General features: G+C 71.9%; 95 protein-coding genes. 59 read left to right on the top strand and 36 right to left on the bottom strand.

The window, feature by feature from the left end; genetic code table 11:
• Nucleotides 1-94: 94 nt before the first annotated feature.
• Both NIE111_RS26665 and NIE111_RS26660 read right to left on the bottom strand, forming a co-directional pair.
• Nucleotides 95-838 (bottom strand): metallophosphoesterase family protein, encoded by a 744-nt coding sequence (locus NIE111_RS26665; RefSeq protein ID WP_238687058.1) that lies wholly within the window; start codon nt 836-838, stop codon nt 95-97.
• A 112-nt stretch (nt 839-950) separates the two neighbouring features.
• Complete coding sequence (locus NIE111_RS26660) at nt 951-1,628, bottom strand: Crp/Fnr family transcriptional regulator (RefSeq protein WP_007466162.1); 678 nt, start codon at nt 1,626-1,628, stop codon at nt 951-953.
• Between the two features lie 143 nt (nt 1,629-1,771).
• On the opposite strand from NIE111_RS26660, the gene NIE111_RS26655 reads away from it, so the two are divergent.
• The 6 genes from NIE111_RS26655 (at nt 1,772) to NIE111_RS26630 (ending at nt 7,119) form a co-directional block, all read left to right on the top strand.
• Nucleotides 1,772-2,479 carry an adenosylcobinamide amidohydrolase gene (locus NIE111_RS26655; RefSeq protein ID WP_238687057.1) on the top strand — a complete coding sequence of 236 codons (708 nt, stop codon included), beginning with the start codon at nt 1,772-1,774 and terminating at the stop codon, nt 2,477-2,479.
• Nucleotides 2,480-2,490: 11 nt separating this feature from the next.
• A complete protein-coding gene (locus NIE111_RS26650) occupies nt 2,491-3,669 on the top strand; it encodes a CapA family protein (protein ID WP_238687056.1) in 1,179 nt (392 codons plus the stop codon).
• 41 nt (nt 3,670-3,710) lie between these two features.
• Nucleotides 3,711-4,499 (top strand): endonuclease III, encoded by a 789-nt coding sequence (gene nth, locus NIE111_RS26645; protein ID WP_308193754.1) that lies wholly within the window; start codon nt 3,711-3,713, stop codon nt 4,497-4,499.
• Nucleotides 4,496-5,188, top strand: a complete 693-nt coding sequence (locus NIE111_RS26640; RefSeq protein ID WP_238687054.1) for a TlpA family protein disulfide reductase — start codon at nt 4,496-4,498, stop codon at nt 5,186-5,188. Before nth ends, NIE111_RS26640 begins: the two co-directional genes overlap by 4 nt.
• Nucleotides 5,185-5,877, top strand: coding sequence for an NUDIX hydrolase (locus NIE111_RS26635; RefSeq protein ID WP_238687053.1), 693 nt, complete (start codon nt 5,185-5,187; stop codon nt 5,875-5,877). The genes NIE111_RS26640 and NIE111_RS26635 overlap by 4 nt, the downstream gene beginning before the upstream one ends.
• 63 nt (nt 5,878-5,940) lie before the next feature.
• Nucleotides 5,941-7,119, top strand: a complete 1,179-nt coding sequence (locus NIE111_RS26630) for a MarP family serine protease (RefSeq protein ID WP_238687052.1) — start codon at nt 5,941-5,943, stop codon at nt 7,117-7,119.
• Between the two features lie 19 nt (nt 7,120-7,138).
• Here NIE111_RS26630 and NIE111_RS26625 read toward each other — a convergent pair whose 3' ends face one another.
• From NIE111_RS26625 to eccCa, 4 genes are all read right to left on the bottom strand, one after another.
• Nucleotides 7,139-7,846, bottom strand: coding sequence for a phosphatase PAP2 family protein (locus NIE111_RS26625; protein WP_238687051.1), 708 nt, complete (start codon nt 7,844-7,846; stop codon nt 7,139-7,141).
• A 37-nt stretch (nt 7,847-7,883) separates the two neighbouring features.
• Complete coding sequence (locus NIE111_RS26620; protein WP_238687050.1) at nt 7,884-8,675, bottom strand: phosphatase PAP2 family protein; 792 nt, start codon at nt 8,673-8,675, stop codon at nt 7,884-7,886.
• A gap of 53 nt (nt 8,676-8,728) precedes the next feature.
• Nucleotides 8,729-10,057, bottom strand: coding sequence for a type VII secretion-associated serine protease mycosin (mycP, locus tag NIE111_RS26615; RefSeq protein ID WP_238687063.1), 1,329 nt, complete (start codon nt 10,055-10,057; stop codon nt 8,729-8,731).
• A gap of 86 nt (nt 10,058-10,143) precedes the next feature.
• Nucleotides 10,144-14,127, bottom strand: coding sequence for a type VII secretion protein EccCa (gene eccCa / locus NIE111_RS26610; protein ID WP_238687049.1), 3,984 nt, complete (start codon nt 14,125-14,127; stop codon nt 10,144-10,146).
• A 101-nt stretch (nt 14,128-14,228) separates the two neighbouring features.
• On the opposite strand from eccCa, the gene eccD reads away from it, so the two are divergent.
• Nucleotides 14,229-15,632, top strand: a complete 1,404-nt coding sequence (gene eccD / locus NIE111_RS26605; protein ID WP_238687048.1) for a type VII secretion integral membrane protein EccD — start codon at nt 14,229-14,231, stop codon at nt 15,630-15,632.
• A 31-nt stretch (nt 15,633-15,663) separates the two neighbouring features.
• Here the strand turns inward: eccD and NIE111_RS26600 are convergent, their stop codons facing one another.
• Entirely contained in the window at nt 15,664-16,170 is a 507-nt protein-coding gene (locus tag NIE111_RS26600) for an inorganic diphosphatase (RefSeq protein ID WP_099849144.1), read from the bottom strand.
• A gap of 512 nt (nt 16,171-16,682) precedes the next feature.
• Between NIE111_RS26600 and dacB the strand changes: the two genes are divergently transcribed.
• The 3 genes from dacB (at nt 16,683) to tilS (ending at nt 20,340) form a co-directional block, all read left to right on the top strand.
• Complete coding sequence (gene dacB / locus NIE111_RS26595; RefSeq protein ID WP_372488412.1) at nt 16,683-18,173, top strand: D-alanyl-D-alanine carboxypeptidase/D-alanyl-D-alanine endopeptidase; 1,491 nt, start codon at nt 16,683-16,685, stop codon at nt 18,171-18,173.
• A 93-nt stretch (nt 18,174-18,266) separates the two neighbouring features.
• Nucleotides 18,267-19,337, top strand: a complete 1,071-nt coding sequence (locus tag NIE111_RS26590; RefSeq protein ID WP_238687046.1) for an Rv3626c family coenzyme F420 biosynthesis-associated protein — start codon at nt 18,267-18,269, stop codon at nt 19,335-19,337.
• Nucleotides 19,338-19,347: 10 nt separating this feature from the next.
• Nucleotides 19,348-20,340: a tRNA lysidine(34) synthetase TilS gene (gene tilS, locus NIE111_RS26585; protein WP_238687045.1), complete on the top strand. Its 993-nt coding sequence runs from the start codon at nt 19,348-19,350 to the stop codon at nt 20,338-20,340.
• Nucleotides 20,341-20,355: 15 nt separating this feature from the next.
• Here tilS and NIE111_RS26580 read toward each other — a convergent pair whose 3' ends face one another.
• Entirely contained in the window at nt 20,356-21,318 is a 963-nt protein-coding gene (locus tag NIE111_RS26580) for a GlxA family transcriptional regulator (RefSeq protein ID WP_238687044.1), read from the bottom strand.
• A gap of 42 nt (nt 21,319-21,360) precedes the next feature.
• Between NIE111_RS26580 and NIE111_RS26575 the strand changes: the two genes are divergently transcribed.
• From NIE111_RS26575 to folE, 4 genes are all read left to right on the top strand, one after another.
• Nucleotides 21,361-21,606: a hypothetical protein gene (locus tag NIE111_RS26575; RefSeq protein WP_238687043.1), complete on the top strand. Its 246-nt coding sequence runs from the start codon at nt 21,361-21,363 to the stop codon at nt 21,604-21,606.
• Nucleotides 21,607-21,705: 99 nt separating this feature from the next.
• Complete coding sequence (gene hpt / locus NIE111_RS26570) at nt 21,706-22,281, top strand: hypoxanthine phosphoribosyltransferase (protein WP_091403272.1); 576 nt, start codon at nt 21,706-21,708, stop codon at nt 22,279-22,281.
• Between the two features lie 549 nt (nt 22,282-22,830).
• Complete coding sequence (ftsH, locus tag NIE111_RS26565; RefSeq protein WP_238687042.1) at nt 22,831-24,849, top strand: ATP-dependent zinc metalloprotease FtsH; 2,019 nt, start codon at nt 22,831-22,833, stop codon at nt 24,847-24,849.
• A gap of 34 nt (nt 24,850-24,883) precedes the next feature.
• Nucleotides 24,884-25,501, top strand: a complete 618-nt coding sequence (gene folE, locus NIE111_RS26560) for a GTP cyclohydrolase I FolE (RefSeq protein WP_112674389.1) — start codon at nt 24,884-24,886, stop codon at nt 25,499-25,501.
• Nucleotides 25,502-25,608: 107 nt separating this feature from the next.
• Here the strand turns inward: folE and NIE111_RS26555 are convergent, their stop codons facing one another.
• Together NIE111_RS26555 and NIE111_RS26550 are read right to left on the bottom strand one after the other, a co-directional pair.
• The gene (locus NIE111_RS26555) at nt 25,609-26,352 is read right to left on the bottom strand and encodes a hypothetical protein (RefSeq protein ID WP_372488410.1); all 744 of its coding nucleotides are present in this window, start codon (nt 26,350-26,352) and stop codon (nt 25,609-25,611) included.
• A 4-nt stretch (nt 26,353-26,356) separates the two neighbouring features.
• Nucleotides 26,357-28,918 carry an FtsK/SpoIIIE domain-containing protein gene (locus tag NIE111_RS26550; protein WP_238687041.1) on the bottom strand — a complete coding sequence of 854 codons (2,562 nt, stop codon included), beginning with the start codon at nt 28,916-28,918 and terminating at the stop codon, nt 26,357-26,359.
• Nucleotides 28,919-29,113: 195 nt separating this feature from the next.
• On the opposite strand from NIE111_RS26550, the gene NIE111_RS26545 reads away from it, so the two are divergent.
• Nucleotides 29,114-29,671, top strand: coding sequence for a hypothetical protein (locus tag NIE111_RS26545; protein WP_238687061.1), 558 nt, complete (start codon nt 29,114-29,116; stop codon nt 29,669-29,671).
• Nucleotides 29,672-29,673: 2 nt separating this feature from the next.
• Here the strand turns inward: NIE111_RS26545 and NIE111_RS26540 are convergent, their stop codons facing one another.
• From NIE111_RS26540 to NIE111_RS26510, 7 genes are all read right to left on the bottom strand, one after another.
• Nucleotides 29,674-30,273: a hypothetical protein gene (locus NIE111_RS26540; RefSeq protein ID WP_238687040.1), complete on the bottom strand. Its 600-nt coding sequence runs from the start codon at nt 30,271-30,273 to the stop codon at nt 29,674-29,676.
• A 13-nt stretch (nt 30,274-30,286) separates the two neighbouring features.
• Nucleotides 30,287-31,465 (bottom strand): M23 family metallopeptidase, encoded by a 1,179-nt coding sequence (locus NIE111_RS26535; protein ID WP_238687039.1) that lies wholly within the window; start codon nt 31,463-31,465, stop codon nt 30,287-30,289.
• On the bottom strand, nt 31,462-32,019 hold the full coding sequence (locus NIE111_RS26530; RefSeq protein ID WP_238687038.1) for a hypothetical protein: 558 nt from the start codon (nt 32,017-32,019) through the stop codon (nt 31,462-31,464). The genes NIE111_RS26535 and NIE111_RS26530 overlap by 4 nt, the downstream gene beginning before the upstream one ends.
• Nucleotides 32,016-33,971 carry an MFS transporter gene (locus tag NIE111_RS26525; RefSeq protein ID WP_238687037.1) on the bottom strand — a complete coding sequence of 652 codons (1,956 nt, stop codon included), beginning with the start codon at nt 33,969-33,971 and terminating at the stop codon, nt 32,016-32,018. The genes NIE111_RS26530 and NIE111_RS26525 overlap by 4 nt, the downstream gene beginning before the upstream one ends.
• A gap of 1 nt (nt 33,972) precedes the next feature.
• The gene (locus NIE111_RS26520) at nt 33,973-37,416 is read right to left on the bottom strand and encodes an ATP-binding protein (RefSeq protein WP_238687036.1); all 3,444 of its coding nucleotides are present in this window, start codon (nt 37,414-37,416) and stop codon (nt 33,973-33,975) included.
• A gap of 70 nt (nt 37,417-37,486) precedes the next feature.
• Entirely contained in the window at nt 37,487-37,849 is a 363-nt protein-coding gene (locus tag NIE111_RS26515; RefSeq protein ID WP_053654782.1) for a hypothetical protein, read from the bottom strand.
• A 13-nt stretch (nt 37,850-37,862) separates the two neighbouring features.
• A complete protein-coding gene (locus NIE111_RS26510) occupies nt 37,863-38,177 on the bottom strand; it encodes a hypothetical protein (protein WP_030327982.1) in 315 nt (104 codons plus the stop codon).
• Nucleotides 38,178-38,533: 356 nt separating this feature from the next.
• Here NIE111_RS26510 and folP point away from each other — a divergent pair, with 356 nt between their 5' ends.
• The 7 genes from folP to NIE111_RS26475 all read left to right on the top strand — a co-directional run bounded on the left by folP (nt 38,534) and on the right by NIE111_RS26475 (nt 43,128).
• Nucleotides 38,534-39,430 (top strand): dihydropteroate synthase, encoded by an 897-nt coding sequence (folP, locus tag NIE111_RS26505; RefSeq protein WP_238687035.1) that lies wholly within the window; start codon nt 38,534-38,536, stop codon nt 39,428-39,430.
• A complete protein-coding gene (folB, locus tag NIE111_RS26500; protein ID WP_238687034.1) occupies nt 39,427-39,795 on the top strand; it encodes a dihydroneopterin aldolase in 369 nt (122 codons plus the stop codon). Before folP ends, folB begins: the two co-directional genes overlap by 4 nt.
• On the top strand, nt 39,792-40,319 hold the full coding sequence (gene folK / locus NIE111_RS26495; RefSeq protein ID WP_238687033.1) for a 2-amino-4-hydroxy-6-hydroxymethyldihydropteridine diphosphokinase: 528 nt from the start codon (nt 39,792-39,794) through the stop codon (nt 40,317-40,319). The genes folB and folK overlap by 4 nt, the downstream gene beginning before the upstream one ends.
• Before the next feature lie 19 nt (nt 40,320-40,338).
• Nucleotides 40,339-40,875, top strand: coding sequence for a DUF3180 domain-containing protein (locus NIE111_RS26490; RefSeq protein WP_238687032.1), 537 nt, complete (start codon nt 40,339-40,341; stop codon nt 40,873-40,875).
• Nucleotides 40,876-40,994: 119 nt separating this feature from the next.
• Nucleotides 40,995-42,209, top strand: coding sequence for an ABC transporter permease (locus NIE111_RS26485; RefSeq protein WP_238687031.1), 1,215 nt, complete (start codon nt 40,995-40,997; stop codon nt 42,207-42,209).
• Between the two features lie 53 nt (nt 42,210-42,262).
• Nucleotides 42,263-42,571, top strand: a complete 309-nt coding sequence (locus NIE111_RS26480; RefSeq protein WP_238687030.1) for a hypothetical protein — start codon at nt 42,263-42,265, stop codon at nt 42,569-42,571.
• A gap of 65 nt (nt 42,572-42,636) precedes the next feature.
• The gene (locus tag NIE111_RS26475; protein ID WP_238687029.1) at nt 42,637-43,128 is read left to right on the top strand and encodes a hypothetical protein; all 492 of its coding nucleotides are present in this window, start codon (nt 42,637-42,639) and stop codon (nt 43,126-43,128) included.
• A gap of 52 nt (nt 43,129-43,180) precedes the next feature.
• Here NIE111_RS26475 and NIE111_RS26470 read toward each other — a convergent pair whose 3' ends face one another.
• Nucleotides 43,181-44,185, bottom strand: coding sequence for an ABC transporter ATP-binding protein (locus tag NIE111_RS26470; RefSeq protein ID WP_372488409.1), 1,005 nt, complete (start codon nt 44,183-44,185; stop codon nt 43,181-43,183).
• Nucleotides 44,186-44,187: 2 nt separating this feature from the next.
• On the opposite strand from NIE111_RS26470, the gene NIE111_RS26465 reads away from it, so the two are divergent.
• The 4 genes from NIE111_RS26465 to NIE111_RS26450 all read left to right on the top strand — a co-directional run bounded on the left by NIE111_RS26465 (nt 44,188) and on the right by NIE111_RS26450 (nt 48,579).
• Entirely contained in the window at nt 44,188-44,874 is a 687-nt protein-coding gene (locus NIE111_RS26465) for an ABC transporter permease (protein WP_091403225.1), read from the top strand.
• Nucleotides 44,871-45,611, top strand: coding sequence for an ABC transporter permease (locus tag NIE111_RS26460; protein WP_210780819.1), 741 nt, complete (start codon nt 44,871-44,873; stop codon nt 45,609-45,611). Before NIE111_RS26465 ends, NIE111_RS26460 begins: the two co-directional genes overlap by 4 nt.
• 200 nt (nt 45,612-45,811) lie before the next feature.
• Complete coding sequence (locus tag NIE111_RS26455) at nt 45,812-46,816, top strand: glycine betaine ABC transporter substrate-binding protein (RefSeq protein ID WP_238687027.1); 1,005 nt, start codon at nt 45,812-45,814, stop codon at nt 46,814-46,816.
• Nucleotides 46,817-46,926: 110 nt separating this feature from the next.
• A complete protein-coding gene (locus tag NIE111_RS26450) occupies nt 46,927-48,579 on the top strand; it encodes a hypothetical protein (protein WP_238687026.1) in 1,653 nt (550 codons plus the stop codon).
• 18 nt (nt 48,580-48,597) lie between these two features.
• Here the strand turns inward: NIE111_RS26450 and NIE111_RS26445 are convergent, their stop codons facing one another.
• From NIE111_RS26445 to NIE111_RS26435, 3 genes are all read right to left on the bottom strand, one after another.
• Entirely contained in the window at nt 48,598-49,785 is a 1,188-nt protein-coding gene (locus NIE111_RS26445) for an NADH-quinone oxidoreductase subunit D (RefSeq protein WP_181539454.1), read from the bottom strand.
• Nucleotides 49,782-51,089, bottom strand: a complete 1,308-nt coding sequence (locus tag NIE111_RS26440) for an SAM-dependent methyltransferase (RefSeq protein ID WP_238687025.1) — start codon at nt 51,087-51,089, stop codon at nt 49,782-49,784. The genes NIE111_RS26445 and NIE111_RS26440 overlap by 4 nt, the downstream gene beginning before the upstream one ends.
• Before the next feature lie 65 nt (nt 51,090-51,154).
• Nucleotides 51,155-52,105 carry an SDR family oxidoreductase gene (locus NIE111_RS26435; protein ID WP_308193753.1) on the bottom strand — a complete coding sequence of 317 codons (951 nt, stop codon included), beginning with the start codon at nt 52,103-52,105 and terminating at the stop codon, nt 51,155-51,157.
• A 47-nt stretch (nt 52,106-52,152) separates the two neighbouring features.
• Between NIE111_RS26435 and NIE111_RS26430 the strand changes: the two genes are divergently transcribed.
• The 8 genes from NIE111_RS26430 to NIE111_RS26395 all read left to right on the top strand — a co-directional run bounded on the left by NIE111_RS26430 (nt 52,153) and on the right by NIE111_RS26395 (nt 59,746).
• Nucleotides 52,153-52,758 (top strand): TetR family transcriptional regulator, encoded by a 606-nt coding sequence (locus tag NIE111_RS26430; RefSeq protein ID WP_238687024.1) that lies wholly within the window; start codon nt 52,153-52,155, stop codon nt 52,756-52,758.
• 112 nt (nt 52,759-52,870) lie between these two features.
• The gene (locus tag NIE111_RS26425; protein ID WP_238687023.1) at nt 52,871-53,845 is read left to right on the top strand and encodes a Rossmann-like and DUF2520 domain-containing protein; all 975 of its coding nucleotides are present in this window, start codon (nt 52,871-52,873) and stop codon (nt 53,843-53,845) included.
• A 55-nt stretch (nt 53,846-53,900) separates the two neighbouring features.
• The gene (panC, locus tag NIE111_RS26420; protein WP_238687022.1) at nt 53,901-54,749 is read left to right on the top strand and encodes a pantoate--beta-alanine ligase; all 849 of its coding nucleotides are present in this window, start codon (nt 53,901-53,903) and stop codon (nt 54,747-54,749) included.
• Between the two features lie 43 nt (nt 54,750-54,792).
• A complete protein-coding gene (panD, locus tag NIE111_RS26415) occupies nt 54,793-55,221 on the top strand; it encodes an aspartate 1-decarboxylase (RefSeq protein WP_030327945.1) in 429 nt (142 codons plus the stop codon).
• A gap of 96 nt (nt 55,222-55,317) precedes the next feature.
• Nucleotides 55,318-56,214 carry a septum formation family protein gene (locus NIE111_RS26410; RefSeq protein ID WP_238687021.1) on the top strand — a complete coding sequence of 299 codons (897 nt, stop codon included), beginning with the start codon at nt 55,318-55,320 and terminating at the stop codon, nt 56,212-56,214.
• 108 nt (nt 56,215-56,322) lie between these two features.
• Nucleotides 56,323-58,020: an L-aspartate oxidase gene (locus tag NIE111_RS26405; protein ID WP_238687020.1), complete on the top strand. Its 1,698-nt coding sequence runs from the start codon at nt 56,323-56,325 to the stop codon at nt 58,018-58,020.
• A 53-nt stretch (nt 58,021-58,073) separates the two neighbouring features.
• Entirely contained in the window at nt 58,074-58,970 is an 897-nt protein-coding gene (gene nadC, locus NIE111_RS26400; RefSeq protein WP_238687019.1) for a carboxylating nicotinate-nucleotide diphosphorylase, read from the top strand.
• A gap of 17 nt (nt 58,971-58,987) precedes the next feature.
• A complete protein-coding gene (locus NIE111_RS26395; RefSeq protein ID WP_238687018.1) occupies nt 58,988-59,746 on the top strand; it encodes a type III pantothenate kinase in 759 nt (252 codons plus the stop codon).
• Between the two features lie 36 nt (nt 59,747-59,782).
• Here the strand turns inward: NIE111_RS26395 and NIE111_RS26390 are convergent, their stop codons facing one another.
• Complete coding sequence (locus NIE111_RS26390) at nt 59,783-60,523, bottom strand: class I SAM-dependent methyltransferase (RefSeq protein ID WP_238687017.1); 741 nt, start codon at nt 60,521-60,523, stop codon at nt 59,783-59,785.
• 88 nt (nt 60,524-60,611) lie between these two features.
• Between NIE111_RS26390 and lysS the strand changes: the two genes are divergently transcribed.
• The 3 genes from lysS to NIE111_RS26375 all read left to right on the top strand — a co-directional run bounded on the left by lysS (nt 60,612) and on the right by NIE111_RS26375 (nt 65,658).
• Entirely contained in the window at nt 60,612-62,120 is a 1,509-nt protein-coding gene (lysS, locus tag NIE111_RS26385; protein ID WP_238687016.1) for a lysine--tRNA ligase, read from the top strand.
• 112 nt (nt 62,121-62,232) lie between these two features.
• A complete protein-coding gene (locus NIE111_RS26380; RefSeq protein ID WP_036392792.1) occupies nt 62,233-62,577 on the top strand; it encodes a histone-like nucleoid-structuring protein Lsr2 in 345 nt (114 codons plus the stop codon).
• A gap of 537 nt (nt 62,578-63,114) precedes the next feature.
• The gene (locus NIE111_RS26375; RefSeq protein WP_238687015.1) at nt 63,115-65,658 is read left to right on the top strand and encodes an ATP-dependent Clp protease ATP-binding subunit; all 2,544 of its coding nucleotides are present in this window, start codon (nt 63,115-63,117) and stop codon (nt 65,656-65,658) included.
• Between the two features lie 612 nt (nt 65,659-66,270).
• Here the strand turns inward: NIE111_RS26375 and NIE111_RS26370 are convergent.
• Entirely contained in the window at nt 66,271-67,182 is a 912-nt protein-coding gene (locus NIE111_RS26370) for an iron-sulfur binding domain-containing protein (RefSeq protein ID WP_238687014.1), read from the bottom strand.
• 96 nt (nt 67,183-67,278) lie between these two features.
• Between NIE111_RS26370 and NIE111_RS26365 the strand changes: the two genes are divergently transcribed.
• The 3 genes from NIE111_RS26365 to NIE111_RS26355 all read left to right on the top strand — a co-directional run bounded on the left by NIE111_RS26365 (nt 67,279) and on the right by NIE111_RS26355 (nt 69,183).
• Nucleotides 67,279-67,791 carry a glycine cleavage system transcriptional repressor gene (locus NIE111_RS26365; protein ID WP_238687013.1) on the top strand — a complete coding sequence of 171 codons (513 nt, stop codon included), beginning with the start codon at nt 67,279-67,281 and terminating at the stop codon, nt 67,789-67,791.
• Complete coding sequence (locus NIE111_RS26360) at nt 67,788-68,360, top strand: peptide deformylase (protein WP_238687012.1); 573 nt, start codon at nt 67,788-67,790, stop codon at nt 68,358-68,360. The genes NIE111_RS26365 and NIE111_RS26360 overlap by 4 nt, the downstream gene beginning before the upstream one ends.
• Nucleotides 68,361-68,466: 106 nt before the next feature.
• On the top strand, nt 68,467-69,183 hold the full coding sequence (locus NIE111_RS26355) for a hypothetical protein (protein ID WP_238687011.1): 717 nt from the start codon (nt 68,467-68,469) through the stop codon (nt 69,181-69,183).
• A 6-nt stretch (nt 69,184-69,189) separates the two neighbouring features.
• Here NIE111_RS26355 and disA read toward each other — a convergent pair whose 3' ends face one another.
• The 4 genes from disA to NIE111_RS26335 all read right to left on the bottom strand — a co-directional run bounded on the left by disA (nt 69,190) and on the right by NIE111_RS26335 (nt 73,808).
• Nucleotides 69,190-70,374, bottom strand: a complete 1,185-nt coding sequence (disA, locus tag NIE111_RS26350) for a DNA integrity scanning diadenylate cyclase DisA (RefSeq protein ID WP_030327921.1) — start codon at nt 70,372-70,374, stop codon at nt 69,190-69,192.
• A 131-nt stretch (nt 70,375-70,505) separates the two neighbouring features.
• The gene (radA, locus tag NIE111_RS26345; protein ID WP_238687010.1) at nt 70,506-71,963 is read right to left on the bottom strand and encodes a DNA repair protein RadA; all 1,458 of its coding nucleotides are present in this window, start codon (nt 71,961-71,963) and stop codon (nt 70,506-70,508) included.
• An 85-nt stretch (nt 71,964-72,048) separates the two neighbouring features.
• Nucleotides 72,049-72,828 carry a hypothetical protein gene (locus tag NIE111_RS26340; RefSeq protein WP_238687009.1) on the bottom strand — a complete coding sequence of 260 codons (780 nt, stop codon included), beginning with the start codon at nt 72,826-72,828 and terminating at the stop codon, nt 72,049-72,051.
• A 140-nt stretch (nt 72,829-72,968) separates the two neighbouring features.
• Nucleotides 72,969-73,808 (bottom strand): UbiA family prenyltransferase, encoded by an 840-nt coding sequence (locus NIE111_RS26335; RefSeq protein WP_372488413.1) that lies wholly within the window; start codon nt 73,806-73,808, stop codon nt 72,969-72,971.
• Nucleotides 73,809-73,854: 46 nt separating this feature from the next.
• On the opposite strand from NIE111_RS26335, the gene NIE111_RS26330 reads away from it, so the two are divergent.
• The 4 genes from NIE111_RS26330 to NIE111_RS26315 all read left to right on the top strand — a co-directional run bounded on the left by NIE111_RS26330 (nt 73,855) and on the right by NIE111_RS26315 (nt 77,657).
• Complete coding sequence (locus tag NIE111_RS26330; protein WP_238687007.1) at nt 73,855-74,628, top strand: methyltransferase domain-containing protein; 774 nt, start codon at nt 73,855-73,857, stop codon at nt 74,626-74,628.
• A gap of 40 nt (nt 74,629-74,668) precedes the next feature.
• Nucleotides 74,669-75,835, top strand: a complete 1,167-nt coding sequence (locus tag NIE111_RS26325; RefSeq protein WP_238687006.1) for an acyl-CoA dehydrogenase family protein — start codon at nt 74,669-74,671, stop codon at nt 75,833-75,835.
• An 85-nt stretch (nt 75,836-75,920) separates the two neighbouring features.
• Entirely contained in the window at nt 75,921-76,979 is a 1,059-nt protein-coding gene (locus tag NIE111_RS26320; protein WP_372488407.1) for a type III polyketide synthase, read from the top strand.
• Between the two features lie 24 nt (nt 76,980-77,003).
• Nucleotides 77,004-77,657 carry a hypothetical protein gene (locus NIE111_RS26315; RefSeq protein ID WP_238687004.1) on the top strand — a complete coding sequence of 218 codons (654 nt, stop codon included), beginning with the start codon at nt 77,004-77,006 and terminating at the stop codon, nt 77,655-77,657.
• A 6-nt stretch (nt 77,658-77,663) separates the two neighbouring features.
• Here NIE111_RS26315 and NIE111_RS26310 read toward each other — a convergent pair whose 3' ends face one another.
• Nucleotides 77,664-78,356, bottom strand: a complete 693-nt coding sequence (locus tag NIE111_RS26310; protein WP_238687003.1) for a hypothetical protein — start codon at nt 78,354-78,356, stop codon at nt 77,664-77,666.
• Nucleotides 78,357-78,684: 328 nt separating this feature from the next.
• On the opposite strand from NIE111_RS26310, the gene NIE111_RS26305 reads away from it, so the two are divergent.
• The 4 genes from NIE111_RS26305 to NIE111_RS26290 are packed head-to-tail and all read left to right on the top strand — an operon-like array spanning nt 78,685 to nt 81,460.
• Complete coding sequence (locus NIE111_RS26305; RefSeq protein ID WP_007073334.1) at nt 78,685-79,170, top strand: CarD family transcriptional regulator; 486 nt, start codon at nt 78,685-78,687, stop codon at nt 79,168-79,170.
• Between the two features lie 56 nt (nt 79,171-79,226).
• The gene (ispD, locus tag NIE111_RS26300) at nt 79,227-79,922 is read left to right on the top strand and encodes a 2-C-methyl-D-erythritol 4-phosphate cytidylyltransferase (protein ID WP_238687002.1); all 696 of its coding nucleotides are present in this window, start codon (nt 79,227-79,229) and stop codon (nt 79,920-79,922) included.
• A gap of 13 nt (nt 79,923-79,935) precedes the next feature.
• The gene (ispF, locus tag NIE111_RS26295; protein ID WP_196924679.1) at nt 79,936-80,421 is read left to right on the top strand and encodes a 2-C-methyl-D-erythritol 2,4-cyclodiphosphate synthase; all 486 of its coding nucleotides are present in this window, start codon (nt 79,936-79,938) and stop codon (nt 80,419-80,421) included.
• Nucleotides 80,422-80,431: 10 nt separating this feature from the next.
• Nucleotides 80,432-81,460, top strand: coding sequence for a tetratricopeptide repeat protein (locus NIE111_RS26290; protein WP_238687001.1), 1,029 nt, complete (start codon nt 80,432-80,434; stop codon nt 81,458-81,460).
• A 158-nt stretch (nt 81,461-81,618) separates the two neighbouring features.
• On the opposite strand, the gene NIE111_RS26285 is transcribed toward NIE111_RS26290, so the two are convergent.
• The gene (locus NIE111_RS26285) at nt 81,619-82,785 is read right to left on the bottom strand and encodes a homogentisate 1,2-dioxygenase (RefSeq protein ID WP_238687000.1); all 1,167 of its coding nucleotides are present in this window, start codon (nt 82,783-82,785) and stop codon (nt 81,619-81,621) included.
• Between the two features lie 94 nt (nt 82,786-82,879).
• Between NIE111_RS26285 and NIE111_RS26280 the strand changes: the two genes are divergently transcribed.
• The 6 genes from NIE111_RS26280 to NIE111_RS26255 all read left to right on the top strand — a co-directional run bounded on the left by NIE111_RS26280 (nt 82,880) and on the right by NIE111_RS26255 (nt 87,755).
• A complete protein-coding gene (locus NIE111_RS26280) occupies nt 82,880-83,749 on the top strand; it encodes a hypothetical protein (RefSeq protein ID WP_238686999.1) in 870 nt (289 codons plus the stop codon).
• Nucleotides 83,746-84,942 carry a fumarylacetoacetase gene (gene fahA, locus NIE111_RS26275; RefSeq protein WP_238686998.1) on the top strand — a complete coding sequence of 399 codons (1,197 nt, stop codon included), beginning with the start codon at nt 83,746-83,748 and terminating at the stop codon, nt 84,940-84,942. Before NIE111_RS26280 ends, fahA begins: the two co-directional genes overlap by 4 nt.
• A 176-nt stretch (nt 84,943-85,118) precedes the next feature.
• A complete protein-coding gene (locus tag NIE111_RS26270; protein WP_030327888.1) occupies nt 85,119-85,328 on the top strand; it encodes a DUF397 domain-containing protein in 210 nt (69 codons plus the stop codon).
• Nucleotides 85,329-85,472: 144 nt separating this feature from the next.
• Entirely contained in the window at nt 85,473-85,955 is a 483-nt protein-coding gene (locus tag NIE111_RS26265; protein WP_238686997.1) for an SRPBCC family protein, read from the top strand.
• An 81-nt stretch (nt 85,956-86,036) separates the two neighbouring features.
• Complete coding sequence (locus NIE111_RS26260) at nt 86,037-87,293, top strand: outer membrane protein assembly factor BamB family protein (RefSeq protein WP_238686996.1); 1,257 nt, start codon at nt 86,037-86,039, stop codon at nt 87,291-87,293.
• 102 nt (nt 87,294-87,395) lie between these two features.
• Nucleotides 87,396-87,755: an LPXTG cell wall anchor domain-containing protein gene (locus tag NIE111_RS26255; protein WP_238686995.1), complete on the top strand. Its 360-nt coding sequence runs from the start codon at nt 87,396-87,398 to the stop codon at nt 87,753-87,755.
• A gap of 40 nt (nt 87,756-87,795) precedes the next feature.
• Here NIE111_RS26255 and NIE111_RS26250 read toward each other — a convergent pair whose 3' ends face one another.
• The 6 genes from NIE111_RS26250 to hppD all read right to left on the bottom strand — a co-directional run bounded on the left by NIE111_RS26250 (nt 87,796) and on the right by hppD (nt 93,646).
• Nucleotides 87,796-88,719 (bottom strand): DUF916 domain-containing protein, encoded by a 924-nt coding sequence (locus NIE111_RS26250; protein WP_238686994.1) that lies wholly within the window; start codon nt 88,717-88,719, stop codon nt 87,796-87,798.
• A gap of 127 nt (nt 88,720-88,846) precedes the next feature.
• Complete coding sequence (locus NIE111_RS26245; protein ID WP_238686993.1) at nt 88,847-89,401, bottom strand: hypothetical protein; 555 nt, start codon at nt 89,399-89,401, stop codon at nt 88,847-88,849.
• A 139-nt stretch (nt 89,402-89,540) separates the two neighbouring features.
• Entirely contained in the window at nt 89,541-90,644 is a 1,104-nt protein-coding gene (gene hisC, locus NIE111_RS26240; protein ID WP_238686992.1) for a histidinol-phosphate transaminase, read from the bottom strand.
• Complete coding sequence (locus tag NIE111_RS26235) at nt 90,641-91,651, bottom strand: RDD family protein (protein ID WP_238686991.1); 1,011 nt, start codon at nt 91,649-91,651, stop codon at nt 90,641-90,643. Before NIE111_RS26235 ends, hisC begins: the two co-directional genes overlap by 4 nt.
• A gap of 76 nt (nt 91,652-91,727) precedes the next feature.
• Nucleotides 91,728-92,429: an RDD family protein gene (locus NIE111_RS26230; RefSeq protein WP_238686990.1), complete on the bottom strand. Its 702-nt coding sequence runs from the start codon at nt 92,427-92,429 to the stop codon at nt 91,728-91,730.
• 11 nt (nt 92,430-92,440) lie between these two features.
• The gene (gene hppD, locus NIE111_RS26225) at nt 92,441-93,646 is read right to left on the bottom strand and encodes a 4-hydroxyphenylpyruvate dioxygenase (RefSeq protein WP_238686989.1); all 1,206 of its coding nucleotides are present in this window, start codon (nt 93,644-93,646) and stop codon (nt 92,441-92,443) included.
• Nucleotides 93,647-93,785: 139 nt separating this feature from the next.
• Here hppD and NIE111_RS26220 point away from each other — a divergent pair, with 139 nt between their 5' ends.
• The 5 genes from NIE111_RS26220 (at nt 93,786) to NIE111_RS26200 (ending at nt 102,279) form a co-directional block, all read left to right on the top strand.
• Nucleotides 93,786-94,289: an Lrp/AsnC family transcriptional regulator gene (locus NIE111_RS26220; RefSeq protein ID WP_238686988.1), complete on the top strand. Its 504-nt coding sequence runs from the start codon at nt 93,786-93,788 to the stop codon at nt 94,287-94,289.
• 72 nt (nt 94,290-94,361) lie between these two features.
• Entirely contained in the window at nt 94,362-95,804 is a 1,443-nt protein-coding gene (locus tag NIE111_RS26215; RefSeq protein ID WP_372488405.1) for an outer membrane protein assembly factor BamB family protein, read from the top strand.
• Nucleotides 95,805-95,929: 125 nt separating this feature from the next.
• Nucleotides 95,930-97,597 (top strand): fumarate hydratase, encoded by a 1,668-nt coding sequence (locus tag NIE111_RS26210; RefSeq protein ID WP_238686987.1) that lies wholly within the window; start codon nt 95,930-95,932, stop codon nt 97,595-97,597.
• A gap of 258 nt (nt 97,598-97,855) precedes the next feature.
• Nucleotides 97,856-100,834 (top strand): AfsR/SARP family transcriptional regulator, encoded by a 2,979-nt coding sequence (locus NIE111_RS26205; RefSeq protein WP_238686986.1) that lies wholly within the window; start codon nt 97,856-97,858, stop codon nt 100,832-100,834.
• A gap of 35 nt (nt 100,835-100,869) precedes the next feature.
• A complete protein-coding gene (locus NIE111_RS26200; protein ID WP_208603809.1) occupies nt 100,870-102,279 on the top strand; it encodes a class II fumarate hydratase in 1,410 nt (469 codons plus the stop codon).
• A 49-nt stretch (nt 102,280-102,328) separates the two neighbouring features.
• Here the strand turns inward: NIE111_RS26200 and NIE111_RS26195 are convergent, their stop codons facing one another.
• On the bottom strand, nt 102,329-102,619 hold the full coding sequence (locus tag NIE111_RS26195; protein WP_238686985.1) for a hypothetical protein: 291 nt from the start codon (nt 102,617-102,619) through the stop codon (nt 102,329-102,331).
• Nucleotides 102,620-103,152: the final 533 nt, after the last annotated feature.

Raw genomic sequence — 103,152 nt, 5'->3', positions numbered from 1 at the left:
TCCGCCGCCCGTCCGCCGCCCGTCCGTCGCCCGTCCGTCGCCCGTCCGTCGGCCGCCCGCCCGCCCGCCGCCCGGCGGCCGGCTCAGTGCCTGCTCAGCGGCCGTCGCGGGGGCCGAACGCGGTCAGCGCGTCGACGTCGCTGTGCTGGGAGCGCAGGTACTCGTCGGCCCAGGCGGCGGCGTCGGGGAAGGTCGACTCGGCCGCCACCCGGGCGCAGGCCGCGTCCACGTCGAAGGCGGTGCGGCGCAGTTGGACGCCTGGCCCGAGCAGCGCCCACCACGCGCCCGCGCCCCCGTACGGCATGCCGATGCTGCCCGGGTTGACCACCAGACGCCGGTCGACCAGCCGGGTGAACGGCATGTGCGTGTGGCCGCAGACCACCGTGGAGACCTCGGCGGGGAGACCGTCGAACACCTCCACCCAGCGCGCCATCCGGGAGTCGACGAGCACCACCTCCTCGTCGTCGCGGGGCGTGGCGTGACAGAACAGCGTCGGCCCGAGGCCGTCGATCTCCAGCGTCGCCGTCGCCGGCAGCCCGGCGAGCCGGGCCACCTGGTCGTCGCGCAACTGCCCGGCGGCCCAGTTCGACACCTCGATCGACGCAGGGCGGCCGGACCGGGCCTCGACCAGCTCGCGGTCGGCATTGCCGCCGACCCAGCACACCCGGTCGCCCAGGCCGGCGAGCACGTCCAGCACCTCGACCGGTTGCGGGCCCGCGGCGATGTCACCGGTGAGCACGATCAGATCGGCGGTGGCGACGTCCGGCTCGGCCAGTACGGCCTCCAGCGCCGGCAGGACACCATGGATGTCGGAGAGCACCGCTACTCGGTTCACCATGCGCCCCACAGTCACCGGGGGCCCCGCCTCCAGGCCAGCGATTCTGCGTCAGGCAGACGGCAAACGTCCCCGCCCACCGTCGGTGACGGCGGGCGGGGACGTCGGGTGCTGCTCAGACGCGGGCGCGACGGGCCAGGCGCTCCGGGTCCAGAATGATGATGCTCTTGCCGTCCAACCGCAGCCAGCCACGCGAGGCGAAGTCGGCCAGCGCCTTGTTGACGGTCTCCCGAGACGCGCCGACGAGCTGGGCGATCTCCTCCTGGGTGAGGTCGTGGGTCACCCGCAGTACGCCGCCGTCGCGGGTGCCGAAGCGGCCCGCCATCTGGAGCAGGTTCTTGGCGACCCGGCCCGGCACGTCCGTGAAGATCAGGTCGGCGAGCGAGTCGTTGGTCCGACGCAGCCGCCGAGCGAGCACCCGGAGCAACTGCTCGGCGATCTCCGGGCGGTTGTTGAGCCACGGCCGCAGCGCCTGCTTGCGCAGCCGCACCAGCCGGGTGTCGGTCACCGCGGTGGCGGTCGCCGTACGCGGACCCGGATCGAAGAGCGACAGCTCACCGACCATGTCCGACGGCCCCATCACCGCGATCAGGTTCTGTCGGCCGTCCGCTGCGCGGCGACCAACCTTGATCTTCCCGGACAGCAGGATGTAGAGGCTGTCACCGGGCTCGCCCTCATTGAAAACGATCTCGCCCTTGCGGACCTCGATCGTCTCCATCTCCTTGGCAAGCGCCTCGGCAGCTTCCGGGTCAACACCCTGGAAGATCCCGCTGCGGGCCAGTACCTCGTCCATTGCGCACCTCCGGTTGCGCGTGCCGTCCGTCGGCCGGGGCCGCCGTCCGCTGATCCCCTCGCGCGCCGCCAAGTCTAGGCGCACGTGAGCATGAATCAGAGGTCGCCCCTGGAATCTTGATCGGTGGGCGTAACCTGCCCGACGTGCTGAGCGAGCCGACTCTGACCAGCCGCGCCGAGGACGGGCTACACGTCCCGCTGCTCGTCTGGCGCGCGGACGTGCCTCTGCGGGCGATCAGCAGTGCTCCGCTGGGCGGTGGCATCGGGCTCCGGCGGTGGGTGTTGAACGCGACCGTACCGATGTCGTACGACCGGGAGGACCCCGCGGCCCACCTGGCCTCGCTCGCCGCCGAGATGGCCCTCGACGGGCCCGGGGTCGGTCTGCTGACCGGCGTCGATGTGACAGAGGTGGTGGCGCGAACCGACGCCGGGGTGCGGGCCTGGGCGACGGTCGGGCTCGGCACGCCGGTGCCCGCGGCCGCTCCGACGCCGGCCGTGCTCACCGAACGCGTCGGCACCGTCAACATCGTGGTGTACGTGCCGGCCCGGCTCGCCGACTCGGCACTGGTCAACGCGGTGGCCACCGCGACCGAGGCGAAGACCCAGGCGATCACCGAGCTGGGGGTTCCGGGGACCGGCACGCCCACCGACGCGGTCACAGTGCTCTGCCCGGTGGACGGGCCGGAGGCCGCGTACGGCGGGCCGCGCTCCACCTGGGGGGCCCCGCTCGCCCGAGCGGTGCACGCGGCGGTGCTCGCCGGTGGTTCGCGGCCGGTCGTGCCGTGGTCCGACCAGCTCAGGGGCGCAAAGTCCAACCGATCGGCTGTCGTCGGCGCGTTTAACGACCGGTAGGGTCGCGGGCGATGTACGCTCCCGCCCCCCTCGCGTCCCGCCCGCGTCGCCGCGTCGCCCTCGGCCTCGCCGCGCTGCTGGCCGCCCTCCTCGTGGCCGGCTGTGCCGACTCCGGTGGTGAGGCACCCGTGTGGCAGCCCGGCGCGGGAGGTGGTGGCACCGGCGCGCCGGTCTCCACGGCCGGCCCGAAGGCCACCGGGCCCGCATCGTCCGGTCAGGGTGGCGCGATCTCGCTCTCCGCCACCGGCGACATCATCATGGGGAACGCGCCCAGTCGGCTGCCCGCCGCCGGAGGTAAGGGCTTCTTCAACTCGGTCACCGAGGCGCTCAAGGCCGACCTGGTGATGGGCAACCTGGAAGAGCCGCTGACCGTCGACACCGGCACCGGCAAGTGCGGGGCGAACTCCACCCGCTGCTTCCAGTTCCGCGCCCCGCCGGAGTACGCAGCCCACCTGCGCGACGCCGGCTTCGACCTGCTCAACCAGGCCAACAACCATGGCTACGACTATGGGCCCAAGGGCTACGAGAACACCCAGAAGGCCCTGAAGAAGTACGACCTGGAGCACACCGGCGCACCGAACGAGATCACAGTGGTCGACGTCAAGGGCGTCAAGGTCGCCGTCGCCGGTTTCTCGTCGTACGTCTGGTCCAACAGCCTCGTCGACATCGACAAGGCCAAGGCGGTGGTCGCCAAGGCCGCCACCATGGCCGACCTGGTAGTGGTGCAGGTGCACATGGGTGGCGAGGGTGTCGACAAGACCCGGGTGAAGCCGGGCACCGAGATGTTCCTGGGCGAGAACCGGGGCGACCCGGTGAAGTTCTCGCACGCGATGATCGACGCTGGCGCCGACCTGATCGTCGGGCACGGCCCGCACGTGTTGCGTGGGATGGAGTTCTACAAGGGGCGCCTGATCGCGTACAGCCTGGGCAACTTCGCCGGCGGCGGCAACTCGCTGAGCAACGACGGCCGGCTCGGCTGGGGCGGGGTCCTGAAGGTGTCGCTCAAGCCGGACGGCAGCTGGGCCGCCGGCTCGTTCACCTCCACGTACATGAACTCCGCCGGCAAGCCGACCATGGACCCGGACGACCGGGGCCTGGGCCTGGTCACCGAGTTGAGCCGCGCCGACTTCCCGAAGGGCGGCGCTCGCCTCGACGGGCAGGGGAAGATCTCGGCGCCGACCGCCGGCTGACCCGACGAGGAGCGTCCGGGGTGCGACGTAGGCTGACCGTCGTGACCAGTAGCCCTCCCGGTGCCAGCGAGACCGATCTCGGGCGCAAACGCCGTGCCCGCAAGATCGGCCGGGTGCTGGCCGAGACGCATCCCGACGCGCATTGTGAGCTGGACCACTCCAACGCTCTGGAGTTGGCCGTCGCCACGATCCTGTCCGCGCAGTGCACGGACAAGAAGGTCAACGAGGTCACCCCGAAGCTCTTCGCCCGCTACCCGAGCGCTGCCGCGTACGCCGGCGCCGACCGGGGCGAGATGGAGGAGCTGATCCGGCCCACCGGCTTCTACCGCAACAAGACCGACTCACTGCTCAAGCTCGGTCAGGCCCTCCTCGACCGGTACGACGGCACGGTCCCGGGCCGGCTCGTCGACCTGGTGACGCTCCCCGGCATCGGCCGCAAGACCGCCAACGTGATCCTGGGTAACGCCTTCGACGTCCCGGGCATCACAGTCGACACGCACTTCCAGCGACTTGTCCACCGGTGGCGGCTGACCACCGAGACCGACCCGGTCAAGATCGAGCACGCGATCGGCGCGCTGTACGACAAGCGCGACTGGACCATGCTGTCGCACCGGATCATCTTCCACGGGCGACGGGTCTGCCACGCCCGCAAGCCGGCCTGCGGCGCCTGCACGCTCGCCAAGCTCTGCCCTTCGTACGGCACCGGCCCGACCGAGCCGGCGGCCGCAGCCAAGCTGCTCAAGGGCCCTCGGGCGCGCGACCTCGCGGTGGCTGCCGGAGTCGACCCGGAGTTGGTGCCGGCGCAGGCGATCGCGGCGGAGGTGCCATGAACCGCCGACTCGCCCTCGCCGTCCTGCCGCTGCTGCTGGCGGTCACCGGTTGCACCAGCGGCACCGCCGACGACGAGCCGGCCCCCCGCCCAGCCGCCGCCGAGCGGCCATCCCCGTTCCGGGACTGCGCCACGCTGAGCACGGCGCCCACGGCCGCGTCGCCCGGCGCCGGCACGGCGACCCCCGCAACGGCGACTCCGGCGTCGCCCGGCTCGGGCCCGACGGCCTCCGGAACGTCCGGCTCGACGGCTCGCGCCGCCGGTGGGTCGGCGCTGCCGGAGCTGACGCTCTCCTGCTTCACCGGCGGTGCCCCGGTCGTGCTGCGGGAGGTGGCCGGGCCGGCGGTGATCAACGTTTGGGCTTCCTGGTGCCCGCCTTGCCGCAAGGAGCTGCCCGCCTTCCAGCGCCTCAGCGAGCGGGCCGCCGGTCAGCTCCAGGTGGTGGGGGTCAACAGTCGGGACAGCCGGGGCGGCGCGCAGTCCATCGGTGAGGACTTCGGCGTCCGGTTCCCGATCCTGGTGGACCAGGGCGAGGCGCTACAGCGCGAGCTGAAGCGCAACGCCATTCCGCTGACCCTCTTCGTCGACGCCGACGGTCAGGTCCGGCACGTCGACGCCAGCGGCGCTCTCGACGACACCACGCTCGCCACGCTGGTCCGTCAGCACCTGGGCCTGGCGGTGCCGGCGTGACCCGTCGGCCCCCCGACTGGACCCAGCCGTTGCTGACCCGGCTGGGCACCGCCCGCGCCGAGGACTTCACCCGGCTGACCACGCCGGCCGAGGGCGGTCGGGAGAGCGCCGTTCTGGTGCTGCTCGGCGAGCAGCCCGGCGCGGGTCCCGACGTGCTGGTCCTGCAACGCGCCGCCACCCTGCGCAACCACGCCGGCCAGCCCGCCTTTCCCGGGGGTGCGGCCGACCCGGAGGACGCCGACGTCCGCGCCACCGCCCTCCGCGAGGCGAACGAGGAGGTGGGCCTCGACCCGGCCAGCGTGACAGTGCTGGCCGAGCTGCCGAAACTGTGGATCCCGGTCAGCGACTTCGTGGTCACGCCGGTGCTCGCCTGGTGGCACGACCCGCACCCGGTGCACCCACGGGAGCCGGCCGAGGTGGCGCACGTCGCCCGCCTGCCGGTCAGCGAGTTGGTCGATCCGGCCAACCGACTGCGCGTCCGGCACCCGAGCGGCTGGATCGGGCCGGCGTTCTCGGCGCGCGGGATGCTCGTCTGGGGCTTCACCGCCGGGGTGCTCGCCACACTGCTCGAGATGGGCGGCTGGGCCCGTCCATGGCCGCGCGGCCGGGTGGTGGAGCTTCCGCCGACCGGGGCGACACCGGCACCGTCCGCCGGCACCGACGAGGCAGACGAGAACGCCCTGCGCTGACCGCACGGTCACCATCCGCAAGCGATGGTCATCCAGTGGGCACACTGCCCGTACGCTTGACCCGTGTCCGTCGTGGATCTCGTCCTGCTGCTGCTCATGCTCGTGTTCGCGATCAGCGGATACCGCCAGGGTTTCGTCATCGGCGTCACGTCGTTGTCCGGCTTCTTCCTGGGCCTGCTGCTGGGTCTCCAGCTCGGGCCGCTGTTCGCCAGACAGTTCGTGGACGCCGGCACCCGTGTGCTGATCTCGCTGGTGGCCATCTTCGGGCTGGCGGTGGTCGGGCAGGCACTCGCCGGTTGGCTCGGCTCGCACCTGCGTAAGACCATCACCAGCGACGTGGGCAAACGGGCCGACGACGTCGGTGGGGCGCTCGTCTCGCTGTTCGCGGTGCTCCTGCTCGCCTGGCTGGTCGCCGTGCCGCTCGGCTCGTCCTCGGTGCCCTGGCTCGCCGCCTCGGTCCGCAACAGCGCGTTGATCACGGTGGTCAACCAGGTTCTGCCGGAGCAGGCCCACCAGCTGTCCACGGCACTGGAGGACACCGTCGACACCGACGGGTTCCCGGACGTCTTCGGTGACCTCGCGCCCACCCGGGCCCGGCAGGTCGACCCGCCGGACCCGGCGTTGGCCGGCTCGCAGATCGTGGTCAGCGGTCAGCAGTCGGTCGTGAAGGTGCTCGGCTCCGCGCCCAGCTGCTCACGCCGGATCGAGGGTTCCGGCTTCGTGTACGCGGACGACCGGGTGATGACCAACGCGCACGTGGTGGCCGGCACCCGCTCGGTCGCCGTGGAGCTGGGCGGTGAGCGGTACGACGGCAAGGTGGTGGTCTACGACCCGAACCGGGATCTCGCGGTGCTGCTCGTACCCGGGCTGCCCGGGCCGTCCCTGCGGTTCGCCGCCGGCAACGCGGGCAGCGGCTCCGACGCCATCGTGCTGGGCTTCCCGCTCGACGGCCCGTACAACGCGCAGTCGGCGCGGGTCCGCGACGTCGACCGGATCAAGGGACCGGACATCTACTCGTCCACCGAGGTGACCCGGGAGATCTACACGATCCGGGCGCTGGTGCGCAGCGGGAACTCGGGCGGTCCGCTGCTCTCCGCCAACGGTCTGGTGCTCGGCGTGATCTTCGCGGCGGCGTCCGACGACCCGAACACCGGCTTCGCCGTGACGGCGGCCGAGGCCCGCCCGGTGGCGTTGGCCGGTGCCGAACGCAACCGGCAGGTCGCCACCGGTGAGTGCACCTGAGCGCCGCTGCGGGGCCGGCTCAGCCCTGAGCCGGCAGGGCGCGACGCCCGACGGTCGGTAGCTTCGCCCGCCCCCACCGCAGCCCCCGGTCCAGCACCGCACGGGCCATGATCGCGACGCACGTGCCGCCGTTGAGGAAGGACGCCACCACGTCGCTCGGGTGGTGCATTCCCCGGTACATCCGGGTCAGCGCCACGCCCAGCGGCACCGTCAACAGCAGCGTCCACCAGGCGACCTTCGCGCCGGTGCTCCGGGCCCGCAGCGCCAGCAGCACGGCGATGCCGACGTACAGCGCCACCGAAGCCGAGGTGTGCCCGGACGGAAAGCTCGACGTGGGTGGTGAGACGTCCATGTGCTCCACCGCTGGCCGCTGTCGGTCGATCGCCAGCGTGGTCAGCAGGAACACCAGCGCCTGGGCGGTCACCGCCGCGCACAGGAACAGCGGCTCACGCCAGCGCTTCAGCCAGAGCCGCAGCGCCAACGCCACCAGCACGGTGACCACGACGATCATCTGGGTGCTGGCCAGCGTGCTGAACACCAGCGAGACGTTGTTCCAGTCGCCGGTGCGGTCAGCGGCCAGCTCGCGGTTCACCGCGTCCTCCACGGTGAACGGCCAGGTGCTGGCGAACACCCGGGTGACCAGCACCCCGAGCAGCACCATGAGCCCGAGCAGGAGGGACACCGGCAGCAGCACCCGCCGGACGATCTGGACCACGGTCTCGGACATGGGTCGGCCAGTACCCGGCCGACCTCTTCGTCACTCCTCAGGCCGCTCCCGGGTGCCGCTCGACCTCGGGAGCGACGCCGTCGCGGGTCGGCCGGACCGGCCGCAGACCGGTGTGTGCCCGCCAACTGGTGAACGCGGCGGTGGTAGCCGCGACCACTGCCACACCCAGCAACCATCCACCCACCACGTCGCTGGTGAAGTGCACGCCCAGCGTCACCCTGCTCAGCCCGGTCACCACTGTGAGCAGGACCGCCGCCACCCACAGCGCGGCCCGCGCCGCCCCCCGCCCGACGTACGGCAGGAGCACCAGCAGCAGCACCCCGGCGGCCAGGGTGGCGTTCAGCGCGTGCCCGGAGGGGAACGAGTAGCCGGCGGCCCGGGCCACCGGGTCCAACAACTCCGGCCGGTCCCGGCCGACCAGCAACTTGAGCAGCGGACCGACCAAGCCGCCGACGACCATGGTGGTGGCCGCCCAGAGGGCCAGCCGGCGGGCTCCCCGGCGCAGCAGCCAGATCACCAGGAGCAGGGCGACGGCGCGCAGTGGCATCGGTGCGAACACCTCGGTCCAGACCCGCATCAGCAAGACCCAGGCCGGATGATCCTGGGCGTAGCCGTGCAACGCGTCGGTGACCGCCGTGTCCAGCCGGTGCAGCGGTGCCCAGACGCCGAGCACCAGCAGTGTGAGCAGCGCGAACGGCACCAGCACCAGGAACGCCGCAGTGGCGGCGAGAGTGAGCCGCAGACCCAGCGCGTGGTCCCTGTCGAATCGGCGGTGGCGCCAGGACGGCCGGGCGGTAGGGGCGAGGGTGGGCGGCCGGTGCGTACTCATGGGTCCGTTTCTACCCGGCCGGGCAGCCGGTCAGGCCTGCCGGTCGGCCTCGATCAACGAGTCCGCTGACGCAGCCGGCGCACCACCAGTGCCGCACCGCCGACCAGAGCGACGAGGAACACGACAGTGGTCCACAGTTGCCGTGGGGCGGAGGTGTCCTGACCGCCCGCCGCCCGAGCCGTCCAGCGGCTCTGCTGACCGGACGCGGCGAGACCGAGTGGATCGGCACCGGCCCCGGCCACCGGATCGTCGTCGACCGAGCCGGGCGCCGGACCGAAACCGGTCACGCCCGGCGACGTCTGGTCGTCCAACGGGTTGGCGGTAACCGGCGGCACCTGAGCGGTCAACGCGGCTACCGGGTCGACCACCCCGTACCCGAAGCGGTCGTCCCGCCCGGTCGGGCCCAGGTCCCGGGCGGTGGCCAACAACCGGTTGACCACCTCACCCGCGGGCATCTGCGGATAGCGGGACCGGACCAGCGCGGCGGTCGCCGCCACCAGTGGCGCGGCGAAGCTGGTGCCCTGCACCCGCCAGTACCCGCCGGGAGGCTTGGCGCCGACCAGCCCGCTGGCGGGAGCGGTGATCACCGTCGCCCGGCCGGTGATCGAGCCGGACCACATGTTGTCGCTGCTGCGTTCGAGACCGGACACCGCGACCACACCCGGCTCCCGAGCCGGGTACCAGACCTTGGTGCTGGTCGAGGTGGCCAGGTTGCCGGTGCAGGCGATCACGACCACGTCCCGGACGAACGCGTAGTCCAGGGCGGCGGCCAGGGCCGGGCTGTCGCCGCTGCCGCCCAGCGACAGGTTGATCACGCGGGCCCCGTTGTCCACCGCCCAGCGGACCCCCTGGGCGACGATCAGCGCGTCGTCGTAACGGTTCTCCTCGTCCAGCACGCGGACCGGCAGGATCCTGGCGTCCGGTGCGAGGCCGACCACGCCCCGCTTGTCGTCGTTGCGCCCGGCGATCAGGCCGGCGACGGTGGTGCCGTGACCCACCGGATCCGGGCCCGGCGCACCACCGGGGCCGACCAGATCCTTGCCGGGCAGCACCTGGCCAACCAGGTCGGGGTGGTTGCCGTCCACTCCGGAGTCGACCACCGCCACTGTCACGCCCCGGCCGGTCGAACTGCGCCACGCCGTCTCGGCCTGCAACTCGTCGAGCTGCCACTGCTCGTCGCGGACCTGATCGGTGCGGGCGATGGCGTCACCGGGGGCGAACGCCATCGGCGCGCCGGCGAGCTGTCCACCGTTTGTGGGCGCGGCGACCGGCACGGCTGCCGCGGTCGGGGCCACGACGGCAAGCGCCGCGGCCACGCCGAGCAGCGCCCGGCCGGTCGCTCGTCGGGCCGTCGACGGACCGCTGTACCGCACCCCAGTCACATACCCAGCCATTCATCCCGACGGAACCATGACGATCGGAGATTACCGGTTTCCCCACCCGTCACGGGAAGAACCGGCGAGACAGGTCATTGTGGCGGCAGCTGTGCCAGCTGAACGAGGCGTACGCCCTCCCGCCGGGTGACCAACCGACCACGCCCCGGCGGCAGTGGTCCGGGGCGCACCGGCCCGACGAGTGCGCCCTCCTCGGGGCTGCCCGCCATCACCAGGCCGGCCGTGGACAGCTCCCGCAGGCGCTGCACGATTGGCTCGTACTGGGCCCGGCTCGCTCCACCGGACCGTCGGGCCAGCACCAGGTGCAGCCCGATGTCCCGGGCGTGCGGCAGGTGCTCCTCCAGTGCGCGCAACGGGTTCGCCGGCCCCGCCGCCACCAGGTCGTAGTCGTCCACCAGCACGAACAGCTCCGGACCGGACCACCAGGACCGGTCCCGCAGCTGCTGCGGGGTGACCTCCGGCCCGGGAGCCCGCCGCTCCAGGTAACCGGCGGCCGACTCGACCAGGTCGGCGGTGTGTGCCGCCGCGGTGCCGTACCCGATCAGGTGTGGCGTCTCGATGGCACCGAGCAGGCTGCGCCGGTAGTCGACGAGGATCACCCGGGCCTGCTCGGGAGTGAACCGGGTGATGATCGACGTGGCCAGCGCGCGCAGGAACGACGACTTGCCGCACTCCGAGTCCCCGAAGACCACGAAGTGCGGCTCGGTGGCGAAGTCGAGCGACACCGGGCGCAGGTCCGCCTCCGCGATCCCGATCGGCAGCCGCAGCCCGGTCGTCGAGGCGAGATCCAGATCGGCGTACGGCAGCACCGGCGGGAGCAGCCGCACCCGGGGCGCCGGGGAACCCGCCCACCCGTCGGCGGCCCTCTTGACCAGATCGGCGGTGTCTCCGCCGGCGGTACCGAGCTGGGGCAGCGCGGTGAGGAAGTGCAGGCCCTCGGCGGTCACCCCTCGGCCGGAGCGCTCCGGCACGTTGGCGGCCGCACGCCGGGCCACCAACGAGTCGGCCGGGTCACCGAGGCGCAACTCCAGCCGGGAGCCGAACAGGTCCCGGATCGCCGGGCGGAAATCCAGCCAGCGCAGCCCGGTGGCGACCACGTGCAGCCCGTACGACAGACCCCGGGTGGCCAGGTCGGTGACGAGCGGCTCCAGGTCGTCGTACTCGCCGCGGATGGTGGTCCACCCGTCGATCACCAGGAACACGTCGCCGTACGGGTCGGCGCCCGGCTGGCCGGCCGTCCCCGCTGCCGCTCGACGCTGCCGGTACGCGGCCATCGACTCCACGCCCAGCTCGGCGAAGCGGCGTTCCCGGTCGACCAGCAGGGTGGTCATCTCGCCGACGGTGCGTCGTACGGCGGTCGGGTCGGCGCGGCCGGTCACGCCGCCGACGTGCGGAAGGTCGCGCAGCGCGGCCAACCCGCCGCCACCGAAGTCGAGGCAGTAGACCTGCACCTCGGCCGGTGTGTGGGTGAGCGCCAGCGCGCAGATCAGCGTGCGCAGGGCTGTGGACTTGCCGCTCTGCGGCGCACCGACCACCGCGACGTGCCCGGCGGCGCCGTCCAGCGCCAGCCAGAGCAGGTCCCGGCGCTGCTCCAACGGTTTGTCCACCACCGCCATCGGCACGCCGAGTGCCCCGTGCAGCTCCGGGTTGCCCACTGTCAGCCCGCGTTTCGCGTGCACCTCGACCGGACCGAGCAGCTCGTCCAGGGCCGGTGGCTGGCCGAGCGGCGGGAGCCATACCTGGTGCGCCGGCGGGCCCTGCCCGACGAGCCGGTCCACCAGCAGGTCGAGCAGCGTCCTGGTGCCCTCCTCCTCCGCCACGACGGGCACGACCGGGACCGCCGGCTCGGGCACCGGTACGACGTGGGTGGTGAAGGTGAGCAGCCGCGCGCCCCCCTCGGCGGCGACGCCACCCGGAGCGGCCCGACGGCGGACGGCACCGGAGACGTACGCGGCCTTGAAGCGGGCCAGCGGGTCGGTGCCGGCACGCAGGTAGCCGTGGCCCGGTGAGCGGGGCAGCTCGTGCGCGTCCGCCACGCCGAGCACCGTCCGGGACTCCAGTGCCGAGAAGGTGCGCAACCCGATCCGGTACGAGAGGTGGGTGTCCAACCCGCGGAGCCGGCCCTCCTCCAGGCGCTGGCTGGCGAGCAGCAGGTGCACGCCGAGCGACCGGCCCAGCCGGCCGATCTGCACGAACAGGTCGATGAAGTCGGGCTTGGCGGAGAGCAGCTCCGAGAATTCGTCGCAGATCAGCAGCAACGACGGCAGCGGGGCGAGAGGGCTGCCGGCCGCCCTGGCCCGCTCGTAGTCGCGCACGCTGGCGAAGTTGCCGGCCCGCCGCAGCAACTCCTGGCGGCGGACCAACTCCCCGTTGATCGCATCCACCATGCGATCGACCAGGGGCAACGCGTCGGCCAGGTTGGTGATCACGGCCGCGGTGTGCGGCAGCCGGTCGAACGAGGTGAAGGTGGCGCCACCCTTGAAGTCGACGAGCACGAAGTTGAGCTGCTCGGAGCTGTGCGTGGCGGCGAGCCCCAGCACCAGCGTGCGGAGCAGCTCGGACTTGCCGGAGCCGGTCGCCCCGATGAGCAGGCCGTGCGGGCCCATGCCGTCCTGGGCGGACTCCTTGAGGTCCAGCTCGATGGCGCCGCCGTCCGTGCCCACCCCGATCGGCACCCGCAACCGGTCTCGTGCCGAACGCGGCAACCAGCCCTGTTCCGCAGTGAAGCTCTCCGGGTCACCGAGGCCGAGCAACTCGGGTAGGCCCAGGTCGGCCTGGAGCGGAGCGTCCGGCCCGCGGGCCGCGCCGGCCAGCCGCAGCGGTGCCAGCCGTCGGGCGACCGCCTCGGCGTCGGCCAGGTCCAACTGGTCGGCGGTGCCCACCTCGGCGTGCCCGTCGGACGACCGCGAGTGCAGCCGCCGGCCGTGCAACTCCAGCAGCAGCGCGTACCGGTCCAGCAGTCGGGGCGGCGGGGTGTCCAGGTCCAGCACTGTTACCGCGTCGATGCCGCCGTCGCCGGTCAGGTCACTGGCACCGGTCAGGTCGCCGCCGTCGAGGACCACCACCACGTGCGGGCCGTCGGTGGCCGGGCCGGCCGGGCTGAACCGGGACCGGGTGGCCAGCACGTCGGCCAGCAACGACTCCAACTCGGCGGCCGAGCTGGTGACCAGGCGTACCGGGCCGAGCGCGTCGGTGAGGCCGGGATGGTGGGCGTGCGGGAGCCACTTCACCCACTCCCAGCAGGCGCGGCGCTCCGGCCCGGCGCAGACCGCGACGAGCAGCTCGTCGGGGGCGTGGAAGACCGCCAGCTGGGTCAGCACGGCCCGGACCAGCGCCTGCGCCGCCGGGTCGCCGGTGGGTGGCCCGCCGGTGGTCGGGGTGGTCGCCCGGGCGCGGCCGGCGGATCGTACGTGCACCCGGGCGAAGCTGCGCAGCGACAGCGCCACCGGTAGGTCCGGCACCACCGAGTACGCGTCCAGGAAGCGGCGTAGCGCGCCGGCGGTCATCGGCTCGAGCTCCTCCAGCGGCCGGGTGACCGGTGGGACCAGTGGGGTGGCCAGTGTCTGCGGCCCGACGGCGACCCGCACCACAGCGAAATCGGGGTCGGCGGGGCGCCGCTCCCAGACCCGGTGGCTGTCCACCGTCGACCAGAGCCGGCCCGGATCCGGATGCCTGTAGAAGAGCCCGGCCCGTTGCTGGCCCGCGGTCCGCCGGACCCGCCGCCGCAGCGTGGCCAGGTGACGCAGGTACTCCCTGCGGGCGGCCATCATCTCGGACTTCTTCGGGGTGCCGGAGGCGCTGCCCCAGGACGTCACCAGCATCGCCAACGAGGAGAGCCCGAACATGCCGCCCACCACGTACGAGTAGGCCCCACCGCCCCTGCCGAACATCATCGCCATCGCGACAGTGCCGCCGAGCATGGGCAGCAGCATGAGCAGCTGCTGCCATCGCCCGCCGGTCACCACGGGAATCTCCGGCGGCGCGTCGACCGACAGCTCACCGGCGGGAATCTCCGGCGCTGGTCGGCGCGGTGGACGCTTGATGACGACGGTGGACACTCGGCCTCCTGACAGCGCTGGGTAACCCGAGCCTGGCTCATGGTAGGTAAAGTCCTGTCGTCCGCGCAGCCTCCGATCCCAGTCGATATGGAGACCAGTCGATGACTACCGGGCTGGCACGCGTCACCATCAGCGCGCCGCAACGACGGGTGGACGTCGCCCTGCCGGAGCAGGTGCCCCTGGCTGAGCTGCTGCCCGACGTGCTCCGGCACGCCGGTGTCGGGCTCGCCGACGACGGCGAGCAGCACGGCGGTTGGGTGCTCCGCCGCACCGACGGGGCGTTGCTGGTGACCGCACAGGCGCTGCTGCCGCAGGGGGTCCGCGACGGTGAGGTGCTGCACCTCGTGCCGGCCCGCGCGCACTGGCCCGAGTTGGAGTACGACGACGTCATCGAGGCGATCGTCGACGGTGCCCGCCGCCGTGGCGGCGCCTGGTCGCCCACCGCCACCCGGGCAGCGGGTATGGCAGGTGCCGCCGTACCCCTCGGGGTTGGACTGCTCGCGCTGCTCGCCGGTGGCCCGACGCACCGGGTCGGTTGGCTGGCGGCCGTCGCGGTGGCGCTGGTGCTCACCGTGGCCGGCGCTGTCGCCTCCCGTGCCAACGGCGACGGCGCCGCCGGGGCGACGCTCGGCGGCTACGCGCTGCCCTACGCGTTCACCGCCGGTGCCCTGGCCGTCGGCTCCGGCGACCCGGTCGGCCCGATCGGGCCGGCCCGCTGGGTGGGCGCCCCCGAACTGCTGGCCGGCTCGGTCGCGCTGCTGCTGGCGGCGTTGATCGGTCTCCTCGGGGTGGCCAGTCGGCTGCGGGTCTTCGTGGCCGGTGTCACTGTCGGCCTGATCGGTGCGGCGGCCGCGCTCGGTGGGCTGCTGATGACCACGGCCGGTACGGCGGCGGTGCTGCTCGGCGCACTGGTCTTCGCCGTCGGCGTGATTCCGCTGTTGGCCATCCGGCTGGGCAAGCTGCCCCTGCCGCCGATCACCCTGCCGGCCACCACCTCGGCGGAGGAGCCGGAGCGGGTACGGGACCTGCCGGACCGGGGCCGGGTGCACGCCGCGGTGATCCGCACCGAGGAGATGCTCACCGGGATGCTGATCGGCCACGCCCTGCTGGTGGTGGCCACCGCTGTGGTCCTCGTGGTCGCCGGTGGCACTGCCGGTCGGGTGCTGGTGGCGGTCACCTCGGCGGTGCTGCTGCTGCGGTCGCGGCTGTTCGTGGCGCTGCGACACCGGGTGCCGACGGTGCTCGCCGGGCTGGCCGGCTACGCGGCGCTGGGTGCCGTGCTGGTCGGCCGGGCCGACGAGACCGGGCGGTTGGTGCTGATCCTGGGCGGGGCGGCGCTGGCCCTGGTGGCGGTCGCCAGCGGCACCGGGTACGCCCGCCGGCCGGTCTCGCCGTACCTCGGGAGGATCGCGGACCTCACCGACACGGCCCTGGTGGTCGCCGTGGTGCCGATCGCCTGCGCGGTGCTCGACCTGTACGACCGGGCCCGAGGGCTGCTCGGTTGAGCGGCCCCCGGGCCCGGTGCGTCAGCGGTCGTCAGTGCATGGATTCGCCGCGCGCCTCGGCGTCCCTGGCTCGCTTGTAGGAGGCGTGGATCTCGGCCTCGGCCTCGGTGCGGCCGACCCAGGTCGCGCCCTCCACCGACTTGCCGGGCTCCAGGTCCTTGTACACCTCGAAGAAGTGCTGGATCTCCAGCCGGTCGAACTCGCCGAGGTGGTGGATGTCGCGCAGGTGCTCCTGGCGAGGATCCTCGTAGGGCACGCAGAGGACCTTGTCGTCCCCGCCCTTCTCGTCGGTCATCCGGAACATGCCGATGGTGCGGCAGCGGATCAGGCAGCCCGGGAAGGTCGGCTCGGGGACCAGCACCAGCGCGTCCAGTGGGTCGCCGTCCTCGCCGAGGGTGCCCTCGATGAACCCGTAGTCGGCCGGGTACTGGGTGGAGGTGAAGAGGGTGCGGTCCAACCGGATCCGGCCGGTCTTGTGGTCCACCTCGTACTTGTTCCGGTGACCTTTGGGGATCTCAACCGTCACGTCGAAATCCATCTGCACGCTCCCTCGTCTGCCCACGCTGGCTAACGGAACCACTGGCGGCCCTCCGGACAGGTGAATGCCCACCCGCCGACTCCGGCCGCCGCATAGTCTTCGGACCGAAGTAGTGTCACCCAAGCCGATTTTCGCTGGGGGAGGAGGGGGTCGTGGGGAGGGAAGATTCACACTACCGCCCGGACGGGGGCTCCGCGCACGGTACCGGACGATCCGGCTCCGGCAGTGCCAAGGGACGGGTCCCGGTGCCGGAGGCGCACCTCCCACGAGCTCCCGAAGCTCCGACCCCGGCACCGGAAACGGTGCCCGAGCGGCCCCCGCCGCTGCCCTGGCGCCCGCCGGCCGGGCCGGCGTCGCCCGCTCCGAACGCGGGTCACTTCCCGGTAGCCGGCGGTGAGCAACCGGTGAGCGGCCCGCCACGCGGCAGTGCCACGGTCCCGGTCAGTCCTGCGCCGGTCAGCCCGTCGTTCGGTCCCGCGCCGACCGCCCACGGCACTGGCGGAGTCCCCCCGGTGGGCCCACCGATCTCCGCGTTGCCGGCGCCCGCCGGCGCCACGCCCGCACCGGCAGCCGCCGCGACGCGCCGCCGGAGGCGGCTGCCGGTGCTGCTGGCCGCCGTGCTCCTGCTGGTGCTCGCCAGCGTCGCGGTCGTGATCACCCGTCCCGGCCCGGTCGCCGGGTGGCTGGGCGACGACGCCGGGCCCGGGACGAACGCGGTCGGCGCGACTCCGGAGCCCGCCCCGTCGGACGTGCTCGGTGGCCCGGATTCGAACGCCCCGGTGCCCACCCCGGACGGGGTTCGGGCCGTGCTCGATCCACTGGTCGGCGTCGCCGCCCTGGGTGACCGGGTGAACGTCTCGGTCGCCGACGTGATCACCGGTCAGACGCTGTTCGCCAAGGGGGCGGACGACGGCACGGTGCCCGCCTCGGTAACGAAGCTGGCGACCGCTGTGACAGTGCTGGCGGCCCGGGGCCCCGGCTACCGGATCCCCACCCGTGCCGTGGCCGGCGCGAAGGCCGGCGAGGTGGTGATCGTCGGGGGCGGCGACCCGACCCTCGCGATCAACAAGAAGGGCTACTACCCGGGTGCGGCGCGCCTCGACGACCTGGCCGCCCAGGTGCGTACCGCGCTCGGCGGCACCTCCCCGACCAGTGTCACGGTCGACGGTTCGGTCTACTCCGGCCCGGTCTACGGCCCCGGCTGGGACGACGACATCCCCACCGGCGGTTCGGGCGGCGCGATGACCGCGTTGATGACCGACGGCGCGCGTACCGACCCGGGCGTCGAGCACGGGTCCGCCCAGCGGTTCGCCGAGCCGGACCTGGCCGCCGGCAAGGCGTTCGCCCGGTTGCTCGGGGTGCCGACCTCCGCCGTGAAGCGGGGCGCTGCCCCGCCTCAGGCGGCGACCGGCGCCAGCCCGGCACCGGGTACCGAACTGGGCGTGGTGCAGTCCCCGCCGCTGATCCGGCTCGTCGACGTCATGATCAGCGAGAGCGACAACCTGGTGGCCGAGGCGCTCGCCCGGCAGGTCGCGTTGGCCCGCGGACAGCCCGCCTCGTTCGACGGTGGCGCCGCCGCCATGGACGCCGAGGTGGCGGAGCTGGGCCTGCCCGCCGACGAGATCAGCGTCTCCGACGGCAGCGGCCTGTCCCGGCTCAACCGGATCAGCCCGTCGCTGCTGACCGATCTGATCCGCCTGGCCGCCAGTCCGGACCATCCGGAGCTGGCCGGCGTCTTCGGTGGTCTGCCGGTGGGCGGTTGGTCCGGGACGCTGAACGAGCGCTACCGCAACGCCGCTGGCACTGCCGCGGGCGCGGGCAGCGTCCGGGCCAAGACCGGCACCCTGACCGGCGTGCACTCCGTCGCGGGCCTGGTCACCACCGCCGATGGTCGCCTGTTGACCTTCGCGGTGCTCACCGACAAGGTGCCGGGTGACCGGGAGACCGCCCAGCCGGCACTGGACCGGATCGCCGCAGCGCTGGCCGGTTGCGGCTGCGGCTGACAGTCGCCGGTCGGGGGGCGACGCGGTCGCCATCGGTGTCGATCGAGGGCGCGAGCCCGGGCCGGGGTGTCGCGGCGCGGGTACGGTGGGTTCATGGCGCAGTTCGTGGACTGGGATCTGGCCGCCGCCACGGCGGGGGCGTTGAGCAAGTCTGGCCCCCGCGTGTCGTACGCGGAAGCCACCGACGTGGTCGGCGACCTGCGTCGGCTGACCGACGAGGCGGCCGGGCACGTGGCCGACTACACGGGATTGCGGGCGCAGGTGTCGCACCCGCCGGTCCGGGTGGTCGATCGCCGCGACTGGGCCGCGACGAACATCGCCGGTCTCCGCGAGGTGATCACACCGCTGGTGAGTCGGCTCTCCGGCGACAAGCAACCGGGCGCGTTGACCGAGGCGATCGGGTCCCGGCTCACCGGGGTGCAGGCCGGGACGGTGCTGGCCTACCTCTCCGGCCGGGTGCTCGGCCAGTACGAGGTCTTCTCGGCTGACCCGGGCCAGCTGCTCCTGGTCGCACCGAACATCGTCGAGGTGGAGCGCAAGCTCGGCGCCGACCCTCGGGACTTCCGGCTCTGGGTGTGTCTGCACGAGGTCACCCACCGCACCCAGTTCACTGCCGTGCCATGGATGCGGGCCTATTTCCTCAGCGAGGTGCAGGCGTTCGTCGACGCCTCGTCCAGCGGAAGTGAGCACCTGGTCGAACGGTTGCGGCGCGGGGTGGCCACGTTGTCCGACGCGGTTCGTGATTCGGCGAGCCGCACCAGCGTGCTGGACATCGTGCAGACCCCGGCCCAGCGGGCCGTACTGGACCGGCTCACCGCGTTGATGACCCTGTTGGAGGGGCACGCCGAGTTCGTGATGGACGGCGTCGGCCCGCAGGTGATCCCGAGCGTGGAGCGGATCCGGGCGTCGTTCAACCGACGCCGGGAGGCGGGCAACCCGCTGGAGAAGGCGATCCGCCGGCTACTCGGGGTGGACGTCAAGATGCGCCAGTACGCCGAGGGGCGCAAGTTCGTGCACGGGGTGGTGGAACGCGTCGGCATGGACGGGTTCAACTCGATCTTCAACTCGCCGCTGACCCTGCCCCGACTGTCGGAGCTGGGTGACCCGGACGCCTGGGTCGCCCGGGTGCACGGCCCGGCCGGCCCCATCCCGGCCGCTGGCTGACCACCCGCCGGTGGCCGCGCTCGCTCCGCCGGTGGCCGCGATCCGGGTGGCGGTCCGCCGCGCCCTGACCGGTCTGCCATTCGGTGGTCCGGTGCTGGTCGCGTGCTCCGGTGGTGCCGACTCGCTCGCGCTCGCGGCGGCCACCGTCTTCGTGGCACCGCGGCTGGGCCGCGCCGCGGCGCTCGTCACCGTCGACCACGGCCTGCAGGACGGCTCCGCGGAGCGCGCCGAGGCGGTGGCCACCTGGGGGCGGGCTGTCGGGTTCGCGTCGGTGACGGTGGCCCGGGTGGAGGTGGCCGGGCGTCCCGGCGGGCCGGAGGCGGCCGCCCGCGAGGCCCGCTACGAGGCGCTGACCGAAGCGGCCCGGCAGCAGAACGCCGTCGCGGTGCTCACCGGGCACACTCGTGACGACCAGGCGGAGACGGTGCTGCTCGCGCTGGCCCGGGGCGCCGGCCCACGAGGGCTGGCCGGGATGCCCGCCCGGCGCGATCTGGGCGGGGTGCCACTGGTGCGCCCGCTGTTGGAGATCGGTCGGGAGCAGACGCGCGCCGCCTGCGCCGTCCTCGGGCTGAGCCCCTGGCAGGACCCGCACAACAGCGACCCGTCGTACGCCCGGTCGAGGGTGCGGGGCGACCTGCTGCCGGCGCTGGTGCGGGCGCTCGGGCCGGGCGTGGTGGACAACCTGGCGCGTACCGCCCGGCTGGTGGCCGCCGACAACGCCGCGCTCGACGAGTTGGCGGGGACGGCGCTTGCGGCGGCCCGGTGCCCCGACGGAGGGCTGTCAGTGCCGGCGCTGCTCGGCCTGGTGCCCGCCGTACGCGGCCGGGTGCTGCACTCCTGGGCCCGCGAGGTGGGCGCGCTGCCCGGTGCCCTGTCGCATCGGCACGTCGCCGCCCTGGACGCCCTGGTCACCGATTGGCACGGTCAGGGCCCGGCCGACCTGCCCGGCGGCGTTCGGGTGCTCCGCCGCGACGGCCGGCTGGCATCGGTGCGCCCCACCTGATCTGACCTGCCGGTCTCAGCCGCTGTGCGCCCGGTCGCGGAAGGTGGTCCGGTAGCTGTGCGGGGTGGCGCCGACCCGGCGACTGAAGTGGTGGCGCAACGCTGCCGCGTCGCCGAAGCCGGACTGGTCGGCGACCGCCTCCACGCTCAACGGGGTCTCCTCCAGCAACCGCCGGGCGAGCAGCACCCGCTGGTTGGTGAGCCAGTCGTGCGGGGTGGTGCCGGTCTCGGCGCGGAACCGGCGGGCGAACGTGCGGGGCGCCATGCCGGCGCGGGCGGCCAACTCCTCCACGGTGATCGTCCGGTCCAGGTGACCCATCAGCCACTCCAGCACCGGTTCGAGGGTGGGTGCCTCGGGCGCCTTCGGGATGGGCGCCTCGACGTACTGGGACTGGCCGCCGTCGCGGTGCGGCGGGACCACCATCCGCCGGGCCAGTCGGGTCGCGGTGGCCGAGCCGTGCTCCTGGCGGATCAGGTGCAGGCACGCGTCGATGCCGGCCGCCGTGCCTGCGCTGGTGAGCAACCGACCGTCCTGGACGTAGAGCGAGTTGCACCGCACCCGGGCGCGCGGGTGTCGCCGTTGCAGCTCGTCCACGTACCGCCAGTGGGTGGTGCACTCGCGGTCGTCGAGCAGCCCGGCCTCGCCGAGCAGGAAGGCGCCGGAGCAGACGCTGAACAGGTGCGCTCCGCGGGCGTCGGCCCGGCGGAGCGCGTCGAGCACCGGGCCGGGGACCGTGGTGCCCTGGCTGTGCGCGGGGATGGCCACCAGGTCGGCGTCGTCGACAGGGCCGAGGTCGGCGTGGGGGGTGAGGTGGAAGCCGGACGAGGTACGCACGGGAGCGCCGTCCGGGCTGCACACCTGGAAGCGGTAGGCGGGGAAACCGTCGGCTGTCCGGTCGGTGCCGAACACCTCGGCGAGCACGCCGAGCTCGAAAGGAGCGACCTGGTCGAGGGCGAGGACGGCAACGGACCGCAGCATGTGACGAGGGTAACCCGACAGGTGGCAGTAAATCGATGACCAATGGCATTCCTGCCACTGTCCGGTCGCTTCGTGACGTCGCAGACTGGTCTCAGTCCGGTGCGCACCGGCGGCGAAACCGACAGCAATCACGCGAAAGCGAGCGCCGCCATGGAGTTCCTGTTCATCCTCCTGTTCCTCGTCCTCCTCGCCGCCGCCTCGGCGGCCGGCCTCACCGTCGACAGCCACGATTCGGCCGACTGGAAGCCGAGCGACGATGGCCGCCGCTGGCGGTCACGCACCAACTGATGCTATTAGCGCTATTTGCCCGGAAAATCCTCGGCGGGACCGCGCCAAAGGTGCGGCCCCGCCGACGGAGGCCATCCGACGTACGGCAGGCTAGGAGTCATGGCTGACGGCTCCTGGTACGACGCCGACATCGACCACGTGATCATCTCCGAGGCGCAGATCCGCGAGAAGACGGCGGAGCTGGCCAAGCAGGTTTCCGCCGACTACTCCCACGTGGGTGACGGGCTGCTGCTGGTGTGCGTCCTCAAGGGCGCGGTGATGTTCATGGCGGACTTCGCCCGGGCGCTGGGCCGCAACGGCCCGCCTGCGGAACTCGACTTCATGGCCATCTCGTCCTACGGCCAGGGCACCACCTCCTCCGGGGTGGTCCGCATCCTCAAGGATCTGGACCGGGACATCGCCGGTCGGCACGTGATCGTCGTCGAGGACATCGTCGACTCCGGGCTCACGCTCTCTTGGCTGCTGCGCTACCTCGAGTCGCGCTCGGCGGCGAGCGTCGAGGTGGTCGCCCTGTTCCGCAAGCCGGACGCGGTGAAGGTGCCGGTCCCGGTGAAGTACGTCGGCTTCGACATCCCCACCGAGTTCGTGGTCGGGTACGGCCTCGACTTCGCTGAGCGCTACCGGGAGCTGCCGTACGTCGGGGTGCTCAAGCCCGAGGTCTACGCCCGCTCCTGACGCCGGGCCCGACCCGTCGCGACGGCCCGCCGACCTGTCGCGGCGGCCTACCGGTCGACATGAGCCCTACTTGCATCGGCATCCATCAAGCCGACGTTCAGCGCGCTCTCAGCTGATGCGGTTACCGTGTAGCACGGTGGCTCGGAGGTTTCTCCGCGCTCGACCCTCTCGATCGCGTGACCGGGCGCTCGGGTGGCCGAGCCGGACTCCCCGCCACGCCGGCTTCACCCGGACTCGCCGTACGTTGGCTGCGGGCTGGTGGGCCTGCCCACGGTGCGTGTCGTCGATGTCGAAGGCGCGCAGGGTGCGGAGGCTCGCAGGTTCGCTGCTGGCGTACACGGTCTTTTGATGGTGCACGACTGCGGGGCTCGCAAGCTCACTCCTCGCGTACACGGTGTACCGTCGAATGACCGCGGCGCGGTAGTTTTCGCGCCTCGGGGTCGAGGCCGGCCCGCACGGCGGCTCCGGCCGCCGCTCAACGCGGCGACACCATCAGACGGTCAGGACGTCGATCAGGAGGATGCGGGCGCCCCGGCGCTCGACAACAGTATGGAACGTACGCGTTTCTTCCGCCGACCGGTGGTCTGGATCATCCTGGTCATCCTCGGCGCCGTTGTGCTCAGTCAGCTGTTCACCAGTGGTCCCAGCTACCACCGCGTGGACACTTCCGTTGCGCTCGATCAACTGCACACCGCCAAAATCAACAAGGTGGTCTTCCAGGACAAGGAGCAGACGCTCCAGCTGGACCTGGCTCAGAAGACCAAGTTCGGCAAGACCGAGACCAACAAGATCGAGGCCCAGTTCCCGTACCAGGTCGGCGACGAGATCTGGAACGAGGTGCTGGACGCCAAGGCGAACAACCGGGTCACCGGCCCGGCCGACGCCAAGGTCTCGTCGGACAGCATCTGGGTGAGCCTGCTGGTCAACCTGCTGCCGATCGCGCTGCTCGTGCTCCTGCTGCTGTTCTTCATGTCGCAGATGCAGGGCGGCGGCTCCCGGGTGCTCAACTTCGGCAAGTCCAAGGCCAAGATGATCACCAAGGACACTCCGAAGACGACCTTCGCGGACGTCGCGGGTGCCGAGGAGGCCGTCGAAGAGCTGTACGAGATCAAGGACTTCCTGCAGAACCCGGCCAAGTACCAGGCCCTGGGCGCCAAGATCCCGAAGGGCGTGCTGCTGTTCGGCCCGCCCGGCACCGGCAAGACGCTGCTGGCCCGCGCGGTCGCCGGCGAGGCCGGGGTGCCCTTCTACTCCATCTCCGGCTCGGATTTCGTGGAGATGTTCGTCGGCGTCGGCGCCAGCCGGGTCCGTGACCTGTTCGAGCAGGCCAAGACGAACGCCCCGGCGATCGTCTTCGTCGACGAGATCGACGCCGTCGGCCGGCACCGTGGCGCCGGCATGGGCGGCGGCCACGACGAGCGGGAGCAGACGCTCAACCAGCTGCTCGTCGAGATGGACGGCTTCGACACCAAGGGCGGGGTCATCCTGATCGCGGCCACCAACCGGCCGGACATCCTCGACCCGGCGCTGCTGCGCCCGGGCCGGTTCGACCGGCAGATCCCGGTGGACGCCCCCGACATGGAGGGCCGCAAGGCCATCCTCCGGGTGCACGCCAAGGGCAAGCCGTTCACGCCCGACGTCGATCTCGACGCGGTGGCCCGTCGCACGCCTGGCTTCAGCGGCGCCGACCTGGCCAACGTGATCAACGAGTCGGCCCTGCTCACCGCTCGCAAGGAGCAGCGGGCGATCACCAACGACTCGCTGGAAGAGTCGATCGACCGGGTAGTCGCCGGTCCGCAGCGGCGGACCCGGGTGATGAGCGACAACGAAAAGAAGATCACCGCGTACCACGAGGGTGGTCACGCGCTGGTCGCCTGGGCGCTGCCGCACGCCGCGCCGGTGCACAAGGTGACGATCCTGTCCCGTGGTCGCTCGCTGGGCCACACCCTGGTGCTCCCCACCGAAGACAAGTACACCCAGACCCGCGCCGAAATGATCGACACCCTGGCGTACGCGCTGGGCGGTCGCGCCGCCGAGGAACTGGTCTTCCACGAGCCGACCACCGGCGCCGGCAACGACATCGAGAAGGCCACCCAACTGGCCCGCGCGATGATCACCCAGTACGGCATGAGCTCCAAGCTCGGCGCGATCAAGTACGGCACCAGCGGGGACGAGCCGTTCCTCGGCCGCAACATGGGCCACGAGCGGGACTACTCGGACTCGGTGGCCGCCGAGATCGACGGCGAGATGCGGGCACTGGTCGAGCTGGCGCACGACGAGGCCTGGGAGATCCTGGTGGAATACCGGGACGTCCTGGACAACATCGTGCTCGAGCTGATGGAGAAGGAAACCCTCTCCACTGCCGACATGGCGCGGATCTGCTCCCGGGTGGTCAAGCGCCCGCCGCTGGCGCCGTACAACGGCTTCGGCAAGCGTCAGCCGTCCACCGAGCCGCCCGTGCTCACCCCTTCGGAGAAGGACAAGCTCAAGGCGCAGGCCCAAGCCGACGGCGCGCAGGCGTCGGTCGGCGGCGTCGCGCCGTCCAACAACTCGGACGGCACGCACTGAGCAACGACCCGACGGCGACGACGAGCTGGACTACGTGGCCGCGCGGCTGATCAGCGGCAAACTGACCGGCCGCCCCGTCGAGGACGCTGTCGACCTCGGCCGGATCGAGAAGGCCGTCCGCGAGATCCTGATCGCGGTCGGCGAGGACCCGGACCGCGACGGCCTCCAGCAGACCCCGGCCCGGGTCGCCCGGGCGTACGCCGAACTCTTCGCCGGCCTGCGGGTCGACCCGGCCCAGGTGCTCAGCACCACCTTCGAGGCCAACCACGAAGAGCTGGTCATCGTCCGGGACATCGACGTGATGAGCCTCTGTGAGCACCACCTGCTGCCCTTCCGGGGCAGCGCGCACATCGGCTACATCCCCGGCCCCGATGGGCGGATCACCGGCCTGTCCAAGCTGGCCCGCCTCGTCGAGGTCTTCGCCCGTCGGCCGCAGGTGCAGGAACGGCTTACCTCGCAGGTCGCCGACCTGCTGATGAGCAAACTCGCACCACGCGGCGTCGTCGTCGTGCTCGAATGTGAACACATGTGCATGGCGATGCGCGGCATCCAGAAATCCGGTGCCAAGACCATCACGTCGGCCGTACGCGGCATCCTGCAGTCGGACTCCAAGTCGCGGGCCGAAGCGATGGCGCTGATCATCCCGCGCTGACAACCCGCCGCACCACGGCCGGCCGACACCCACCCGGGACGGCCGGCCGTTGCGTTTTCCCACCCGCCCGGCGTTGCTCCGGCCGGGCGGCTTACCGGCCCGGTGGGTCACCCAGCGAGCAGCGCCAACAGCAGGCCGGCCGTGGCCAGCACCGCCGGCACCAGGCACACCAACGCGCCGAAACGCACCGTACGGTCCAGCCGCTCGCTGGGGCTGACCCGGAACAACCGGCCAATGCCGATCCAACCGGCGACGAACGCGACCGCCGGCATCGGCAGTCCGCAGATCAACGCCGCCACGGTGGCCGGTCCCACCCCCGTCGTTGCGAGAACCACGACCTGGATCAGCGGCACCAGCAGCGCGAACGGCCCGTACACCAGGAGGTTGCGGGCCCGCGCGGGCCAGGACCCCGGCCGAAATCGGCGGCGCGCCGCCAGCGCCGCGTCCGCCGCCTCGGCCCGACCACGCGCGGTCCGCAGCGCCGCCAAAACGGCCGCCGGGCCACCCGCCATCGACCGTGCCGCCTCGGTCAGCTCCGGCGGCGACGGCACCAGGGAGATCGCCGGTACGCCCAACTCGCGAAGCCGTTCCTGCTGACTCGCCAGCCCGGTACGGACCACGGTCAACTCCTCCCGGGCGGCCTCCGCCGACCGGGCCTGCTCACCGGCAGCGGCAGCCGCGCCCCGGCGTACCCCGTCCAACTGCCGGGCGGCCGCAAGATAATCCGTCCAGGCCGTGCTGGGCTCGACCGCCCGCGGCGTGGCGTCCCCGGTCGTCGCAGCTGCCCGCTGCCGCCCCGGCCCGGTCACCGTCGCGATCGGATCCACCTCGACACCCTCCACGTGCGCCACCCGATCAGCCGGCCTCGTCGGCGAACGGCACCAAAACGGTGCCCCGCTCGTCCGGACCGTCCCAGAGCACCGCCCGGTCGGGGCGCACCTGCCACTCGACCGGCCGACCGAAGACCGCTGTGAGCTGCGCGACCGGCACGTCCAGCACGGCCACCGCCGCGAGCTTGTCGACCTCGCCCGCCGGCTCGAACAACGCGGCGAACGGCGGCACCGCACGCCACCAGCCCAGCAGATGCCGGCCCGCTGGCGGCCCGTCCCGTAGGAGCGACCGCAGCCGGTCCACCGGTAGCTCCCGAGGCCCCGGCCGGTCCAGCCCGAAGACCACCAGATACGTCGGCAGGTCGTCGGCGGCGTCCGCGAGCAGCGTCGGCAGATCCACCAACTCGGCCGCATGCCGGGTCGCCAAATCCGCCGTCAACGCCTCCGCCAAAGCCCGCGCGCCCGGATCCGGCACCGCCACCAGGAAGCGGGCACTGCCCGGTGCGTGGTGAGCCGACGTGCTGCGCGCCGCCGTCGCCAACAGCCCGCCCGCCGCGGCGCCCGACCCCAGCACCGCGAGGTTGCGCCCGGCCGCCGGACCCAGCGGCACAGCGACCGTCGAGCGGGCCACGTCCACCGCCCGGCCCAACAGGGCGGCCGGTCCGTGTGCCTGCCCCGCCAGGGCCGCCCGGTGCCGCGGATCGTTGCCCAGCAGCGGCCGGGCGTAACCCGCGAAGACCACCGGCGGCACCGACCCGACTGGACGCGCCGCCCACAACTCGTGGCGCAGCTCTTCCACGACCTCCGGATGATCCTGCGGATCCGGGTGACGGATCAACCGTTCGTGACCACGGATCGCACCCCGTGGGCCGCCGAGCCCGCCGGCAGTGTTCACCACCGCGCTGCCCACCGGTAGACCGGCCGCCGAGTCGTTCGTCGGCTCCAACACCGGACTCCCGCCCGGCAGCGCCACCCGTACCGGAAACTGCCCCAGCACCGAATCCCGATGACCAGCATCCGCGCGCGCACTCAACCCCAACTCGCCCGCACCCGCCAACACCAGGTGCACGCCGTACGCCCGACCCGCCCGGGCCAGCCCGTCCAACTGGGCGGCCACCTCGGCGGCCAGCCGATCCCGCTCGGCGAAGAGCAGCGGCACATTGTCCACCACACAGACGATCCGGGGCAGCGGCTGGTGCTGACGCAGCTCCGCGAAGCGTTGCCCCCCGGCCCGAGCGCCCGCCTCCGTGCGGCGCTGGACCTCGGCCGTCAACTCGTCCAGCAGATCCCGGACGTACTCCCGGTCGGCGGCCATCGCTGCCGCGCGCACCTGCGGAACCCACGACCGGTCCCGCTCGGTCTGCAAGAACTCCACGAAGGACTCGCCGTCGCCGAGATCCGCCAGGTAGAACGCCAGGTCGTCAGGGCCGTACCGGGCGGCCAGGCCGAGCAGCGCGGTGGTCAGGAACGCCGCCCGGCCTGCAGCGGACCGGCCACTCACCAGCCAGTGCGGGGTCAACTCGGTGAAGCCCAGCGGCACCGACCGGCCCCCGGCATCGCCGACGGTAGTGGTCAGCCCGTCGGCCGAATCCGATTCCCACAGTCGCTCACCCGTCGGCGGCAGCAGAGCACCCAACGCCAACCGGGAACCCGCCTCCACCTGCTCGGCGAGCCGCCGACAGACCGCGTCGACCAACTCGGCCGGCGGGTCCGACTCGACGAAGACCGGTGAGTTCAAACCGCCCGGTGGATCAGCGCCCGGCCCGGCGAACGACGCCCCCGGCGGATCGCCGAGCAGCGCGTACGCGTTCCGCAACGCCAGCGAAGTGGTGTGCGGCAGGGGCGCCCGGGCCGAGTACGGGCCGGCGGGCGGCCAACCCGCCACCACCAGGTGCAGCCCAGCGGCCGACCCCTGCTCGGCCAACGTCTCGATGCGCGCCAGATCGGACGGGCCGGTCGACTCCGGTAGCGCCGCCACCACCAGCAACAACGTCCGATCGTGACGGCGCCGCCCACTCGCCCCCGGCGTCACCCACTGCTCCGCCTCGGTCAGCACCGCGCGCAGACCCGCCACGTCCACCGCCGGCGGCGGCAACAGGCCGGCATCCGCGAGCGCCCCGAACGGCGTCAGCACAGCTCCGGTGGCATCCACCGCGCGAATCAGCAGGGCACCCGCCGGTGCCGCACCCAACAACCGCAAAAGTACGGCCCGGAGCAACCCCGCCACCCGCGGCTCCCGCGCGTCAGCGTCCACGCTGAGGTGACCGGTGCCGACAAGTGGCACCAAAGCGGGGAAACGAGCGTCGTCCAACGGTGCCGCGGTACCGACCCGAACGAACGGCGGCGGACCATCACCCGCCGGCGAGTCCACTGTGAGCGAGTCCAGTGCCGCGCCCGACCAACCCGGCGCAAGCACAGCCGCAGCCGTCCGTAACCGGTCGGCCACCTCGTACTGGCGGCGCTGATCGGCCGGAGCCGGCCGCGTCTCGTCCAGGATCCCGGCAGCCGCGGTCGCGACGGCCGCCGCCCGACGGTGCAGGGCTGCGGCGCGGTTCGTGCGAGCCTTCGGACCGGCCACCGCGTCCACCCCCTCTACCCGAGGTTGGCAACCCCTCCCCAAGCAGAGACGGTATCCCAGCCGACGGCCCTCCTCCGGGAGGTGGCTCGGCGCTGCGCCGGTGTTGTCGTGGATCTCACCGGTGGGGAGGGGTCCGTCACGATCCGCTGGATCTGAGGCATTGGCTCCGGAGCGTCCAGCCGATAACTTCAGGAGGTGGAATCAGTGCAGCCCCCCGCCGGTTCCCAGGTCTCCCGCGTACCGGCCCAGCGGACACCCTCCGAGCAGCTGCCGCCCGCCCCGGTAACGCCGGCACCGCAGCCGCCACGCCGTCGGATGCGAACGGTGCTCACTGTCGTCGCTGGCGTGCTCGCCCTGCTTTGCCTCGGCGGGGTCGCCACCGCCCTGGTTTGGTACAACCGCGCCTCAACACCCGACCGCAGCACGCCAGACGTGGTGGTGGACAACTATCTGCGCGCGTTCCTCGTGGATCGCAATGACGTAAGAGCAGACCTCTTCACCTGCGAGAGCGGGTCGCAGTTGGAGGCGTTACGAGCTCTGCGGACGGATCTACTCGAACGGGAGCAGCGTTTCGCGACCACGATAACTGTCAGCTGGGGGACCCTGAACGTGCAGACGCAGGGTGATGTTGCTGCTGTTGAGGTTACGTTGATCATCTCGGCTCGTGTCGACGGGATGAGCCAGAGCGACCGGCAGCCCTGGCAGTTCAATACTCGGCTAGCCGACGGCTGGCAGGTGTGTGGCGGGACGCGAGCCGGCTAGGCTCACTCGATCCATAGGAGGTGAACCGGGACCTCCAGCGTGGTGGGTGACTGGCCGCGCCAGGCCCAGCGGTACCACTCCACCTCGGGTGTGACTCGCACGCAGATGTCGCCTTCGGCGCCCGAGTAGGTTTCGGTGACCGCTCGAAGGTCGCGGTGCTCCAGGCCGCCCTCGACGTGCACCACCCGCCGACCGGTGACCGCGTCCGCTTCGAAGACCGGTGTGGGGGTCCGGTGTGCCGGGCCGTCCAGCGAAACCAACCGGATGCCGTTGTCCCGGGCGTCGTCAACTTCCGGACGGCTGCCGACGGTCTCCACCCAGACCCGCTCCACCGGCACCAGCGGCGCGAACACCTCGACCTGGTCGGCTTCGGCCCGGTACCACTCGTGCTCGGGGATCACCGGAACGTAGGTCCGGGCGCTCTGCACCACCCGGTCGTCCGCGCGCAGGTCCCCGCGCCAACCCATCCCGGGTAGCCCGACCAGCACCCGTCGACCGCGTAGCTCGACCCGCTCGGTCGCGGGGACGATCGCCAGCGGTCTCGGCGGTTGCGGTGCCCAGTCCGGCTGGTCGGCGAACGGGTCGGGTAACGGTCCGGTCATACCCGTGGTGGCCTCACTCAGCGGCGCGCAGCGGGGCACCCCGCTCGCGCATGAACGGGACCGGGTTCACCGCGCCGGAGGCGTTGCGGTTGTTCTGCAGGTGAACCTCGAAATGCAGGTGCGGGCCGGAGGAGTTACCACTGCTGCCGACCTTGCCGATCACCTGACCGGCCGTCACGATCTGATTCTTCTTGACGAAGGGCTGAACCACCATGTGGCAGTACCGGGTGATGTAGCCACCGGCGTGCAGCAGGTCGACGAACCAGCCGCAGCCTCCCTTGCCGGGGAATCCGTCCACGTTGCAGTCCTGCCGGAGGCGGCGGTCCTCGTCGCAGGTGGAGACCAACACTCGACCGGTCGCTGCCGCGCGAATCTCGGTGCCCTTTGCCGCGCCGATGTCGACTCCGTTGTGGCTGGGCCGGCTGGCGGTGCGGAAACCGGAGCCGACTCCGCCAGGGATGGGTGCGGTCCAACCGGAGGCAGCGATCTGGCCGCGCTCGGCCGCGTTGCACACCGCCTTGCCGTTGATCTCGACAGTGCGGGCCGCGCCGCCGGCCAGCGCGTCCACGATCCGGCTGGCTATTTCTTCGTGCTTGGCGTACGCGTCCGGGTATGCGCTGACCTGGACTCGCTGCGCGACCACGGTCAGCGGTCGTTGTTGCCAGCTCCCCACCTTCACGAGCTTCTCGTAGAACTTGCGGGCCGCGTACGCGGGGTTCAACCGCTCGGCGACACTGCCCCAACCCGGCCGCTGCTGGAACAGGCCCAGGGAGTCGTGGTCCGCGCCAACGCCCTCGTGCGGCAGAGCCAGGGACTCGGCTACGCCGCTGTTCGCCAGGTTGCGTAGGGCGGACTCCTGCATAGCTGTGGCGAGGGCGACCACCCAACCTCGCGAAGGCACGCCCATGTCCTGGCCGACCTTGATGATGATCGCGGCATTGCGGACCTGGCTGTCGCCGTACTGGGCGAATCGCGGCAGCTTGCCCGCGATGTTGACCGCTCGGCCCGGCCCGCACTCCATGCCCGCCATGGTGTCGCCGTTCTCGGCGTCGTCGCCTCCGAGGCCGGTGAGGAAGAACGCCGCGGTGCCGCCGGTGCAGCAGAGCAGAAGCAACATCCCGGTGAGCACCGCGGCGACCACACCGAGCCGGAGGGGACCGCGGCGGATTTTGGCGCTACCAACGTCGCTCATGGCCGCTCCCAGTCCAGAACGTCGACCAGCCAACCATCGTCGGAGGTGACCAGCTCCAACCGGAGCCCGCCGGCATCAAGGGGGAGCAGCAACTCGACGAACGTTTCGGTCCGCTCCCGCATGGTTGGAGGACCAGTGACCTTCTCGGCCGGCACGCTCTCGGGCTCGGCACCGGTCAACTTCTCCCTCAACCCCGGTGTGGAGAGTGGCCGCAGACCAGCCTGCCACTCTTCGGTGGTCATCCCGGGACGGCCCAGCCAGGCCTTGGCGAAGCGGTCGGCGGTCTGTTCGGGCGTGCGGGCGCCGGGCGACGTCACTGGTGACGGCGGAGCCGCGCTGTTGAGCAGACCGTCGTCGCCAGCCGTCGGGTCCACGGTGATGATCGGCCCATCCGGACGGCTACTCAACCCATCGGCTGAGTCGCCCGGGTTGGAGATCAGCCTGGCCGCCCCGAGCACACCGACGACCACCACCCCGATCACGAGCGCAACGCCCAGTCGGGATCGCAGCGCCCGGGTGAAGAGGAATTCCAACGCCCGTCGCATGACCGTCACCTCGCCTCTGAGCGCACCCGAGGTCCGGTGCGATCCGGTACACGCTCGGTGGAGCCCGGGCGGTAGACAACGAACGACGGATTCTCAGCCGGAACGTCCGGCTCGGTCCAGGTCGCTGGCTGTCGGCGTCGGGGCTGCGGGGCGGTCTTGCGGCTCCGACCCCTGCCCTCCTCCGCCGGGGCCTCTTCCGGCCGCTCTCGACCGTCGGGGCGTACCGCGTCCGCGCGCCGGCCGTCGGCCACTGCGTTCGGCACCGGGGCCGGGTCCTCCCGCCGCGCCTCGGGACGTAGCCGGGTCTGGGTTGCATCGGGCGAGAGTCGACGTCCGCCCACCGGCTCGGCGGTGCCGCCCGGCTCGGCTACGTCCAGGCGAGCGGCGGTCCGCATGTCGCGGAAGAACCGGCGGTGCCAGGACCCGGCCGAACCGACCGCTTCGCTGCTGTCCTTGCCACCGAGTTGCGTGATCCGCCGGTACGGCCGCAGCAGCAGCCATCCGACCACCCCGCAGAGCCAGACCAGCACCACCTGAAGCCAACCCGGCAGGGCAGGGGTACTCATGATCAGGTCGACGGCGAACAGGTAGATGGCGGCGCCAGTGCCGAAGATGGCGATGTTGAACACCGCAGCCACCACGGCGTTCGCCAACCGTCGCAGGCCGGCGCTGGCCGGCCGGAGCAGGCCGATGGTGCCCAGGATGGGTGCCGCGATCACCGCCCATCGGAAGATCAGGAAACCCAGCAGGACCAGCACTGACGCGGTCAGGTCGAACATCGCGAAGAGCACGGCCGCGAGCACGGCGATAAAACCGGAGCCGATTCGGTCCATATCGCGGGTGCCCGTCAGGAACTCGTACGCCTCCGGGTCCTCGCTCTTGATCTGCCCCGCGACAGTCATCCACTGCTGCTGCTTGGCCTCGATCGTCGCTGGCCGGGTGGCCGGGTTGGCCCGCAGCTTCTCGGCCTCCTCCCAGGAGAACGCCTTGGCGTCGTACAGGGCAGGGCCATACTTTCGGGCGGTCTCGCTATCCGCCGAGCCGAGAACTCCACGCAGCCAATTGCGATAGAGCATCGCCTCGGTCGCAGTGTCGCTGGCCCGAACAGCGGGCGGTCTTTTATCCACACAAGCGTCTGGGTTGGGGACGGCGCACTGATCTGGCGGGGTGTCCTTTGACGCCGGGCCTATGGCGTCGTGTACGACGCCGAGTGAGGTGATCAGAGTGCCGTCGGCGATGTTCGCCGACTTGACCGGCCAGGCTGCCAGCGCGGTGACCGCCACCATCACCAGTAGGGCCCAGCCTGCCGTCGTCATCGCATTGCTCATGTCCGACTGGCGGGAGCGCCAGAGCAGGTAGAGACCCACCACGCAGAGCGTGACGATTCCGAAGACGCTGAATACTTTCTCGTATACGCCTTTGGTGGCTTTCTCCACCAGTGGGTCGGCCCAACTCCACATCGAGCGGGGATCCCAGGCTCGCTCCCGCAGGGCGTTCGAGGCACCCACGACCGCCGTGGCGATCATGAGCTCACCGTTGGCGACGGTGGTAGTGAACTTGTAGTCCGGATGGAGGACGGTGGATGCGCATCCGCCCTCCACGTTGTAGGTGTTGAAGCTGTAACCGCCGTAGCCGTAGTCGCTGTAGATGCCCTTTGGCCCGGGCAGCTTGGACGAGTCCGGACGGGAGGCGAACCAGCCAGCCAGGCCCGAATCCGGAGCGGAAGGCACAGGTGGCTTGAGGCAATCGATTTCGGCCTTGCTGACCTGCTTCAGCTTCGCCACGCAGGCGCGGAAGTCGGCCTGCCATTCGGCGGTCGTGCAGAGGTCGGCGCGGGCCTGGGCGGCGGGCGGTGCGGCGGCTGCGGCCTCCGCGCCGATCAGCGGCCAGGTGAGGGTGGCCCCGGCCAGCACGCCAAGGGCGAGCAGGAACGACGCAGTCCTTGCCCAGGCCCTAGCCATGTCACGCCTCCAGATCCGGCAGGGGGATGCTCGGCAGGACTCCGGCCGCCGCGGCGATCGCGGCGGGCGTCGTGTCGAGGTGGTCCAGCAGCCCTTCGACGTACGAGACGTCGACTCGGACCTTCTGCACCCGGCCGTCGACGTCGCGCATCACGAACTCGCGGAAGCCGAGCCGGCTGGACGAGCTTGTGTCGGCGGCGGAGAGCGAGGCCAGGGTGGCTTCGTACCCGTCGTTGACCGGCACCCGCAGCAGCCGTAGCGCCTCGGAGGCGATTTCGGCGTCCTCGGCGATGCGGCCGACGAAGACTGTGGAGACGAGGTTCTGCACGTCGAGGCCGAGGATGTCTTTGGGGTTCTGGGAGGCGACCAGCGCGGCCAGGTTCCACTTGCGGGAGTCGCGGGCGAGTCGGACCAGGAAGGAGCGCCCGGACCGCCAACCTTCCATGAAGTGCGCCTCGTCGAGGCCGACGAGTTTGCGGGACGACATCGAGCCGCCGTAGCAGCGCCGGACGGCGAGCCGGTGCGCGGTGTGCAGCATTGGCAGGGCCAGCGCTTCCTCGGCTGACCAGTACTCGCGTTCGATCTTGAGGTCGGGCAGCCGTAGCCCGGCCATGGTGATCACGGTGAGTGCCGCGTCGGCACCGAGCAGCCCTTCCGGCGGTCGGCCGAAGAAGAGCATGGCCAGTGGCATCTCGGCGGTGTCCAGCAGGAGGTTGGCCAGTTCCTTGCCGGCGTCGTCGTCGAGCCGCCCGAGGCAGCTCACCACGTCGTCAAGGGTGGAGGTCTCCTCGGCGGGGACCTGGCGGACGGCGTGCCGGAAGAGGGTTGCCGTCGACGCCTCCCTGGCCACCTGCGGCGGGACGAGCATCATGCAGATGTCCTGGACCAGCATCCGCCGCTCGGCCCGAGCGTTGGAGACCGCGATCTCGAACTCCCGGTCACCGGCGGCCCCGATGCCGAACTCGGAGCGCAGCGGCGTCGGGATGAGCGAGTAGGGCGCCAGGGTGCCGTGCTCCGAGCCGGTCAGGTTCAACACCCGGGAGTACGGCCGCAGCTCGGGCATCGCGCAGAGGCGGGCCAGCGGGCCGGACGGGTCGAGCAGGGTCACCTGGACACCTCGGCGGGCGGCCAGGTAGCCCAGGGCGCCGAGCAGTGTGGACTTGCCACCGCCCGGTTCGGCGACGAAGACCGCGAGCCCGGAGCGTTCCCGGACCTCCATGGGGAAGTGCAGGTCGAGGAAGACGGGGCGGCGGCAGGTGCCGGCGGTTCGGCCGATCAGATCGCCCCGCCGGTCGCCCACGTTGGATGCGGCCTGGGGGAGCGCGGCGGCGAGCAACGGCACCGGCATGCGGCGCACGTAGCCGGTGTTGGCGATCGGCTCACCGGGGATGAACTCACGGGCCAGCCAGTCCTGGTTCTTTGGGTGCTGCAGCGAGATGCGCAGCTCCCGGGAGTAGAGCTGAATGAGCCGGCGGGCCCGTTCCAGGCATTCCTCCCTGGTCCGGCCGCCGACCGCGATCCGGTGCCAGCCGTGCGCACGGGCCGAGTCGACCGGCAGGCCGGTGGTCATCTCGTCGCCGATCACCAGAGCGCGCTTGGCCAGTCGCTCCAGCTCCGGGGGCGCGTCGATGCCGTGTTCGGCGTAGTCGAGCTGTTGCGAGCGGATCATCCGCAGCCGGTGTTCCAGATTACGGAAGGAGTCGCCGGAGCCGAGGATGTCGACGCGGGTGGAGATCTCCATCGGCCAGGGCAGCCGCTCGTGGAAGTGCAGCCAGGGCTCGTGTCGTTCCGGGATCTCCAGCGGCTCCATCCGGCCGACAGCGAGCACTGCCACGTGCCGCTCCTCGCCGGTCATCCGGTTGACCAGCTTGACCGTCGAGCCGTACGGGGTGCGGTAGCGCTCGACCTGCTCGGTCATGGCGAGCAGGTCGCCGCGCTCCCAGCGCCCGTCGGTGACGGGGGACAGGGTGCTCGGCGGCGACATGCACAGCGCCACCGAGCGGTAGAGCAGCCATTCCAGCTCCTGGGCGGTGACCCGCCGGCCGCGCATGCCGAATGCCCCGAGCACCTCGTCGAACTGTTCCACTGTGCGGCCCAGCTTGCGGCGTTCCCCATCGGCGGTGCCCCTGCCGAAGGTGCGCAGCAGCCGCTCGGTGAGCGAGTCGCCGAGGGAACGCCGGGCGAAGGTGACACCCAGGTAGGTCTGGCCCTCGGCGTGGTTGACAGCCATCAGGTGGCGTTGGGCGGCGACCAGGTGGTCGGCCCAGCCGGTGGTGCCGGGGACGTCGGGCAGCGGCGCGGAGGTGTGCGTGTCGATCGTGCGCGCCCACTCGTCGGCGGGGAACGGCCGGGTGGTGCGGCGCAGGTGCAGTCGGAAGCCGGCCAGGCCGGCGTACTGCTCGGAGATCGCCGACAGCAGCGCCTCGCGTTCGGCGTCCGGCCGGAACGCCCAGCGGACCTCGGGCAGCCAGTACCACGCGGTGACGGTGTTGGGCGTGAAGGTCAGGTGACCGGCGATCTCGGTGATGGCCAGCTCGACAGATGGATCCCGATCCCCAAATTTGATCTTCGGAGCGCGAACCCGGGTCGGCTTGATCGGTCGGTCCGGTCGGCTCGCCGTGCGCTGTCGCGGTGCGGCGACCTCCTTGCCGGTGGCCGCGGTGCCGGTGCTCCGGGGTCGATCCGAGTCGGTGACCCGGCGTGCCGTGCTTTCGAGAGCTGGGCGATCCGCAGCGGTGATCATGGCCGACTGATCCGGCGGCGCGGTGGACCGGCTGGCGGCGGCCGTCGGCCGGGACGCTTGAGCCGCCGGTCGGGCCGTCGCTGCGGGGCGGCCGCCCTGCGCGGTGCTGGCGGGTTGGCGGACGGGGCCGGTGGTCGCCGACGCTGACCCGCCGTCGGTGGGCGGGCCGGGCTCGTCCGGCGGACGCAGCATCGGCCGTCGATCGCCGGCCTGATGCGGCACCCGGGACTCGCTGGCCGGGTGGCCGCCGCCGTGTCGTGGCTCGACGGGTCGGCCACCATTGCCGGGCGGGTCGGCCGGCGTCCAGGGTGGTTCGAGCTCAGGAACCGCCCGGGCTGGTGCCGGGCTGGCGGTGGGTGGCGGCTGATGCGGGATCGCCTGCTGTTCGCGGGTGCTCGGGCCGGCGGTGACGGCTCGTGGCGAGGCGGGTCGACCCCCGCCGCCGAAGAGGTCCAGGAAAGGGGAGTCGATGTCGGCGTTCTCGCCGGCCGACACGGCGGTGGGCTCGGCCTGTGGCGTCCGGCGGGGAATCGGCCGGGGTGCCTGGAACACGCCGACGGCGCCGTGGCCGGGTGACGTCACCAGCGCGGGGTCGAGGGCAACCTCGTCCTCGTCCTCGGTGTAGTCGAATGAGTGCGCACGGTGACCAACCGGTGCGCCCGGGCGGCCGGCCGGGGAGCCCGGCGTGGAGGAGCGGCTCATGCGATCGCCTCGGCGACTGTCGGCAGACCCATGCCCGCGTCCTGCGACGGACCGTTCGACGTACGTCCGGTCATGCCAGCTCCTCCCGAATCCTGATCCGGCTGCCGACCAGGCGCGGATCGCGCTGCTCGACCGCCGGCTCCCGGGTGCGTCGCCAGTCGGTCAGCGCGGTGCGGATGACCACCCGCGCCGGCCGATCGGGGTCGACGTGCCGGAAGATGAACGACGTGGTCACGATGGCGAGCGCGATCTCCCAGGCGGGGAAGAGCTCGACCGTCAACGTGAACAGCCAGTGGATGAACATGTAGAGGGGGACCAGCAGCATGAAGAGCCCGTACTGGGCGTAGGGCAGGTGGACCGGAAGGGTGTAACCGGGCGGCCCGAGGTAGACCAGGCGGGCCCGGTAGATGTCGTCGTCGGTGCGCAGCCGCATCTGGTGAACGCGCCTATTCGAAGATCAGGTCGATCAGGTAATCGCCGACGAAGAAGAGTGTTGCCGCGCCCGCGATGAAGGCGAGCCCGACGATGGCGATCGCGGAGCTGGTCAGCACCTTGGAGATCTCACCTCGGCTGGCACGGCCGATGAAGATGACGCCCAGGACGGCGAGCAGGATCGGCGCGATCTTGCTGGCGAAGAAGGTGACGACACTGTTGGTGTCGATCCCCTTCGGTGCCGGCTCCGCGAGTGGAGCCGACGCCAGGGTGGAGAGCGCGTGGGCGACGCCGGACGACGCCGTCTCCATGAGCTCGAAGGCGATCACTGGAACCTCCCCATAGCGCGGCCGGCGGTGCCGCGGCGGTGCAATAGGCAAGCCTGGCGGGAAAAGTGCTCCACAGGGCATGGCGTTCTTGACCCTGTGTTCGTTACTCACCACGGAGGGTGGCGAGGTTTGGGCGGTTTTCCCCCGCTTCGGCCCTCCCTCCAAGCTTCGCCATCTCGATGCTGGCCAATTCCAAAGCGTACGGGCCGCCCCGGATTGCGACAAGCCGCGAAGGGGCTGCCCGATACTGCCCAGATGACCGATCGTACACCTGTTCTAATCGGCACGTCGGGGGCAGTGGTGCGGGGCCTACCCGGGTCGCTGGGCGCCGCTGCCGCGACCGGTACCGTCTAGTCGTGACCGATCTGGTGCGGGCTTCGGGCCCGGTGGTGATGGGCGTCCTCAACGTCACACCGGACTCCTTCTCCGACGGCGGACGGTACGCCGACCTGGACGCCGCCGTCGGACACGGCGTCCGTCTACGCGACGCCGGTGCGCACCTGGTCGACATCGGTGGCGAGTCGACCCGTCCGGGCGCCGAGCGGATCGACGCCGCGACCGAGACCGAGCGGGTGTTGCCGGTCATCCGCGAGCTGACCGCCGCCGGTGTGGCGGTCAGCGTCGACACCACCCGCGCGCGGGTGGCGGAGGCCGCTCTGGTCGCCGGAGCGGCGGTGGTCAACGACGTCTCCGGTGGCCTGGCCGATCCGGACATGGCCCGGGTGGTCCGCGACGCGCACTGCCCCTGGGTGCTGATGCACTGGCGTGGACACTCCCGAGGCATGCGCGAGCTGGCCACCTACACCGACGTGGTGGCCGACGTCCGGGCCGAGTTGGCCCAACGGATCGACACGGCGCTGGCCGCCGGCGTGGCCGCCGACCGCCTCATCGTCGACCCCGGGCTCGGCTTCGCCAAGACGGCCGCACACAACTGGGAGCTCAGCGCCCGCCTGCCGGAGTTGCTGGATCTCGGCTACCCGCTGCTCTTCGGGGCAAGCCGCAAGTCGTACCTCGGTGGGTTGCTCGCCGCCGCGGACGGCACGCCGCGACCGACCGCCCAGCGGGAGGCGGCCACAGTGGCCACCAGCGTGCTCGCGGTCGCCGCGGGCGCCTGGGGTGTACGCGTGCACGACGTCCGGGCCACCGCCGACGCGCTCGCCGTCTGGGCGGCGACCGGCAGCCCTCGCCTGGCCGTGCCCCCGCACGACAGGAAGCGAACGCACGACGATCACGAGCATGGGGTACGGCGATGACGACGGACCGGATCCACCTGACCGGCCTGCGGGCGCGCGGCCGGCACGGCGTGTACGACTTCGAGCGCGTCCAGGGGCAGGACTTCGTGGTCGACGCCGTCCTGGAGCTGGACCTCGGCCCGGCCGCCGCCAGCGACGACGTCACCGCCACAGTGCACTACGGTGAGCTGGCCGAACGCCTGGTCGCTGTGGTGACCGGCGAGCCGGTCAACCTGATCGAGACCCTGGCGGACCGGCTCCTCGCGGTCTGCCTGGCCGACGAGCGGGTCGACGCCGCGACGATCACGGTGCACAAGCCGGAGGCTCCGGTACCGCACACCTTCACCGACGTGGCCGTCACCATGACCCGGACGCGTACCCGATGACCCGGGCGGTTCTCTCGCTCGGCAGCAACCTGGGCGACCGCCTGGAGCACCTGCGGACGGCCGTCGCCACCCTCGGCGACGCGGTGCTCGTGCTCTCCGGGGTGTACGAGACTCCACCGTGGGGCGACACCGATCAGCCCGCGTACCTCAATGCGGTGGTGCTCGTGCAGGACGAGAGCGCGACCCCGCGCGACTGGCTGGAACGGGCCCGCGACGCGGAGCGCGCGGCCGGACGGGCCCGTGACCCGCAGCGGCGGTTCGGGCCGCGCACCCTCGACGTGGACGTGATCGCGGTCTGGGGCGACGACGACGAGCCGGTGCTCAGCGACGAGGAGGAGCTGACCCTGCCGCACCCCCGGGCGCACCTGCGCGCCTTCGTGCTGCGTCCGTGGATCGACATCCAGCCGTACGGTCGGCTGCCCGGTCACGGCTGGCTGACCGACCTGCTGACCACCGGCCCCGCTGCGGACGAGGCGTTGGAACTGCGTCCCCGGCCGGAGTTGGCGTTAGAGTCGACGGCATGACCGAGCGGAACCGGCCGGCATGACGCAGGCGAAGCCCCCACCCCGCGGGTCGGGCCCGGACGGGTCGCGGATGGGCCCCACCCGGATCTCGACACTGGTCGTGGCCGGCCTGGCTGCGGCGGCGGTGGCCTGGCTGCTGATCAGCACCCTCTACTACAGCGGCATTCCCCGGCTGCCCTGGCTGCCGGTGGTGACGCTGGCGGGGCTCGCCGTGCTGGAGGCGTACGCCGCGATCAACACCCGGGGCCGGATCGAGCGCAAGCCGGGTCGGGAGCCGGTCAATCCGCTGTTGGTCGCCCGCTTCGTGGTGCTGGCCAAGGCGTCGGCACTGGCCGCCGCGATCTTCGCGGGCTTCTACGCGGGGCTCACCGGCTGGCTCTTCGTGGAGACCACCCGCGCAGCCCTGGACGATCGACCGGCCGCCGGCGGAGGCCTGCTCGCCTCGCTGGCACTGGTCGGCGCCGCGCTCTGGTTGGAGCACTCCTGCCGGGTGCCGGAACGCCCGGACGACGAGAGCGAGCAGGACCCTCGGGAGAGCCGCCCCGGCCAGCGCTGAGCAGGGGGTTACGCCCGGCTGTGGGCGCGGGTACGGTGCCTGCGATCGGAGAGCAAGGGCCACCCAGGGTCCGTCCGTGCGCCGGACTGGGGACGGTCGGCCACTGGGGAGGCGGCGTCATGGGGTACGAAGAAGCGGGCCGGGACCGGTCGGCCGAACCCTCGTCGGGGGTGCCGGCCGCCGTCCTGGACAACGTCTTCGACGATCCCACCCACGGTGAGCCCGGCCGGGATCGGATCGGCGTACACCTGGGGTGGGAGCTGCTGCTGTTGGCCGGGCTGGCCGCGGTGAGCTGGCTGCTCTGGCGGGAGGATCCGGCCGCGGTGCGCGACGGCAACCTGCGCACGCTGCTGATCAACGCGGTCGGGCTGGGGTTGCTCGCCCTGGCCGCCGGGCTGAGCCTGCGCACTGCCGCGCCGAACCTGGCCGTCGGCCCGATCGCGGTAGCGGCCGCCCTGCACTACGCCGAGCAGGGTGACCGGGGCCTGCCGGCGTCGCTCGGCCCGGCCGTGGCGGTCGCCGCGGTGGGCGGGCTGGCGCTGGCGCTGGCGGTGGTGGTGCTGCACGTACCGGGCTGGGCCGCCAGCCTGGCCGGCGCCGCCGCCGTTGTGGTGTACATCGAACGCCGATCGGCGCCCGTGCTGGTGCAGGGCGACTACGACCCCACCCGCAGCGCCGGTTACCTCTTCGCCGGCTTCGCCGCGGTGGCCGTCCTGGGTGGGCTGTTCGGCGCGATCCGGGCGGTCCGCCGGCTCGCCGGCCGGTACCGACCGATCGCCGACCCGGCCCGTCGGCGGGGCACGGTGGCCGCCGTGGTGACCGCCGTCGCGTTGGTCGTCTCCACGGTGCTGGCGGCCCTGGCCGGCATCCTGCTCGCCGCCAACGACCCCGGGCCGGTGGCGCCCACCTCGGGGCTGGACTGGACGGTGCTGGCCATGGGCGTGGCCCTGCTCGCCGGCACCAGCGCGTACGGCCGCCGGGGCGGTGTGTTCGGCACGCTGCTGGCGGTCGGCCTCGTCACGGTCTTCCAGGTGTACGCGCCGGAGCGCGGCTGGACGCTGAGCAACTGGATGATCGGCGGGGCAGCGCTCGGCGTCGGGTTGCTGGTCACCCGGCTGGTCGAGACGCTCGGGCGGCCCCGACCGGGCGGCCCCGACCGGCCCGAGCCGGTCAGCGACGGCACGATCAGCTCGGGCTGGACCACGCCGCAGCCGCAGTCCGTCGACAACTGGCCTCCCACGCTGCCGACCCAGGCCGCGCCGCAACCGATCGACCCGTGGCGGGATCCGCGGTGGGAGGACGGCCCACGACGGTGGGACACCGACGAGCGGTGAGCCGCGTCGCGTCCGCCGAGCCGGAGCTGATCTCGACCGTTAGGCTCGGCGACATGACCGACTCACCTGCCGCCACCCCGGGCGGAACCTCGTTCGAGGAGCTTGACGCGCTGTCCACCGAGGAACTGCGGGAGCGGGCGTTCGCCCGGGCCCGGGAGCGTCGGGACGTGTCCTTCTTCTGGTCGGTGCTGCGCCACCTGCCGAACGCGGACGAGGCCACGGTGCTGGACGGCGCCCCGAACTCGATCGGCCCGACGATCGACGAGGCCAACGCGCTGTGGCGGGAGCTGACCGGTCACGGCTACGAGGAGTCGGCGCCGCTGCTGCGGGCCGCCTTCATCGACTACCTGATGAAGCACTGAGCCGCTCGGGGCAGCCCAGGTCCGCCCGAGCCACCGGTTCGGGGCCTGGGCGGATCGCGTCTCTCATGCACCGTTCCGGCCCGGTCAGCCGCTACGGCACGGCCGCCGGCACCGGCGCGCTCGCCGTGTTGCTGCTGGTTGGCATCTGCGGCAGTCCGGCGTACACCGGCTGGGCCGTCACCCTGACCGACCCGGAGTCGGCCGGGGCGTTCTACGCGCGCCTGCTCGCCTGGCCGGCCTGGCGGCTCGACGCGGACGGGCAGGCCGGCGGGTTGTTCGCCGCCGACCTGCGAGCCGTGCTGCTGGTGGTCCTCGCGGTGGCGCTGCTCTACCTGTTGCCTGCCGCCCAGGTCGCCCGGGTGCCCGGCCCGGTCAGCCAGTTCTTCTCCGGCTGGGCCGCGTACGTGCTGGCTGGCGGGCTGGCCGCCGTGTTGGCGGCGCTGCTCGGCCCGGCACCGTCACTGCTGGGGGCCCTGCAGGACGCCAGCACCGGTGCCGGTTACGGCTTCCTCACCGGGTGGATCATCGGCATCGCCAGCCTCGGCGGTCGCGCCTGACCCGACCGAGGCGAGGGTGGGCGCGGCGGTCGTGCCTGCCTCGGCCAGCGGGTCAGTTGGTCGGGCGGCCGAGGTCGAGGAGGCGCTGTCGGCTGAGCGCGCCCACCGGCCGGCCGGCGTCGGTCACGAGGAGCCGGTCCCGGCCCGAGGTGAGCAGGACCGCCAACGCGTCGTAGGCCGAGCCGTCCACGGCGACGGTGGGCAGGTCCGGTGCGGCGTCCTCGGGCACCGGCTCCAGCGCCTCCCGGTCGAGCGGGGTGACCGCCAATCGGCGGATGCCCCGGTCGGCGCCGACGAACTCGCGTACGAACGCGGTGGCGGGTGCGCCGAGCAGCGCGGCAGGGGTGTCGTACTGCTCCAGGTGCCCGCCCTCGGAGAGGACCGCGATCCGGTCACCGAGTCGGACGGCCTCGTCGAGGTCGTGGGTGACCAGCACGATCGTCTTGCGCACCTCGGCCTGGAGGCGCAGGAACTCCTCCTGGAGGTGGGCCCGGACGATCGGGTCGACGGCCGAGAACGGCTCGTCCATCAACAGCACCACCGGGTCGGCGGCGAGTGCGCGGGCCACCCCGACCCGCTGCCGCTGGCCACCCGACAGCTCGTGCGGGTAGCGACCGCCGAACTCCGCCGGGTCCAGCCCGACCAGGTCGAGCAGCTCGTCGACCCGCGCTCGGGTCTGGCCCTTGGGCCAGCGGAGCAGGCCCGGCACAGTGGCCACGTTGGCCCGCACGGTTTGGTGTGGAAAGAGGCCGACGTTCTGAATCACGTATCCGATTCGACGGCGCAGTCGCACCGGGTCGACGTTCGTGACGTCCTCGTCGCCGAGCGTGATGCGACCGGCGGTCGGTTCGATCAGGCGATTGATCATCCGCAGCACTGTCGACTTGCCGCAACCGGACGGGCCGATCAGCACCACCAGCTCGCCGGCCCGGACCTCCAGGCTGAGGTCCCGGACGGCTTCGGTGCCGTTCGGGTAGCGCTTCTGGATGCCCTCCAGGGAGATCGACGCCGCGCGAGGGGATTGGGCCACGCCGGCAGCCTCCGGGGTAACGTCCACGTATGTCCTTCCGCCTGAGCTACCGGGCCGACCCGGGTAACCCCTGGTTCTCCTGGCAGTACGTGCGGGACAACTCTGACACGATCCTCGCCGCGGTGCGCGAACACGCCTCCCTCACCGGGCGAGCGGTGTTGATCGCGGTGCTGATCGCCCTGCCGTTGTCGGTGCTGGCGTACTGGGTCCGTCCGCTCGCCGGTCCGATCCTCGCTGTCAGTGGGGTGGTCTACACCATCCCGTCGTTGGCGCTCTTCGCGTTCATCGCCCCCTACCTGGGCACCGGGGCGACCACGGTGCTGGTCGGGCTGGTCCTCTACGCGCTGCTGCTGATCGTGCGCAACGTGGTGGCCGGTCTCAACCAGGTGCCTCCGGAGGTTCGCGAGGCCGCCGAGGGCATGGGTTACGGACGGTGGAGGCGTCTGTTCCGGATCGACCTGCCGCTGGCGTTGCCGGGCATCGTCACCGGCGTGCGGCTGGCGACCGTCTCGACTGTGGCGTTGGTCACGGTCGGGGTGCTGGTGGGGCACGGCGGGCTCGGGCAGTTGATCTTCGCGGGCTTCCAGAACAACCTCTACAAGGCCGAGATCATGACGGCCGCCCTGCTCTGCGTGGCGCTCGCTGTCGTGCTCGACCTGTTGCTCATCCTGGTCGCCCGACTGGTGACTCCCTGGTCCACTCGGAGGGCACGGTGACCGTCGCGGAAAACCCGATCGGGCAGGCCATCACCTGGATCAACGACCCACTGAACTGGACCAACCCCGGCGGCATGCTGGACCGGCTCGGCGAGCACCTGACGATCTCCGCCCTGGCGGTGGCGCTCGGCTGCCTGGTGGCCTGGCCGCTCGGGCTCTGGTTGGGGCACCTCGGTCGAGGTGGCGGCCTCGTGGTGCTGATCTCCAACGCCACCCTGGCCATCCCCACCCTGGCGCTGCTGACCATCCTCCCGGTCGTCTTCGCCAGCGGCTTCGGGAAGACACCGGTAGTGGTGGCACTGGCTGTCTTCGCCGTGCCACCGCTGCTGGCCAACGCGTACACCGGGGTGCGGCAGGTGGACCCCGAGGCCCGCGACGCGGCCCGGGGGATGGGCCTGTCCGGCGGGCAGTTGCTGCGCCGGGTGGAGTTGCCGCTCGCGGTTCCCTACCTGGCGGCCGGCTTCCGCACCGCGGCGGTCCAGGTGATCGCGACAGCGGCGCTGGCCTCCTTCGTCAACGGCGGCGGCCTGGGCCAGATCATCCGGACCGGCTTCGGCATCGGTATCGCGGCCGGCGGCGGGCAGATCGTCGCCGGCGGCGTGCTGGTGGCCGGGCTCGCGCTGCTGGCCGAGGTGGTCCTCGGCGGCGTCGAACGGCTGGTCACCCCCAAGCCGCTGCGGCGCGGGCGGCAGCGCCTCGGGCGGCCCCGAGCCGCCGACGCCACCGGAAGCGCCTGACCCGTCCGGGTGAGCCCGCGTCGCGCTGGCAACCCACGCCCGTCAAATCGGTGACGATGGGGTGACGAAGTCCATCCCAAGTTGTCGGTCGGTTCCGGACCATGTTGGGTGGACATTCGCGGGCGGCCGACAGTCAGGATCGCCCGTCGGACACGCGGCCGGCCCGGAACGGGCCGCGCCGGGACACGGAAGGCGGGCACATGCGCGCACGTACACGTCTGGCGATCGGGGCGGTCAGCGCCATCGCCGGGGCAGCACTCCTCACCGGCTGCGGTGACGCCGGCTCGTCCGGCACCGACGCACCCCAGACGAGCGCCTCCGGCGCCGGGTGCGCCCCGGTCGCCGGCCAGCAGCTCATCGCTCTGCAGGACGACAAGAAGCTCCAGAACTCCGACAACGTCATTCCCGCTGTCAACAGCAAGGCGGCCAATCCGCAGCTGATCGCCGCACTCGACAAGGTCTCCGCCGCGCTCGACACCCCGAAGCTGATCCAGCTCAACAAGGCTGTCAACGAGGACCGCAAGACTCCCAAGGTGGCGGCCGAGGAGTTCGCCAGCGCGAACAACCTCACCGCGGGCATCACCAAGGGCCCAGGCGGCGACATCACTGTGGGCGCCGGCAACTTCGCCGAGAGCCAGATCCTGGGCGAGCTGTACCGGATCGCGCTCAGCGCCGCCGGCTACCAGGTCAAGGTGCAGCAGATCGGCAACCGGGAGCTCTACGCGCCGGCTCTGGAGAAGGGCGAGATCCAGGTCGTCCCGGAGTACGCGGCGACAATGGCCGAGTTCCTCAACACCAAGGCCAACGGCCAGAACGCCCAGCCGATCTCCTCGCCGGACGTCAACACGACGGTGACCGCGCTGAAGGCCGAGGGCGACAAGGCCGGCCTCACCTTCGGCACCCCGGCCGCCGCACAGGACCAGAACGCCTTCGCGGTGACCCAGGCCTTCGCCGACAAGTACGGCGTGCGGACCCTCTCCGAGCTGGCCGCGAAGTGCTCCGGCAGCGCGACGGTGCTGGGTGGCCCGCCGGAGTGCGAGCAGCGTCCGTTCTGCAAGCCCGGCCTGGAGAAGACCTACGGGCTGTCGGTCGGCAAGTTCTCCTCCCTGGACCAGGGCGGGCCGCTGACCAAGAGCGGGCTGCGTGACGGCTCGATCAGCGTGGGTCTGATCTTCTCCTCGGATGGCGCCTTCGCCACCAGCTGAGCCCGTTCCGCACGTGCTGAGGACGCCCCCGCCCCCGATCGGGCGGGGGCGTCCTCGCGTCCCGGGGACCCCGTTCCCTCCGGTGGATATCGTGGGTAGGCTGCACATCCATGCCAGCCCCGGCCACCTCTGACGCCCGGCGTCAACCACCGCTGCTGACCATGCTCTTCTGGGCGGGCGTCGCTCTCGCGCCGGTGGCGGCGCTGATCCTGCTGGTGGCCGACGGCAATGGCCCGCTGCGTTTCGCCGCGGTGCTCGCCATCCTCGCCGTGGTGCTGATCGGCCTCTCCATCGCGTTGCGGCCCGACGGTGAGGACGCCTCGGCGCGGACCGACGAGTTGTTTGACGAGATCGAGGAACTGCGTCGGGAGTTGCGCGGCGAGATCGTGGCCGCCGCCCAGCGCGGTAACCAGGCGCTCGATCAGGCGCAACGGGCCCACGAGGGGATCGCCGCGGTGCGCCGCCGTCTCGACGCCAGCGGTGCCGCCCTCGCCGGTGCCGCCCCCGCCGTCGAACCGGCGGGCGCCGGGCGGGCGCGGGTGGCCGCCGTCGAGCCGCCGGTGGACGACAAGCCCGTGGTCCGTTCCCGGGGCGACGCGTCGGCCGGCCGCGTCCGGGTGTCCAGCCCCGACGACGCGTCCCGTTGGGGGCGCCCCGAGCACCCGGACGACGACGAGCCGGCGTACGCCCGGGAGGCCCCCGAACCGCCGGCCCCCGCCGGGACGTACGGCGGGGAGCGGCCGGCCCCCACCGCGTACGGCTCAGCTCGCCCCCGGGAACACGACCGCCCCGAGGCTGCGCACCGGCCGGGCGGCGTGGTCCGACACACCGAGACCGTGCACGTCACCACCCGGCACACGGTGGTGGACGGCGGCCCGGCCGAGCCGGCCGGGCGCTACGGCGGCGGGTACGCCGGTCAGTGGACCCCACCCGCGCAGGAGTGGAACCGGGGCGGCGACGTCGATCAGCCCCCTCGCCCGTCCGGGAGGGCGAGGAGCGAGCCGGAGCAGCACCCCAGGGCCGGGTACGGCGACGAGCCGGGCTGGACGGGCCGCCGCGACGAACCGGAGTGGACGGATCGGCGCGACGCGTACGCCCAGCCCGACGAGGCGGCCCCAACCGCCCGGTCACACCGCACCCCGGAGAGGCCGGCGGCGGAATCCTGGGACAGTGCTGACGATCGGGGCTGGTCGGAGCAGCGTGACCGGGCGGGCGCCCCGGCAGCGCAGGCCGGGCCGCCGCTGCGGGCCGACGACACCGGCGAGTACTGGTCGCAGTTGCGGGGCGGTGACCGGTGGGCCGCCGTCCGCGACGACGAGAACGGTCGCGAGGTGCGGGTCGGCGAGCGTCGGGCCGAGGTGCACGCCGACGCCACCGGCACCGAGTACCGGGTGGCCGACCGCTGGGCCGCCGTCCGCCACGAGGAGCCGCGCCGCCACGAGGAGCCGCGCCGTCACGAGGAGCCGCGCCGTCACGAGGAGCCGCGCCGTCACGAGGAGCCGCGCCGCTACGAGGACGCCGGCCGGTATGACGAACCGCGCCGCCACGACGGTGGTCGGCGGGCCGAGCCGGGACGGCCCGCGCTGCCGGTGGGCGGTGTGCCGGTGCCGGACAAGTGGCGCCCGCCACGCCAACGCGGCCACCAGGCGGAACCCGAGCCGGAACGGACCGGCCGTCGACGGGTCGACGAGCGCTACGGCTACCCGCCGCAGGACGACGTACCGCGTGCCGGCGGTGCGCCACCCGCCGACCGCTGGCGGTGACCGGTCAGGCGACCCGGGTCACTTGTCGATGTCGCCGACCACGAAGAACATCGAGCCGAGGATCGCGATCAGATCCGGGACCAGGCAGCCGGGGAGCAGGGTGGCCAACGCCTGCACGTTCGCGTACGAGGCGGTACGCAGCTTCAACCGCCACGGCGTCTTCTCACCCCGCGACACAAGGTAGTAGCCGTTGATGCCGAGCGGGTTCTCCGTCCAGGCGTACGTGTGCCCCTCCGGCGCCTTGAGTACCTTCGGTAGCCGGGTGTTGATCGGCCCGGTCAGCCGGTCCACCCGGTCGAGGCACTGCTCGGCAAGGTCCAGTGACGCGTACACCTGGTCGAGCAGCACCTCGAAACGGGCGTGGCAGTCCCCGGCGGTCTTGGTGACCACCGGAACGTCCAGCTCGTCGTAGGCCAGGTAGGGGTCGTCGCGGCGCAGGTCCAGGTCGAGCCCCGAGGCCCGGGCCACCGGGCCGGACGCGCCGAACGCAGCGGCGTCCGCGGCGGACAGCACGCCCACGCCGACGGTACGGGCCAGGAAGATCTCGTTACGCCGGATCAGGTGGTCCAGGTCGGGTAACCGCCGGCGTACCTCGCCGATCGCCGCCCGGGCCCGCCCGGTCCACCCGTAGGGCACCTCTTCCTTGAGGCCACCCACCCGGTTGAACATGTAGTGGATCCGGCCGCCGGAGACCTCCTCCATCACCGCCTGGATGGTCTCGCGTTCCCGGAAGGCGTAGAAGATCGGCGTGATCGCCCCGATCTCCAACGGGTACGAGCCGAGGAACATCAGGTGGTTCAGCACCCGGTTCAGCTCCGCGAGGGCCATCCGCAGCCAGGTGGCCCGCTCCGGCACCTCCATGCCCATCAGGCGTTCCACAGCGAGCACCACACCCAGCTCGTTGGAGAACGCCGAGAGCCAGTCGTGCCGGTTGGCCAGCACGATGATCTGCCGGTAGTCACGCACCTCGAAGAGCTTCTCCGCGCCCCGGTGCATGTAACCGACGATCGGTTCGCAGGCGACCACTCGCTCGCCGTCGAGCACCAGCTTCAACCGCAGCACACCATGGGTGGAGGGGTGCTGCGGCCCGATGTTCAGCACCATGTCGGTGCCGAGCTGCTGATCGCCGGTGCCGGCGATCAGCCCGGCCCCGGTGCCGACGGTCAGTTCACGAAGGTCCCCGGCGTCGGTGGTCATGCCCGTCATCGTGCCACGGCCGGCCCGAGCGGGATGCCGACCGGCTGGCGCAACCACCAGTGCCCGCCGAGCCCGGCCGGGTCGGTCAGCTCGGCCACCGCCGACGCGGTGGCCAGCGCCCGCACGTACCCGACCGGGTCGGTGCCGGCCAGGCTGAGCGGCGGTCGCCCGCCGTCGGCCCCGAGCGCCCGCAGCGCCTCACGCTGCAAGACCAGGGAGTACGCGCACCGGGCGACCGCCGCACCAGCGGAGGCCACCGAGTCCATTGCCACGTGCGCTGTGACATCACTCGACCCGTCGGGCACGGGGGGCACCTGCCGCCCACCCCGGTACCCGGTCAACGTCCCGTCGACCGGTCTGCTCTCCCGCAGGTGCCCGTAGTCGACCGCGACCGCCAGCCCTCGCTCGATCTTTGTTAACGCCTGCGCCCAGGCTTCGTCTCTCGAGCGGCCGATCTCGGCTCGTCGGTAGTCACTGCTGGGGGTTTCGGGGCAGCCCGGCCGGCTCCGGGCGGTCAGGCTTGATCCCTGCGCCGACCGGGCTGCCCCGAAACCCGACTCGCTTCCGCTTGTCGCGCCCGATGAGGTCACTCCCAGATCCGGGTCACTGTCCGTACTGGGCACGGTTGCGGGGCTGGGCCACCAGGCGTTGAGCCAGTCGAGATCATCGGGGCTGACCGGCTCACCAACTGATTCGGCACCGTTGTCGGGGTCGACCAGCAGGTATCGCCAGCCGTCCTCGGTGTGCAGCGCGACGTCCAGCGGGACGTTGTCCAGCCACTCGGTGGCCAGCAGCACTCCGGTGATCCCGGCGGGGATCTCGGCTGTCCAGGTGATCTCTTCGGGCAGGTTCTCGGGGCGGTCCGCGTACTCGACGGCTGTGAAGCGCACGCGGTCCGCGAGTGGCGGGCGGGCGGCGACCGACGACGGCTCGTCGGGCGACCGACGGACGGGGGCCGTGGGAGTCAGGGTTTCCGGGGAGCCCGCCCGCGGAGGGATCAAGCCTGACCGCCCGGAGCGGGTGGGCTCCCCGGAAACCCCCACCGCACGCCCGACGGCGTCCCCAGGCGCGACGAGCCCGAGCAAGCTTTGCAGCAGTTCCCCACGCCCAGCCCCGACGTCGACCACGTCGAGCCGGTCAGGGTGACCGAGGGCAGCGTCCACCTCTGTGATCAGGCGCAGCAGGGCGGTGGCGAAGGCGGGGGACGCGTGCACGCTGGTGCGGAAGTGGTCGGCCGGCCCGGTACCGCTAACGAAGAAGCCGCCCGGGCCGTAGAGCGCCCGACTCATCGCGTCTCGCCACAGGATCGACATCAGTCCACTCCGAGTTGAGCGTGGGTCACAGTGCCGACCCTACGGTCAGGGCCGCCGTTCGTGGTTCACGCCTGGAAGTAGTGCCCCTCGTCCAGGTCGGCGATCAGGCCGGGGCGGGCAGGGGCCCAGCCCAGCAGTTCGCGTGTGATCGCGGACGACGTCGGATTGTCCATCTGGGCGAACGCTCCGAGGAAGCCGAAGTAGTCGTCTGCCTCGTCGGGGCCGATGCTCCGGACCGGGATGTCGAGGCTGCGGCCGATGACGGTGGCGATCTGCTGGAAGGGGACTCCTTCGTCGGCGGCTGCGTGCAGGCGCGTGCCGGCCGGGGCCTTTTCGAGGGCCAGACGGTAGAGCTCTGCCGCGTCGAGCGTGTGCACGGCCGGCCACCGGTTGGCGCCGTCGCCGACGTATGCGGCGTACCCATTCTGGCGGGCGGTGGCGATGATGGCGGTGATGAAGCCGTAGCGGTCGAGCGAGCTGTGCACTGTGGGCGCGAGCCGGACGATGGAGGAGCGCACACCGCGAGAGGCAAGGTCGACTACGAAATTCTCCGCGTCGATCCGGTAGCCGCTTGGGAAGGCGTCGCGTTCGGTCCCGGGGCGGCCGACGATGCCGCCCATCGCGAGCATGGCCGTCCCGCTCGTGCCGACCAGGGGTTTGCCGGAGCCGCCCAACCCGTCGGCTAGTGCCGTGAGGGCGTCCAGGTCGGCCTCGGCTGCGCCGGCCATGTCGCCGTTGAGCATGAGGTCGTGGCGGAACGCCAGGTGGATGACCCCGTCGGAGGCGGCCGCCTCGTCGCGAAGCAGGTCGAGGTCGGACAGGTCGCCGCGGCGCGCCTCAGCGCCGAGCTTCTCGATCGCGGCGGCGGACGTTTCGGAGCGGGCCAGACCGACGACCTCATGTCCGGCGGAGAGCAGTGCCGGCACGACTGCGGAGCCGAGATGGCCGGAGGCGCCTGTGACGAATACGCGCATGGTGGTTCCTTCGCGGGTAGGGGCAATGTCACCTTGCGACATGACCGTACCTCGCGATGTCGCCATGTGACATGGCTCAGGGGAAAATAATGTCGCAGCGTGACATCGGCTACCATCGCCACATGGCTCGCTGGCAACCAGACGCGCGCGGCCGCTTGGAAGCGGCTGCTTTCGAGTTGTTCCGCGAGCGCGGCTTCGAGCAGACCACTGTCGCCGACATCGCCGCCCATGCCGGCCTCGACAAACGCACCTTCTACCGGCTCCTCGGCGACAAGCGTGAGGCTCTCTTCAGCGGCAGCGAGCGCGTGGAGGAGGCCCTCGTCAAGGTGGTGGCCGACACGGACGCCGCCCCCTTCGAGGCGGTCATCGCCGCCTTCCGTCAGATGGCGGTGGACATCTTCGCCGACCGCCGTGAGCTGGTCCGGATGCGCCATTCGATCATTGAGAGCAGCCCGGAGCTGCAGGAGCGCGAACTGCGCAAGACGGGCGCACTGCTGGCCGCCGTCAGCGCAGCCCTCCGCGCCAAGGGCCTCGACGAGACCACGGCCACGCTGGCCACCGAGTCGGGTGGCACGGTCTTCCGCGTGGCGTACGCCCGCTGGGTCGCGTCCGACGATGACGCCTCGCTCGCCGACCTGATCGACGAGGTGGCCACGGAGCTCCGCGCGATCACGTCCGCTCCGGGAAGGCGTTGACGAGGGCCTTCCGGCGGTGGTGAAGGTTTTCACACATGCTTGTCCGGGTTCGGTAGGCCGGGCGCATACTTGCGATCGACCGGTACCCCTTCTCGAGGACTGGATCGTCGTCATGAGCGCACCGTTGCGCCCGCGTCCGGCCGGCCCGCACGGGCCCGCCGCCTCGTGGGATAGCGCCGTTCCCGGCGCCCGCGCCACCTCCCGTCTGCTCACCGTCGGTGTCGTTGGCGCCGGTCGGGTCGGCGCCGTGCTGGGCGCCGCGCTCGCCGCCGCCGGGCACCCTGTGGTCGCCGTCTCCGGCAACTCAGGAGCCAGCCGCGCCCGCCTCGCCCTGCTGTTGCCCGACGTCCCTCGCCGCCCGGTCACCGCCGTGGCCCACGCCGCCGCCGACCTGCTGCTGATCGCGGTGCCGGACGACAAACTGGCCGGTGTGGTGACCGACCTCGCCGAGCGGGGCGCGCTGCATCCGGGCCAGATCATCGCGCACACCTCGGGAGCGCACGGCCTGGCCGTGCTGGCGCCGGCCGTCGCGGCCGGCGCCCGGCCGCTCGCCCTGCACCCCGCGATGACCTTCACCGGTACGCCGGACGACCTGGCCCGGCTGGACGGCATCTCGTACGGGGTGACCGCCCCGGCCGAGTTGCGCCCGCTGGCTGCCCGGCTGGTCGCCGACCTCGGTGGCGTGCCCGAGTGGGTGGCCGAGTCGGACCGCCCGCTCTACCACGCCGCGCTGGCCCACGGCGCTAACCACCTGGTGACCCTGGTCAACGAGGCGACCGACCGGTTGCGCGACGCCGGGGTGTCCCGGCCGGAGAAGGTGCTCGCCCCGCTGCTGCGGGCCGCCCTGGAGAACGCGCTGCGGCTCGGCGACGACGCGTTGACCGGCCCGGTCTCCCGCGGCGACGCGGGCACCGTGCAGCGGCACCTGGCCCGGTTGGCGGCCACCGCACCGGAGTCCGTCCCCGCGTACCTGGCGTTGGCCCGTCGTACCGCCGACCGGGCGATCGCCGCCGGTCGGCTGCGGCCGGTGGACGCACAGTCGCTGCTCGGCGTGCTGGCCGACAGCGGTCGGGAGGTGGCTGCGTGAGCGTGAGGAGTGAGTCGATCTTGCGAGCCCCGCAGTCGCGAACCGAGGTGTCGCTGTGACACGGGTGGTGCACACGCGCGCCGAGTTGGCCGAGTCCCGGGCCGGGCTGAAAGGCACTGTCGGGGTGGTGATGACAATGGGCGCACTGCACTCCGGGCACGAGACGTTGCTGCGCGCGGCCCGGGAACAGGCCGACCACGTGCTGGTTACGGTCTTCGTGAACCCGTTGCAGTTCGGGCCGAACGAGGACTTCGACCGCTACCCGCGCACCCTCGACGCCGATCTTGAGGTGTGCCGGCGGGCGGGCGCCGATCTGGTCTTCGCCCCGTCGGTGGCGGACATGTACCCGGACGGTCAGCCCCGCGTACGCCTCGATCCGGGCCCGCTCGGCGCCGAGTTGGAGGGGGCGAGCCGCCCCGGCTTCTTCCACGGGGTGCTCACAGTGGTGCTGAAGCTGCTCCAGCTCACCCGACCGGACCTGACCTTCTTCGGCGAGAAGGACTACCAGCAGCTCACCCTGGTCCGGCGGATGACCCGCGACCTGGACGTGCCGGTCGAGGTGGTCGGCGTGCCGACGGTCCGGGAGCCGGATGGGCTGGCTCTCTCCAGCCGCAACCGTTACCTGAGCGAGCCGGAGCGGGCCGCCGCGCTGAGTCTGTCCGCCGCGCTGCGGGCCGGGGCGCAAGCCGCCGACGACGGCCTGGACGCGGGCGCGGTGCTGACCGCCGCGCACGCCGCGTTCGGCGCCGGTACGCCCGGTGCCCGCCTCGACTACCTGGTGCTCACCGATCCCGAGTTGGAACCGGGGCCGGTGGCCGGGCCGGCCCGGCTGGTGATCGCCGCCTGGGTGGGCGCCACCCGGTTGATCGACAACGCGGCGATCCACCTCGCCCCGCGTCCCTGACCCGGCCGTACCACCCCCACCGATACCGCGAAAGGCCACTTCGATGTTGCGGACCATGCTCAAGTCGAAGATCCACCGAGCCACTGTGACCCAGGCCGACCTGCACTACGTCGGATCGGTGACTGTGGACGAGGATCTGCTCGACGCCGCCGACCTGCTCCCCGGCGAGCAGGTGGCGATCGTGGACATCACCAATGGCGCCCGGCTGGAGACGTACGTGATCCCGGGCGAGCGGGGCAGTGGCGTGATCGGCATCAACGGCGCCGCCGCGCACCTGGTGCACCCCGGCGACCTGGTCATCCTGATCTCGTACGGGCAGATGGACGACGCCGAGGCCCGGTCCTACCGGCCACGGGTCGTGCACGTCGACGCCGACAACCGGGTCATCGAGTTGGGTGCCGACCCGGCTGCGGCGGCGCCCGGCACGGCCGGGAACCCGGTGCCCAGCCCGCTGGCCGTGTCCGGAGTCTGATCCCGCGTACCGCGATTCCGGTCTGTCACCAGAAGGTCATTTCCGGTTACCCTGGGCACGCTGGCGGAAGCCGGTCGGTGGCTGGGGGAGGCCGCGATGCGCCGTGCCATGACGACCCTGTTCGCCGCTGTTGTCGCGGCGGCGCTGCTGGTGGGCTGTGCCGGGTCCGGCGGCCTGGACGGTGATCTGACCGATGACTGGGCGGCGTTGCCGGCACCGTCGGCGTTCACCCCGGCCGCCGGTGTGTGTCACGCCGCCGATTTCACCGATCTGGTCAGCCTGGCCAGCTATGAGCCGGTGGACTGCGCCGGGCCGCACCGTCTGGAGACCGTGCACGTGGGGGCTTTCCCGGCCGAGCGGACGGTCGCTCCGGCGGGTGGTTCGGCCGAGCTGCGGGGTGCGTTCGCCGAGTGCGACACCCGGGCGACCGGCTATGTGGGTGACGACTGGCGGTCCGGCCGGCTGCGGCTGTCAGTGGCGCTGCCCAACGGGCCGGGGTGGGCGGCGGGTTCCCGGTGGTTTCGCTGCGACCTCACTGAGCTGACCACTGTCGAGGCGGCGGCCACAGTGGTGGTCCGGTCGGGCAGTCTGCGGGACGCGTTGAAGGGCCCCAGCGGGTTGCGCCTCGGTTGCCAGCAGACCCGCGGTGGCGCCGGCCGGGGTGTGCAGACGCTGACCCCGGTGGAGTGCGGCAAACAGCACGACGCCGAGTTCGTCGGGGTGTGGCGCGCACCGGACCTGGCGTACCCGACCCGGGACGCCGACTGGCTGCCGCTCTACACGGGTTGTCGCACCGTCCTGGCCCGGTACGCGGGCGTACCGGACGACGCCAAGCTGCGCTTCCGCAGCGGTGTGGTGGTCCGTCCGCCGGGAGCGGGGCGCTGGAAGGTCGGTGATCGGGGCGTCCGCTGCTATTTGTGGCTCAGCGACCGTACGGTGACCGCCTCGCTGAAGGGCGCAGGCCCGGCTGGTCTGCCGGTCCGGACGAAGTGACCACTGCCTGACGGTCGGCGCGGCGCGGCGCGCGCCGGACGGGGTCGCCCAAAACACTCGTCCCGCCCCCGCCGCCCCGGGCGAGGATGGTTCGGGTTGACTGGGGGGATGGACCTCCCGACCGTCGACCTGCCTGCCCTGCCCGCGCTGCTGGCCGCGCCCGCGCCCGGCTGGGTGGAGACCACCGACGTGATCGTGGTGGGCTCCGGCGTGGCCGGGTTGACCGCGGCGCTGCACCTGCGTGAGGCCGGTCTGCACGTCACTGTGGTCACCAAGGTCAACATTGACGACGGCTCGACGCGGTGGGCGCAGGGCGGCATCGCCGCCGTGCTCGACCCGGCCGACACCCCGGCGGCGCATGCCCGGGACACCGAGGTAGCCGGGGTCGGGCTGTGCGACCCGGCGGCGGTCCGGGTGCTGGTCGAGGAGGGCCCGACCCGGCTCCGTGAGCTGATGCGGATCGGCGCCGAGTTCGATCGTCACCCGGACGGCTCGCTGATGCTGACCCGTGAGGGCGGGCACCGGGCGGACCGGATCGTGCACGCTGGCGGCGACGCCACCGGCGCGGAGGTGCAGCGGGCCCTGCACGCCGCTGTGCAGCGCGACCCGTGGATCCGGCTGGTCGAGCACGCCCTCGTGCTGGATCTCCTGCGGGCGCCCGGCGACGGCCCGGACGGGCTGGGCCCGGCCTGCGGGATCACCCTGCACGTGTTGGGTGAGGGCAGCGAGGACGGCGTCGGCGCGCTGCTGGCCCGTGCCGTGGTGCTCGCCACCGGCGGCATGGGGCAGATCTTCTCGGCCACCACCAACCCGGCGGTCTCGACCGGGGACGGGGTGGCGCTGGCGCTGCGGGCCGGTGCGGCGGTGACCGACGTGGAGTTCGTCCAGTTCCATCCGACCGCCCTGATCACCCCGTCCGGCGCGGGCGTGCCCGGGGCGGGGCACGCGCAGCAGCCACTGGTCTCGGAGGCGTTGCGCGGCGAGGGCGCGTACCTGGTGGACGCGGACGGCAAGAGGTTCATGGTGGGCCAGCACGAGTTGGCTGAGCTGGCACCCCGGGACGTGGTGGCCAAGGGCATCCACCGGGTGCTGCTGGCCACCGGCGCGGACCACGTCTTCCTCGACGCACGGCATCTGGGCGGTGACTTCCTGGCCGGTCGGTTCCCCACCATCGTGGCGTCCTGCCTGGCGATCGGCGTGGACCCGGCGACCGACCTCATCCCGGTGGCGCCGGCTGCCCACTACGCCTCCGGCGGGGTCCGCACCGATCTGCGCGGCCGTACCTCCATCCCGGGCCTGTACGCCTGTGGCGAGGTCGCCTGCACCGGCGTGCACGGCGCGAACCGGCTGGCCAGCAACTCGCTGCTGGAGGGTCTGGTCTTCTCGCGGCGGATCGCCGAGGACATCGCTGCCGGCCTGCCCGAGCAGGCCCAGCCAGCGGAGACCGGCGCGTGGCGTGGCGGGACGGGCTGGGTGCTGCCCGCGGAGGTGACGCCGACCCTGCAACGGGCGATGACCCGGGGGGCCGGGGTGCTCCGATCCGCGGCGACGCTGGCCGAGACGGCCGGGACCTTGACCGAGCTGGGCGTTGCCCGGGGCCGGCCGCGGACCGCCGACTGGGAGGCGACGAACCTGCTCACCGTGGCGTCGACGCTGGTTGCCGCCGCGTACGCCCGTGGTGAGACCCGGGGCTGCCACTGGCGGGAGGACTTCCCGACGGCCGACGAACGGTGGCTGGGCCATCTGGTCGGGGCGGTCGGGGCGCAGGGCCGGGTGACGCAACAGTGGGAGGGAAACTCACAGTGAGCGCGAGGAGTGAGCCGGTCTTGCGAGCCCCGCAGTCGCGAACGGAGATGGCAATGATCGAGTCGACGGAGACGGCGTTGCGGGCGGCCGGGTTGGATCCGGCGCACGTCCGGCAGGTGATCGAGGGCGCGCTGGTCGAGGATCTGGGCCCGGATTTCCTGGATGTCACAAGCGTGGCCACCATCCCGGCGGAACAGACCGACACCGCCGACCTGGTGGCCCGCGCGGACGGGGTGTTGGCCGGGATGGCGGTGGCCGCCGCCGTGTTCGAGCTGGTGGGCGAGGTGACTGGCTTCGGTCGTACCGTCGAGGTGTCGGTGCTGGCCCGCGACGGCGAGCGGGTGGCCCGCGGCGACGTGCTGGCGACGGTGACCGGCCCGACCCGGCTGCTGCTGACGGCCGAGCGGACGGCGCTCAACCTGCTCTGCCGGATGTCCGGGGTGGCCACCCACACCCGCGCCTGGGCGGACGCGCTGGCCGGCTCGAAGGCGATGGTGCTGGACACCCGCAAGACGACACCGGGCCTGCGGGCGCTGGAGAAGTACGCGGTGCGGGCCGGCGGCGGCACCAACAAGCGGATGGGCCTCTACGACGTGGCCATGATCAAGGACAACCACAAGCTGGCGGCCGGCGGCATCACTGCGGCCTACCGGCGGGTCCGGGAGGCGTTCCCGGAGGTGCCGGTGCAGGTCGAGGTGACCACTGTCGACGAGGCGGTGGAGGCGGTGGAGGCCGGTGCGGACTTTCTGCTCTGCGACAACATGACGCCGGAGGTGCTGGCCGGGGCGGTGGCCGCTGTGGGTGACCGGGCGGAGTTGGAGGCGACCGGCGGGCTGACCCTGGAGGTGGCCGGCCGGTACGCGGCCACCGGCGTGGACTTCCTCTCGGTGGGGGCGCTGACGCACTCGTCGCCGATCCTGGACATCGCGCTGGACCTGCGCACGGAGTAGTTGTCTAGGCTGCGTGCGTGCTGCTCTGCATCGACATCGGAAACACCAACACCGTGCTGGCGACCTTCGACGGCGACAAGCTGGTGCACTCCTGGCGGATCAAGACCGATGCCCGCTCGACGGCGGACGAGCTGGGCCTGATGTTCCGGGGTCTGCTCGCCGGGGACAACGTCGAGATCACCGGTGTGGCCGCCTGTTCCACGGTGCCGGCCGCGCTGCGGTCCCTGCGCACCATGCTCAGTCGTTACTACGCCGACCTGCCCAGCGTCGTGGTCGAGCCGGGGGTGCGGACCGGGGTGCATTTGGCGATCGACAACCCGAAGGAGGTCGGCGCCGACCGGGTGGTGAACACCCTGGCCGCGTACACCCTCTACGGCGGTCCGTCGATCGTGGTGGACTTCGGCACCACCACCAACTTCGACGTGATCAGCGAGCGCGGTGAGTTCCTCGGCGGCGCGTTCGCCCCGGGCATCGAGATCTCCTTCGACGCGCTGGCGGCCCGGGCCGCTCAGCTGCGCAAGGTCGAGGCCACCAAGCCCCGCTCGGTGATCGGCAAGAACACCGTGGAGTGCCTCCAGGCCGGCCTGTACTTCGGCTTCGCCGGACAGGTGGACCGGATCGTCGAGCGGATGACCGAGGAGTTGGGCGAGGTGCGGGCGGTGATCGCCACCGGCGGCCTCGCCTCCCTGGTGATCAACGAGTGTCGCAGCATCACCCACCACGAGCCGATGATCACCTTGATCGGTCTGCGGATGGTCTACGACCGCAACCTGTGACCCCGGCCGCCGTCGGGCGCCGGCCTCGTGCGGGCGTCAGCGTCGCCGGGCGCGCAGCACCAGCGTCCGGTACGGCAGCTCGATGGCGTCCCGGCCAGACAGGGCGGGGTGGGTGTCCAGGAGTTCGGTCAGTTCCCGCTCGACCCGCCGCTGATCGTCGGTGGAGGCGGTGAGCCAGTACGAGCGGGTGCGGACCATGCCGAGCACCTCGTCCCGCGTGAGCGTGGTGCGGTGCGTGAACTCGCGCTTGTCGACGGCGTCGAACGCGGGGCCGAAGTCGGGGTGCTCGCCGAAGAGCTGGCTGGTCGACTTGTCCCCGAAGTGGGCGATGCGACCCAGCTCCGCCACCCAGTCGACGCTGCCGTCCCGGATGTTCCAGATGGGGGCGAAGGTGCCGCCGGGGCGGAGCACCCGGGCGATCTCGGCGTGCGCGGGCTCCCGGTCGAACCAGTGGTACGCCGTCCCGACCAGCACCGCGTCCGCCGTCGAGTCGGGCAGCGGCATGGCCTCGGCGCTGCCCGACAGAGCCGTCGTGCCCGTGGTGCTGGCAGCGAGCTGCGCCCGCATCCCCGGATCGGGCTCGACCGGTACGACCTCGTGACCCACTGCCAGCACAGCGCGGGTCAGGATGCCGGTGCCCGCGGCGAGGTCGACCACCCGGGCTTCGCTCAGCCCGTCGAGTGCCCACCGGACCGCAGCCTCGGGATAACGTGGCCGAAACCGGTCGTAATCACTCGCGGCGGCACCGAACGACAGGGCGTGAGTGTGATCGACCATGACGGGCAGGTTATCCCGTAACGGCCTCCGGGCCGCTTGAGTACGCTCGGGCCTGACCCCCTGTATCTCCGTGACGAGGAAGCGTGCCGTGACCGAGCAGAACCCCGTGCCAGTGGACCCCGCCGACGACCTTCCCGAGCAGATGAAGGTCCGCCGGGAGAAGCGGGACCGGATGCTCGCCGAGGGCGTCGAGCCCTACCCGGTCGGCTTTCCCCGCACCACCACACTGGCGCAGGTCCGGTCGGCCTACGCCGACCTGCCCACCGACACCGCCACCGGCGACCAGGTCGCCGTCACCGGCCGGGTGATCTTCGTCCGCAACACGGGCAAGCTCTGCTTCGCCACCCTCCGGGACGGCGACGGCACCGAGTTGCAGGCGATGCTCTCCCTGGACCGGGTCGGGCCGGAGCGGCTGGAGGCGTGGAAGCGCCTCGTCGACCTCGGCGACCACGTCGGCGTCACCGGCGAGGTGATCACCAGCCGTCGGGGTGAGCTGTCGGTGCTGGCCCAGCAGTGGGAAATGACCGCCAAGGCGCTGCGACCGTTGCCGGTGGCCCACAAGCCCCTCTCCGAGGAGGCGCGCGTCCGGCAGCGTTACGTCGACCTGATCGTCCGGCCGCAGGCACGGGAGATGGTGCGCACCCGGGCCGCCGCGGTACGCAGTCTGCGCGATTCACTGCACGGGCAGGGCTTCATCGAGGTGGAAACGCCGATGTTGCAACTGCTGCATGGCGGAGCGACGGCCCGACCGTTCGTGACCCACAGCAATGCGTTGAACACCGATCTGTATCTGCGAATCGCTCCGGAACTGTTTCTCAAGCGCGCTGTGGTCGGCGGCGTCGACCGCGTCTTCGAGATCAACCGCAACTTCCGTAATGAGGGTGTCGACTCTTCGCACTCGCCGGAGTTCGCGATGCTGGAGACGTACCAGGCGTACGGCGACTACGACACGATCGGCGAGCTGACCCGTAATCTCGTGCAACAGGCCGCGATCGCGGTCAGCGGCTCGACGGTGGTGACCCATGCCGACGGGCGGGAGTTCGACCTGGGTGGCGAGTGGCGGTCCGTGACGTTGTTCGGTGTGCTTTCCGAAGCGCTGGGCGAGGAGGTCACCGTCCGTACCGAACGGTCCCGTCTGGTGGAGTACGCGGACAAGGTGGGATTGGCCGTGGACCCGAAGTGGGGCTCGGGCAAGCTGGCCGAGGAACTGTTCGAGGAACTGGTCGTCCCCGGCCTGCAGGCGCCCACCTTCGTGCGGGACTACCCGGAGGAGACCAGCCCGCTGACCCGGGCGCACCGCAGCGAGCCGGGGCTGGCCGAGAAGTGGGACCTGTACGTGCTCGGCTTCGAGTTGGGCACCGGGTACTCCGAGCTGGTCGACCCGATCGTGCAGCGCGAGCGACTGGTCGCCCAGGCCCAGTTGGCCGCCCGTGGCGACGACGAGGCGATGCGGCTCGACGAGGACTTTCTTCGGGCGATGGAGTATGGAATGCCGCCGGCCGGCGGTATGGGAATGGGAATCGACAGGCTCTTGATGGCCCTGACCGGCCTCGGAATTCGGGAAACGATCCTCTTCCCGTTGGTCCGCCAGGAGTAGTCCCGTCCGGGCGTACGCCGAGCCGTAACCGGATCCTATTGACGCGACGAGCGGCGCGCGGGTTATTGTGCTCTCGTTAGCAGGAGCACCCTGCTCGAAAGGAATGTGGGACGTGGCCAAGCAGATCATTCACAAGCTGGTCGATGACCTGGACGGCGGGGACGCGGACGAGACCGTCAAGTTCGCCCTCGACGGCGTTCAGTACGAGATCGACCTGTCGAGCGCCAACGCCGCGAAATTGCGCGATGCATTTGCGTCGTACGTGGGCGCTGGCACCAAGGTCGGCCGGGGTGGTGTCGTGATCGGTGGGCGGGCTGCCCGCGGTCGGGGTGGCGCGACCGCCGATCGGGAACAGAACAAGGCGATCCGGGAGTGGGCCAAGAAGGCCGGCAAGGACATCTCGGACCGGGGTCGTATCCCGCAGGAGATCGTGGACGAGTTCCACGCGAAGCGCTGATCCGTCAGCAGCTTGGTGGCCAGCCGCCACCGCAGGCGACACCGACGCCGGGCCGGAGGAGTCCTCCGGGCCGGCGTCGCCGTATCCGGGCGCGGTCGTCGTGCCCGTCCGGGGCGGCGTCTCGTGCCCGTCCGGGGCTGGGAAGCATTCCGGGCCAATCGACGTTGTCCACAACCAGTGGAACAGCCATCCACAGCCTGTGGACAACCTTCCCCAGGGGCCCGGCGCGGCACTCGTCGCGACCGCCGGTTCGCCCTCCAGGGCCTCCCGGAGCGCTTCCGGACCCCCGATCGGGCTTCCGTCGACCCAGTCGGATTTCGCTCTGCGCGTAGCGACAGGGCTACCGGAACACCTCCTGAGCGCGGACGGTTGTTCAAAACGACGTGGAACCGACCCAGAGCAGAGACACACGACCTCAGCTGAGTCGGTCGGCGACGATAGAGTAAGGAGGCACGGACGCCCGTCCTGGACGTTCGTGCACCGGCCCCGCCAAGATCTTGACCATCAAGGCGCACGGCACGTGAGGAGCACGAGGGCATGTTCGAGCGGTTCACCGACCGAGCGCGACGGGTTGTCGTCCTGGCCCAAGAAGAGGCCCGGATGCTCAACCACAACTACATCGGTACGGAACACATCCTGCTGGGCCTGATCCACGAAGGTGAAGGCGTCGCGGCAAAGGCCCTGGAGAGCCTCGGCATCTCCCTGGAGGGCGTCCGCCAGCAGGTCGAGGAGATCATCGGCCAGGGCCAGCAGGCGCCGAGCGGGCACATCCCGTTCACGCCGCGGGCCAAGAAGGTGCTGGAGCTGTCGCTGCGCGAGGCGCTGCAGCTCGGCCACAACTACATCGGCACTGAGCACATCCTGCTCGGGCTGATCCGTGAGGGCGAGGGCGTCGCCGCCCAGGTGCTGGTCAAGCTCGGCGCCGACCTCAACCGGGTCCGCCAGCAGGTGATCCAGCTGCTCTCCGGCTACCAGGGCAAGGAGCCTGCCGCGGCGGGCGCCGCGCCGGGTGAGGCCGCGCCGTCGACCAGCCTGGTGCTGGACCAGTTCGGCCGCAACCTGACTCAGGCCGCCCGCGAGGGCAAGCTCGACCCGGTCATCGGGCGCGAGAAGGAAATCGAGCGGGTCATGCAGGTGCTCTCCCGCCGTACCAAGAACAACCCGGTCCTGATCGGTGAGCCCGGCGTCGGCAAGACCGCCGTGGTGGAGGGCCTGTCCCAGAAGATCATCAAGGGCGAGGTGCCCGAGACCCTCAAGGACAAGCAGCTCTACACGCTCGACCTGGGCGCGCTCGTCGCCGGTTCCCGCTACCGCGGTGACTTCGAGGAGCGCCTCAAGAAGGTACTCAAGGAGATCCGCACCCGCGGCGACATCATCCTGTTCATCGACGAGATCCACACCCTGGTGGGTGCGGGTGCCGCCGAGGGCGCGATCGACGCCGCGAGCATCCTCAAGCCGATGTTGGCCCGTGGTGAGCTGCAGACCATCGGTGCCACCACGCTCGACGAGTACCGCAAGCACCTGGAGAAGGACGCCGCTCTCGAGCGCCGCTTCCAGCCGATCCAGGTGGGTGAGCCGTCGCTGGCCCACACCATCGAGATCCTCAAGGGCCTGCGGGACCGCTACGAGGCTCACCACCGCGTCTCGATCACGGATGCCGCTCTCGTGGCTGCCGCGACCCTGGCCGACCGGTACATCTCCGACCGCTTCCTCCCGGACAAGGCGATCGACCTGATCGACGAGGCCGGTGCCCGGATGCGGATCCGTCGGATGACCGCGCCGCCAGACCTGCGTGACTTCGACGAGCGCATCGCCCAGGTGCGTCGCGACAAGGAGTCCGCGATCGACGCGCAGGACTTCGAGCGCGCCGCCCAGTTGCGCGACAAGGAGAAGCAGCTCCTCGGGCAGAAGGCTCAGCGGGAGAAGGAGTGGAAGGCCGGTGACCTGGACGTCGTCAGCGAGGTTGACGACGAGCAGATCGCCGAGGTGCTCGGCAACTGGACTGGCATCCCGGTCTACAAGCTGACCGAGGAGGAGACCTCGCGCCTGCTGCGCATGGAGGACGAGCTGCACAAGCGCGTCATCGGCCAGGAGGACGCGGTCAAGGCGGTCTCGAAGGCGATCCGGCGTACCCGGGCCGGCCTGAAGGACCCGAAGCGCCCGTCGGGCTCGTTCATCTTCGCCGGCCCATCCGGTGTCGGTAAGACCGAGCTGTCCAAGGCGCTCGCCGAGTTCCTCTTCGGCAGCGAGGACTCCCTCATCCAGCTGGACATGTCCGAGTTCCACGACCGTTACACGGTCTCCCGGCTCGTGGGTGCCCCTCCCGGCTACGTCGGCTACGACGAGGGCGGGCAGCTGACCGAGAAGGTGCGACGTCGGCCGTTCTCGGTGGTCCTCTTCGACGAGATCGAGAAGGCCCACCCGGACGTGTTCAACACGCTCCTGCAGATCCTCGAAGACGGTCGGCTCACCGACGGTCAGGGTCGGATCGTGGACTTCAAGAACACGGTCATCATCCTGACCACCAACCTGGGCACCCGTGACGTCGCCAAGGCGGTGTCGCTGGGCTTCCAGCAGTCGGAGGACTCCGAGTCCAACTACGACCGGATGAAGCAGAAGGTCAACGACGAGCTCAAGCAGCACTTCCGGCCTGAGTTCCTCAACCGGATCGACGACACCATCGTCTTCCACCAGCTGCGCCAGACCGAGATCCTCTCGATCGTGGACATCATGATCCAGCGGATCGAGGGCCAGCTGCGGAACAAGGACATGGGTCTGGAGCTGACCGACAACGCCAAGAAGTACCTGGCCGCGAAGGGCTTCGACCCGGTGCTCGGTGCCCGTCCGCTTCGTCGCACGATCCAGCGCGACATCGAGGACAACCTCTCCGAGCGGATCCTGTTCAACGAGCTGACCCCAGGTCAGATCGTCGTGGTGGACTGCGAGGGCGACCCGGACGACATCGACAATTCCAAGCTCGTCTTCCGGGGCTCGGACAAGCCGGTCGAAGTTCCGGATGCCGTCCCGGCCGATCTCGGTGGCACTGCCGCTGGCACCGCCGCCGCGGGAGTGGACGAGTAACACAACCAGCAAGGGGCGGGGCCCCGGTGGCGCAAGCCACCGGGGCCCCGCCTTTGTTGCGTCCCAATCACCTCGCCGGCCCCTGCTCGTGCTCTCCCGGCCAGCCTCGGCGTCGCACTCCGCCCGCACCACGCCCGCACCCCGCCCCGCCCGCACCGCGCCCGGACCCCGCCCGCACCACGCCCCGCCCGCGCCGCGCCCGCACCGCGCCCGACGCACCCCGCTCGCACCCCGCCCGCTTGCGGCGCTCTCACGCTGCCGCGCCCGGCAAGATCCCCGCAACACCAGGGAAAGTGCTGCCTCGCGGCGTCCGGAGGCAGCACTTTCCCTGATGTTGTGGCGCGTATTGGTGGGGAAGGGTGAGCTTGCCGGCGGCCTCGCTCCCGTGGAGGCCTCGGCCCTCAAGATCGCGCTACATCCTTGATGTAGTGGCATCCGATGCGCCCGACACCACTACATCCAGGATCGAGCGCGATCTTGGTGTGGAAGGGCGCCGATCGGCCGGCCTTCGCGCGTGGCGCGTGGCGCGTGGCCCGTCGGGCCTCGGGCGTGGGGCGGCGTGTGGGCGTGCGGCCGTCGGTCGGCGCGCAGGATGCGCAGGATGCGCGGAGGTCAGGTAGTGAGGTCCGCGGTCGGCAGGGACGGGCCGTCACCGACCAGGCGGAAGGAGTCGGTGCCGGCGGCTTCGACCAGTCCGTCCTGCACCAGCCCGGCGAGGGCGCGGGCGCGTTGCACGTCGTCGGTCCAGACCTGGTCCAACCGCTGGTGTGGGACCGGGCCGGTGCTGTCCCTGAGCACTCCGAGCAGTAGACCGCGGACCTGTCGGTCGGTGCCCGCGTACCGCTGGGGTCGGCGGGTCGGCCCGGCCGGCGCCTCCTGGCCGGACGCCCGCCAGGCGCAGACCGACTCGACGGGGCAGGCGGTGCAGCGCGGTGACCGGGCTGTGCAGATCACCGCGCCCAGTTCCATGAACGCGGCGCTGGCCAGTGCCGCTGCGGCCGGCTCAGTCGGGAGTAGTTCTTCGGTGGCGACGAGGTCCGCCGGTCGGGTGACAGGCCCGGCGTCCGGTTCGCCGGCCACCGCCCGGCATACGACTCTGCGTACGTTGGTGTCGACGACGGGGTGCCGCTGTCCGTATGCGAAGGCGGCGACCGCCCGCGCTGTGTACGTGCCGACGCCGGGCAGTGCGAGCAGTTGCTCCAGCCGGTCCGGCACCTGGCCGCCGTGCCGGTCCACGATCGCGACAGCGCATTCGCGTAGGCGGACCGCCCGACGGGGGTAGCCGAGGCGTCCCCACATCCGGATGGCCTCGGCTGGCGTGTCCGCTGCCAACGCGGCTGGCTCCGGCCAGCGGGCCAGCCACGCCTGCCAGGCTGGCACCACCCGGACCACGGGTGTCTGCTGGAGCATGACCTCACTGACCAGGATGGCCCACGGGGTGACGCCGGGCTCGCGCCACGGCAGGTCACGGGCGTGCTGCTGGAACCACCGGCTGACCACGGTGGCGAAGTCGGGTTGAGTCATGGCGTCGTCGATGATGTCACGCCCGGCGTTCCCGTTGGGTGGGCGGCTCGGGCGGGGTGCCACGTCCTCGTTCGGTGGACAGGGGAGAATGCGCGGATGAACGAGCTCGCGATCACCGTCATCGGTCGGGACCGGCCGGGCATCGTTGCCGACGTCGCGGAGGTGCTGGCCCGACTGGGCGCGAACCTCACCGACAGCACGATGACGCGGCTGCGGGGGCATTTCGCGATGACCCTCATCTGTACCGGCCCGGCCGCCGCCGAGGTCGAGGCCGCACTGGCGTCGCTGGCCGCCGAGGGTCAGCTGCTGGCGACGGTACGCGCGGTCACCCCGGACGGCGATGTTCCTCCGGTGGGTGAGCCGTACGTGATGGCGGTGCACGGTTCGGACCGGATGGGGATCGTCGCGGCGATGACGCGGGTGCTGGTGGATGCCGGGGGGAATGTCACCGACCTGAGTACCCGGTTGACCGGTGCGCTCTACGTGGTCCTGGCGGAGGTCGAGTTGCCGGCCGGTGTGGCGGACACTGTGCTCGATCGGCTGCACCGGACGGCTGCCGAGCTGGGCGTGGAGGTCACTCTCCGGCCGGCGGACCCGGACCTGTTGTGAACGGCGAGGAGCGCGGGCCGGAGGTCGGCCTGGGGGAGTGGACACCGGAGTCGCTGGACGTGCCGGGTGAGGTGCGGGCGGTGGTGTCGGCCCCGCATCCGGTGCTGAGTCGGGCCGCCGACGAGGTCGACCCCACGGCGAAGGAGACCGTCCAACTCGCCGCGGACCTGATAGCCACGATGAAGGTCTCGCCGGGCTGCGTCGGGCTGGCCGCGCCGCAGGTCGGGGTGGGCGCTCGGGTCTTCGCCGTCGACGTGACGGGGCACCCGAAGGCGGTGACGGTGCACGGCACCTTCGTGTTGTGCAATGCGCGCGTGGTCGAGGCGACGCGGTGGAAGCCGGGCCGGGAGGGCTGCATGTCGGTGCCGGACCTGACCGGGGACGTGAAGCGGGCCAGCCGGCTGGTGGTGGAGGGTGACCTGCCGGGCAGCGGCGTGCCGGTCCGGCTGGTGACCGACGGCTTCGAGGCTCGGGCGTTGCAGCACGAGATCGACCACTGCGCGGGGCTACTCTTCCTGGACCGGGTGGCCGGTGCGCACGCGGTCTATCAGCGCAAGGTCTACCTGTGATCGGGTGCTGGGCCGTCCTCAATGGAGGGTGGCGCGGGCGCCTCGGAGTGGCTCCGGCGCGTCGCGCCGCACTGCCGGGTACGGCGCGGCTACGGTGGAGGGCATCATGCGTCTGACGGTCGGCCCCCTGCCACCCGCCGTGTACTGGCGGCGTCGCGCCGTCGTACTCGGAGCGGGGTTCCTGTTCCTGATTGTCCTGCTCTACTCCTGTACCGGTTCGGGTCGTTCCGGCGACAAGGAGCCGAAGGCGGGAGGTTCGCCGTCGGCGACGTCCGCCGCGACATCAGGTCCCGCTGGGCCGGTGCTGACACCGCAGACCGGCGGTCCTTCGTCGTCCGCGTCCGCTGATTCGGGTGCGACGAGTCCGAGCCCGGCGATCACTAGCAACACACCGCCACTGGGCGCGGCGGCCGGTTCGGAGGACGACGGCGCCTGCACCGACGAGGAAATCAGCGTGGTCTCGTCGGCGAGCCCGACCTCTGTTCAGCGGGGCGCTGTGGTCGAGCTGCAACTGCGGATCAAGAACACGTCGGACCGGACGTGCAGCCGCAACGTCGGCGCCGACCTCCAGGAGATCTTCATCAAGTCCGGGGCCGAGAAGGTCTGGTCGTCGGACACCTGCGGCAAGGTCGAGGGCTCGGACGTGCAGTCCTTCACGCCGAATTTCGAGCGCTCCTACCAGGTGCCGTGGAACGGGCGGGACACCAGCCGCTGTGACGGCGCGCTCGCCAACGGGCCGTTCCCGCCGGCCGGGTCGTACCAGGTGTTCGCTCGGGTCGGCACGAAGCTCAGCGACCCGGTGAAGCTCACCGTCACCGGCTGAGCCGGGTCAGACGTAGCGTTCCAGGATGGATGCCTCGGCAAGCCGGGACAGCCCCTCACGGACGCCACGGGCCCGAGCGTCGCCGACTCCTTCGACGGCCTGCAGGTCCTCCACTGTCGCGCCGAGCAGACGCTGGAGGCTGCCGAAGTGCAGCACCAGGCGATCGACCACCGCCACCGGCAGCCGGGGCACCTTGGCCAGCAGTCGGAAGCCGCGCGGGCTGACCGCGGCGTCGAGCGCGTCGGACGCGGCCGGGTAGCCGATCGCCTTGGCCACCGACACCAGGTCGATCAGCTCGGTGGCACCGAGCAGGTCCAGCTCGACGAGAGCCTCGTCCAGCGTGCGCGACTTGCGGCCGACGGGGAGGTAGTCCCGGATGACCAGCGTCCGGTCGGCGTCCACGCCGGCCATCAGCTCGTCGAGTTGGAGGGCGAGCAGGCGGCCGTCGGTGCCAAGCTCCACCACGTAGCCGGCGATCTCGTCGGCGATCCGGCGAACCATCTCCAGTCGCTGCACCACTGCCACCGCGTCCCGCACGGTGACCAGATCCTCGATCTCCAGGGCGGAGAGCGTGCCGGAGACCTCGTCCAGCCGGAGCTTGTAGCGCTCCAGGGTGGCGAGCGCCTGGTTGGCGCGGGAGAGGATGGCCGCCGAGTCGTCGAGCACGTGCCGTTGGCCGTTGACGTAGAGGCTGATGATCCGCATGGACTGGCTGACCGAGATGACCGGATAGCCGGTCTGGCGGGCCACCCGCTCGGCGGTGCGGTGCCGGGTGCCGGACTCTTCCGTCGGGATGGACGGGTCGGGCATCAGGTGCACTGCCGCCCGGACGATCCTGGTGCCGTCGCTGGAGAGCACGACAGCGCCGTCCATCTTGCACAGCTCACGCACGCGGGTCGCGGAGAACTCCACGTCCAGCGGGAAGCCGCCGGTGCAGAGGCCCTCGACCACCTTGTCGTAGCCGAGCACGATGAGCGCGCCCGTGCGACCCCGCAGGATGCGCTCCAGACCGTCGCGCAGGGCGGTGCCCGGGGCCATCAGGGCGAGATTGGCGCGTAGCGGATCTCCGGCGCTCCCGGCGGCTCCCGCAGTCACGCTCACGCTGATCGGGCGGGCGGGCGAGCCCACGGCGCCGGTGCGGGCCTGGGGCGGCGCGCCGGCTGGCTTGGTGGTATCGCGGTCGATCGGCACGGGCACAGTCTACGGACTGCCGTGCGGTGGGTGCTGTCGTGGTTACTGTGATGTGTCACGATGCCGCCCTTTCCAACGTTTCCCGCTTGCGACGTGCTGTCCGGTTTGGCCGCCCTCGTCGGCACGGCGGGTCACTCGGCGGACGCGCGGGCCGCATGGTGCAGGGCCGCACGGACGTCGGTGACCTCGGTCACGCGCATCTGCTCGGGGCCCGCGCCGGTGCTGGCCGGGCCGCAGCCGGGCGGCACCAGGGCCACCTTGAACCCCAGCCGAGCGGCCTCGGCCAGCCGGCGCGGCACCGCCCCGACCCGGCGCACCTCGCCGGTCAGCCCCACCTCACCGATCGCCACCAGGTGCGGCGCGATCGCCAGGTTGAGCCCGCCGGAGGCGACCGCCAGAGCCACCGCCAGGTCGGCGGCCGGCTCCACCACCCGGATCCCGCCCACCGTGGCGGCGAAGACCTCCCGGTCGTGCAGGGTCAGCCGTTCGGTGCGCCGTTGCAGCACCGCGAGCACCATCGCCAGTCGCGCCGAGTCGAGGCCGGAGACGGTGCGTCGGGGAGAACCCGCCACCGTCGCGCCGATCAGTGCCTGCACCTCGGTGACCAGGGCCCGCCGCCCCTCCATGGCCACCGTCACGCAGGTGCCCGGGACCGGTTCCGCGTAGCGGGTCAGGAACAGCCCGGACGGGTCGGCCAGGCTGCTGATGCCGCCCTCGTGCATCTCGAAGCAGCCGACCTCGTCGGCCGCCCCGAACCTGTTCTTCACGCCGCGCACCAGGCGCAGCGACGAGTGCTTGTCGCCTTCGAAGTGCAGCACCACGTCGACCAGGTGCTCCAGCACCCGGGGCCCGGCCACCTGGCCGTCCTTGGTGACGTGCCCGACCAGCACTGTGGCGATGCCCCGCTCCTTGGCGACCGAGACCAGCGCGGCGGTGACCGCGCGGACCTGGGTCACCCCACCGGGCACCCCCTCGGTGCCGGTGGTCGAGATGGTCTGCACCGAGTCGAGCACCAGAAGGCCCGGCTTGACCGCGTCGAGGTGACCGAGCACCGAGGCGAGGTCGCTCTCCGCGGCGAGGTAGAGCCGCTCGTGCAGGGTGCCCATCCGCTCGGCGCGCAGGCGCACCTGACTGACCGACTCTTCGCCGCTGACCACCAGCGAAGGGCTGCCGGCACCGACCGCCCAATGCTGCGCCACATCGAGAAGGAGGGTCGACTTGCCCACGCCGGGCTCGCCGGCGAGCAACACCACGGCACCGGGGACCAGGCCACCGCCGAGCACCCGGTCGAGCTCGCTCACCCCGGTGGGCACGGCGCGGGCCGGAGCGGCGCTGATGCTGGCGATCGGTCGGGCCGGCTCGGATGGCATCCGGGAGCTGACCACCCGACCGGAGACGGTCGGGCCGGTCACCGTGTGCTCGACCACCGCCCCCCACTCGCCGCACTCCGGGCAGCGCCCCACCCACTTGGGCGGCTGGTGACCGCAGGCGTCGCACTGGTAGGCCGGCCGCGGATCGCGGGCGGCGGACCGACCACGGGCGGCACCGGCCGTGCCGCCACGTGGAGGGGTCGATCGGGAGGTGGTCACATCAGGACGCTAGCCCTCGCGTACGACGAAAACACCCCGGCGTGGTGGTCACCACGCCGGGGCGTTTGTCGATGTGCGGGTCGGGTCACTCGTGGGTGGTGCCACCCTCGTTGCCCTCGTAGCCACCCTCGCGCTCGATGATCGGCGACGGAGGGGCTGCCGGGGTGAGCGGCACCGCGACCGGCGCCTGCCCGGTGACAGTGTTGCCGTTGCCGAAGTCGAAGGTCACGACGACGTTCTGGCCGGAGCGCAGCGCCTCGGTCAGGCCGATCAGCCGAAGCTGCGTGGTGGACTCGGAGTTGAACTGGATGTAGCTCAGCGGCGCCAGCTCGATCCGGGCCGGCTGACCCGGGGCGGAGGGGCTTGCCGAACCGGACGCCCGCGCCGACTCCGGGGCGGACGGGGTGGCCGAGGACGATCCGGTCTCGGAGGGCGTCGCCGACGGGCTCGGCGAACCGGACGTCGAGTTCGACGGGCTGGCCGAACCGGACGGCGACGGGCTCATGGAGGCGGACTCCGAGGCGGACGGCGACGGGCTCGCCGAGCCGCCGCTGATCACCACCTCACGGGCGCTCTCCGTGGTGACGGTGACAGTCACCGTCTCCTTGGAGTCGTTGTAGATCACCGCGCCGAGCCCCGCGTCCTGCCCGGCCTTGTAGCCCTCGGGGCTCGGGTAGTCCACGAGCAGGCCCCGCACCGAGAAGGAGCCGTTGTTGGTCGTGAGGTTGACGCCCTGGACCGACGGCTCCTTCAACGCGGTCTCGGCGATCTGACCGGTGCCGCATCCGGAAGCCAGCAGACTGGCCGCCGTAATCCCGGACAGCAACAGGGCCGCCCGCCGGGATCCCCTGATCGAGCGCGTCACGTCGGTCCTCCTCGTCACAATCCCCACCCGGGCCGTACGCCGGGCACGGTGGCCATACCCGCGCAGACCGCGCTCCAGGGTAGTTGGGACTGATCGAGGCCCGCACGCGGACCCGGCAATGCCACCTGCCCGGGTGGCGTTCACACCACCCGACCGCTCGCCACCAGCAGAACCACGTCGATGAGGGCCACCAGCATCACCGCCCGGAAGGCCGCCACCGGCCGCCGGCCGGCCCGGATCGCCGAGCGCCCGGCGTACCAGCTCAGCGGCGGCACCACGGCGGCCGTGCCGACGGCCGCCCAGCCGATCGTCGACGGCGGCCCGGGTGGTCCGAGGACCAGTGTCGCGGTCGCCGCGAGGAGGAGACCCGCCGCGGCCACCCGGCTGCCGGCGGCGCCCAGCCGGTGGGGCAGGCCGCGCACGCCGGTGCGGGCGTCGTCGGCCAGGTCGGGCAGCACGTTGGCGAAGTGCGCGCCGGCGCCCAGGCAGGCCGCCGCCGTCACCAGCCAGACCGGCGGGGCCGGCTGACCGGGCAGCGCCAGCACCACGAAGGCGGGCAGCGCGCCGAACGACACGGCGTAGGGCAGCACCGAGAACGCGGTGGCCTTGAGCGGCCAGTCGTAGAGCAGGGCGGAGACCAGGGCGAGCGTCAGCCAGAACGCCGCCACCGGGTTCGTTGTCAGCGCCAACAGCGGGCAGGCCACCGCGGCCGCAGCGGCGGCCCAGGCAGTGACGCGCCGACCGACCGCGCCACTGGCGACCGGTTTGTCGGTACGCCCCACAGTGGCGTCCCGCTCGGCGTCGAGCGCGTCGTTGGTCCAGCCGACGGCGAGTTGGCTGGCCAGCACGGCGAGCACCACCGAGACGATTCCGGCCGGCTGGTGGCCCACTCCCCAGGCCAGCAGACCGGCCACCGTGGTCACCGCCGCGGCCGGTTCCGGATGGCTCGCTCTGACCAGCCCTAACACCCTCGACGACATAAGGGAAGTCTGGTCGTTACCGAGCAGTCGTGCCACGCTCGGTTCCATGCGAGACGTGGCTGCGGCCGGGGCGCCCACCGGTCCGAGGGTGCTGCCGCGAAACGACCCGCGTCAGTACGACGATCTGGCCGGTGAGTGGTGGCGGCCGGATGGTGCGTTCGCGATGCTGCACTGGCTGGCCGAGGCCCGTGCCGCGCTGGTGCCGCCGGCCACCCGTCCGGACGCGTTGCTTGTCGATCTGGGCTGCGGCGCCGGCCTGCTCGCGCCACACCTGGCCGGCAAGGGCTACCGCCACGTCGGGGTGGATCTGACCCGCTCGGCGCTCGTCCAGGCGGCCGAACACGGGGTGCTGGTGGTCCAGGGTGATGCCACAGCGGTCCCGCTGCCCGACGGCTGCGCCGACGTCGTCTCGGCCGGTGAGTTGCTGGAGCACGTGCCGGCCTGGCCGCGCGCGGTGGCCGAGGCGTGTCGGCTGCTGCGCCCCGGTGGCGTGCTGGTGCTGGACACCCTGAACGACACGGCGTTGGCCCGGCTCGTCGCGGTCCGGATCGCCGAGCGGCTGCCGACAGTGCCCCGTGGCATCCACGACCCACAGTTGTTCGTGGACTCCCGGGCGCTGGTGGCCGAGTGCGCCCGACACGGTGTCGACCTGCGCCTGCGGGGCATCCGTCCGCAGGTCGGCGGCATGCTCGCCTGGCTGCTGCGCCGCGCTCGCGCGAGCCGAACGGCTGGGGCGGTGCCCACCGGCCGCGCGCCGCGCATCGTGCCGACCCGCTCCACCGCCGTGCTCTATCAGGGCCGGGGGGTCCGCAAAGGATAGTCAGGCCGTGGCGGGGTATGGAACGCCGAGGAGGAACGAGATGACGGTGCACGCGCTTGAGGCAGCACGCCGGTTGGCGCCGCGGTTCGCCGCGCGGGCGGCCGAGCACGACCGGGACGGTTCCTTCCCCGTGGACGACTTCGCCGACCTGCGCGAGGCCGGCCTGTTCGGGCTGATGGTCCCCCGGGCGCTCGGCGGTCTGGGCGCCACCTTCGCCGAGTACGCCTCGGTGGCCACTGAGCTTGCCCGGGGCAACGGCGCGACGGCCCTGGTGTTCAACATGCACGCTTCGGTGACCGGCGCTCTGGGCGCTGTCACCGAGGAGTTGGCCGAGGCGCTGGGCGTACCGGACGAGGCGCTGGCCGCTCGCGACCGGCTGCTCAGCGCGGCTGCTCAGGGTTCCTGGTACGCGGTCGCCATGAGCGAGCGTGGCGCGGGCGCGCGGCTGTCCCAGCTGACCACGGCGTACGAGCCGACCGACGGGGGCTGGCACCTCAAGGGCAGCAAGACCTTCTGCTCCGGCGCCGGGCACGCGGACGGCTACCTGGTGGCGGCGCGCAGCGCGGTCGACCAGTCGGTGGTCTCACAGTTCCTGGTGCCGGCCGGCGACGGGCTGACGGTGGAGCCGACCTGGGACTCGCTCGGCATGCGCGCCACCTCTTCCCACGACCTGCACCTGGACGTCACAGTGCCCGCCGACCGGCTGCTCGGTGGGGTGGAGGGGCTCGCGCTGGTGGTGGCCCAGCTGATGCCGCACTGGTTGGTGGCCAGCTACGCGGCCGTCTACGTGGGGGTCGCCCGTGCGGCGATCGACGCGGCGGCCGAGCACCTCAACGCCCGCAACCTGGCCGGTCTGCCGGCGGTGCGGGCCCGGCTGGGTCGGGCGGACGCGGCGACGGCCGCCGCGCAGTTGGTGGTGGCCGAGGCGGCCCGCCGGGTGGACGAGGCGCCCGGTGACGAGGAGACCAACCGTTGGGTGTGGCGGGCGAAGCTGCTCGCCGGGACCACCGCCGCCGAGGTGGCGGCGTCGGTGCTGGAGGCGGCGGGCACGTCGGCGACCCGCCGTGGACATCCGCTGGAGCGGCTGTACCGCGACGCCCGCTGCGGCTCGCTGCACCCGGCCACGTCGGATGTCTGCGCCGACTGGCTCGGCATCGCCGCCCTGGGCGGTGACCCGGATCGTGACGGGTCGGCACCGCGTTGGTGAGCCCGCCGCACGGGGCTCGCACGGAGGAACGACCGGCCGAGGTGGCTGGTGGGACGGCCAGGGGGAGGACAGCATCTGACGAGAGGTGGGGATCGTGTTCGTACCAGTGATCGCGGGGCTCGGGACAGCGCAGCCGCCGTCCGCTTCGCAGGCCGAGTTGTGGGAGGGCTTCTTCTCCCGGCACTTCTCCGGCACCACCCGGTCGTTGGCCCAGCGAATCTTCGCCAACTCGGGGGTGACCCGTCGGCAGGCCGCGGTCAATCCGCTGCTGGAGGACGTCTCGGACTGGCCGACCGAGCGCCGGATGCGCCGCTATCAGGTGGAGGCGCTGCCGCTGGGCAAGGAGGCGGTGGGTCGGGCGTTGACCGCGGCCGGGCTGAGCGCCGGCGACATCGGGCTGTTCATCGTCTGTTCCTGCACCGGGTACGCCACCCCGGGGCTGGACATCCTGCTCGCCCGGGACCTGGGCATGGCAGCGGACACCCAGCGGATGTTCATCGGCCACATGGGTTGTTACGCGGCGTTGCCGGGGCTCGGCGCGGCGAGTGACTTCGTCACCGCCCGGGGGCGACCGGCACTGCTGCTCTGCGCGGAGTTGACCAGCCTGCACATCCAGCCGTCCAGCGCCCGGGTGGACACCCAGCAGATCGTCTCCCACGCGCTCTTCTCGGACGCCGCGGTCGCCGCCGTGGTCGTGCCGGGCGGCTCGGGGTACGCGGTACGCGAGGTCACCGCGGTCACCGACACCTCGACCGCCGACCACATGACCTGGGACGTCACCGACGCCGGGTTCCGGATGGGGTTGTCGCCGAAGGTGCCTCAGGTGCTGTCGAGGCACGTCCGAGGGCTGGTCGACGATCTGTTGGCCCGGCACGGCGTCACCAGCTCCGAGGTGGACGGTTGGGCGGTGCACCCGGGCGGGCCACGGATCCTCAACGTGGTGGAGCGGGAGTTGGCGCTGCCCCCGCTGGGGCTGGCGGCGTCCCGGGCGACGCTCGACGAGCACGGCAACTGCTCGTCGCCGACCGTGCTGTTGATCCTGGACCGGTTGGGTCGGGCGACACCTGCGGCTCGGCGCATCGTCATGCTGGCCTTCGGCCCCGGCCTCACCCTGTACGCAGCCCTGCTGGATCGACAGGACTGAGCCTCCGGCCGGTACGCTCGGGGGGTGGATGCGACGGCGGACGACCGGCTGCGCTCGGTGGTGCTGTTTGGCGCGGCGGCGGCCGTCCTGGTTGTCGGCGGCTGGTGGTGGCGTGCCGCCGCGCCCGCGTCGACGGCCGGGACGGGCATCCCTTCGGCGGCGGCGCTGCCATCGGTCGGGCCGAGCGTCAGCACCCGGATGGAACGTCTCCTCGCGGCTGCGCAGCCTGATGAGCGGCTGACGGTGCGGATGGACCCCGACACCGGCGAGGTCCTCCGGGTGCGAAGCGGCCCGCGACTGGTGATCGACCCGGCGACGGGCTCGATCAGCGACATCGAGGGTGATCCCCGGGCGCTCTTTTCGGCGGGTGACCTGCCCCTGTTCCAGGAGACGATCTGGCGGGAGCAGCGGGACCTCGCCCCCGGCCAGGAAGTGACCCGGCAGGCCGGCAACCACGGCGCCCGCTACCTGCTCCAGTACCGGTGCACCCGCCCCGGCACGATGGCGGTGACGAGTGACGAAGCCAAGATCAACGGTCCGGTGCGCATCGACTGCGACGGCACGATCGCCAACGCCGAGGTGCTGCCCGGCGGCGGGCCGTTCCAGGTGTCGCTGTCGGCCGTCGACCGGCCCATCGACATTGAGGCGCAGCTCGTCGCCCTGCCCCCTCACCAGTAGGGCCGCTCAGGCGGTGAGGGCGTTCAAGTCGCTCCGGTAGGACTCGACAGCGCCCAGGTCGGGCAGCACCCGGGTCACTGTGCCGGCCCGGTCGACCAGCAGGGCGGTCGCGGCGCCGGGGCGGGCCGGCTGGCCCAGGAACGAACGCAGGCCTCCGGCGGGGTCGGCCAGGGCGCGAGCCTGCCGCTCGATGGTGGGCCTGGTCGGGGCCGTCCGCCCTGCGCTGACGGTGACCACGGAGACGCCGGCGGGCGCGGCCGCCAGGGCGTCGGTGACCCGGTCCGGGCAGGGGCAGCCGTCCAACAGAATGATCACGGCGGGTAGCAGGCCGCGCAGTGGCACTGGTGCGTCGTCCGCGTCGACCAGGTCCAGTGCGGGCAGCGCCCGACCGACGAGGGTCGCGGGTGGTGAGTAGGGGGCCGGAGTCGGCCGGTCGGCGCCGCGGTTGGCCCGGGGCCAGGTGACCGCCAGCAGGCCGGCCAGCGTGGTGAGGACCGCCACCAGCAGGACCACCAGCGGCAGGCCCAGGGCCCGGTAACCGCCCGGGAGGCCACTGGCCCCGCGCAGCTCACGGCGGACCTGAGCGGCCTCGGCGGCCAGCGCGGAGGCGTCGTCGGGGACCACCACGCGGCCCCATTCGGGCGGTAGGCCAGGCAGGCCGTCGGCTGGCCCGTGACCCTCTGCGTCCGGCTTGCCCATCGGACCTCCTGGAAGCGTCTCGAGAGCTGAGTGCGGCTCGGTCTCCAGGGTCGCGCACCAGGGGCTCCTCCCGCTACATCTGGGCGCGGTCCTGCTGACCGGGCTACCATGGGAGAAGCGCATAGCCCTTGATCTCGACGTTCTGTTCACCCGTACCGGGCAGTCATTCCCGCGTTACGGAGCGTGTTCGAACCATCGGTTTGACCGCCTGTCAAGCTGAAGCAAGACCTCTCACAGGGCCCCTGAGCTGCGCCAACGGTCAGGACATCGGTGAGACATCGGTGCCTGAGCGTGTTACCCTAGACACAGCGAAAGGGGTTTCGAACCTATGGTTTTCAGTGTCGGCGAGACCGTTGTTTACCCCCACCACGGGGCCGCACTCATCGAGGCAATCGAGACTCGGGTCATCAAGGGCGAGCCTAAGCAATACCTCGTCCTGAGGGTCGCGCAGGGTGACCTGACGGTCCGGGTGCCGGCCGAGAACGCCGAGATCGTGGGCGTCCGCGAGGTGGTCGGCGAAGAGGGCCTCGGGAAGGTCTTCGACGTTCTGCGGGCTCCGCACACCGAGGAGCCGACCAACTGGTCGCGGCGTTACAAGGCCAATCTGGAAAAGCTGGCTTCCGGCAACCCGCTGAAGGTCGCCGAGGTCGTGCGTGACCTGTGGCGCCGGGAGCGGGAGCGGGGCCTCTCTGCGGGCGAGAAGCGGATGCTCGCCAAGGCCCGCGACATTCTCGTCGGCGAGGTCGCGCTGGCCGAGAAGAGCACCAAGGATGAGGCGGAGACGCTGCTCGACAAGGTCCTCACCGAGGCCTAGTCCGCACAGCATCGTCGTACCCACTTCGTAGTGAAGAAACCACCGAGGACCGCGACGTGACCGCGCAGCTCAATCCGCGCGGTGACGTCGCGGTCCTCGTGCCTGCGGCGGGTGCCGGCGTACGGCTCGGCCCCGGCCGACCCAAGGCGCTGCGCCTGCTCGCCGGTGAGCCGCTGTTGGTGCACGCAGTGCGTCGACTGGCCGCCGCGCCGTCGGTGCACACCATCGTCGTGGCTGCGCCGGCCGCCGAGGTGCAGGCCGTCCGCGAGCTGTTGGCCCCGGTCGCCCCGGTGATCGTGGTGCCCGGCGGTGCCGAACGACAGGCGTCGGTGGCCGCCGCGCTGGCCGCGGTGCCCGCCGGCCCGACGATCGTCCTGGTGCACGATGCCGCCCGGGCGCTCACCCCACCTGAGCTGGTCGAATCCGTCGCGGCGGCGGTGCGTGGCGGGCGTGACGCGGTGATCCCGGTCCTGCCGGTCGTCGACACGATCAAGGAAGTCGACGCCGACGAGGTGGTGCTCGGCACCGTCGACCGTTCCGCCCTACGTGCGGTGCAGACCCCGCAGGGTTTCCGTCGGGCCGTGCTCAGCGCCGCCCACGCCGCCGCCGGTGACTCCCTCACCGACGACGCCGGGCTGGTCGAAAAGCAGGGCGTCGCGGTGAGCTGCGTGCCCGGCTCGGAGTACGCAGTGAAGATCACCCGACCGTTCGACCTGGCTCTGGCCGAGCATCTGCTTGCCGCAGCCGGTTGACGCGTACCCTCTGATCATGATCGTTCCCCGGGTGGCCATCGGCACCGACGTGCACGCGTTCGAGCCGGGTCGGCCCTGCTGGGTGGCCGGGCTGCTCTGGCCCGACCAGGACGGCCTCGCCGGGCACTCGGACGCGGACGTGGCCGCGCACGCCGCCTGCAACGCGCTGCTCTCCGCCGCTGGTCTCGGTGATCTCGGTTCCGCCTTCGGGGTGGGTCAGCCGGAGTGGGCTGGCGCGTCCGGGGTGGCTCTGCTGACCGAGACGGCCCGTCGGGTGCGCGCCGCCGGCCTGGAGATCGGCAACGTGTCCGTGCAGGTCATCGGCAACCGCCCCAAGATCGGCCGCCGCCGCGCGGAGGCGCAGGAGGTCCTCTCCGCCGCTGTCGGCGCCCCGGTCACCGTCTCGGCGGCGACCACCGACGGGCTCGGCTTCGCCGGCCGTGAGGAAGGCTTGGCCGGGGTCGCTGTGGCCCTGGTGTACGACGCGCCGGCCGCCTAAGCTCGCCGCGATGTCCAGCGACCCCGCCCCCGACCAGTCCGCCGCCGACGGCTACGTCCAGCGGGCCCAACTCCTCGGCGAACTCGGCCGCTACGACGAGGCGGCCGGGGAGTTGGCCTTCGGGTTGGCCCTCCAGCCGGCTGACGTCGACGCGCTCACCATGCTGGCCCGGGTGCACCTGGCCGCCGGCCGCCCGGCCGAGGCGCTCACCGCCGCCGACACGGCAGTGGCCGCCGCGCCGGAGGCCCTGCCGCCGCTGGTCGCCAGGGGCATGGCCCTGGCCGACCTGGAGCGCTACAGCGAGTCGGCGGCCACCGCCGATCAAATCCTCACCCTCGGCCCGGCCGACGCGTACGCCCAGCGGAGCGCGGCGGCGATCCTGGCCGGCACCCGCAACGGTCAGCCGGCGCTGAACGCGGCGTGGCGCGGTGTCGAGTTGGCCCCGCAGGAGCCGCAGGCGCACCTGGTGCTCAGCCTGGTCGCCGCCCGCCTGAACCTGTTCGACCTGGCCGAGCGGGCCTACCGCGAGGCGCTGCGGCTGGACCCGCGGCTCGGCGAGGCCGGCCACGACGTGGGTGTCATGCGGCTCGAGCAGCGCCGCTGGTCGGAGGCGTTGGAGCACGTCGCCGAGGCGGTGACGGTCAGCCCGAGCCGGATCGACTCGCCACGAACGCTCGCGTACGGGCTGCACCGCCTGGTGCTCTACGGCGCGGGCTGGTCGCTGGTGGCGGCGGTGCTTGTCGCGTTCGCGGCGTCGGCGGGCGACGGGTTGTCCCGCGTCCTGGCGGTGCTCGCCGCGCTCACCGGCGGGATCATCGTCTGGCAGCTCGCAGCCCGGCTGCCCGGGCTGACCCGGACCGTCCTGCCCGCTCTGCTGCACTCGGACCGGGCGATGGCGCTGGCCGTCTACGCCGTGGCCGCCGCGCCGCTGCTGCTGCTGGTGTACGCCATGGTCGGCTCCCCGTGGCCCCTGGTGCTGGCCATCGCCGTCACGGCGGTAGCCGAGTTCGCCGTATTCACGCGAACCGCCATCCGCTAACCCAGCCCCACCCCGGCCCCAACCCCCGGCGTAACCCGTAAAGATCACCAGCGTCACGTAGCTCGACCAGGTCAGGGTTTCGCCGGAGCCCGACCCGCGCAGGGATCAAGCCTGACCGCCCGGAGCGGGGCGGGCTCCGGCGAAACCCCAAAGGCCGACTACACCGAACGCGCCCACGTCCAGGCGTACCCCTCGTCTTCGCAGGAGCTGGCGGCGTCGCAGAGATCCAGCGGGCGGAAGGTGTCGACCATGACGGCCAGTTCGTCGAAGTAGTCAGCGCCGATGGAACGCTCGGCGGCACCCGGCTGGGGGCCGTGGGTGAAACCGGACGGGTGCAGGGAGATCGAGCCCTGCTCGATGCCGGAGCCGCGCCGCGCCTCGTAGTTGCCCCCGGTGTAGAAGAGCATCTCGTCGGAGTCGACGTTGTGGTGGTTGTACGGCACGGGGATCGACTGCGGGTGGTAGTCGACCTTGCGCGGTACGAACGAGCAGATGACGAAGTTGGGGCCCTGGAAGGTCTGGTGCACCGGCGGGGGCTGGTGGATGCGGCCGGTGATCGGCTCGAAGTCGTGGATGGAGAACGCCCACGGGTAGAGGTGCCCGTCCCAGCCGACCACGTCGAACGGGTGGTGGGCGTAGACGTAGCGGGTCCAGCCGCGCCGGTGCCGGACCAGCACCTCGACCTCCTCGCCGTCGACGAGCAGCGGGGCGTCGGGGCCGCGGACGTCCCGCTCGCAGTACGGCGAGTGCTCCAGGAACTGGCCGCGTACGGAGAGATAGCGCTTGGGTGGGCCGATGTGCCCGGACGCCTCGACGGCGAGCAGCCGGACGGGCTGGTCGCCGGTGGGCACCAGCCGGTGGATGGTCGAGGTGGGGATGACGACGTAGTCGCCGGCGACGGCGTCCAGCACCCCGAACGGGGACTCGACCCGCAGGGTGCCCGACTCGACGTAGAGGCAGTGGTCGCCGGTGGCATCGCGGAACAGTGGTGAGGGTCGGTCGGCGAGGACGTAACCGATCCGTACGTCGTCGTTGGCGAGCAGGTACTGCCGGCCGAGGATGGGGTCGGAGCCGCCGGTGCCCAGTTTGTGGGTGCGCAGGTGGCGGGGCTTGAGCGGCAGGTTCGGTGCCCGGGTGAACGCGGGCGGGGTGAACTCGTCGGCGGCCAGGATCGCGGTGGGCGCGTGCCGGTGGTAGAGCAGGGACGAGTCGGAGGAGAAGCCCTCCTGGCCCATCAGCTCCTCGGCGTAGAGGCTGCCGTCGGGCTGCCGGAACTGGGTGTGGCGCTTGCGCGGCACCTCGCCGACGCTGCGGTAGTACGGCATCTCGCCTCCCGATATTTCCCGTTCACCGGCCGAAGGCGTCCGATAATCGGACGCTGTTGTCCGTTCCTCGTAGCGTCCCGTACATTCTTATTCCGTGTCAACGCAGGTGCCAGCACTCCTCCACGGCCTGGTGGACGACGCCGCCGTCTTCCCACCGGGCAGCGCCGCGCTGCACGACGCCCTGGCTGCCCACCGCCAACACCGCGCCGCCTGGTACGCCGACCTGGTCGGCCCGCTGCTGATCCCCGCGTCGGACGTGGCCGCCGGTGAGCTGAGCGGTCTCGTCGACCCGGGCGAGGGCCTGGTGGTCGGCGTGATCGGTGACACCGGGATCGGGAACCTGCCGTTCGCGTTGTCGTTTCTCGCCCCCGACGGCGTCACCGCGCGTCAGGTCGAGGTGGCGGTCGCCAAGCGCGGCGAGGACCCATTGCCCGGCATCGCCGAGTTGCTGCGGCTGACCGACGCGCTGCCGGGTGTGGAGGCCGTCTACGCCGAACTGCCGTTGACCTTCGGGCTGATGGGCGCACTGGACGCGCTCGTCGCCGCGCGGGCCGACGGGGTGCCGATCGCGGCCAAGTTCCGCACCGGCGGCCTGGCCGCCGAACTCTTCCCCACCCCGACCGAGCTGGCCACTGTGATCTGCGCCTGCCGGGACCGGGGCCTGCCGTTCAAGCTCACCGCCGGGCTGCACCAGGCGATCCGACACCTGGACCCGGAGACCGGGTTCACCCACCACGGCTACGCGAACGTGCTGGCCGCGACCCTGGCAGCCGCCGACGGTGACGGTGTGCGTTCGGTCGCCGAGCTGCTGACCGTTGTCGACCCGCGCCCCCTGGTGGAGCGCGCGACGGCACGGCTGGGCGGGCCTCGCCCCCTGTGGGTGGGCTTCGGCTCGTGCAGCATTCTGGAACCACTGACCGATCTGATCCGGCTTGGGCTGGTGAACGGGGGCTACGACGCATGACCTGGGTGACCGGCGCCGACGGTTCGCCGTACGGGGTGACGAACCTGCCGTACGGGGTGTTCCGGCAGAACGGGGGTTCGTCGCGGATCGGCGTACGGATCGGGTCCTGGGTCCTCGACCTCGCGGCGGCCGAGGCCGCCGAGCTAGTGCTGGCCGCCGGCACTCTGTGCCGGCCCGTGCTCAACGACTTCATGGCCCTGGGTCGTCCGCAGTGGACGGCGGTACGGCAGCGGATCACCGAGCTGCTCACCGACCCGGCGCACCGGGACGCGGTGGAGCCACTGCTGGTGTCCCTCGACGACGTGGAGCTGCTGCTCCCCATCGAGGTGGCCGACTACGTCGACTTCTACTCCTCCGAGCACCACGCGTCGAACGTCGGGCAGATCTTCCGCCCCGGCCAGCCGCCGCTGCTGCCCAACTGGAAGCACCTGCCGATCGGCTACCACGGGCGGGCCGGCACCGTGGTCGTCTCCGGCACGCCGGTGACCCGGCCGACCGGGCAGCGGGCCTCCGCCGAGGGCCCGCTCACCGGCCCATCGGTACGCCTCGACATCGAGGCCGAGGTGGGCTTCGTGGTGGGCGTACCCAGCGCGTTGGGCGATCGGGTCTCCGTGGACGACTTCGCCGAGCACGTCTTCGGGGTGGTGCTGGTCAACGACTGGTCGGCCCGGGACATCCAGGCTTGGGAGTACCAGCCGCTCGGCCCGTTCCTCGGCAAGTCGTTCGCCACCTCGGTCTCGGCCTGGGTGACGCCGCTGGACGCCCTCGCCGACGCCTTCGTGCCGGCCCCCGACCAGGACCCGCCGGTGGTGGACTACCTGCGGGACGTGCCGCACCTGGGCCTGGACCTGCGCCTGGCGGTCGAGTGGAACGGCGACCAGGTCAGCGAACCCCCGTTCGCCACCATGTACTGGACCCCCGCCCAGCAGTTGGCGCACCTCACCGTCAACGGGGCTTCGCTGCGCACCGGTGACCTGTACGCCTCCGGGACCGTCTCCGGCCCGGACCGAGGGCAGGTCGGCTCCTTCCTGGAACTGACCTGGGGCGGCGCCGAGCCGGTCACTGTGGGCGGCGAGAGCCGTACCTTCCTGGACGACGGCGACACGGTGACCATCACGGCCACCGCCCCCGGCCCGGACGGCACCACCATCGCCCTCGGTGAGGTATCCGGCACGGTTCGCCCGGCCCGCTGAGCGGGCAACCGCCATCCGTCTCGTGCACGGGACCCGTGATCGCACCGGCTGTGCGATCACCGGCCCTGGTTGATCCGTTGATCGTCCGGATTCCGTTGCTACACCGCGCAATCCGAGCCGGGCTCCGCTCGGCCGCCAGCGGTGGGGCAATCCCGACGCACACGGAGGTAACGACGATGCACGATCTTGCGGGCGCGGTCTGGCGTACCAGCAGCCGCTCAAACGACCAGGGGCTCTGCGTGGAAGTGGCGGACAACCTGGTCGACGTCCATGGTCTGGTCGGAGTCCGCGACTCCAAGGACCAGGCCGGTCCCACACTCGCGGTCAGCCCGCCGGGGTGGACAGCGTTCATCGGCGCGATTCGGGCCGGTCGCTTCGAGCGCTGACCGGCGCTTCGGCGCCGGTCGACGACGACCGGTGCCGAGGCGACCGCCCAATCGGACAGCGTGGCCCCCGGGTGGTGAAAATTCCGCTCCGGGGGCCCCGTCCCGCCCTCACTCCGCGTACCGTCGAGGACACGGGAGGGTGTCATGTCGACGGTGGCGATTACCGGAATCATCGAGGCGCACGCTGTCGACGTCTGGCGTCTGCTGACCGACCTGCCCGGCCGCGCGGCCCGATTGACCGCCGCCGGCCCGATCGAGGTGCTCACCCCGGGTTCGTTCGGGCCGGGCACCTCCTGGCGCGAGGAACGCACCCAGCCGGGTGGCGGCACGCTGACCGAGGAGTTCCTGGTGGTCGAGGCGCTCGCGCCGCAGCGACTGGTGCTCTGCTCCTCCGGCACCGGCGCGGACTACCGCATCACCTGGAGCCTGCGGCCGGTTCGCCGCCGCCGTCGGGGCTGCACAGCGGTCACCGTCACCCACGAGGCGGTGCCGACAGCTCCGTACGGTCGGGTGGTGGCGCTGCTGCTCGGCGGGCTGGCCGTACGCGCGGTCGAGGCGGCGCTCTGGCGTGATCTCGCCGACCTTGCCGTCGCGGCCGGTGCCACCGGCTCCGTCGAAGCCGCCTGAGCGCCAGGCGCTCAGCCCTCGCCATGACCTGAACGGGGTCCGGCCCCCTCCGCTGGGTAGGGTGCCGGGCGGAGGTGCGGCATGAGGTTCCCGAGAGGCCGGCGACGGCTCGCGATCGCGGTCGCGGCGCTGCTCGCGACGGCGGCCGTCGTGGTCATCGTCCACCGGGTCCTCGCACCGGCAGAGGTGAGCACTGTGGCGCGGGCCGACTATCCGGCCCCGGCCCGACCTGCTGCCGGCGTGATCGGTCGGTTGCCGGTCGCCCCGTTGATCGTCGACGGGAGACTGCGGGTGTACGCCGCACACCGCCAGGTCTACGCCGACCGGCCGGTCGACGGGCGGTACCGGACCAGCCCGTACTGGTCGTACCGGCGGTGGCCAGCGGAGCTGACCGGGGTGGTGGCCAGCGGCAGCACCGTGGTCAGCCGTTGGTCCGACGGGCACCTCGTCGCACTGGACGCCCGGACCGGCGGGGTGCTCTGGCGAGCCGACGGCCCGGAGCCCGTCGGGAGCACGGCGCCGGCGCGTCGTACCTGGGCGGCGGCCGTCTGGGATGCGCCCGGGCTCCAGCTCACCGACCTTCCCGACGGGCGGGTCGTGCTGGTGGTGACCGGGGATACCCAGGCGCGTGGGATCGAGCTGAGCGGCGGCCGGGAGCTGTGGCGGGTCGACCTGCCGGGCAGGTGTCGTAGCGACGTCGGCACCAGCGCCACCGGGCTGCTGATCGGTCTGGACACCTGCGCCGGGGCGGCCACTGTCGAGTTCCGGGACGCGGCGACGGGCGAGGTACGTGAGCGTTGGCGCCCGCCGGGCGGCCCGGACGGGTTCGTGGTGACGCCGCTCGGCTGTCGTACCGGCGGGTCGGACTGTCTGGGGTTGCGGACCGCCGGGCCGGGTGACGAGGGCGGTCGGGGTTGGCTGTTGGCTGCCGGGTCGCCGGTCGCCGCCCCCGCGTTGGACCCGGCCGACGCCGCGCTGGTCGGTGAGCAGTCCGTCGCCGTGCTCGACGGGGTAGTGGTGGGTCGATCCGCGCGTACGGGCACGGAGCTGTGGCGGTCCCCGGGCCTGGGCACGGCCCGGGTGCTGGCTGGGCAACCTGGCCGGGTGCACCTGTTGACCGAGGCGAACGATCTGGTGACGCTGGATCCGGTGACCGGTAGGCAGTTGTCCCGCTTCGTTCTCAACGTCGGCTCGGACGGGACCGGCTGGGCACCCGGGGCGGTGACGGCCGAGGACGGGTTCGTGGCGATCGAGCGGCTCCGAAGGCCTGTCGACCCCACCGGCGACGACCGGCGCTACTACTACACAGGCGAGACGGTGATTCTGGCCGCCACCTGATCGTGGCGTCTTGGGACTCGGAAACACCCAACCATTCCATTCCCTTTGTCGTGAAAGGGTACGTTTTTCACGGTTCAGGTTTCCGGTGGAAGGGGTCGGCGCATGGCCAGGACAACAGCCAACTACCTCGTGGGTGGCGCGCTCGCCGCCACCGCGAGCCTGGCGTTGGCGGTGTCGCCGGTGCTGGCCGCCGACCCCGCCTCGGCGCGGGGGTTCGGCGCTGTCCGGGCCGAGCCCTCGGCGGACACCGGCGTCACCTTCGAGATCCTGCCGGCGTCGCCGACCCCGCCCCCGACCCAGCCGCCACCCACGTCCACACCGACGGCACCGCCCCAGCCCACACCGAGTCATGGTGAGTTGCCGGTCACAGGGTCGGGCGGGTCGGTGCTGCTCCTCGCCGTGCTGGGCGCAGCCCTGCTCGTCGCCGGGTGGTTCGCCGCCCGCCGCAGTCGGCCGAGCTGACAAACCCCGCCGCAGCCGGTGGTCGGGCTGCGCTCCGCAGTCAGCGGTTGGCCGGGGTGCGCTCCCTGGGGCGGCTGGTGGGAGGCCGACCGGACCGGCGGGAACGGCGGGCCAGCATGGCGAGGCCGACGATCAGCAGTAGGCCCACGACTGCCGCCGCCGCTGTCCACCCGGAGAGGATCCGGGAGACGACACTGCCCCGTTTGCCGACCTGACCAGCGTCGGGGAACGTGACCCGCGCGGTGATGCTTCGCTTCACCAGGCCGCTCTCCAGGTTCACCTCCGCCTTCCAGGGGCCGTTCGGCAACGTGGTCGGGAGTCGGGCGATGACCTGCCCGGAGGCGCCCGGCGCCAGCGTGACGCCCTGCCCGACCGGAAACGGGCCGGCCCGACTGCCGGCCGGGCCCTCGCTCAGGGTGACAGCGCCGGTCAGGTCGATGGCACGGCCTCCGGTGTTGGTGACCTGGACGGTCATCGACGGTTCGCCCTCGGGGCTGCGGGCCGGGCGTACCTCGCCGATCGAGAAGTCGGAGGCGGGTTCGCCTCCGGGCCCGATGTCGAGGTACATCCGGACTCCGACCCGGTGGACCTGCATGATCTCGCCGCCGGCCCGGGGCGCTGAGGCGGTGGATGCCCAGACCACCCCGTACCGCTCGCCCCGGGAGGCGGCCGGCGGCACGGTGACGGTCGCTCGGACCCGGGTCTCTTCCCACGGTCCCAGCTCGACCGCGCGCTCGTCGAGGGTGACCCAGGAGGTCAGCTCGTTCTCGGCGCGACCCTCGCCGAAGCGGAACGCCGCGTCCTCCAGGGTCGCGGCCGCCGGATACACGTCGACCCGACGGGTCTGGTCGGTGCGGTTGACGATCAGCAGTTGCCGCTTGATGGTGGTGCCCGGCGGTAGGTGGTCGACGATGTAGCGCAGCGCCCGAGGGTCGTTGCGGCGCTCGGTCGGGGCTTCCAGCAACCGGATCCCGATGGTGCCGTCGTCCGATCCCGCTTCCGGTTCGACCGCGCCGGCCCGGGTCGACAGACCCGGACCGGCGAGGCAGAACAGGGCGAGGGCGACCGCGATGGTCGACCGCCCCCGGCGGCTACGCCACCGAATGTGTCACCGTGCCGGTGTACACGCCCGCGATGCTGTCCAGCGGGACGTTGACGTCCAGTGTGGGGTTCCAGCTGGCGGTGTTGCCGCCGGTGCCGCCGCTGTGGGTGAACGCGGTGAGCGGGGTGACGCTGGAGAGCGGCTGGGCGTCGCCGGCGGTGGCCTGCCCCGGCGTGAAGGTGCCCGTGCCGGTGGTGGCCGTCGCCGGGCCGGACCAGTAGTCGATGTCCTCAGGGAGGACCGTCTCGGGCGGTGAGCCGCCGCCGGTCTGGAAGACGCTCGCGGTCACCGAGGCGACCCAGGAGGCGTCGGCGGCGCCTCGCGAGTCGGTGACCGTCACCACGCCGAGTTGGCCGGTGATGACCCCACCGGGGGCACCGTCACCGAGGTCGGCGGCGGCCGGCGCGTCGATGTCGAGGGTGCCGGCGAGTACCTCGAAGGTGACGGTGGTGGTGTCGGTGGGCGCGGCGGCGGCCGGCGTGGCGAGGAAGCCCACCATCGCCGCGGCGGCCGCCCCGGCAAGACAGATCTTGGCAGTACGCACTGTGGTTTACCCCGTTCTCGAAGTGAGCCGGACGCGATCCTCGGCACGTCTGGCTACTTCGGAAGATAGGGGCAACGAGATGCTAAAACGGACAAACAACCCATCTGTCATCACTTGGTCACAGAAGGTCGTTCGGTGCTCAGGTCAGCGCCGCCTCCGCAGCCGCCAGGAACGCGTCGTTCTCGGCCGGGGTGCCGATCGTGACCCGGACCCCGTCCCCGGCGAACGGCCGCACGATCACCCCGCGCGCCTCGCACGCCTTGCCGAACGCCACGGCCCGCTCGCCCAACGGCAGCCAGACGAAGTTGGCCTGACTCGTCGGCACGTCGGGCACGAACTTGCGCAGCGCCTCGGTGACCCGGTCCCGTTCGGCGACGACCAGAGCGCAGCGGCGCTCCATCTCCACCACCTGGGTCAGCGCCGCGAGCGCCCCGGCCTGGGCCGCCGTGCTGCTGGAGAACGGGGTCGCCACCTTGCGGATGGCGGCCGCCACCACCGGCTGGGCAACCAGCCAGCCCATTCGCAGCCCGGCGAGCCCCCACGCCTTCGACAGGGTGCGCAACACCGCCACGTTCGGCCGGTCCAGGTAGTCGAGACCGTCCGGCACCTCCGCGTCCGTGACGAACTCCCGGTACGCCTCGTCGATGACCACCAGCACGTCGTCCGGCACGGCGTCGAGGAACCGGTCCAGCTCGGCCCGGCGAAGCGCCGTACCCGTGGGGTTGTTCGGGTTGCAGACGAAGATCACCCGGGTCCGGTCGGTCACCGCCGCGGCCATCGCCGCCAGGTCGTGCCCGTGCCCGGCGTCGTTGGGCACCCGCACGCTGGTCGCGCCGCTGGTCGCCACGATGATCGGGTACGCCTCGAAGGACCGCCACGAGTAGAGCACCTCGTCGCCGGGCAGGCAGGTGGCACGCACCAGGTGCTCGGCCAGCGCCACCGAACCGCAGCCGGTGGCGATCCGGTCGGCGTCCACCCCGTACCGCTGGGCCAGCGCGTCCCGCAGCGCGACCACACCCATGTCCGGGTAGCGGTGCGACGTGGTGATCGCCTCGGTGACCGCCTCCACCACGCCGGGCAGTGGCCCGTATGGCACCTCGTTGCTGGCCAGCTTGATGGCCTCCGGCAGGCCCAACTCCCGGGCCAGGTCGGCGGGGCTGCGCCCCGGCACGTAGCTGGGCAGCGCGTCCAGGTCGACGCGGGTCAGCCGCAGCGCCGGCTGGTGACGTCCGGAGTCGGTCATGGGGTGTCTCCCGGGGGCTGGTTACGGTCGTTCGAGGGGGCGGTATCGGTGTGCGGGGGGACTTCGACGACCACCGTCTGCGCGCGCTTGTCGTGCAGCGCCTGGCGCAGGGGATGGTCGAAGAGGGGGGAGAGGGCGTCGACCAGTTGCAGCACCAGGCCGAGCCCGGCGCAGTACCAGAGCAGAGTCGGCAGGCCCAGCGTGCTCCAGCGGCTCAGCGCCCGGCGGACGCCCAGCGGCTGGTCGGCGGCCACTGGCACCGCCCGGATCCGCATCACCCGCTTGCCGACTGTCTGCCCGCCGGAGGCCATTGTCGGCACCTCGTACGCCAGCCAGAGCGCGGTGGCGATCAGCAGGATCGCCACCAGCAGAGAGTTGGCCTGCTCACTGGGGATCGGCAGGCCGTCGGCGGAGGTGTCGCCGCGCGACGCGCGCCGGAAGACCTCCTGCCAGTACGGCGCCCACTCCTGGGCCCAGCGCCAGACGAACCAGCCGTTGACAACCACGTTCAGCGCGAAGACGAGGCCGAAGTCGATCAGCCGGGCGACCAGCCGACGGCCGTAGCCGGCCAGCCTGAGGCCGTGCGGTCGCGGCTCTGGCGGTCGTCCGGGCCAGCCGGGGTGACCGGCCGGCGGTGCCCAGCCAGGAGGGGCGCCCGGCGGGGTCCAGCCCGGCGGACCGCCCTGCGGACCCCAACCGGGAGGGCCAGCCTGGGGTCCCCAGCCAGGGCCGTGCCCCGGTTGCGGGCCGTGCCCAGGGGGTGGGCCGTACCCAGGGGGTGGGCCCTGCTGGGGCGACCAGCCCGGCGCGCCGGTCGCCGAGTCGGGGGTCGTCGACGCCCCGGGCGCGGCCGGGGTGACCGGTGCGGGCGGCGGCTCGGCCGGCGGCGGACCGTCCGGCGGGGTCGCGTCGACGGGAATGGGCGCACCGAGCCAACCCTCGCCGTCCCAGTAGCGCCGGGTCTCGGTGTCGGCGGGGTCGACGTACCAACCAGGTTGAACGCTCACGCCATCGCTCCGCTTCGCTTCGCGACGGCGCGAGGCGCCACCCTACTGAGCCTGCTGGTTCGCTCGCTGCGCTCGCTCACTGGGACACCTTAACGACGACCGTCTGAGCGAACTTGTCGTGGAGGCACTGCTGCCACGGCTTGTCCCAGAGCTGCCACAACCCGTCCAGGTAGCTCAGCCCCGGGACGAAGCCAGAGAACTGCTGCACCAGGAACCGCTTCGCGGCGGCCCGGCGGTCGAGGGAGCGCGTCGGATCCAGCGGCACGATCCGCAGCTTCATCATCTTCTTGCCGAAGGTCTGGCCGGTCTTGAACATCATCTCGACGTAGTAGACGTACGCGAGCATGAGCGAGATCGCGATGATCCCGAGGTCCAGCCACAGCAGGGGCAGCAGGAGTTCACGGAGATAGTCGGGCTCGCGGATCGAGCCGTCCGACGCGAACAGGGCGAGATCGGGCGCAACGACAACGAGGAAGATGATCGCCGCGGGCACCGCGAGCACCAGGCCGACCACCATGAAGACCGCGGCGTCGAGCAACATGGCCAGCAGTCGATCGCTGAAGCTGGCCAGCGGCTGTCCGCCCGGGGTCAGCGTCGGGGGCGGGGCCACCGGTCGCTGTGGTCCGCCGTAGAACTGCGGCGGGGCGTACCCGGGTGGGGCGTACTGCGGCGGCGCGGCGTACCCGTGGGGGTGTGGGCCGGGCTGCGGCGCGAAGCCGCCGGCGGTGGGTCGGGGCCCACCGGCCGGCGGCGTCGGGTACGACGGAGGTTGCGTCACGCTCGCAAGTGTTACAGGTTGCCGCGGGCTTCCTGCTCCCGCTCGATCGCCTGGAAGAGCGCCTTGAAGTTGCCCTTGCCGAAGCCCAGCGAGCCGTGCCGCTCGATCAGCTCGAAGAAGACTGTGGGACGGTCCTGCACCGGCTTGGTGAAGATCTGGAGCAGGTAGCCGTCCTCGTCCCGGTCGACCAGGATCTTGCGGGCCTTCAGCTCCTCGATCGGCACCCGCACCTTGCCGATCCGCTCGCGCAGCTCCGGGTCGTCGTAGTACGAGTCCGGGGTGTCCAGGAACTCCAGGCCCGCCGCGCGCATCGCGTCGACGCTGGCCAGGATGTCGTTGGTGGCGACGGCGATGTGCTGCGCGCCCGGGCCCTGGTAGAACTCCAGGTACTCGTCGATCTGGGACTTCTTGCGGGCGATCGCCGGCTCGTTGAGCGGGAACTTCACCTTGCGGGTGCCGTTCGCCACGACCTTGCTCATCAGCGCCGAGTAGTCGGTGGCGATGTCGTCGCCGACGAACTCCGCCATGTTGGAGAAGCCCATCACCCGCTTGTAGAACTCGACCCACTCGTCCATCCGGCCCAGCTCCACGTTGCCGACCACGTGGTCGACGGCCTGGAAGAAGCGCTTCGGCTGGATGCCGGCGTCGATCATCGGCTGCCGGTCCACGATCGGGCCCCGGGCCACGAAGCCGGGCAGGAACGGGCCGCTGTAGCGGGACCGGTCGACGAGCGTGTGCCGGGTGTCGCCGTACGCGGCGATGGAGGCCATCCGGACCGTGCCGTGCTCGTCGGTCACCTCGTGCGGCTCGACGACGCTGGCGGCGCCCTGCGCGATGGCGTGCGCGTACGCGGCGTCCACGTTCGGGACCTCCAGCGCGATGTCGCTGATCCCGTCGCTGTGCCGGGCCACGTGCTCGGCGCCCTCGGCGTCCGGGCGCACCGCGCCGGTCAGCACGAACCGGGCCGAGCCGCTGGTCAGCACGTACTGGGCGTGGTCCCGGTAGCCCTGCTCGGGGCCGCGGTACGCCACGCAGGTCATGCCGAAGGCGGTGGAGTAGTAGTGGGCGGCCTGCTTGGCGTTGCCGACCAGGAAGTGCACGTGGTCGAGGCCCCGGACCGGGAACGGGTCGTGGCTGATGTCGTGGTCGACAGCGCCGACGAGCCGGTCGACGTCGACGTCCTCGGTCGACTGGGGTCGGTCGATCGCCTGGGTCATGGTGGGCTCCCTCGCGTACCGGCCGGCCTTGTGGGCCGCCGTGGTCGGTTCTTGTGGCGAGGATCGCTGGCCCGGCATCGAGTGGGCAACTGTTGGCGGAAATGCTGGTCAGGTTGCGCATTCGGTATGGTGCTCACTCATGAATGGTGAGCAGAATGTACAGCTCGACTCGCTCGATGTGCGCTTGATCGAACTGCTCGCCGAGGAGCCGCGGATCGGGGTGCTGGAGTGCTCCCGGCGGCTCGGGGTGGCCCGGGGCACCGTGCAGGCGAGGCTGGACAAGCTTGTCGAGCGGCGGGTCATCGAGGGCTTCGGCCCCGAGATCGCGCCGGCCGCGATCGGGTTCGGGGTGACCAGCTTCGTCACCCTGGAGATCAGTCAGCGGCACGGCCACGACCCGGTCACCGCTCACCTCGCCGCCATCCCCGAGGTGTTGGAGGCGCACACCATCACCGGCTCCAGCGACCTGCTCTGCCGGATCGTGGCCCGCTCCAACACCGACCTGCAACGGGTCATCGACCAGATCGTGTCGTCCGTCGGCATCACCCGCGCCTCGACGATCATCGCGCTGGCCGAGCAGATCCCCTACCGCACGCTTCCGCTGGTGCGCAGCGCTGTTCGGTCCGAGGGAAGGGCGCTGTAACACCTCCGAGCGCAGAAAGCGCGGCGACACGGCGGCGCGGGCGTACGGAAGATCCGTGATCGTGGCTACGGTGTGCGGGTGGCGAAGGGGAGCGTGCGCGGTGGGCTGCTGCTTGGCCTCGCCGTGGTCGTCGCGCTCGCCGCGACAGGCGTGTGGAACCCGTTCCCCGGCCTGTGGGACTGGGTGGACCGCAGCGAACCCATCTCCGAGCCCGACGTGGTCTGGCAGCAACGGGTCGGTGGCACTCCGCGCAGCGTGACAATCGCCGGCGACGCCGTCGTGGTCGAGCAGCGCACCCGGGTCGAGGCTCGCAGCCTGGCCACCGGCGCCCAACTCTGGGAGCGCAAGGCGGACTGGGCGGCGGTCGCCGGCGGCGACCGGGACCCGGTAGTGGCCGTGGGCAAGCTCCTGGTCAAGGGGTACGAGCTGCTCGACCCGACGACGGGGGTGACCCGGCGGCGTGACGATGACGCGGTGGCCGTCTGGACGTACCGCAACCTGCTCCTCGACGCCAGGTGCACGGACGCCACCGACTGCACCCTGAGCGCCTGGGACCCGCGTGGCACGGCGCCGCTCTGGACGGCCTTCCTGCCCGGGGTGCACAGCGGCCTGCTCGCCGACAACCCGGGTCTGCGCGGCACCCGCCGGCTCACCGCCACCCGGATCGACGACGGCGTGGCCGGGGCGGAGGCCGCGCCACCGCTGCTCGGCTTCCCGGTCGACGGTCGGGTCCACGTGGTGGACACCGCCACCGGCCGGGTGCTGCAGAACGTCGAGCCCGGCCGGGAGGAGCGGCTCTCCGTCGTGGGCGGCCGGCTGCTGCGGATCGCCGCCCGCTCCCAGGACGGCACCTGTTACTTCGCCATCTCCGCCCGCGACTCGGCCACCGGGCAGGAAGCCTGGCAGCGGGCCGGGATCAACCTGCGCACCGCCGACTCCGCCGGCTGCGTGCAACGCGAGGACCCGCAGGGTGCGCGGAACGTGCTGATCGGCGTCGCCCCGGACGGCCGCGAGGCGGTCATCGACGGGTACGACGGCCGGCTGCTCTGGGTCGGCGAGCCGGGCACCAAGCTGATCGCGGTGGACGACCGTTCGGCGGTGTTCCGGGCCGCCGACAAACGTTCGGTCATCGCCCGCGAGTTGGGCACCGAGAAGGTGCTCTGGACGCGGCAGGCCAGCGGCAAGGCCGGGGCCGCGCTCACCCCGTACGCGGCGGTGGTGGCCGACGAGAAGCCGTCCCGGCTGGCGGCACTGGACCCACGCACCGGCCGGGAGTTGGCGGCCCTGCGCACCTCGGCGAACGCCCTCGCCGTCGGGTCACAGGGGATGATCATCGGTGAGGGGCGGGAGATCGGGTACGTCCGTTTCGGCGCGTCCGGAAGCTCGCCCAGCCGACCGCCCGGCAACGGTGGGAATCCCGGGCCGGGCGGCCCCGGCCCCGGCGGGCCGAACGACGGCGACTGCGGGCCGAAGGGGGAACTCTGCCCCGACCCGGGCGGCGGCAAGGACGGCTGAGCGGGCGGTTCGTCCGAAGATCGGGATGGCGGCCGGGCCCAGCGCGCCCGGTGGATGAGAGCGGCGTCCCAGGACCCGCCCGGCGGGTGGGAGTGATCGACCGGTCTGCCCTAGGCTTGCCGCTCATGAGCAGTGCCGCCGCATTCTCGTACGCCCCTCTGCTGCCAACCGGCCCGGACCAGACGGACTATCGCCTGGTCACCGACGAGGGCGTGGACGTCGTACACGGCCCGGGAGGCCGTCGGTTCCTCACCGTGGAGCCGGCCGCGCTCACCGCGCTGACCGCCGAGGCGATGCACGACATCGCGCACTTCCTGCGCCCCGCACACCTGGCGCAGCTCCGGGCGATCATCGACGACCCGGCCGCCTCGCCGAACGACCGGTTCGTCGCGCTGGACCTGCTGCGCAACGCCAACATCGCCGCCGGCGGTGTCCTGCCCATGTGCCAGGACACCGGCACCGCCATCGTGATGGGCAAACGCGGTCGGCACGTGCTGACCGACGGTGCCGACGCGGAGGCCATCTCCCGGGGCGTCTACCAGGCGTACACCAAGCTCAATCTGCGCTACTCCCAACTCGCTCCCCTGACCATGTGGGACGAGCGGAACACCGGCAGCAACCTGCCCGCCCAGGTAGACCTGTACGCCGAGGACCCGGACGGGCACCCCGACGCGTACAAGTTCCTGTTCATGGCCAAGGGCGGTGGCTCGGCCAACAAGTCGTACCTCTACCAGGAGACGAAAGCGCTGCTCAATCCAACGCGGATGATGCAGTTCCTGGAGGAGAAGCTGCGGCTGATCGGCACCGCCGCCTGTCCGCCGTACCACCTGGCCGTCGTCATCGGCGGCACCTCCGCCGAGTACGCGCTGAAGACCGCGAAGTACGCCAGCGCCAAGTATCTTGACGCGCTGCCCACAACGGGTTCGATGAGCGCGCACGGCTTCCGCGACCTGGAGCTGGAGGCGGAGGTCCTGGAGCTGACCCGCAACTTCGGCATCGGCGCGCAGTTCGGTGGGCGGTACTTCTGCCACGACGTACGGGTGGTCCGGTTGCCCCGGCACGGTGCGTCCTGCCCGGTGGCTATCGCCGTCTCCTGCTCGGCGGACCGCCAGGCCGTCGCCAAGATCACCCCGTCGGGCGTGTGGCTGGAGCGGCTCGAAACCGACCCGGCGCGGTTCCTGCCCGACGTCACCGACGATTCGCTCGACGCCGAGTTGGTGGTCCGGGTCGACCTGAACCGGCCGATGGACGAGATCCGCGCGGAACTGTCGAAGTACCCGGTGAAGACGCGCCTTTCCCTCTCCGGGCCGCTCGTCGTCGCCCGGGACATCGCCCACGCCAAGATCGCCGAGCGGCTGGACGCCGGTGAGCCGATGCCGCAGTACCTGCGTGACCACGCGGTCTACTACGCAGGCCCGGCGAAGACCCCCGAGGGGTACGCGTCCGGCTCGTTCGGCCCGACCACCGCCGGCCGGATGGACGCCTACGTGGAGAAGTTCCAGGCCGCCGGTGGCTCCCAGGTGATGCTGGCCAAGGGCAACCGGTCGGGTCAGGTGACCCGATCCTGCCAGCAGCACGGCGGCTTCTACCTCGGCTCGATCGGCGGCCCCGCGGCCCGCCTCGCCCAGGACTGCATCAAGCACGTCGAGGTGCTCGAATACGCGGAGCTGGGCATGGAGGCCGTCTGGAAGATCGAGGTGGAGGACTTTCCCGCCTTCATCGTGGTCGACGACAAGGGCAACGACTTCTTCGCCGAGGTCACCAAGCCGGTGCTCACCGTCGGCCGCCGCTGACCCCACAGGTACGCGAAAGGGCGCCGGGCGAAGTCGCCCGGCGCCCGTTCTGTCGCCCGTGCTCTGCCGACATCGGTACGCCCGCCCCCTGGGGTGGGACGGGCGCACCGCCCCCGTCGGATGCCGTCACCGACAACTCGGAATGAGTGTGCTGCGCACCGCTGTCGATCCGCTCTCAGATCACTATCGCCTGACCGAGGCGGTCTGTTATCACCGGACTACTCTGCTGGAAGTTGCACCACTGATGCGGGAGAGCAGATGCGGTTCGGGATCCTGGGGCCTCTGCGGGTGGGCGGTGGCGAGTCCACTGTCACCGCCGGACGCGACCGGATCGTGCTCGCCATGCTCTTGTTGCGGGCTGGCCGGCTCGTGCCGGTCGACGAGCTGGTCGACGCGGTGTGGGAGGACCGCCCGCCGGCCACCGCCCGAGCGCAGTTGCAGACCTGCGTGTCGCGGTTGCGTCGCCGGTTCACCGAACTCGAGCTGGCACCGGACCTCATCGTCACCGACCCGGCGGGGTACGGGGTGCGTACCGCACCGACCGACCTGGACGCCGAGGTCTTCACCCGGGGTGTGGAGGCGGCCCGATCCGCCGCGACGGCCGGTCGCCTGGTAGACGCGCGTGCCGAATTCCGCGCCGCCTTGGCGTTGTGGCGCGGGCCGGCGCTGGGTGGAATCCCGAGCCGGAGCGTCCGCCGCCGTGCACAGGCACTCGACGAGCAGCGTCTCACCGCGCTGGAGGAGTGCGTCGATGTCGAGCTGCGCCTCGGTCTGGCCGCCGAACTCATCGAGGAGTTGGCGGAGAGCGTCGACCGGCATCCGCTGCGGGAGCGGCTGCGCGGCCAACTGATGCTGGCGCTGTCCGCGGTCGGGCGGCAGGCCGACGCGCTCGCGGTCTACCGGGAGGGCCGGCGGTTCTACGCGGATGAGTTGGGCATCGAGCCCGGCGCCGAGTTGCAGGAGCTGCACCAGCGGGTGCTCGCCGGTGACCTGGCCCTGGCCGGTCGGGAAGCGTGGCCGATCGCTCCGGTCCGCTCGCTGCCCCGGGCGATCGGCGACTTCACCGGCCGGCAGCAGACGCTGGCCCGCCTGGTCAAGGAGGTGGAGGCCGGGGCCCGGATCCAGCTCATCGACGGCATGGCGGGCAGCGGCAAGACCACCCTCGCGGTGCACCTCGCCACCGCCCTCGCAGACGACTACCCGGACGCCCAGCTCTACCTCGACCTGCATGGGCACAGCGAGCGCACGCCGTTGACGCCGGCTGCGGCGGTGGCGACGCTGCTGCGGCAACTCGGTGTGCCCGACGAGCGCGTACCGGCGAACCAGGACGACCGTTTGGCGCTCTGGCGCTCCGAGCTGTCCGGCCGGCGGGCCCTGCTGGTGTTGGACAACGCGGCCACCGCCGACCAGGTGACACCCCTGCTGCCCAACGGCTCGCGATGCCTGATCCTGATCACCAGTCGTCGACGGCTGGTCGGGGTGGACGAGGGCCGGCCCTCGTCGCTTCCCGTGCTCGACACCGACGAGGGGGTCGAGCTGCTGGGGCGGGTGGTCGGCATGAACCGGGTGGCAGCCGAGCCGGAGGCCGCCACCGAGGTGGTCCGACGCTGTGGTCACCTGCCTCTCGCCATCCGACTGGCCGGTGCCCGACTGGCACACCGACCCCGTTGGCGGATCGCCGACCTGGCCGAGCGGCTGAGCACCCGACCGGACCCGTTGGCCGAGTTCGAAGCGGGCGAACGGTCCGTCGGTCGAGCCTTCGCCCTGTCGTACGCCCAGGTGTCGCCGGCGGCGCAGCGCGCGTTCCGGCTGCTGGGTCTGCACCCGGGGGTACGGTTCGACAACCTGGTCGCGGCCGTACTGGTCGAACTGCCGCTGCCCGAGGTCCAGGACCTGCTCGACGAGTTGGTCGACGCGCACCTGGTGGAGGAGGCGGAGCCCAGCCGCTACCGGTTGCACGACCTGGTCCGGGAGTACGCGCGGACGCTGGTCGCCGAGCCTGAGCGGGCAGGCGAGCGGCGGGACGCCATCGAGCGTCTGCTCGATCACCACCTGCACGTCGCCACGGCGATCGCTCGCGAGAGGGAGCTCTCCTCGACCCAACCGCTGATCTTGGTGACGGTGCCGGTTCGGGCTGACCTGGTCACGATCGTCACCGAGCAGGGTCGAACCTGGCTCAACGAGAACCTTGCCCTGTGGCCCGCACTGGTCCGGTTGGCGGAGACCGAGGGGCTTCTCCAGAAGTGCTGGCAGTTGGCGAGGGCGTGCTGGCACGCCCAGTTCGAGAGTGGCCGCCTGGACGAGTTGATCGAGACGCACTCCGCGGGCCTGCGCGCCGCCGAGGAGTTGGGCGACGATCGGGCGGTCGCGACAATGCTCAACTATCTCGCCTCGGCCCACTACCGGTTGGGTGCTTTCCCCGAGTCGATCCGGGTGATGGAAAGGTCGCTGGAGATTTTCCGCCGGCTCGGTCTGCGCCGTGAGTTCCGCAACACCCTTGGCAACCTGGGCACCTCTTACGCCGCCAACTTCGAGTTCCGCCGGGCCCGGGAGTGCTACGACGCTGCCCGCGCGCTGGCGACGCGGCTGCGCGACAAGGAGGCGCTGGCGAACGAGCTCAACAACCTCGCGATGACCCTGCTTCTCTGGGGACGGTTCGACGAGGCGCTGCGCACCGCCCGGCGGCACCTGGGGATCGCCCGCGAGGTCGGCGATCCGCGCCGGATCGGCAACGCCCTCGGGCACCTCGGGATGATCCGGCATCGGATGGGTGACGTGGTGCCGGCCGAGCGGTTGCTGCGGGTGGCGCTGCGCGTCAAGCGAGAGGTGGGCACCCGGTTTGGCGAGGGTGAGGTGTTGAACGAAATCGGGATGATGGAACGGGAGGCTGGCCGTCCGGAACGGGCCGCCGATCTGCACCGTGCGGCACTGGTCGCGATGACCGAGGCGGGGGATCGCATCGCCCAGTGCGGCTCGCGCAACCTGCTGGCCCGAGCCATCCTGGATCAGGGGGACGTGACAAGCGCGCTCGACCTGCATCGTCGGGTGCTCGTCGACGCCACCGGGCTGGGTTCCCCACGCGAGCAGGGCCTAGCGTTGGAGGGCATCGCCCGCTGCGTACGGGCCACCGATCCGGCGGCCGCCCGCGCGCACCTGGAGCGAGCGCTGGCGCTGTTTCGGCAGATCGAGTCGCCGGATCAGCACGAGGTGGAACGGCTGCTCACCGAGTTGGGCTGACGGATCATCTGCGAGTCGGCCACGGGCGCGGCAGGATGGTACGCGTGACGACTCCAGAGGCGACCGGTTACCGCATCGAACGCGACTCGATGGGCGAGGTGGAGGTGCCCGCCGAGGCGCTGTGGCGGGCGCAGACCCAGCGCGCGGTGCAGAATTTCCCGATTTCCGGCCGGGGCCTCGAACCGGCCCAGATCAAGGCCCTCGCCCAGATCAAGGGCGCGGCGGCCGAGGTCAACGGCGAGCTGGGCGTGATCGACGCCAACGTGGCCGCCGCGATCGCCGCCGCCGCCGCGCACGTCGCCGACGGTGGTTACGACGACCAGTTCCCGGTGGACGTGTTCCAGACCGGCTCCGGCACCTCGTCGAACATGAACACCAACGAGGTGATCGCGACCCTGGCCAGCCGGGAACTGGGCTCCCCGGTGCACCCGAACGACCACGTCAACGCCTCCCAGTCGAGCAACGACGTCTTCCCGTCCTCGATCCACCTGGCGGCCACCCAGTTCATCGTCGAAGACCTGCTGCCGTCGCTGGCGCACCTGGCCTCGGCGTTGGAGGCCAAGGCCGCCGAGTTCGAGACGGTGGTCAAGGCCGGGCGTACCCACCTGATGGACGCCACCCCGGTCACCCTCGGTCAGGAGTTCGGTGGGTACGCGGCCCAGGTCCGCTACGGGATCGAACGGCTGGAGGGAGCGCTGCCCCGACTGGCCGAGCTGCCGCTGGGCGGCACCGCCGTCGGCACCGGGATCAACACCCCGCTCGGCTTCGCCGCCGCCGTGATCGACAGGTTGCGTGAGTCGACCGGGTTGCCGCTGAGCGAGGCGCGAAACCACTTCGAGGCGCAGGGCGCGCGGGACGCGCTGGTGGAGACCTCGGGGCAGTTGCGGACCGTGGCGATCGGCCTCTACAAGATCGCCAACGACATCCGCTGGATGGGCTCCGGCCCTCGCGCCGGCCTGCGCGAGCTGCGCATCCCGGACCTCCAGCCCGGCTCGTCGATCATGCCGGGCAAGGTCAATCCGGTGGTCGCCGAGGCGATGCGGCAGGTCTGCGCCCAGGTGATCGGCAACGATGCGACCGTCGGCTTCGCCGGCTCACAGGGCGACTTCGAGCTGAACGTGATGCTCCCGGTGATGGGCCGCAACCTGCTGGAGTCGATCCGGCTGCTCTCCGCGGTGAGCCGGCTCTTCGCCGACCGGCTGGTGGTCGGCCTGGTCGCGGACGCCGAGGTCTGCCTGGCGTACGCCGAGGGCTCACCGTCGATCGTCACCCCACTCAACCGCTACCTGGGGTACGACGAGGCCGCGTCGATCGCCAAGGAGGCGCTGGCCAAGCAGACCTCGATCCGCGAGGTGGTCATCTCCCGGGGGCACGTCGACTCCGGCAAGCTCACCGAGACCCAGCTGGACGAGACGTTGGACCTGCTCCGGATGACCCATCCCTGACCCGTCCTGCCCCGCCCGGCTCGGCCCGCCCTGCCGCAGCCTGCCCTGGTCAGGGTAGGTGCCGTGGTCTCGCCCAACCGAGGAAGCGGGCGAAGAGCGCGGCGGGGTCGGGGCCGTCGTGCGGGTTGAGTCGGTACAGGTCGGCAGCCGCCTCGTGCAGGACGGCGCACAGGTAGATGCTCAACCCGATGCGGTCGTGCGCGTACTCCTGACGCAGTGTGAGTCGGGCGACCGGGCACGGCCAGGGCGCGGCGCAGACCCGGCAGAGCCAGAGCGGGCGCAGCGGCAGGTGCGGTCGGAGTGGTGCCGTCGCGCGGCCGTCCGGGGCGATCCGGGACATGCTGTGGCCTTTCGTTGACCGGACTGCGCCGGGGTGTCGCCGGGCTAGGGGTCGCGCCGGACTTGCGTCGGAGCTGCGCCACCTGCGCTGCGCCACCTGCCCTGCGCAAGATCGTGCTCGATCCTGGATGTAGTGGCTTCCGCACGCCAGGACCCCACTCTTTCCAGGATCGAGCACGATCTTGTGTGGTCGGTCGGGGCTGCCGGCGGGTTCGGTGGCCGATGTGGTTGGTCGGGTGGTGGGCGTGGCCGGTCGGGTGGTGGGCGCGGCTGGAATGGTGGGCGTGGTCGGCCCGGGGTGGCCCGCGTGTGCGTGGGCGGGGTAGCAGGTGTCGGCGGGTCCGGCAATGTCTTGGGCTGACGCTTTGGACCTGACTCGTTTGTGGCATCGCCTCCGCTTGTCCTGGTGGTAGCACTCCGGCTGTGGCGCGCTCTGGTCGTGGCGCACTCCGGCTGTGGGTCGCGCTGGCTGTGGGTCGCGCTGGCTGTGGGTCGCGCTGGCTGTGGGTCGCGCTGGCTGTGGGTCTCGTGGGG

This window comes from Micromonospora hortensis (assembly GCF_022230935.1).
GTDB lineage: Bacteria > Actinomycetota > Actinomycetes > Mycobacteriales > Micromonosporaceae > Micromonospora > Micromonospora hortensis.
This window is presented reverse-complemented; position numbering and strand designations above follow the sequence as displayed.

Bases quoted from the DNA above. Each gene is read 5' to 3' on its own strand.
- NIE111_RS26665 (WP_238687058.1), bottom strand. From the start codon at position 838: ATGGTGAACCGAGTAGCGGTGCTCTCCGACATCCATGGTGTCCTGCCG.
- NIE111_RS26660 (WP_007466162.1), bottom strand. From the start codon at position 1,628: ATGGACGAGGTACTGGCCCGCAGCGGGATCTTCCAGGGTGTTGACCCG.
- NIE111_RS26650 (WP_238687056.1), top strand. From the start codon at position 2,491: ATGTACGCTCCCGCCCCCCTCGCGTCCCGCCCGCGTCGCCGCGTCGCC.
- NIE111_RS26640 (WP_238687054.1), top strand. From the start codon at position 4,496: ATGAACCGCCGACTCGCCCTCGCCGTCCTGCCGCTGCTGCTGGCGGTC.
- NIE111_RS26625 (WP_238687051.1), bottom strand. From the start codon at position 7,846: ATGTCCGAGACCGTGGTCCAGATCGTCCGGCGGGTGCTGCTGCCGGTG.
- NIE111_RS26620 (WP_238687050.1), bottom strand. From the start codon at position 8,675: ATGAGTACGCACCGGCCGCCCACCCTCGCCCCTACCGCCCGGCCGTCC.
- eccD (WP_238687048.1), top strand. From the start codon at position 14,229: ATGACTACCGGGCTGGCACGCGTCACCATCAGCGCGCCGCAACGACGG.
- NIE111_RS26600 (WP_099849144.1), bottom strand. From the start codon at position 16,170: ATGGATTTCGACGTGACGGTTGAGATCCCCAAAGGTCACCGGAACAAG.
- NIE111_RS26590 (WP_238687046.1), top strand. From the start codon at position 18,267: ATGGCGCAGTTCGTGGACTGGGATCTGGCCGCCGCCACGGCGGGGGCG.
- NIE111_RS26580 (WP_238687044.1), bottom strand. From the start codon at position 21,318: ATGCTGCGGTCCGTTGCCGTCCTCGCCCTCGACCAGGTCGCTCCTTTC.
- NIE111_RS26575 (WP_238687043.1), top strand. From the start codon at position 21,361: ATGGCATTCCTGCCACTGTCCGGTCGCTTCGTGACGTCGCAGACTGGT.
- hpt (WP_091403272.1), top strand. From the start codon at position 21,706: ATGGCTGACGGCTCCTGGTACGACGCCGACATCGACCACGTGATCATC.
- ftsH (WP_238687042.1), top strand. From the start codon at position 22,831: ATGGAACGTACGCGTTTCTTCCGCCGACCGGTGGTCTGGATCATCCTG.
- NIE111_RS26540 (WP_238687040.1), bottom strand. From the start codon at position 30,273: ATGACCGGACCGTTACCCGACCCGTTCGCCGACCAGCCGGACTGGGCA.
- NIE111_RS26535 (WP_238687039.1), bottom strand. From the start codon at position 31,465: ATGAGCGACGTTGGTAGCGCCAAAATCCGCCGCGGTCCCCTCCGGCTC.
- NIE111_RS26525 (WP_238687037.1), bottom strand. From the start codon at position 33,971: ATGGCTAGGGCCTGGGCAAGGACTGCGTCGTTCCTGCTCGCCCTTGGC.
- NIE111_RS26520 (WP_238687036.1), bottom strand. From the start codon at position 37,416: ATGAGCCGCTCCTCCACGCCGGGCTCCCCGGCCGGCCGCCCGGGCGCA.
- NIE111_RS26515 (WP_053654782.1), bottom strand. From the start codon at position 37,849: ATGCGGCTGCGCACCGACGACGACATCTACCGGGCCCGCCTGGTCTAC.
- folB (WP_238687034.1), top strand. From the start codon at position 39,427: ATGACGACGGACCGGATCCACCTGACCGGCCTGCGGGCGCGCGGCCGG.
- folK (WP_238687033.1), top strand. From the start codon at position 39,792: ATGACCCGGGCGGTTCTCTCGCTCGGCAGCAACCTGGGCGACCGCCTG.
- NIE111_RS26490 (WP_238687032.1), top strand. From the start codon at position 40,339: ATGACGCAGGCGAAGCCCCCACCCCGCGGGTCGGGCCCGGACGGGTCG.
- NIE111_RS26485 (WP_238687031.1), top strand. From the start codon at position 40,995: ATGGGGTACGAAGAAGCGGGCCGGGACCGGTCGGCCGAACCCTCGTCG.
- NIE111_RS26480 (WP_238687030.1), top strand. From the start codon at position 42,263: ATGACCGACTCACCTGCCGCCACCCCGGGCGGAACCTCGTTCGAGGAG.
- NIE111_RS26475 (WP_238687029.1), top strand. From the start codon at position 42,637: ATGCACCGTTCCGGCCCGGTCAGCCGCTACGGCACGGCCGCCGGCACC.
- NIE111_RS26465 (WP_091403225.1), top strand. From the start codon at position 44,188: ATGTCCTTCCGCCTGAGCTACCGGGCCGACCCGGGTAACCCCTGGTTC.
- NIE111_RS26455 (WP_238687027.1), top strand. From the start codon at position 45,812: ATGCGCGCACGTACACGTCTGGCGATCGGGGCGGTCAGCGCCATCGCC.
- NIE111_RS26450 (WP_238687026.1), top strand. From the start codon at position 46,927: ATGCCAGCCCCGGCCACCTCTGACGCCCGGCGTCAACCACCGCTGCTG.
- NIE111_RS26445 (WP_181539454.1), bottom strand. From the start codon at position 49,785: ATGACGGGCATGACCACCGACGCCGGGGACCTTCGTGAACTGACCGTC.
- NIE111_RS26440 (WP_238687025.1), bottom strand. From the start codon at position 51,089: ATGTCGATCCTGTGGCGAGACGCGATGAGTCGGGCGCTCTACGGCCCG.
- NIE111_RS26435 (WP_308193753.1), bottom strand. From the start codon at position 52,105: ATGTCGCAAGGTGACATTGCCCCTACCCGCGAAGGAACCACCATGCGC.
- NIE111_RS26430 (WP_238687024.1), top strand. From the start codon at position 52,153: ATGTCGCAGCGTGACATCGGCTACCATCGCCACATGGCTCGCTGGCAA.
- NIE111_RS26425 (WP_238687023.1), top strand. From the start codon at position 52,871: ATGAGCGCACCGTTGCGCCCGCGTCCGGCCGGCCCGCACGGGCCCGCC.
- panD (WP_030327945.1), top strand. From the start codon at position 54,793: ATGTTGCGGACCATGCTCAAGTCGAAGATCCACCGAGCCACTGTGACC.
- NIE111_RS26410 (WP_238687021.1), top strand. From the start codon at position 55,318: ATGCGCCGTGCCATGACGACCCTGTTCGCCGCTGTTGTCGCGGCGGCG.
- NIE111_RS26405 (WP_238687020.1), top strand. From the start codon at position 56,323: ATGGACCTCCCGACCGTCGACCTGCCTGCCCTGCCCGCGCTGCTGGCC.
- nadC (WP_238687019.1), top strand. From the start codon at position 58,074: ATGATCGAGTCGACGGAGACGGCGTTGCGGGCGGCCGGGTTGGATCCG.
- NIE111_RS26390 (WP_238687017.1), bottom strand. From the start codon at position 60,523: ATGGTCGATCACACTCACGCCCTGTCGTTCGGTGCCGCCGCGAGTGAT.
- NIE111_RS26375 (WP_238687015.1), top strand. From the start codon at position 63,115: ATGTTCGAGCGGTTCACCGACCGAGCGCGACGGGTTGTCGTCCTGGCC.
- NIE111_RS26370 (WP_238687014.1), bottom strand. From the start codon at position 67,182: ATGACTCAACCCGACTTCGCCACCGTGGTCAGCCGGTGGTTCCAGCAG.
- NIE111_RS26365 (WP_238687013.1), top strand. From the start codon at position 67,279: ATGAACGAGCTCGCGATCACCGTCATCGGTCGGGACCGGCCGGGCATC.
- NIE111_RS26355 (WP_238687011.1), top strand. From the start codon at position 68,467: ATGCGTCTGACGGTCGGCCCCCTGCCACCCGCCGTGTACTGGCGGCGT.
- NIE111_RS26335 (WP_372488413.1), bottom strand. From the start codon at position 73,808: ATGTCGTCGAGGGTGTTAGGGCTGGTCAGAGCGAGCCATCCGGAACCG.
- NIE111_RS26330 (WP_238687007.1), top strand. From the start codon at position 73,855: ATGCGAGACGTGGCTGCGGCCGGGGCGCCCACCGGTCCGAGGGTGCTG.
- NIE111_RS26325 (WP_238687006.1), top strand. From the start codon at position 74,669: ATGACGGTGCACGCGCTTGAGGCAGCACGCCGGTTGGCGCCGCGGTTC.
- NIE111_RS26310 (WP_238687003.1), bottom strand. From the start codon at position 78,356: ATGGGCAAGCCGGACGCAGAGGGTCACGGGCCAGCCGACGGCCTGCCT.
- NIE111_RS26305 (WP_007073334.1), top strand. From the start codon at position 78,685: ATGGTTTTCAGTGTCGGCGAGACCGTTGTTTACCCCCACCACGGGGCC.
- NIE111_RS26290 (WP_238687001.1), top strand. From the start codon at position 80,432: ATGTCCAGCGACCCCGCCCCCGACCAGTCCGCCGCCGACGGCTACGTC.
- NIE111_RS26285 (WP_238687000.1), bottom strand. From the start codon at position 82,785: ATGCCGTACTACCGCAGCGTCGGCGAGGTGCCGCGCAAGCGCCACACC.
- fahA (WP_238686998.1), top strand. From the start codon at position 83,746: ATGACCTGGGTGACCGGCGCCGACGGTTCGCCGTACGGGGTGACGAAC.
- NIE111_RS26270 (WP_030327888.1), top strand. From the start codon at position 85,119: ATGCACGATCTTGCGGGCGCGGTCTGGCGTACCAGCAGCCGCTCAAAC.
- NIE111_RS26265 (WP_238686997.1), top strand. From the start codon at position 85,473: ATGTCGACGGTGGCGATTACCGGAATCATCGAGGCGCACGCTGTCGAC.
- NIE111_RS26260 (WP_238686996.1), top strand. From the start codon at position 86,037: ATGAGGTTCCCGAGAGGCCGGCGACGGCTCGCGATCGCGGTCGCGGCG.
- NIE111_RS26255 (WP_238686995.1), top strand. From the start codon at position 87,396: ATGGCCAGGACAACAGCCAACTACCTCGTGGGTGGCGCGCTCGCCGCC.
- hisC (WP_238686992.1), bottom strand. From the start codon at position 90,644: ATGACCGACTCCGGACGTCACCAGCCGGCGCTGCGGCTGACCCGCGTC.
- hppD (WP_238686989.1), bottom strand. From the start codon at position 93,646: ATGACCCAGGCGATCGACCGACCCCAGTCGACCGAGGACGTCGACGTC.
- NIE111_RS26220 (WP_238686988.1), top strand. From the start codon at position 93,786: ATGAATGGTGAGCAGAATGTACAGCTCGACTCGCTCGATGTGCGCTTG.
- NIE111_RS26210 (WP_238686987.1), top strand. From the start codon at position 95,930: ATGAGCAGTGCCGCCGCATTCTCGTACGCCCCTCTGCTGCCAACCGGC.
- NIE111_RS26205 (WP_238686986.1), top strand. From the start codon at position 97,856: ATGCGGTTCGGGATCCTGGGGCCTCTGCGGGTGGGCGGTGGCGAGTCC.
- NIE111_RS26200 (WP_208603809.1), top strand. From the start codon at position 100,870: ATGGTACGCGTGACGACTCCAGAGGCGACCGGTTACCGCATCGAACGC.
- NIE111_RS26195 (WP_238686985.1), bottom strand. From the start codon at position 102,619: ATGTCCCGGATCGCCCCGGACGGCCGCGCGACGGCACCACTCCGACCG.